General features: G+C 62.3%; 116 protein-coding genes and 1 pseudogene (2 of these 117 cut by a window edge). 62 read left to right on the top strand and 55 right to left on the bottom strand.

All coding sequences use genetic code 11. The features are described from left to right. A protein-coding gene (locus tag ACIGJE_RS27400; RefSeq protein ID WP_311943366.1) for an RrF2 family transcriptional regulator crosses the window boundary here: on the bottom strand, positions 1-381 show its 5' portion. 39 nt of this gene lie to the left of the window's left edge; only the first 381 of its 420 coding nucleotides appear in the window; the start codon lies at positions 379-381; its stop codon lies off the left edge, out of view. Between the two features lie 127 nt (positions 382-508). Here ACIGJE_RS27400 and hmpA point away from each other — a divergent pair, with 127 nt between their 5' ends. Beyond that, entirely contained in the window at positions 509-1,720 is a 1,212-nt protein-coding gene (gene hmpA / locus ACIGJE_RS27395; RefSeq protein WP_483680943.1) for an NO-inducible flavohemoprotein, read from the top strand. Between the two features lie 103 nt (positions 1,721-1,823). On the opposite strand, the gene ACIGJE_RS27390 is transcribed toward hmpA, so the two are convergent. Then, a complete protein-coding gene (locus tag ACIGJE_RS27390; RefSeq protein WP_483680942.1) occupies positions 1,824-2,894 on the bottom strand; it encodes an ABC transporter ATP-binding protein in 1,071 nt (356 codons plus the stop codon). 131 nt (positions 2,895-3,025) lie between these two features. On the opposite strand from ACIGJE_RS27390, the gene ACIGJE_RS27385 reads away from it, so the two are divergent. The 7 genes from ACIGJE_RS27385 (at position 3,026) to ACIGJE_RS27355 (ending at position 9,727) form a co-directional block, all read left to right on the top strand. Continuing rightward, positions 3,026-3,736: a GntR family transcriptional regulator gene (locus ACIGJE_RS27385; RefSeq protein ID WP_394312895.1), complete on the top strand. Its 711-nt coding sequence runs from the start codon at positions 3,026-3,028 to the stop codon at positions 3,734-3,736. After that, complete coding sequence (locus tag ACIGJE_RS27380; RefSeq protein WP_483680940.1) at positions 3,733-4,734, top strand: alpha/beta hydrolase; 1,002 nt, start codon at positions 3,733-3,735, stop codon at positions 4,732-4,734. The genes ACIGJE_RS27385 and ACIGJE_RS27380 overlap by 4 nt, the downstream gene beginning before the upstream one ends. Before the next feature lie 34 nt (positions 4,735-4,768). Continuing rightward, entirely contained in the window at positions 4,769-5,983 is a 1,215-nt protein-coding gene (locus ACIGJE_RS27375; protein WP_415086992.1) for an ABC transporter substrate-binding protein, read from the top strand. 70 nt (positions 5,984-6,053) lie between these two features. Beyond that, a complete protein-coding gene (locus tag ACIGJE_RS27370; RefSeq protein ID WP_483680938.1) occupies positions 6,054-6,977 on the top strand; it encodes a carbohydrate ABC transporter permease in 924 nt (307 codons plus the stop codon). Next, the gene (locus ACIGJE_RS27365; protein ID WP_311943352.1) at positions 6,974-7,807 is read left to right on the top strand and encodes a carbohydrate ABC transporter permease; all 834 of its coding nucleotides are present in this window, start codon (positions 6,974-6,976) and stop codon (positions 7,805-7,807) included. Before ACIGJE_RS27370 ends, ACIGJE_RS27365 begins: the two co-directional genes overlap by 4 nt. A 46-nt stretch (positions 7,808-7,853) precedes the next feature. Next, positions 7,854-8,735, top strand: a complete 882-nt coding sequence (locus ACIGJE_RS27360) for a sugar phosphate isomerase/epimerase family protein (RefSeq protein WP_483680936.1) — start codon at positions 7,854-7,856, stop codon at positions 8,733-8,735. Further along, positions 8,732-9,727, top strand: coding sequence for a Gfo/Idh/MocA family protein (locus ACIGJE_RS27355; RefSeq protein WP_394312900.1), 996 nt, complete (start codon positions 8,732-8,734; stop codon positions 9,725-9,727). The genes ACIGJE_RS27360 and ACIGJE_RS27355 overlap by 4 nt, the downstream gene beginning before the upstream one ends. Positions 9,728-9,866: 139 nt before the next feature. On the opposite strand, the gene ACIGJE_RS27350 is transcribed toward ACIGJE_RS27355, so the two are convergent. Both ACIGJE_RS27350 and ACIGJE_RS27345 read right to left on the bottom strand, forming a co-directional pair. Continuing rightward, a complete protein-coding gene (locus ACIGJE_RS27350; RefSeq protein ID WP_311943345.1) occupies positions 9,867-10,058 on the bottom strand; it encodes a hypothetical protein in 192 nt (63 codons plus the stop codon). Between the two features lie 324 nt (positions 10,059-10,382). Then, positions 10,383-12,233 carry a sigma-54-dependent Fis family transcriptional regulator gene (locus ACIGJE_RS27345; protein WP_483680934.1) on the bottom strand — a complete coding sequence of 617 codons (1,851 nt, stop codon included), beginning with the start codon at positions 12,231-12,233 and terminating at the stop codon, positions 10,383-10,385. A 222-nt stretch (positions 12,234-12,455) separates the two neighbouring features. On the opposite strand from ACIGJE_RS27345, the gene ACIGJE_RS27340 reads away from it, so the two are divergent. Together ACIGJE_RS27340 and ACIGJE_RS27335 are read left to right on the top strand one after the other, a co-directional pair. Next, on the top strand, positions 12,456-13,508 hold the full coding sequence (locus ACIGJE_RS27340; RefSeq protein ID WP_367626763.1) for an NAD(P)-dependent alcohol dehydrogenase: 1,053 nt from the start codon (positions 12,456-12,458) through the stop codon (positions 13,506-13,508). A gap of 166 nt (positions 13,509-13,674) precedes the next feature. Then, complete coding sequence (locus ACIGJE_RS27335; protein WP_311943339.1) at positions 13,675-13,890, top strand: ribbon-helix-helix domain-containing protein; 216 nt, start codon at positions 13,675-13,677, stop codon at positions 13,888-13,890. 45 nt (positions 13,891-13,935) lie between these two features. Here the strand turns inward: ACIGJE_RS27335 and ACIGJE_RS27330 are convergent, their stop codons facing one another. From ACIGJE_RS27330 to ACIGJE_RS27315, 4 genes are read right to left on the bottom strand one after another with little or no spacing between them, the layout of a single operon-like run. Continuing rightward, a complete protein-coding gene (locus ACIGJE_RS27330; RefSeq protein WP_311943337.1) occupies positions 13,936-14,112 on the bottom strand; it encodes a hypothetical protein in 177 nt (58 codons plus the stop codon). A 32-nt stretch (positions 14,113-14,144) separates the two neighbouring features. Continuing rightward, complete coding sequence (locus ACIGJE_RS27325; protein ID WP_311943336.1) at positions 14,145-15,257, bottom strand: WD40 domain-containing protein; 1,113 nt, start codon at positions 15,255-15,257, stop codon at positions 14,145-14,147. Continuing rightward, the gene (locus ACIGJE_RS27320) at positions 15,254-15,595 is read right to left on the bottom strand and encodes a hypothetical protein (protein WP_415086985.1); all 342 of its coding nucleotides are present in this window, start codon (positions 15,593-15,595) and stop codon (positions 15,254-15,256) included. Before ACIGJE_RS27320 ends, ACIGJE_RS27325 begins: the two co-directional genes overlap by 4 nt. Continuing rightward, positions 15,592-16,068 carry a hypothetical protein gene (locus ACIGJE_RS27315; protein ID WP_367626760.1) on the bottom strand — a complete coding sequence of 159 codons (477 nt, stop codon included), beginning with the start codon at positions 16,066-16,068 and terminating at the stop codon, positions 15,592-15,594. The genes ACIGJE_RS27320 and ACIGJE_RS27315 overlap by 4 nt, the downstream gene beginning before the upstream one ends. 520 nt (positions 16,069-16,588) lie before the next feature. On the opposite strand from ACIGJE_RS27315, the gene ACIGJE_RS27310 reads away from it, so the two are divergent. The 9 genes from ACIGJE_RS27310 (at position 16,589) to katG (ending at position 28,318) form a co-directional block, all read left to right on the top strand. Next, positions 16,589-18,262: an aromatic/alkene/methane monooxygenase hydroxylase/oxygenase subunit alpha gene (locus ACIGJE_RS27310; RefSeq protein ID WP_376717757.1), complete on the top strand. Its 1,674-nt coding sequence runs from the start codon at positions 16,589-16,591 to the stop codon at positions 18,260-18,262. Positions 18,263-18,366: 104 nt separating this feature from the next. Continuing rightward, positions 18,367-19,431, top strand: a complete 1,065-nt coding sequence (locus ACIGJE_RS27305; RefSeq protein WP_415086983.1) for an NADH:ubiquinone reductase (Na(+)-transporting) subunit F — start codon at positions 18,367-18,369, stop codon at positions 19,429-19,431. Between the two features lie 53 nt (positions 19,432-19,484). After that, positions 19,485-20,543, top strand: coding sequence for an aromatic/alkene monooxygenase hydroxylase subunit beta (locus ACIGJE_RS27300; protein ID WP_415086981.1), 1,059 nt, complete (start codon positions 19,485-19,487; stop codon positions 20,541-20,543). Positions 20,544-20,576: 33 nt separating this feature from the next. Then, entirely contained in the window at positions 20,577-20,945 is a 369-nt protein-coding gene (locus ACIGJE_RS27295; RefSeq protein ID WP_149250175.1) for an MmoB/DmpM family protein, read from the top strand. Positions 20,946-21,026: 81 nt separating this feature from the next. Next, positions 21,027-22,103, top strand: coding sequence for an NAD(P)-dependent alcohol dehydrogenase (locus tag ACIGJE_RS27290; RefSeq protein ID WP_311943324.1), 1,077 nt, complete (start codon positions 21,027-21,029; stop codon positions 22,101-22,103). Positions 22,104-22,443: 340 nt separating this feature from the next. After that, positions 22,444-23,466, top strand: a complete 1,023-nt coding sequence (locus ACIGJE_RS27285) for an amidohydrolase family protein (protein ID WP_068297695.1) — start codon at positions 22,444-22,446, stop codon at positions 23,464-23,466. A 5-nt stretch (positions 23,467-23,471) separates the two neighbouring features. Then, positions 23,472-24,281: an iron-sulfur cluster assembly protein gene (locus tag ACIGJE_RS27280; protein ID WP_483680931.1), complete on the top strand. Its 810-nt coding sequence runs from the start codon at positions 23,472-23,474 to the stop codon at positions 24,279-24,281. Between the two features lie 59 nt (positions 24,282-24,340). Continuing rightward, positions 24,341-25,972, top strand: coding sequence for a chaperonin GroEL (groEL, locus tag ACIGJE_RS27275; RefSeq protein WP_483680929.1), 1,632 nt, complete (start codon positions 24,341-24,343; stop codon positions 25,970-25,972). A gap of 138 nt (positions 25,973-26,110) precedes the next feature. Next, positions 26,111-28,318 carry a catalase/peroxidase HPI gene (gene katG / locus ACIGJE_RS27270; protein ID WP_483680927.1) on the top strand — a complete coding sequence of 736 codons (2,208 nt, stop codon included), beginning with the start codon at positions 26,111-26,113 and terminating at the stop codon, positions 28,316-28,318. A gap of 77 nt (positions 28,319-28,395) precedes the next feature. Here the strand turns inward: katG and ACIGJE_RS27265 are convergent, their stop codons facing one another. The 6 genes from ACIGJE_RS27265 to ACIGJE_RS27240 form a co-directional block, all read right to left on the bottom strand. Further along, positions 28,396-30,447, bottom strand: coding sequence for a sigma-54-dependent Fis family transcriptional regulator (locus ACIGJE_RS27265; RefSeq protein WP_311939411.1), 2,052 nt, complete (start codon positions 30,445-30,447; stop codon positions 28,396-28,398). A 172-nt stretch (positions 30,448-30,619) separates the two neighbouring features. Next, positions 30,620-31,093 carry a hypothetical protein gene (locus ACIGJE_RS27260; RefSeq protein ID WP_311939414.1) on the bottom strand — a complete coding sequence of 158 codons (474 nt, stop codon included), beginning with the start codon at positions 31,091-31,093 and terminating at the stop codon, positions 30,620-30,622. Between the two features lie 299 nt (positions 31,094-31,392). Then, the gene (locus ACIGJE_RS27255; protein ID WP_367625879.1) at positions 31,393-32,361 is read right to left on the bottom strand and encodes a dihydrodipicolinate synthase family protein; all 969 of its coding nucleotides are present in this window, start codon (positions 32,359-32,361) and stop codon (positions 31,393-31,395) included. Positions 32,362-32,494: 133 nt separating this feature from the next. Further along, positions 32,495-33,853 carry an MFS transporter gene (locus ACIGJE_RS27250; RefSeq protein ID WP_483680924.1) on the bottom strand — a complete coding sequence of 453 codons (1,359 nt, stop codon included), beginning with the start codon at positions 33,851-33,853 and terminating at the stop codon, positions 32,495-32,497. 243 nt (positions 33,854-34,096) lie between these two features. Further along, positions 34,097-35,503 carry an FAD-binding oxidoreductase gene (locus ACIGJE_RS27245; RefSeq protein WP_415082071.1) on the bottom strand — a complete coding sequence of 469 codons (1,407 nt, stop codon included), beginning with the start codon at positions 35,501-35,503 and terminating at the stop codon, positions 34,097-34,099. Next, positions 35,493-36,320 (bottom strand): HpcH/HpaI aldolase family protein, encoded by an 828-nt coding sequence (locus ACIGJE_RS27240; RefSeq protein WP_367625876.1) that lies wholly within the window; start codon positions 36,318-36,320, stop codon positions 35,493-35,495. The genes ACIGJE_RS27245 and ACIGJE_RS27240 overlap by 11 nt, the downstream gene beginning before the upstream one ends. A 220-nt stretch (positions 36,321-36,540) precedes the next feature. Here ACIGJE_RS27240 and ACIGJE_RS27235 point away from each other — a divergent pair, with 220 nt between their 5' ends. Beyond that, positions 36,541-37,248, top strand: a complete 708-nt coding sequence (locus ACIGJE_RS27235) for a GntR family transcriptional regulator (protein ID WP_311939429.1) — start codon at positions 36,541-36,543, stop codon at positions 37,246-37,248. Between the two features lie 12 nt (positions 37,249-37,260). Here the strand turns inward: ACIGJE_RS27235 and ACIGJE_RS27230 are convergent, their stop codons facing one another. Further along, positions 37,261-38,166, bottom strand: coding sequence for an SMP-30/gluconolactonase/LRE family protein (locus ACIGJE_RS27230; protein ID WP_415082280.1), 906 nt, complete (start codon positions 38,164-38,166; stop codon positions 37,261-37,263). 144 nt (positions 38,167-38,310) lie between these two features. Between ACIGJE_RS27230 and ACIGJE_RS27225 the strand changes: the two genes are divergently transcribed. From ACIGJE_RS27225 to ACIGJE_RS27210, 4 genes are read left to right on the top strand one after another with little or no spacing between them, the layout of a single operon-like run. After that, positions 38,311-39,330, top strand: coding sequence for an ABC transporter substrate-binding protein (locus tag ACIGJE_RS27225; protein WP_415082073.1), 1,020 nt, complete (start codon positions 38,311-38,313; stop codon positions 39,328-39,330). A 30-nt stretch (positions 39,331-39,360) separates the two neighbouring features. Then, positions 39,361-40,821, top strand: a complete 1,461-nt coding sequence (locus tag ACIGJE_RS27220; protein ID WP_394315049.1) for a sugar ABC transporter ATP-binding protein — start codon at positions 39,361-39,363, stop codon at positions 40,819-40,821. Beyond that, a complete protein-coding gene (locus tag ACIGJE_RS27215) occupies positions 40,818-41,783 on the top strand; it encodes an ABC transporter permease (protein WP_415082076.1) in 966 nt (321 codons plus the stop codon). The genes ACIGJE_RS27220 and ACIGJE_RS27215 overlap by 4 nt, the downstream gene beginning before the upstream one ends. Before the next feature lie 3 nt (positions 41,784-41,786). Beyond that, complete coding sequence (locus tag ACIGJE_RS27210) at positions 41,787-42,743, top strand: ABC transporter permease (protein ID WP_394315047.1); 957 nt, start codon at positions 41,787-41,789, stop codon at positions 42,741-42,743. Here ACIGJE_RS27210 and ACIGJE_RS27205 read toward each other — a convergent pair. Beyond that, on the bottom strand, positions 42,716-42,997 hold the full coding sequence (locus ACIGJE_RS27205) for a hypothetical protein (RefSeq protein WP_311939443.1): 282 nt from the start codon (positions 42,995-42,997) through the stop codon (positions 42,716-42,718). The two genes, ACIGJE_RS27210 and ACIGJE_RS27205, sit on opposite strands and share 28 nt — an antisense overlap. Next, positions 42,975-43,850 carry a DeoR/GlpR family DNA-binding transcription regulator gene (locus ACIGJE_RS27200; protein WP_415082078.1) on the bottom strand — a complete coding sequence of 292 codons (876 nt, stop codon included), beginning with the start codon at positions 43,848-43,850 and terminating at the stop codon, positions 42,975-42,977. The genes ACIGJE_RS27205 and ACIGJE_RS27200 overlap by 23 nt, the downstream gene beginning before the upstream one ends. A gap of 768 nt (positions 43,851-44,618) precedes the next feature. Here ACIGJE_RS27200 and ACIGJE_RS27195 point away from each other — a divergent pair. The 5 genes from ACIGJE_RS27195 to ACIGJE_RS27175 all read left to right on the top strand — a co-directional run bounded on the left by ACIGJE_RS27195 (position 44,619) and on the right by ACIGJE_RS27175 (position 49,634). Beyond that, a complete protein-coding gene (locus ACIGJE_RS27195; RefSeq protein WP_311939446.1) occupies positions 44,619-45,902 on the top strand; it encodes an ABC transporter substrate-binding protein in 1,284 nt (427 codons plus the stop codon). 82 nt (positions 45,903-45,984) lie between these two features. Next, on the top strand, positions 45,985-46,905 hold the full coding sequence (locus ACIGJE_RS27190) for a carbohydrate ABC transporter permease (RefSeq protein WP_415082081.1): 921 nt from the start codon (positions 45,985-45,987) through the stop codon (positions 46,903-46,905). Further along, entirely contained in the window at positions 46,902-47,738 is an 837-nt protein-coding gene (locus ACIGJE_RS27185) for a carbohydrate ABC transporter permease (RefSeq protein ID WP_415082083.1), read from the top strand. Before ACIGJE_RS27190 ends, ACIGJE_RS27185 begins: the two co-directional genes overlap by 4 nt. Before the next feature lie 3 nt (positions 47,739-47,741). Next, the gene (locus ACIGJE_RS27180; protein WP_415082085.1) at positions 47,742-48,830 is read left to right on the top strand and encodes an ABC transporter ATP-binding protein; all 1,089 of its coding nucleotides are present in this window, start codon (positions 47,742-47,744) and stop codon (positions 48,828-48,830) included. A gap of 75 nt (positions 48,831-48,905) precedes the next feature. Continuing rightward, positions 48,906-49,634 (top strand): SDR family oxidoreductase, encoded by a 729-nt coding sequence (locus ACIGJE_RS27175; protein WP_415082282.1) that lies wholly within the window; start codon positions 48,906-48,908, stop codon positions 49,632-49,634. Positions 49,635-49,758: 124 nt separating this feature from the next. On the opposite strand, the gene ACIGJE_RS27170 is transcribed toward ACIGJE_RS27175, so the two are convergent. The 3 genes from ACIGJE_RS27170 to ACIGJE_RS27160 form a co-directional block, all read right to left on the bottom strand. Beyond that, positions 49,759-52,044, bottom strand: a complete 2,286-nt coding sequence (locus ACIGJE_RS27170; RefSeq protein WP_415082087.1) for a hypothetical protein — start codon at positions 52,042-52,044, stop codon at positions 49,759-49,761. A 631-nt stretch (positions 52,045-52,675) separates the two neighbouring features. Further along, positions 52,676-53,338, bottom strand: coding sequence for a hypothetical protein (locus ACIGJE_RS27165; protein WP_415082089.1), 663 nt, complete (start codon positions 53,336-53,338; stop codon positions 52,676-52,678). 267 nt (positions 53,339-53,605) lie between these two features. After that, the gene (locus tag ACIGJE_RS27160) at positions 53,606-53,974 is read right to left on the bottom strand and encodes a DUF2171 domain-containing protein (protein ID WP_483680919.1); all 369 of its coding nucleotides are present in this window, start codon (positions 53,972-53,974) and stop codon (positions 53,606-53,608) included. A gap of 142 nt (positions 53,975-54,116) precedes the next feature. Here ACIGJE_RS27160 and ACIGJE_RS27155 point away from each other — a divergent pair, with 142 nt between their 5' ends. Both ACIGJE_RS27155 and ku (ACIGJE_RS27150) read left to right on the top strand, forming a co-directional pair. Further along, a complete protein-coding gene (locus ACIGJE_RS27155) occupies positions 54,117-54,476 on the top strand; it encodes an avidin/streptavidin family protein (RefSeq protein WP_483680917.1) in 360 nt (119 codons plus the stop codon). Between the two features lie 80 nt (positions 54,477-54,556). Next, positions 54,557-55,348 carry a non-homologous end joining protein Ku gene (gene ku, locus ACIGJE_RS27150; RefSeq protein ID WP_483680915.1) on the top strand — a complete coding sequence of 264 codons (792 nt, stop codon included), beginning with the start codon at positions 54,557-54,559 and terminating at the stop codon, positions 55,346-55,348. A 26-nt stretch (positions 55,349-55,374) separates the two neighbouring features. Here the strand turns inward: ku (ACIGJE_RS27150) and ligD are convergent, their stop codons facing one another. The 3 genes from ligD to ACIGJE_RS27135 form a co-directional block, all read right to left on the bottom strand. After that, positions 55,375-57,912, bottom strand: a complete 2,538-nt coding sequence (gene ligD, locus ACIGJE_RS27145) for a DNA ligase D (protein WP_483680913.1) — start codon at positions 57,910-57,912, stop codon at positions 55,375-55,377. A 1-nt stretch (position 57,913) separates the two neighbouring features. Next, on the bottom strand, positions 57,914-58,795 hold the full coding sequence (gene ku / locus ACIGJE_RS27140; protein ID WP_483680911.1) for a non-homologous end joining protein Ku: 882 nt from the start codon (positions 58,793-58,795) through the stop codon (positions 57,914-57,916). Positions 58,796-58,952: 157 nt separating this feature from the next. After that, the gene (locus tag ACIGJE_RS27135; RefSeq protein WP_483680909.1) at positions 58,953-59,144 is read right to left on the bottom strand and encodes a hypothetical protein; all 192 of its coding nucleotides are present in this window, start codon (positions 59,142-59,144) and stop codon (positions 58,953-58,955) included. A 118-nt stretch (positions 59,145-59,262) separates the two neighbouring features. On the opposite strand from ACIGJE_RS27135, the gene ACIGJE_RS27130 reads away from it, so the two are divergent. Further along, positions 59,263-59,508: a DUF982 domain-containing protein gene (locus ACIGJE_RS27130; protein ID WP_367625860.1), complete on the top strand. Its 246-nt coding sequence runs from the start codon at positions 59,263-59,265 to the stop codon at positions 59,506-59,508. Between the two features lie 82 nt (positions 59,509-59,590). On the opposite strand, the gene ACIGJE_RS27125 is transcribed toward ACIGJE_RS27130, so the two are convergent. Beyond that, positions 59,591-60,094, bottom strand: a complete 504-nt coding sequence (locus ACIGJE_RS27125; RefSeq protein ID WP_311939484.1) for a sigma-70 family RNA polymerase sigma factor — start codon at positions 60,092-60,094, stop codon at positions 59,591-59,593. A gap of 200 nt (positions 60,095-60,294) precedes the next feature. Here ACIGJE_RS27125 and ACIGJE_RS27120 point away from each other — a divergent pair, with 200 nt between their 5' ends. Then, positions 60,295-61,191: a DUF72 domain-containing protein gene (locus ACIGJE_RS27120; RefSeq protein WP_483680907.1), complete on the top strand. Its 897-nt coding sequence runs from the start codon at positions 60,295-60,297 to the stop codon at positions 61,189-61,191. A 331-nt stretch (positions 61,192-61,522) separates the two neighbouring features. Here the strand turns inward: ACIGJE_RS27120 and ACIGJE_RS27115 are convergent, their stop codons facing one another. Beyond that, entirely contained in the window at positions 61,523-61,729 is a 207-nt protein-coding gene (locus tag ACIGJE_RS27115; protein ID WP_068290145.1) for a CsbD family protein, read from the bottom strand. Between the two features lie 63 nt (positions 61,730-61,792). Further along, the gene (locus ACIGJE_RS27110; protein WP_483680905.1) at positions 61,793-62,068 is read right to left on the bottom strand and encodes a hypothetical protein; all 276 of its coding nucleotides are present in this window, start codon (positions 62,066-62,068) and stop codon (positions 61,793-61,795) included. Positions 62,069-62,310: 242 nt separating this feature from the next. Here ACIGJE_RS27110 and ACIGJE_RS27105 point away from each other — a divergent pair, with 242 nt between their 5' ends. Both ACIGJE_RS27105 and ACIGJE_RS27100 read left to right on the top strand, forming a co-directional pair. Next, positions 62,311-62,466 carry a DUF3309 family protein gene (locus ACIGJE_RS27105; RefSeq protein ID WP_311939738.1) on the top strand — a complete coding sequence of 52 codons (156 nt, stop codon included), beginning with the start codon at positions 62,311-62,313 and terminating at the stop codon, positions 62,464-62,466. A 409-nt stretch (positions 62,467-62,875) separates the two neighbouring features. Continuing rightward, on the top strand, positions 62,876-63,877 hold the full coding sequence (locus ACIGJE_RS27100; protein WP_367625855.1) for a DNA topoisomerase IB: 1,002 nt from the start codon (positions 62,876-62,878) through the stop codon (positions 63,875-63,877). Here the strand turns inward: ACIGJE_RS27100 and ACIGJE_RS27095 are convergent, their stop codons facing one another. Next, positions 63,878-64,441 (bottom strand): type 1 glutamine amidotransferase domain-containing protein, encoded by a 564-nt coding sequence (locus tag ACIGJE_RS27095; RefSeq protein WP_440727699.1) that lies wholly within the window; start codon positions 64,439-64,441, stop codon positions 63,878-63,880. A 171-nt stretch (positions 64,442-64,612) separates the two neighbouring features. Here ACIGJE_RS27095 and ACIGJE_RS27090 point away from each other — a divergent pair, with 171 nt between their 5' ends. The 5 genes from ACIGJE_RS27090 (at position 64,613) to ACIGJE_RS27070 (ending at position 67,336) form a co-directional block, all read left to right on the top strand. After that, positions 64,613-64,927: a plasmid stabilization protein gene (locus tag ACIGJE_RS27090; RefSeq protein ID WP_311939503.1), complete on the top strand. Its 315-nt coding sequence runs from the start codon at positions 64,613-64,615 to the stop codon at positions 64,925-64,927. 30 nt (positions 64,928-64,957) lie between these two features. Then, complete coding sequence (locus ACIGJE_RS27085) at positions 64,958-65,155, top strand: hypothetical protein (protein ID WP_483680903.1); 198 nt, start codon at positions 64,958-64,960, stop codon at positions 65,153-65,155. After that, entirely contained in the window at positions 65,152-65,823 is a 672-nt protein-coding gene (locus ACIGJE_RS27080) for a UdgX family uracil-DNA binding protein (RefSeq protein WP_415082108.1), read from the top strand. The genes ACIGJE_RS27085 and ACIGJE_RS27080 overlap by 4 nt, the downstream gene beginning before the upstream one ends. Positions 65,824-66,063: 240 nt before the next feature. Then, positions 66,064-66,342 (top strand): hypothetical protein, encoded by a 279-nt coding sequence (locus ACIGJE_RS27075; RefSeq protein WP_415082110.1) that lies wholly within the window; start codon positions 66,064-66,066, stop codon positions 66,340-66,342. A 28-nt stretch (positions 66,343-66,370) separates the two neighbouring features. Beyond that, positions 66,371-67,336 carry a DUF6328 family protein gene (locus ACIGJE_RS27070; RefSeq protein WP_415082112.1) on the top strand — a complete coding sequence of 322 codons (966 nt, stop codon included), beginning with the start codon at positions 66,371-66,373 and terminating at the stop codon, positions 67,334-67,336. Here ACIGJE_RS27070 and ACIGJE_RS27065 read toward each other — a convergent pair. From ACIGJE_RS27065 to ACIGJE_RS27045, 5 genes are all read right to left on the bottom strand, one after another. Continuing rightward, entirely contained in the window at positions 67,318-68,175 is an 858-nt protein-coding gene (locus tag ACIGJE_RS27065; protein ID WP_415082114.1) for an alpha/beta fold hydrolase, read from the bottom strand. The genes ACIGJE_RS27070 and ACIGJE_RS27065 overlap by 19 nt on opposite strands. 131 nt (positions 68,176-68,306) lie before the next feature. Beyond that, positions 68,307-68,567, bottom strand: a complete 261-nt coding sequence (locus ACIGJE_RS27060) for a PepSY domain-containing protein (RefSeq protein ID WP_068290161.1) — start codon at positions 68,565-68,567, stop codon at positions 68,307-68,309. Between the two features lie 78 nt (positions 68,568-68,645). Beyond that, positions 68,646-70,193 (bottom strand): PAS domain S-box protein, encoded by a 1,548-nt coding sequence (locus tag ACIGJE_RS27055; RefSeq protein WP_415082116.1) that lies wholly within the window; start codon positions 70,191-70,193, stop codon positions 68,646-68,648. Positions 70,194-70,446: 253 nt separating this feature from the next. Then, positions 70,447-70,608 (bottom strand): hypothetical protein, encoded by a 162-nt coding sequence (locus tag ACIGJE_RS27050; RefSeq protein ID WP_394315024.1) that lies wholly within the window; start codon positions 70,606-70,608, stop codon positions 70,447-70,449. Positions 70,609-70,691: 83 nt separating this feature from the next. Further along, positions 70,692-71,771 (bottom strand): ROK family protein, encoded by a 1,080-nt coding sequence (locus tag ACIGJE_RS27045; protein WP_311939526.1) that lies wholly within the window; start codon positions 71,769-71,771, stop codon positions 70,692-70,694. A gap of 257 nt (positions 71,772-72,028) precedes the next feature. On the opposite strand from ACIGJE_RS27045, the gene ACIGJE_RS27040 reads away from it, so the two are divergent. The 9 genes from ACIGJE_RS27040 (at position 72,029) to ACIGJE_RS27000 (ending at position 77,369) form a co-directional block, all read left to right on the top strand. After that, positions 72,029-72,295 carry a hypothetical protein gene (locus tag ACIGJE_RS27040; protein WP_415082119.1) on the top strand — a complete coding sequence of 89 codons (267 nt, stop codon included), beginning with the start codon at positions 72,029-72,031 and terminating at the stop codon, positions 72,293-72,295. A 35-nt stretch (positions 72,296-72,330) separates the two neighbouring features. After that, positions 72,331-72,768 (top strand): CBS domain-containing protein, encoded by a 438-nt coding sequence (locus tag ACIGJE_RS27035; protein WP_415082120.1) that lies wholly within the window; start codon positions 72,331-72,333, stop codon positions 72,766-72,768. 165 nt (positions 72,769-72,933) lie between these two features. Continuing rightward, positions 72,934-73,323 carry a response regulator gene (locus ACIGJE_RS27030; RefSeq protein ID WP_394315021.1) on the top strand — a complete coding sequence of 130 codons (390 nt, stop codon included), beginning with the start codon at positions 72,934-72,936 and terminating at the stop codon, positions 73,321-73,323. Between the two features lie 196 nt (positions 73,324-73,519). Beyond that, positions 73,520-74,122 (top strand): response regulator, encoded by a 603-nt coding sequence (locus ACIGJE_RS27025; protein ID WP_415082122.1) that lies wholly within the window; start codon positions 73,520-73,522, stop codon positions 74,120-74,122. A gap of 120 nt (positions 74,123-74,242) precedes the next feature. Then, positions 74,243-74,389, top strand: coding sequence for a hypothetical protein (locus ACIGJE_RS27020; protein ID WP_311939540.1), 147 nt, complete (start codon positions 74,243-74,245; stop codon positions 74,387-74,389). Between the two features lie 229 nt (positions 74,390-74,618). After that, positions 74,619-74,831: a hypothetical protein gene (locus ACIGJE_RS27015; RefSeq protein ID WP_311939544.1), complete on the top strand. Its 213-nt coding sequence runs from the start codon at positions 74,619-74,621 to the stop codon at positions 74,829-74,831. Positions 74,832-75,120: 289 nt separating this feature from the next. After that, complete coding sequence (locus ACIGJE_RS27010) at positions 75,121-75,420, top strand: hypothetical protein (RefSeq protein WP_415082125.1); 300 nt, start codon at positions 75,121-75,123, stop codon at positions 75,418-75,420. A gap of 149 nt (positions 75,421-75,569) precedes the next feature. Then, the gene (locus ACIGJE_RS27005; RefSeq protein ID WP_311939548.1) at positions 75,570-76,889 is read left to right on the top strand and encodes a S41 family peptidase; all 1,320 of its coding nucleotides are present in this window, start codon (positions 75,570-75,572) and stop codon (positions 76,887-76,889) included. A 117-nt stretch (positions 76,890-77,006) separates the two neighbouring features. Then, positions 77,007-77,369 (top strand): hypothetical protein, encoded by a 363-nt coding sequence (locus ACIGJE_RS27000; RefSeq protein ID WP_415082127.1) that lies wholly within the window; start codon positions 77,007-77,009, stop codon positions 77,367-77,369. Between the two features lie 33 nt (positions 77,370-77,402). Here the strand turns inward: ACIGJE_RS27000 and ACIGJE_RS26995 are convergent, their stop codons facing one another. Together ACIGJE_RS26995 and ACIGJE_RS26990 are read right to left on the bottom strand one after the other, a co-directional pair. Further along, positions 77,403-77,636 carry a cold-shock protein gene (locus tag ACIGJE_RS26995; protein ID WP_311939552.1) on the bottom strand — a complete coding sequence of 78 codons (234 nt, stop codon included), beginning with the start codon at positions 77,634-77,636 and terminating at the stop codon, positions 77,403-77,405. Positions 77,637-78,383: 747 nt separating this feature from the next. Further along, the gene (locus ACIGJE_RS26990) at positions 78,384-78,545 is read right to left on the bottom strand and encodes a DUF1328 domain-containing protein (RefSeq protein WP_311939554.1); all 162 of its coding nucleotides are present in this window, start codon (positions 78,543-78,545) and stop codon (positions 78,384-78,386) included. Positions 78,546-78,560: 15 nt separating this feature from the next. Between ACIGJE_RS26990 and ACIGJE_RS26985 the strand changes: the two are divergent. From ACIGJE_RS26985 to ACIGJE_RS26965, 5 genes and pseudogenes are all read left to right on the top strand, one after another. After that, positions 78,561-79,058 (top strand): annotated as a pseudogene (locus tag ACIGJE_RS26985) (YMGG-like glycine zipper-containing protein); the annotation flags it as partial. 67 nt (positions 79,059-79,125) lie between these two features. After that, positions 79,126-80,427 (top strand): ABC transporter transmembrane domain-containing protein, encoded by a 1,302-nt coding sequence (locus ACIGJE_RS26980; protein WP_483680896.1) that lies wholly within the window; start codon positions 79,126-79,128, stop codon positions 80,425-80,427. 108 nt (positions 80,428-80,535) lie between these two features. Beyond that, positions 80,536-80,763 (top strand): DUF982 domain-containing protein, encoded by a 228-nt coding sequence (locus tag ACIGJE_RS26975; protein WP_311939560.1) that lies wholly within the window; start codon positions 80,536-80,538, stop codon positions 80,761-80,763. A gap of 60 nt (positions 80,764-80,823) precedes the next feature. Next, positions 80,824-81,066 (top strand): DUF982 domain-containing protein, encoded by a 243-nt coding sequence (locus ACIGJE_RS26970; protein WP_311939562.1) that lies wholly within the window; start codon positions 80,824-80,826, stop codon positions 81,064-81,066. A gap of 76 nt (positions 81,067-81,142) precedes the next feature. Then, on the top strand, positions 81,143-81,388 hold the full coding sequence (locus tag ACIGJE_RS26965) for a DUF982 domain-containing protein (RefSeq protein WP_311939564.1): 246 nt from the start codon (positions 81,143-81,145) through the stop codon (positions 81,386-81,388). Here the strand turns inward: ACIGJE_RS26965 and ACIGJE_RS26960 are convergent. Next, entirely contained in the window at positions 81,378-81,647 is a 270-nt protein-coding gene (locus ACIGJE_RS26960) for a hypothetical protein (protein ID WP_394315016.1), read from the bottom strand. The genes ACIGJE_RS26965 and ACIGJE_RS26960 overlap by 11 nt on opposite strands. Positions 81,648-81,835: 188 nt before the next feature. On the opposite strand from ACIGJE_RS26960, the gene ACIGJE_RS26955 reads away from it, so the two are divergent. Further along, positions 81,836-82,081 carry a DUF982 domain-containing protein gene (locus ACIGJE_RS26955; RefSeq protein WP_311939568.1) on the top strand — a complete coding sequence of 82 codons (246 nt, stop codon included), beginning with the start codon at positions 81,836-81,838 and terminating at the stop codon, positions 82,079-82,081. A gap of 796 nt (positions 82,082-82,877) precedes the next feature. Here the strand turns inward: ACIGJE_RS26955 and ACIGJE_RS26950 are convergent. Both ACIGJE_RS26950 and ACIGJE_RS26945 read right to left on the bottom strand, forming a co-directional pair. After that, the gene (locus ACIGJE_RS26950; RefSeq protein ID WP_311939570.1) at positions 82,878-83,165 is read right to left on the bottom strand and encodes a hypothetical protein; all 288 of its coding nucleotides are present in this window, start codon (positions 83,163-83,165) and stop codon (positions 82,878-82,880) included. A 77-nt stretch (positions 83,166-83,242) separates the two neighbouring features. Further along, positions 83,243-83,599: a hypothetical protein gene (locus tag ACIGJE_RS26945; protein ID WP_415082133.1), complete on the bottom strand. Its 357-nt coding sequence runs from the start codon at positions 83,597-83,599 to the stop codon at positions 83,243-83,245. Between ACIGJE_RS26945 and treY the strand changes: the two genes are divergently transcribed. The 5 genes from treY (at position 83,598) to ACIGJE_RS26920 (ending at position 89,557) form a co-directional block, all read left to right on the top strand. After that, complete coding sequence (gene treY, locus ACIGJE_RS26940; protein WP_415082135.1) at positions 83,598-86,309, top strand: malto-oligosyltrehalose synthase; 2,712 nt, start codon at positions 83,598-83,600, stop codon at positions 86,307-86,309. The genes ACIGJE_RS26945 and treY overlap by 2 nt on opposite strands. Further along, entirely contained in the window at positions 86,306-88,114 is a 1,809-nt protein-coding gene (gene treZ, locus ACIGJE_RS26935; RefSeq protein ID WP_483680893.1) for a malto-oligosyltrehalose trehalohydrolase, read from the top strand. Before treY ends, treZ begins: the two co-directional genes overlap by 4 nt. A 155-nt stretch (positions 88,115-88,269) precedes the next feature. Beyond that, on the top strand, positions 88,270-88,503 hold the full coding sequence (locus ACIGJE_RS26930) for a hypothetical protein (protein WP_367625833.1): 234 nt from the start codon (positions 88,270-88,272) through the stop codon (positions 88,501-88,503). A gap of 379 nt (positions 88,504-88,882) precedes the next feature. Then, positions 88,883-89,101: a hypothetical protein gene (locus tag ACIGJE_RS26925; protein WP_311939580.1), complete on the top strand. Its 219-nt coding sequence runs from the start codon at positions 88,883-88,885 to the stop codon at positions 89,099-89,101. A gap of 195 nt (positions 89,102-89,296) precedes the next feature. Continuing rightward, the gene (locus tag ACIGJE_RS26920; protein WP_311939582.1) at positions 89,297-89,557 is read left to right on the top strand and encodes a hypothetical protein; all 261 of its coding nucleotides are present in this window, start codon (positions 89,297-89,299) and stop codon (positions 89,555-89,557) included. 1,087 nt (positions 89,558-90,644) lie between these two features. Here the strand turns inward: ACIGJE_RS26920 and ACIGJE_RS26915 are convergent. Further along, positions 90,645-91,076 (bottom strand): nuclear transport factor 2 family protein, encoded by a 432-nt coding sequence (locus ACIGJE_RS26915; protein ID WP_415082284.1) that lies wholly within the window; start codon positions 91,074-91,076, stop codon positions 90,645-90,647. A 265-nt stretch (positions 91,077-91,341) separates the two neighbouring features. Between ACIGJE_RS26915 and ACIGJE_RS26910 the strand changes: the two genes are divergently transcribed. Next, positions 91,342-92,658: an Nramp family divalent metal transporter gene (locus ACIGJE_RS26910; RefSeq protein ID WP_415082140.1), complete on the top strand. Its 1,317-nt coding sequence runs from the start codon at positions 91,342-91,344 to the stop codon at positions 92,656-92,658. 502 nt (positions 92,659-93,160) lie between these two features. Here ACIGJE_RS26910 and ACIGJE_RS26905 read toward each other — a convergent pair. Further along, positions 93,161-93,511: a YidB family protein gene (locus ACIGJE_RS26905; RefSeq protein WP_367625831.1), complete on the bottom strand. Its 351-nt coding sequence runs from the start codon at positions 93,509-93,511 to the stop codon at positions 93,161-93,163. A gap of 700 nt (positions 93,512-94,211) precedes the next feature. Between ACIGJE_RS26905 and ACIGJE_RS26900 the strand changes: the two genes are divergently transcribed. After that, the gene (locus tag ACIGJE_RS26900) at positions 94,212-94,589 is read left to right on the top strand and encodes an SDR family oxidoreductase (RefSeq protein WP_415082142.1); all 378 of its coding nucleotides are present in this window, start codon (positions 94,212-94,214) and stop codon (positions 94,587-94,589) included. Here ACIGJE_RS26900 and ACIGJE_RS26895 read toward each other — a convergent pair whose 3' ends face one another. From ACIGJE_RS26895 to ACIGJE_RS26820, 16 genes are all read right to left on the bottom strand, one after another. Continuing rightward, positions 94,590-95,180 carry a helix-turn-helix domain-containing protein gene (locus ACIGJE_RS26895; RefSeq protein WP_415082144.1) on the bottom strand — a complete coding sequence of 197 codons (591 nt, stop codon included), beginning with the start codon at positions 95,178-95,180 and terminating at the stop codon, positions 94,590-94,592. It abuts the gene before it with no gap. Between the two features lie 213 nt (positions 95,181-95,393). After that, positions 95,394-95,996, bottom strand: a complete 603-nt coding sequence (locus ACIGJE_RS26890; protein WP_483680891.1) for a HupE/UreJ family protein — start codon at positions 95,994-95,996, stop codon at positions 95,394-95,396. Positions 95,997-96,037: 41 nt separating this feature from the next. Next, on the bottom strand, positions 96,038-96,859 hold the full coding sequence (locus ACIGJE_RS26885) for an urease accessory protein UreD (protein WP_483680889.1): 822 nt from the start codon (positions 96,857-96,859) through the stop codon (positions 96,038-96,040). Between the two features lie 50 nt (positions 96,860-96,909). Continuing rightward, positions 96,910-97,557: an urease accessory protein UreG gene (gene ureG / locus ACIGJE_RS26880; protein WP_367625826.1), complete on the bottom strand. Its 648-nt coding sequence runs from the start codon at positions 97,555-97,557 to the stop codon at positions 96,910-96,912. A gap of 4 nt (positions 97,558-97,561) precedes the next feature. After that, complete coding sequence (gene ureC, locus ACIGJE_RS26875; protein WP_367625825.1) at positions 97,562-99,274, bottom strand: urease subunit alpha; 1,713 nt, start codon at positions 99,272-99,274, stop codon at positions 97,562-97,564. Positions 99,275-99,287: 13 nt separating this feature from the next. Next, positions 99,288-99,983 (bottom strand): urease subunit gamma, encoded by a 696-nt coding sequence (locus ACIGJE_RS26870; RefSeq protein ID WP_367625824.1) that lies wholly within the window; start codon positions 99,981-99,983, stop codon positions 99,288-99,290. Positions 99,984-100,008: 25 nt separating this feature from the next. Then, the gene (locus ACIGJE_RS26865; RefSeq protein ID WP_415082150.1) at positions 100,009-100,695 is read right to left on the bottom strand and encodes an urease accessory protein UreF; all 687 of its coding nucleotides are present in this window, start codon (positions 100,693-100,695) and stop codon (positions 100,009-100,011) included. Continuing rightward, positions 100,692-101,144 carry an urease accessory protein UreE gene (gene ureE / locus ACIGJE_RS26860; protein ID WP_311939600.1) on the bottom strand — a complete coding sequence of 151 codons (453 nt, stop codon included), beginning with the start codon at positions 101,142-101,144 and terminating at the stop codon, positions 100,692-100,694. Before ureE ends, ACIGJE_RS26865 begins: the two co-directional genes overlap by 4 nt. A 48-nt stretch (positions 101,145-101,192) precedes the next feature. Beyond that, the gene (gene urtE / locus ACIGJE_RS26855; protein WP_311939602.1) at positions 101,193-101,888 is read right to left on the bottom strand and encodes an urea ABC transporter ATP-binding subunit UrtE; all 696 of its coding nucleotides are present in this window, start codon (positions 101,886-101,888) and stop codon (positions 101,193-101,195) included. Further along, positions 101,881-102,678 (bottom strand): urea ABC transporter ATP-binding protein UrtD, encoded by a 798-nt coding sequence (urtD, locus tag ACIGJE_RS26850; RefSeq protein ID WP_367625820.1) that lies wholly within the window; start codon positions 102,676-102,678, stop codon positions 101,881-101,883. Before urtD ends, urtE begins: the two co-directional genes overlap by 8 nt. Further along, on the bottom strand, positions 102,675-103,769 hold the full coding sequence (gene urtC, locus ACIGJE_RS26845) for an urea ABC transporter permease subunit UrtC (protein ID WP_311939607.1): 1,095 nt from the start codon (positions 103,767-103,769) through the stop codon (positions 102,675-102,677). The genes urtD and urtC overlap by 4 nt, the downstream gene beginning before the upstream one ends. Positions 103,770-103,794: 25 nt before the next feature. Continuing rightward, on the bottom strand, positions 103,795-104,685 hold the full coding sequence (urtB, locus tag ACIGJE_RS26840) for an urea ABC transporter permease subunit UrtB (protein ID WP_311939609.1): 891 nt from the start codon (positions 104,683-104,685) through the stop codon (positions 103,795-103,797). A gap of 71 nt (positions 104,686-104,756) precedes the next feature. Then, on the bottom strand, positions 104,757-106,004 hold the full coding sequence (locus ACIGJE_RS26835; protein WP_367625818.1) for a transporter substrate-binding domain-containing protein: 1,248 nt from the start codon (positions 106,002-106,004) through the stop codon (positions 104,757-104,759). Positions 106,005-106,468: 464 nt separating this feature from the next. Next, a complete protein-coding gene (locus ACIGJE_RS26830; protein WP_068290287.1) occupies positions 106,469-107,077 on the bottom strand; it encodes an ANTAR domain-containing response regulator in 609 nt (202 codons plus the stop codon). A 12-nt stretch (positions 107,078-107,089) separates the two neighbouring features. Continuing rightward, entirely contained in the window at positions 107,090-108,244 is a 1,155-nt protein-coding gene (locus ACIGJE_RS26825; protein WP_311939615.1) for a transporter substrate-binding domain-containing protein, read from the bottom strand. A gap of 266 nt (positions 108,245-108,510) precedes the next feature. Continuing rightward, positions 108,511-110,061, bottom strand: partial view of a GMC family oxidoreductase gene (locus tag ACIGJE_RS26820; RefSeq protein ID WP_483680885.1) — the 3' portion only. The gene runs 165 nt beyond the window's last position; 1,551 of the gene's 1,716 nt are visible here — the last part of the coding sequence; the start codon falls outside the window, past its right edge; the stop codon is at positions 108,511-108,513.

Raw genomic sequence — 110,061 nt, 5'->3', positions numbered from 1 at the left:
GGCGATGATATCCGCCAGGGAATAGCGATCGAGTGTCGCCAGGAACGATTGCAGTGCTTCGTCCAGCACGCTTGTGAGACCGCAGGCCGGCGCGATGATGCAGGCCCCGCAGCCGACCAGATCGAAATCGTCCTCGGTATGGCGGACGAGGGCTCCGACATTGATGTCGGCGGCTGGCTTGGCCAGACGAATGCCACCATGCCGGCCCCGCACGCTTTCCAGATAGCCTGCATTCACCAGATCGTTGACGACCTTCATCAGATGGTTCTGCGAGATGGCATAGGCGCGCGCAATGTCGCCAATCGAGCATAGCGTGTCCGGCTTCCTGGCCAGATACAGCAGGACACGCATGGCGTAGTCGGTGTAGCGCGTCAGTCGCACCGATTTGCTCCAAAAAAATATGCATCAATGTTGCATGTTTTATTTCGTCGGTATAGATGCATCCAGGATACATGTTTTTGAACCGATCAAACCCTGTCCCGAAAGCATCCAGATCACAGGAGATGTGATGTCACAGCCGCTCGGTGCGCAAACCATCGCGCTCGTCAAAGCCACCGTTCCCGCCCTCGAGGCCCACGGCCTCGATATCGTGCACGAAATGTATTCGCGCATGTTCAGGAACCCCGACATTCGAGACCTGTTCAATCAGTCCCACCATGGCGATGCGGGATCGCAGCCGCGCGCACTGACCGGCGCCATCCTGGCCTATGCCAGCAATATCGACAATTTGAGCGCGCTGGTGCCTGCGGTCGAGCGAATCGCGCAAAAGCATGTCGGGCTCCAGATCCTGCCCGAGCACTATCCTCATGTCGCCGATGCCCTGCTGGGCGCGATCAAGGCCGTTTTGGGGGATGCCGCAACCGACGAAATCCTCGCCGCATGGGGAGAGGCCTACTGGTTCCTTGCCCATATCCTGATCGCCCGCGAGGAACGCATCTATGCCGAGCAGAAGGAAGCCATCGGCGGCTGGAACGGCTGGCGCGATTTCCGCGTGGAGGACGTGGTGCGCGAAAGCAGCGTGATCAAATCATTCGTGCTGCGGCCGGTCGATGACAAAGGCGTCATGCCCCACAAGCCAGGGCAGTATCTCACCTTCTGGTTCGACATCCCCGGCCATCCGCCTATCAAGCGCAATTATTCCATTTCGGCTGCAGCGAATGGGCAGACCTATCGCATCTCGGTGAAGCGCGAGCCCCATGGTCTTGCATCGGGATGGCTCCACGATCACGCCGCCGCGGGAACGATCCTCAAGGTGGCGGCGCCGGCGGGCGAGTTCTTTCTTGCCGACCACCCCGAGCGCCCTTTGGTCCTCCTGTCCGGCGGCGTGGGCCTCACGCCGATGGTGGCGATGCTGGAGGCGTTGGTCGCCACCGGCAGCAGCGTTCCGGTCCACTACATCCATGGGACGCATAATCGCCAGACCCATGCGATGCGCGAGCATGTCCGCGCGCTGGCCTCTCGAGGCAAGGCGGTGCGCGTCACCGATTTTCACCAGACGCCGCTCGCCGATGAGACCGCCGGACGCGACTACGATCTCGCCGGCCTCATCACGGACGGCTGGCTGATTGCCAATACCCCGGCCAGCGAGGCGGACTACTATATCTGCGGGCCGAGGCCTTTTTTGCGGGCCGCGGTTTCGGCGCTGTCGCTCGCAGGCGTGCGATCCGACCGCATCCATTACGAGTTCTTCGGCCCGGCGGACGAATTGCTCGCGGCCTGAGCGCTTCCCTTCGGATGCGGGGCTCTTCGGTCGAAATCGGCAAGGACTATCGACCGCCTCCATGGCGGCGATCAGACCGGCATCGCCCAGCCCTGCATTCACTTCAGGCCGGTTCCAGCCGCCGGCCGCTCTTTCCGTCGAAAAGGTGCAGCACGTTCCCCTCGCCCTTCACCGAAACCAGGTCTCCCACCTTCACGGTGCTGTGACGCGGAAATTCGACGGTGATCATGCGTTCTCCACCCGCATCCAGGTAGCCAAAGGTCTGCCCGCCGAGACGTTCGACCATCGCCAATTCGCCGGTGAACCACGCCTGGGAGGCGTCGCAGGGCGAAAGGTCTTCCGCCCGGATACCCAGGACGATAGGGGTTCCGGCTACCGCCGACAGCCATGGCACGGCAATCTTGGCCCTGCCGATCGACAGTTCGCCGCCTCCGTTCAGTTTCACTTCCACGGTGTTCATGGTCGGACTGCCGATGAAGCGCGCCACGAACAGGCTTGCCGGACGGTGATAGAGGTCGAGCGGCGGGCCGACCTGTTCCATGCGGCCCGCATTCATCACGACGATACGGTCGGCCAGCGTCATCGCTTCGACCTGGTCATGCGTGACATAGACCGTGGTTGCCTGGATGCGCCGGTGCAGCTTGGCGATCTCGAGCCGCATCTCCACCCGCAAGCCGGCATCGAGATTGGACAGCGGTTCGTCGAACAGGAAAGCCTGAGGATCACGAACGATGGCCCGTCCCATGGCGACACGCTGACGTTGCCCGCCCGACAATTGCCCCGGCCGACGCTCCAGCAAGGGCGCCAGTTTCAGGGTTTCGGCGGCTTGCCTTACGCGCTGGTCGATCATTTGTGGATTCTGGTCGCGCATGCGCAGCCCAAACCCCATGTTCTCGGCCACCGTCATATGCGGATAGAGCGCGTAATCCTGGAACACCATGGCGATATTGCGTTCAGCAGGCGTAAGCGCATTCACCACCCTGTCCCCGATGCGCATCTCTCCACCCGTGATCTCTTCGAGCCCGGCGACCATGCGCAGCAAGGTGGATTTGCCGCAGCCCGACGGACCGACCAGCACCAGGAATTCGCCCTCGGCGATATCGAGGTCGACACCATGGATCACCATATGGGTGCCGTAGGACTTGCGAATATCCCTGAGGCCAATGCCCGCCATTGCGTTCTCCCCGATGCTGCCTGCGACAAGCGAGGCCTTTCCAGCCCTTGACCTAATTATCAATATCAATAATGATAATTGCAAGAGGTAAGCGAACACTCACAAGATGGGCGCCAGCATAAGGGGGAGACATGAGCGAGCGGCCAGCATCTCGGCGTTTCGACCCGGCACTCCGCGCCAAAGGCACCCGGCCCGGCCCTGTCGCGCGCTCGGCGATCGCCTTCGATGCCCTCAAGCATGACATCATGCTCGGCGAACTCGCTCCCGGCGAACCGCTGGTGGAACTGGAACTCGCCGCCCGTTTCGGTTGCAGCCAGGGCACAGTGCGGGAAGCCCTGCTGCAGCTCCAGGAGGAAGGGCTGGTGCATCGGCGCGGCCATCGCGGCACCCAGGTCTCGGACTGCACGGCCGACGAGGCCGTGGAGATGTTCCGCGTCCGCAAGCAGATCGAATGTGCCGGTGTGCTCCGCGCCCTGCGCAACCCCAGCCGCAGCCTGCTTTCCGATCTGAAGGCACTGGTCGAAGCCATGGAGGAGGCTGCGCGGGAGGATGACGAGATGGGCCTTGCCGCCTTCGACCGCGATTTCCACCGCCGCCTGTTCCACGATGCCGACCTGCCCGCACTGGATCCGATCCTGCATCGCTGCCTGATCCACAATCACCGCTTCAAGATTTCGCGCACGCAAGGCCAGCGCGATCTCGTGCTGACGGCCCAGCGTCATCGGCCGCTGGTAGCCGCAATCGAGGCCGGCAACAGCGCCGCGGCCGTGACCTCCCTCGAGCACCATATCGCGACCATCGTCGATTTCGGGCCCAACGTTTTTCCGGGAGCAGGGCAATGAACCTCCCTTTCCCCGACATACGGGTCGAAGAATTGCCCGGCCGGCTCGATCCGGAACTGGCACGCCTCCTGGCCGCCATCGACGATGAGATCGGTCCGCAGCCCGATACGACGCTGCTGCCGCCGGCAGAGGGTCGCGCCCTTGCCGCGCGCCTCAACCAGCGCTGGAACCGCGACCTGCCGGCAATGGCCTTTGCGGGCGACGTCATCATCCCCGCGGATTCGGTGCTCCCGTCGGCCGACTGCCGCGTCAAGGTGCTGATCCCCCCGCAGGCGGGAGACGGTGCCCTGGTCTTCGTCCATGGCGGCGGCTTTGCCTTCTGCAGCCCTCAGACCCATGAACGGTGCGCCCGGGTCCTCGCCATCGAGACCGGCCTGCCCGTTCTCATGCCCGACTATCGCCTTGCGCCGGAGCATCCCTTCCCGGCGGGGCTGCATGATGTGATTGCCTGTCTCGGCAGTGTCTTCGAGAGCACGGCCCCGTTCGGCATCCGCCCCGGCCCGCTTCTGCTGGCCGGTGACTCGGCAGGCGCCAACCTCGCCCTGGCGGCCATGCTTCACCGGCAGGCCAGCGGATACGAGGCCCCCGACGGCGCCCTGCTCTTCTACGGCGTCTATGACGCGGATTTCGAGACGGCGTCCTATCGGCGCTTTGCCGAGGGGCCCGGTCTCACCACGGCGCGGATGCAGCGCTACTGGAACTGGTACCTGCCCGATCCGAAGGCACGCCAGGAGGCACTCGCTTCGCCCCTCCATGCCAGTGACGAGGCTCTGCGTGGTCTGCCGTCGCTCTTCCTTCTGGCCGCGGAGATCGACCCGCTCTTGTCGGACACACTCAATCTGGCAGCGCGCCTGCGCTCGGTGGGACGGCCGGCCGAGACACACATCGTCAAGGGCGTGACGCACGGCTTTTTACAGATGAGCATCGGGCTGAGCGCAGCCCGCAACGCCCTCAAGACCGCAGGTCAAGCGGCAACGTCAATGATCAAGCCGGCATGAACCGGCATCAAAACACATTCTTCGGGAGGAGACGATGAGAACAGGACTGAAGAAAACGCTGAAGGCACTCGGCGTCGCCTGCGCCCTGAGCGCCAGCATGATGCTCGGGGCCGCCAAGGCGCAGACCGTGCGCTTCTGGTATCATTTCGACAATCCGGCCAACCCGATGGACGATCTCATCAAGAAGTTCGAGGCAGCCAATCCCGGCATCAAGGTCGAAGCCGAAAACGTGCCGTGGAACTCCTATTACGACAATCTCTACACGGCGATCGTCGGCGGCAATGCACCCGATGCCGCCATGGTGAAGCTGTTCGCCCAGCCCCGCCTCGTCGAGATGGGAGCCCTGGAGCCGATCGGCGACCGCATCGATGCCTGGCCCGGCAAGGCGGACCTGCTCGACAATCTCCTCAACCTCAACAAGGGGCCGGACGGCAAGCAATATTATCTGCCGATCCAATATGTCGTTCTCTATCTTTATTATCGCGCTGACCTGTTCAAAGCCGCGGGGTTGGAGCCGCCCAAGACCTGCGACGAGTTCCGCGAAGACGCCAAGAAACTCACCAAGGCGCCGGAGACCTATGGCTTCGGTCTGCGCGGCGGCAAGGGCGGCTGGGACCAGTGGGGCACTTTCGTCTTTTCCAGGGGCGCCAAGCTCGAGCCGGGCGGCCTGACCACGCCGGAAGCGATTGCCGCCAACAAATGGCTGGTCGACATGTTCCGGGAGGACAAGTCGATTCCGCCCTCCGCGCCCAACGACGGCTTCCAGGAAATCATCGCAGCCTTCAAGGCCGGCAAGACCGCGATGACCATCCACCATGTCGGCTCGTCCAACGACCTCGTCAAAGCCCTGGGCGACAAGGTCTCGGCGGTACCCGCCCCGGCCTGCAACGGCAAGCAGTGGACCTCCTATGGCGATGAATCGCTGGCGGTCTTTTCCTCCTCGCAGGCGAAGGACGCCGCCTGGAAATGGATCTCCTTCCTGGCGGAGGGACAGAACAATGTCGAGTTCAACAAGGCCACCGGCCAGATGACGGTGACCAAGTCGGGCTCGGCCAACTGGACGCTGCACCAGCGGCGTTTCGTGGATGCCACCGTGCAGTCGCTGCCCTTCGCCTCGGTGCTGCCGCAGACCCCGGCCACGACCGAATTCGTCAACACGGCCTGGCAGACCAACATGCAGCAGGCCCTGACAGGCGCAGCGACGCCCGAGCAGATGATGCAGCAATTGCAGACGCTGTTTGCAAACTAGGTAAGGGCACCGGGCTTTCTGTGCGCCGCACAGAGAGCCCCTTTCTCCCCTCTCACCATTGCGTCGGGCCATGTCGCTGCACTCGTCCACCTCCGAACTCGATCGGGAATTCGCGGTCCCCCTGCGGACGCGGCTGATGCCCTATGCCCTGCTGACGCCGGCCTTGCTGGTGGTGTTTGTCGTCGTCTTCGTCCCGATGATCGAGGCCGTCTATACGAGCCTGTTCGATCTGGTGCTGTGGAAGCCCAATGCCGCCAGATTCGTCGGCTTGAGCAACTACATCAAGCTGTTCGCCGATCCGGTGTTCTGGACGGCTCTCTGGCACACGGTGATCTGGATCGGCCTCACGGTGCCGCTGCAGATGGGGCTCGGCCTGGTTGCCGCCCTGCTGCTCAATCGCGATTTTCCCTGGCGCGGCCTTGCCCGCGCGCTGATCATCATCCCCTGGGCGCTGCCGAGCGTTGTCATCGCCTTGATGTGGCGCTGGATCTACGATCCCAACACCGGCGTGCTCAACGACATGCTGCTCGGCGTGCATCTGATCCAGAGCGCAGTGCCCTGGCTCGCCGATCCCAATGTCGCGCTCTATGCCGTGATCGCCACGCTCACCTGGCAGGGCTTTCCCTTCTTTGCCGTGATGATCCTCGCCGGCTTGCAAGGCATTCCGCGCAGCCAGTACGAGGCTGCCTCTATCGACGGCGCGACGCCCTGGCGTCAGTTCGTCAACGTCACCCTGCCCGGCATTGCTCCGGTCCTGGCGACCGCCGGGCTGCTTCGCGTGATCTGGGTCGCCAACTCCATGGACGTCATCTTCGTGATGACGGGGGGCGGTCCCGGCTACGCGACCCACACCTTGCCCCTCTACGCCTTCATCAAGGCGCGCCAGAATCTCGATTTCGGCTATGGCACGGCCATAGCGGTGACCTTCACTATCCTGCTCGGCGCCTTCGTCGCCATCTACATCATCCGCACCATGAAGGAGGTCGAGCGATGAACAAGCCGTCGACCCTCCGGCGCATTCTCACCACCGACCTGCCGGTGGCAGCGATCGTGCTCTTCGCACTCGGGCCCTTCGCCTGGATGATACTGACCTCGCTCACGCCGTCCGAGCGCATTGCGGCAAGCGGGGTTTCGCTGTCGCCCATCGGCTGGAGCTTCGACAATTACACCCGCCTGTTCGAGCAGACCTCCTTCCTCGGCAATATGGGCCACAGCCTGATCATCGCCCTCGGCACCGTGGTCGTCGGCCTCGGCGTCTCGGTTACGGCCGCCTATGCCTTCTCGCGCTTCCGCTTCCTCGGGCGCAGGGCGATCATGCTGCAGTTCCTGCTGGTCAACATGTTCCCGGTGGTGCTGCTGATCCTGCCGCTTTTCGTGCTGATGCGCCGGCTCGGCCTGCTCGACACCCATCTCAGCCTGATCCTGGCCAACGCCACCGTCGCCATTCCCTTCGCGGTGTGGATGCTGACGAGCTATGTGGCAGCCATCCCCAGGAGCCTCGACGAAGCGGCGATGATCGACGGCTGCTCGCGCCTGGCGGCCCTGCGCCGGGTGGTGCTGCCGCTTGCCATGCCCGGCATCATCTCCACCGGCATCTATATCTTCATCACCGCCTGGAACGAGTATCTCTACGCCCTCACTCTGGGCGGCAAGAACGTACGCACGGTGACCGTGGCGATCCAGACCCTGATCGGCGAATACCAGATCGAATGGGGGCTGCTCGCCGCCGGCGGCGTGGTCGGCGCCCTGCCTGCGACTCTGCTCTTTCTCATCGTGCAAAAACGCCTGGTTGGCGGCCTGACCCAAGGAGCAGTGAAGGGATGATGAAGCCAGCACCGCGCCTGCCCTCTGCAAACTGTGAAGCCAAACAATGAATCCTATCGGCCTGATATCGATGCAATATGCCCGGCCTTTTGCCGCCGAGCACTTTCCCCTCTTCGCCCGCATGAAGGAGCTCGGTTACGACTTCGTCGAACTCCTGGTGCCCGAGCCCGGCGAAATGGATCTGTCAGCGGCCCGTGCGGCCCTGGCCGATGCCGGTCTCGGGGTGGTGTTGGCGGCTCGCGTCAATCTGCAGCGTAACCTGTCCTCGGACGATGCGGCCAGCCATCGTGCCGGCATCGACTATTTGAAATATGCCGCCGACTGCGCGGCCGCGCTTGGCGCGACATTGGTAGGCGGGCCCCTGACCGGCAATCCGCTCGTCTTTGCCGGCCGTGCGCCCCAGCCGGTATCCGAGACCGAACGCCTTGCCCGCAAGCAGCGCTGCGTCACCGGCCTGAGGGAAGCAGGCGATCATGCCGCTCGCCTTGGCGTGACCCTCGCTGTCGAGCCCCTGAACCGTTTCGAAAGCGACGTGTTGTGCACCACGCAGCAGGCGATGGAGTTGCTCCAGGCCGTCGATCACCTCGCCGTGCGGCTGATGCTCGACACCTTCCACATGCATATGGAGGAAGCCTCCATCTCGGAAGCCATCCGCCTTGCCGGGTCTCTCCTCGTGCATTTCCAGGCCAATGAAAATCATCGCGGCTTTCCGGGAACCGGGGCCACGGACTGGGTCGACGTCTGCCGTGCCCTTCATGACATCGACTATAGCGGGCCTGTCTCGCTCGAACCCTTCCGGCGCAACGATGATCGCTTCGGCGTGCCCCTGGCGCAATGGCGCGCGCCGCATGAGGACGAGAGCGAGCGCCTCGCCGCCTCCGCCTCCTTCATCCGCTCCCATATCTCGCTGACGGAATTTCGCAGATGACCTTGAATATTGGCTGGATCGGTTGCGGCGTGCACGCCACCCAGATGCTGCTGCCGCAGCTCCTGCGCCATGACGTGAAGATTGCAGCCCTTTGCGACATCGACGGCAAACGCCTGGCCGATGCCGGCCGCCAGTTCGGCGTCTCGACACTGCTCACCGATGCGATGGAGCTGATCCGTACGCCCGGCATCGATGCCGTCGGCATGGCCGTCGGCCCCGACCAGCACCTGGCCTTCGGCAAGGCCGCACTGGAGCACGGCCTGCCCGTTTTCATGGAAAAGCCTCCTTCAGGTTCGGCCGAGGGGGCCCGCCTGTTGCGTCAAGCGTCCGAGAAAGCCGGCAAGCCGCTGCTCCTCGGTTTCATGAAACGCTATTCGGTGGGCAACAAGATCGCGCACAACATCCTGAAGTCCGGCCGGTTCGGCCCCGTGCTCGGTCTCACCGGCTACTACATGACCGCGCCTGGCTATTTTGCCGGCAATGTCGACTACACCGGTTTCTTCCTGCACCACTGCGTGCACTATATGGATCTCGTCTCCCACCTCGTCTCGCCCGTCACCGGCCTGACGGCCCGCAAGGTGGAGAAGACACCGGGTCGGGTGCTGTTCCATATCGCCCTGGACTTCGATTGCGGCGCCATCGGCACCATCGCGATGGGCACGATCCAGTCGCGGGGCACGCCCGTCGAGCGCATCGAAGTGATGGGGGATCATCAACGCCTGGAAATCGAAGACGTGGTGGAGGTGCGTTGGCACCGCGATCCCCCTTTCAAGACCGCCGATGCAGCGGCAACCCTCACCGACAGCCAGGACAGCCTCACCTGGAAACCTAATTTCACCGCCGCCGCCAACGAGGATTTCAAGGGCTACCACGCACTCCTCGCCGACGTCGTTCCGGCGCTCAGGGGGGAAGACACGCCGGCTCCGAGCATTCAGGACGGCGTGGTTGCGATGGAAAGGCTCGAAACCCTCAGGAAGGTTCTGGCGCTATGACCCCGAGAATGGACCCGGCCTGCAGCAGCCGACAATTCGCCCTTGCGCGGCGATGGCCAGCCGGCGATCACCAACAGCCCGGGAGCTTTTTTCGGCGGCCCGAAACACCGCATCCAGTTCCGTGATCAGCGCCGGCGCCCTAGATCCAGAAGAGCACTCGAAATCGCGGCCCCGGTCCATTCGCGACATAAACGCCGTCGAGGTAGTGTACGGCGACGATGCGATCCGGGGTAATGCCATGGTGCGACAGGGCAGCGTTCAGGGCTTCGACCGTTGCGTCGGTGGTGATCTCGTCAATGGTCGCTACGTTCGATCGGGATGCTAAAGCCATGTGATTCTCCCTTCTATCGGGAGCGCGACGGCGCGCTCGGAGTCGTTGGGAAGATGGAGCGTGGGACACAGCCAGCTCGAAAACCGGCGCACCGAAGCGCCAAGATTACGGGTAGCCGCATTAGCCAACCCCGGGAGACATGATTCAGCCCGAAGTGACGAAATTATGATCGAGGCGACGATTTACGTCGGCCGGAGCAGCTCGGCATTGGAGTGGATCCTGGAATCGAGCCAGGCCAGGCCGCTGATTGTCAGCCGCTAAGCGATCTCGTCGATAGGTCGATGCGCAGGGCGCGCGTCGAACTTGGGTCACCCCGCAAGCGGCTCACAAATGCTTGTATATCGTGGTTCGCGACAGTCCCAGAGCGCGTGCCGTATGCGTGACGTTTCGGCAGGAGCGATATGTCGTCCTGATCTCCTGACAGACCCGGCGCGCCAGACCACGGTCCCGGCAAGCCGGGCAGGCATCACCCACGTCCTCCGACCCATCGACGAAGCAGGTCTCGTCGACGAATGGTCCCCGTTGGCGCATGAGCAGGCGCTGGAGGGCGCTGCGAAGCTCGCGGATATTGCCGGGCCATTCGCGTTGAGCCAGCCTCGCGATGGCGGCATCGGTGATCGCCATTCCCGGGGCCAGTTCCTGCAGCAGGTGCTTGACCACGAGCACAAAGTCGGTGCGGGCCGCCAGCGGCGGCAGATGCAGGACGAGGCCGTTGAGACGGTAGAGCAGGTCGGCCCGGAAAGATCGCTCCGCCACCATCGCCTCCAGATCGCGGTTGGTGGCGGAGATGATCTGGACATCGACCTTGTGGATCTTCAGCCCCCCGACAGGCCGTACTTCCATGGCATCGAGAAAACGCAGTAAAGCCGTCTGGGCGGACAGGGGAACATCGGCGACTTCGTCGAGGAACAACGTCCCCCCATCGGCCTGCCGCGCCAGCCCGATCGATCCCTCCGCACGGGCATTGGTGAAGGCGCCCTGCTCATGGCCGAAGATCTCTGCGACGAAAAGCTGTTCGGCCAAGGCACCGCAATTGACGGCAACGAACTCCCCGCGCCGGCCGCTCACCGCATGGATATGGCGCGCCATCAATTCCTTGCCGGTGCCCGTCTCACCGGTGAGATGAACGGGCATGCCCATGGCGACGGCTTGCCCGATGTCGGCCATCGCGGCCTTCAACGTCTCGTCCGCACAGACGAACTCCGGCATGGGTCCGGCCCTGCCATGCTGCATCGCCTGCGGTTCCCGGCGCAGATTGCGAACCGTTAGCCCGGGAGCGATCTGGCGGCAGACCATCAGGACCTGACTGCCGGCCGCATCGCGTATGGGGAAGACGCCCCCGCGCAGAAGGCCATCCAGTGCCCTGGCAAAAGGCATCTCGAACAGCGTGTCGAAACTCACACCGGCGCCGGTCGGCAGCCCGGACAACAAGGCGGAACCGGGACGGTTGAGCGCCGTGACCACACCGTCCCGCGAAAGAGCCAGCAGCCCTGCCGAGAGCGTATCGAGATATTCCGCGCGCGGATGGAAGGCCAGGATGAAGTTGTCCGCGCATTCCTGGAAGATCAGCCCGTTCTCGATCTGGGCCGCGGCCATGCGCACCAGCGCATGCGTATGCTGCTGCCGCGCCTCGTTGGCGCAGGATGCATCGAGCAATCCCAGGACCTGGCCATGCGAGTCCAGGATGGGCGCCGCCATGCAGCTCAAATGGGCGTGGCAGGTAAAGTAATGCTCCCGGCCGAAAACGCCGACCGGCTGGCTGCTGTCACTGGCCAGCCCGAGGGCGTTGGTGCCCCGCCGGGCCTCATCCCACAGGCTGCCGGGAAGGATGGAGCGCCCTGCCACGCTCTCCGTGAAGGCCTGATCGCTGATGGTGTCGAGCACCATGCCGCTCGCATCCGCCAGCGCGATCATCAGATTGGAGCCGGCGATCTGAGCATAGAGAACCTGCATCTCGGCAAGAGCCAGCCGGCGCAGGCCCTCCATTTTCTGGCGCCGACGCGTCACCGCCGCAAATGGCACCACCTCACCGCGGGGCTGGAGACGCGGATCGAGACCCAGATCCCTGCAACGCTGCCAGCTTTCGGCGATCGGCACCGGCAAGGTGCCGCCGGGCAGGCGATCACCGCGCTCGAGGGCATTTCGGGCCCGGTCCATTCCCGACAGGATCTGCATGATCTACTCCTCGATTTCGACAGCCCGGCCGGCAACGCCATTGCCTGGGAGATCTGTACGCCGATTGGACACACCGCCCGCATAACTGTTCAGTTTGGCGACACAAACGGCTCGATGAAATTCAAGCAGCACCTTGAAAAACCTAATATATTCATTCTGGCACGAGGATTGCTGCCGTTCCGTCGAAGCGTGGACAAGACCGCGCTCGCGGAGGAAATGACAATGAAGGCGCAAGTGCTCACCCGCTATGACGACGATCTGAGGGCCGGCCAGTGGGTCGATCTTCAGGAGGTTCCCGATCCCAGGATCGAAAAGTCGAACGACGTCATCGTGCGGATCGGCGGAGCGGGTGTATGCCGCACCGATCTCCACATCATCGAGGGCGTCTGGCGCCCACATATGGACCCGAGCGGCGACCAGCTGCTCCCACTGATCATGGGGCACGAAAATGCCGGTTGGGTCGAAGCGGTCGGCAAGGAGGTCGAAGGCATCAAGGTCGGGGATCCCGTCATCGTCCATCCCAAGATCTCGGGCGGCACCTGCCTGGCCTGCCGCCGCGGCATGGACATGCACGGCCCGGGCCGCTTTCCGGGGCTCGACTGCAACGGCGGCTATGCGGAGTTCCTGTGCACCTCCGAACGCAATATCGTGCCGCTTCCCAAGACACTCGCGCCCAAGGAAGTCGCGCCCTATGCCGATGCCGGCTTGACCGCCTATCGCGCCGCCAAGAAAGCGACGCGCCACCTCCTGCCCGGGGAAAGCTGCGTGGTGATCGGTGCCGGCGGCCTCGGCCATATCGGCATCCAATGCCTCAAGGCCATGTGTGCCGCCGACGTCATCGTGGTCGACAAGTCCGACGCCTCCCTGGCGTTGGCGGGCAAGATCGGAGCCGACAAGCTGGTGAAGGCAGACGGCAACGAGGTGGAGGCCGTGCTCGCACTCACCGGTGGCGCCGGCGCCGAAGCCGTGATCGACTTCGTCGGCGAGAAGGGCACGACGGCCAAGGGCCTCGCCATGACCCGATCGGCCGGCAGCTATTATGTCGTCGGCTATGGCGAGGACATCCGGGTCCCCACCGTCGACATGGTCATCACGGAAAAGAACATCATCGGCAATCTGGTCGGAACCTGGGCCGAGCTCGTCGAACTGATGGCCCTGGCCGATCGAGGCCTGGTCGAGCTGACCACGGTGGAATACCGGTTGGCCGATGCCAACAAGGCTCTCCAGGATCTCAACGCCGGCAGGATCCATGGTCGCGCTGTCCTCATTCCGTGACGAGAAAAGCACCGGCCTCCTCCCGATCGGTGGAGGTCGGCCCCTCCCCTTGCCGCGCCCGGACGAGCGGGGCGGCGGGAGGGCGGCGTCAAGGCTGAAAGGGCGCGCCATGTGCAAGGTCCTCACGAGCCAGAGCCCGCTCCATTTTCGCAAGGCGAGCCGATCGATGCGTATCGCCGGGCATTCGACGACGGTGAGGCTGGAGGAGGCGTTCTGGCAGGTCCTCGACGAAATGGCCCGTCGGGAAGGGCTTTCGACCTCCCGGCTGATTTCGGTGCTTTACGAGGAGGCCCTCGAGCGCCACGGCGCCGCTCCCAATTTCGCCTCGCTCCTGCGTACCGTCTGCCTGCTCTACCGGGGGATGATCCCGCCGGAGGGCTGACACTCCGAGGGAGGCCGGGTCGCTCCGGCCTCCTCTCCCATCGTCTCAGCTCGCCTTTGCGACCTTGACGATCCGGTCCTCGGCGATCCAGCGCGCCGTCAGGATCAGCGCCCCCATGGCAAAATCCTTGTCATGGGTGTCGATCATCTCGCGAGCGAGGGTTTCCAGCTTCTGGAAGAACAAATCCTTGCTCTCTTCCTCGCGGGTCTGCTCTGTCGGCATGTCGTCCTCCTGTGATGGGCGCTCTGCTGCGCCTATTTGAAGAGCTGGGGCGGAAAGGTGATGAGAGCGGCCTGGCCCTCCGCATCGCCGACGGCGAGATGACGCCCGTCCGCCGACCAGGCCAGCGCAGTGACGGCCGCGCCGAACGGCCGCACGAAGAGTTCGTCGCGCCCGCCGAGCCGCGCCACCACGATGCGGCCATCGGCATAGCCGGCCGCCACCAGGTCGCGCGTGGGATGGGCGGCAACAGCTTCCACCAGGATCAGGCCGGTATGGCCGGTCAGCAAAGCCTGGCTGGCGGCCTCGGCACCCGTTCCCCAGGCTGCAATGCGATAGGCCCCCGATGCCACCAACTGCCCGTCCGCCGCCCAGGCCAGGTCTTGCACCGGTGCGGGAAAGTCGAGGATGGTGTCGGTCCGACCAAGCGGAACATCGACGACGCTAAGACCGCCGATTTCCAGACCGCAGGCAATGCGATCGGCCTGCCGGTTCCAATGGACACCCGTCGGCCGCGAAGGCAGCGTTGCCACCAGCTGGATCGTCAAGGCCGGATCCAACGCCATGACGACGAGATTGTCCGCACTCAATCCCGCCAGGTGCCGGCCATCGGGCGAGAATTTGAGGGCCCCCGGAATGGGAAGCACCGGCCGCGAGCGAGCGATGGCATTTGCCGCCTGGTCCAGGAGGTACAGATCGTTGCCGTCCGACACGGCGGTCACGCCCGATTGCTCCGCATGATCGAGGGCCAGAACGGGGCCGCCAAGGCGAAAGAAATCTTCGCGCACCTCTCCTTGTACCGAAACCGGCCTGACCGCACCATCGACCGTCCCGACCAGGAAACCACCCGCATGGAAGGGAACGACGAGGGGAACATCGCCTTCCTGCATTGCGACCGCAGTCAAGGGGGCCGGCGGCTTTGTGCGCGGCAGGATCCTCGTCTGTCCGAGATCCCCGCTGACCCGGATGCGGCTCTCCGGTCCCTCCGTTTCTGCCACGGGAGCAAGGGCAATGGCTCCGTCGGCGGTCGTAAAGGCGACGGAACCTCCCTGCCGATCGAAGTTTACGCCCGCGACGGGTGCAGGTCGCTGCCAGCAGCGTCCCAGCAGGTCGAACAGCGTCGGGTTCTGTCTGCTTTGCTGGTTCATGATGTCCTCCCCTCCCGCTCCATTGCCTGCTGGAGCAGGCGATCGAGCGCCTCGATTTCCTGCTCGGCTGTTTTGATGCGTCCGGCACATTGGCTTTGCCGGCCGCTCTCGGCTTCGGCGCTTTCGTGCGCCGTTCGCAGTTCGTCTAGCAATTCCCGCGCCAACTCCCCTTCAGCCGGCGCCTGCTTCAATGCCAGCTCGAGGCGCAGCACTTCCATCCCGAGGCCGGCAAGGAGCTGGGTGAGCTTGAGGGCTTGCGCATTGAGCGCGGACAAGCCGGCAACCAATTCGAGCCGGCGCGCCAGCAGATCCTGGTGCTTGGGATTTGCTGCGGTCATTGTCGCCTCTCTTCCTTGGCCGCCTTGGGCTTTTCCCAGCCGGACAACAAGGCCGGCAGCTCCGGCAGTTGGGCTTTGAATTGGCGCTGAGCGGCTTCCACATGGCTCCTGAGCTGGTCCCAGATATCGACACGCAACAGGGAGGTGGTGTCGCCGGTCAGGCGTTCGATGTCCTCCACCCGAAACTGCCGGGACAGGGAAACGCCCGAAAAGACGAAATCGCGCAGCGTGATGGCATGCCGTTCCACGAAGGCATGGAGCAAAGGATGGGTTTCCGCCGTAATCCCCGCCAATGTCAGCTCGGCGATCATGAAGTCGTGGAAATGGCGCTGCAGGCGCAGCTGGCTTTCGCCCAGAAAGCGCATGGAAAAGATCAGGTCGCGCGGCATCAGCCGCAGCAGGTCCGTGATGACCTCGCTGTCATCAGGCCCATCGAAAGCCGATGGCGATCGAGGATTGTCGGGAGAAGACATCGGCATGACCCCGAATGGTTGGGTTGTCATAATACCGACAGGATAACCCACGAGATTAAGTTGTCTATAAGTTCACCTGTCAATAATATCAATAAATATGTTAAATATCAAAATAGATAAATAGCGTTACATTTGTAAATTACAGCTGTAACGTTATGTTACACCAATAGGACCCATGCGAATATCGATGCTACCCAGGGCGCCTAAAGCTGCACAATTTAGAGCTTGTCGTGAGTTGGCACGGTCCTTGCTGCATCATTCTCCATAAGAAGCCCATCGCGTTTCGGCGCGATGCCAAAAGAACGAAGGAATGGGGAACCCAAGGTCGGAATGCCATGGCGCGCATGCCTTGCGCACCAGGCGTTCAGAACCACTCCAGACACCTTTGCCGTGATCCACTCGAGCAGCCGGATGGTGGCACGCCATGTCCCCTGAACCGGCCGCCCGCACTCATCGGCGGCGATACCTGCCGCTCCCCGCCCGAACCATGGGGGTTCGTGGCGCAATCTGGTGGAGGCTCATGGCTATGACGTCTTTGACGCTCAACAAGATAACCTCGCAGCGCGGCATTTCCGTCGGCGAGGCGACCAAGAAGATATCCGATCTCGGCTGGAACCCGACCTATGTCCAGGAAGCGATGACCTTCCCGACGGACTACAAGATCAGCAAAGCGCCGCGCGATCCGATGAAGCAGGTGCTGCGTTCCTATTTCCCGATGCAGGAGGAAAAGGACAACCGCGTCTATGGTGCGCTCGATGCCGCCTTGCGCGGCGACATGTTCCGCAATGTCGAGCCGCGCTGGGTGGAGTGGATGAAACTCTTCCTCGCCATCATCCCCTTCCCGGAAATCTCGGCCGCCCGCTCGATGGCGATGGTGGCGAGGCTTGCGCCCGGCGAGGACCTGCGCACCGGCTTCACCATGCAGATGGTCGACGAGTTCCGCCATTCCACCATTCAGATGAACCTGAAGAAGTGGTACATGGAGAACTATATCGATCCGGCCGGCTTCGACATCACCGAAGAGGCCTTCGGCAAATGCTATGCCACCACGATCGGCCGCCAGTTCGGTGAAGGTTTCATCACCGGCGATACCATGACCGCGGCCTGCATGTACCTGACCGTCGTCGCCGAAACCGCCTTCACCAACACGCTGTTCGTGGCCATGCCCTCGGAGGCCGCCCGCAATGGCGACTATGCCCTGCCGACCGTGTTCCTTTCGGTGCAGTCGGACGAGAGCCGCCATATCGGCAATGGCCACTCCCTGCTGATGGCCGCCCTCAAGGAGCCCGAAAACCACCTGCTGCTCGAGCGCGACCTGCGTTATGCCTTCTGGCAGAACCACGCCATCGTCGACGCCGCCATCGGCACCTTCATCGAATACGGCACCACCAACCGCGACAAGAACAAGGAATCCTATGCGGAGATGTGGCACCGCTGGATCTTCGAGGACTACTACCGCACCTATATGCTGCCGTTGGAAAAATACGGCATCAAGATCCATCACGACGACGTTCAGGAAGCCTGGAAGCGCATCACCGAGAAATTCTACGTCCACAAGGTGGCCCAGTTCTTCACCGTCGGCTGGCCGCTCAATTTCTGGCGCATCGAAGCCCAGACGGACAAGGACTTCGAGTGGTTCGAGCATAAATATCCGGGCTGGTATGCACAGTTCGGCGAATTCTGGAAATGGCACGACAAGCTGAGCCACCGCGGCGAGAAGATCCTCACCTTCAACGAACAGGTGGGCTACGTCTATCCGCATCGCTGCTGGAGTTGCCTGGTTCCCTGCCTGATCCGCGAGGACATGGTCGTCGACGAAATCGACGGCAAGCTGCACACCTTCGCGCATGAACTCGATCGCTGGACGGCGGTGGAGGCCTTCTCCGACGAGTACCAGGGACGTCCGACCCCGGCGATGGGCCGCTTCAGCGGCAAGCGCGAATGGGAGACGCTGTATCACGGCTGGGATCTCGCCGAGGCCATGAAGGATCTCAACTTCGTGCGCTCGGACGGCGAAACCCTGATCCCGCAGCCGCATCTGCGCTTCGATGCCAAGGAAATGTGGACGCTCGACGACGTCAAGGGCCACACCATCCTGTCGCCGCTGACGCTGCTGCGTGAGATGACTCCCGCCGATCGCGAGAAGCATCTGGCTGAGTATCGCGCCGGCTTCACCATCAACCCCTGCCACTGAACCTGCCGCTTCGCGGACGCCGCCCGGCGGCTTCTGCAAGCGAAAGGATCACGCCCCCTCTCTTCACCGGGAGGGGGCACGGGACAGTCTTGGAGGAAGGACCGATGAGCGTGGCCCACACTGTGCGCCTGGAACCCGTCGGCGTCGAATTTGAAGTTGAGGACGGCGAGACCGTGCTGAACGCAGCCTTTCGTCAGGGCATCGCGCTGCCGCACGGCTGCAAGGAAGGGCAATGCTCGGCCTGCAAATGCGTCTTGCTCGACGGCGAAGTCGACATGCTGAAATACTCGACCTTTGCGTTGAACGACATGGAGAAGGATAGCGGCCACATCCTTCTGTGCCGCTCGATCGCCTATTCGGACATGGAAGTCGAACTCCTCAACTATGACGAGGAAGTCCTGTCCAAATCGATCGCCGTGAAGAGTTATCAGGGCCGCATCGAGAAAATCGAACGCCTCACCCACGATATTCGCGGCATCGAGATCACGCTCAGTTCCCCGATGAAATTCTGGGCCGGCCAATATGTCGACATCACAGTCACCACGGAAAAAGGGGAGACGCTTACGCGCTCGTTTTCCATGGCAAATACGCCGGACGAAACCCAGAAACTCTCATTCATCATCAAGAAGTACCCTGAGGGACGATTCTCCGGGGAACTCGACGCCGGCGGAATCCGGGTCGGAGCCGAAGTCGCCATCGTCGGCCCCTATGGCACCTGCTTCCGACGTGAAGAACGCCAAGGACCCCTGATCCTGGTCGGCGCCGGGTCGGGCATGTCGCCAGTCTGGTCGATCCTCAACGACCACCTGGCCAGCGGCGAGCAAAGGCCGGTCTACTTCTTCTACGGCGCCCGCACGCAGGACGACCTGTTCCATCTCGACCGGATCTCGGCCTTGGTCGAGCGCTATCCGGAGGTGCAGTTCATCCCCGTGCTCTCGCATGCCGGAGAAGACGGCACCTGGCAGGGTGAACGCGGCTTCGTGCATGAGAGCGTGGGCGCCAAGCTCAAGGAACTCGCCATCGATGGGCAGGGCGACGTCTATGCCTGCGGCCCTCCCCCCATGATCGATGCATTGCAGCCCGTGCTGTTCATGAACGGCTTCGAGGTCGAGCACATCTTCTTCGACAAGTTCACCACCTCGTCGGGCGCAACCTCGCCCGGCCACTAAGAGCCGCCCTCGGGCGGATCGTCGAAACGCACCACAACCAGGGAGTGAATACCATGCCTGCCATTTCGAGTTCGGTCGGGTCCGGCGCAGCCGGTGCAGCGATCTTCGCCGATTCCGACAGCCGCAAATACCGCTATTTCGATCCCAGGGGGCAGCGCGCCACCCATTACGAGGACGTCACGGTCGACGTGCAGCCCGATCCGGAGCGCTATCTGATCCAGAACTGGATCATCAATTTCGCCGACGGCAATGGCGCCTATGTCAAGGGCAACACGCTGGCGCAGAGCTCGAACTGGCATGCCTTCCGGGCGCCCGACCAGGAGTGGGAGCGCACCCACTATCAACGCCAGTCCAAGATCGAGACGATGGTACAGAGCGTGATCGCCAATGGCCGCAAGTCCGGCGCGCCCAAGAGCTTCGATAAGGTCTGGGTCAGCATCCTGCAGCACCATCTGGGTGCGTGGAAGCACGCCGAATTCGGACTGGGCACCTCGCTGATGCAGGCCCAGCGCTACGGCTACACCCAGATGATCAACAACGCCACGCTGACCAACTCTTCCTACAAGCTGCGCCTGGCGCAGGACATCACGCTCTATCTGGCCGAGATCGGCATGGATATTCCCGGCTGGAACGACGAGCTCGGCAAGAAGACCTGGCTGGAAGACGGCACCTGGCAGGGCACCCGCGAAGCCATCGAGACCATCATGGGCGCGGAAGACTATCTGGAGCAGTATTTCGCCATCAATATCGTGTTCGAGCCGCTCGTGGGCGAACTCTTCCGTTCGGGCTTCCTGATGCAGGTGGCGGCCGCCAACCACGACTTCATCACCCCGCCGGTGATCTCGGCCGCCGAAGCCGACTATGAGCGCAATCTCGCCAATACCATCGACCTGATCTACCTGCTCGCCCATGACGAGAAGCATGCCGCGGCCAACCGTCAGCTGTTCAAGGGCTGGCTGAAGAAGCACCGCGCCCTCGCCGACAAGGCAGCGCTGGGCCTGCAGCCGATCTGGTCGATGCCGCATTCCAAGCCCGTCTCGTTCGAGGATGTCCGCGCCGTCTCGCAGGAGCGGATCGGCCAGATCCTGCGCGAACTCGGCCTCGACGACTGACCGGCCGGCAACCATCCAAAGGGAGAAACGACCATGTCCACGGCAGCCCGCGATTCCTCGCACGCCAATATCTTCAAGTCGATGAAGGACATCACCTTCGAGCAGACCATCTCGCACCAGTGCGGGGTCACCATGAACGACTCGGTGGAGGCCCGCGCCATCGCAGAATTCATGGGCAAGAAGGAGGGTGTGATCGTCACCTATCAGCCCGCGCTGATCCGCATCGACGGCGACGGCAAGCTGATCTTCAAGATGGACGAGATCAGCGAATATCTCGGCCGCGAGATGACGGCGGAGATCTTCGAAGTCAATACCTCCACCCATTACGGCCGCATGGTCAGGGTCGACGACAACACCGTGATCCTGTTCGGCAACATGGACGAGGTCTTCGAATACATCTGAGCGCGACGGCAAGTCTTGGGCGATACGCAGCGGCGTATCGCCCGTTCCCGCCCATGCAGAGCCGAAAACGAGTAGCCAGTCATGCCAAGCAAAATGAAGGCCGCGATCTTTGTCGAGAAGGGACGCATCGTCCTCGATGACAAGCCCATCCCCGAGATCGGCCCCGCCGATGCCCTGATCCGCGTCACGACCACGACGATCTGCGGAACGGACGTTCATATCCTGAAGGGGGAATATCCCGTGGCCAAGGGCCTGACCATCGGCCATGAACCGGTCGGCGTGATCGAAAAGCTCGGCTCGTCGGTACGCGGGTTCAAGGAAGGACAGCGCGTCGTCGCCGGCGCCATCACCCCCTCGGGCTGGAGCCATGCCTGCCTGTGCGGCTGCGGTTCTCAGGATGGCGCCGGCACCAAGCATGGCTGGAAGGCCATCGGTGGCTGGAAATTCGGCAACACCATCGATGGCTGCCAGGCCGAATTCGTCTGCGTGCCCGACGCCATGGCCAATCTCGCGCCCATTCCGGACGAGGTGAGCGACGAACAGGTCCTGATGTGCCCAGACATCATGTCGACCGGCTTTGCCGGCGCCGAAACCGGCGGCATCCGGATCGGCGATGTCGTTGCCGTCTTCGCGCAGGGACCGATCGGCCTGTGTGCCACGGCCGGCGCCAGGCTGATGGGCGCGACCACCATCATCGCCGTCGACACGGTGCCCGCCCGCCTGGCCATGGCCAAGCGCCTGGGCGCCGACATCGTGGTGGACTTCAAGCAGGAGGATCCCGTCGAAGCCATCATGCGCCTGACCGACGGGCGCGGCGTCGACGTGGCGATCGAGGCGCTCGGCACGCAGGCAACCTTCGAGGCCGCCCTGCGCGTCCTCCGGCCCGGCGGCGTGCTCTCGAGCCTCGGCGTCTACTCGTCGGACTTGAAGATCCCGCTCGATGCCTTCGCCGCCGGCCTCGGCGAGAAATCGATCCGCACCTCGCTGTGCCCGGGCGGCAAGGAACGCATGCGCCGCATGCTCGATGTCGTCAGTTCAGGGCGGGTCGATCTGGGCGGGCTGGTCACGCACCGCTTCAAGCTCGACCAGATCGAGGAGGCCTACGACCTCTTCGCCAATCAGCGCGACGGCGTGCTGAAGGTCGCCATCACGACCTGAGGAACACATGCCGCAACGGCAGCGATGGGAGAGAGAACCATGCTCGATGCTTCATATGGCCCCTGTTCCGAAGCCGGCATCCCGACCGCGAGAATGGGTGGGCCGAGGGGCAAGCCAAGCGCCGGTCCGGAAGATGCGGAAGCGGCGCGGGACGACCGCGCCTGCAGCGGCGCTGCATCCGAGGGATGTGCGGGATGCCCGTTGCGCACCGCGCGGATGGCTCGGCTGCCACCCCTCCACACGCCTCGCGGAGCCGCGGCACCCTCAACCTGATCTCACGGAACAGTCGAACAATCGAGTTGCAACAGAAGCTTAGAGCGAAATACCAACGGAGGAAGCCATGTATATCACGCCCGAAGGCAAGGAAATTTTCGTCGTTGATGGCCACACCCATTTCTGGGACGGCAGCCCCGAAAACCAGCGCAACATTCACGGCAAGCAGTTCGTGGAGTGCTTCTATGCCTATCACACGGCGCTCAGCCCCAAGGAGCAGCTCTGGCCGAAGGAGAAGTTCGAGAAATACAGCGCCGACGACCTCTATCGCGACCTGTTCGTCGACGGTCCTGACGATGTCGCCATCGTGCAGTCGACCTATCTGAAGGATTTCTACAAGCAGGGCTTCAACACGCTCGAGCGCAATGCCGAGATGGCCAAGCGCTATCCCGAGCGCTTCATCGTCAACGGCTCCTTCGATCCGCGCGACGGCGAGGCCGCGCTCGAATATATCCACTTCATGAAGGAGACCTACGACATCAAGGGCGTGAAGATGTACACGGCCGAGTGGCATGGGGATTCCCGCGGGTGGAAGCTGACCGATCCCAACGCCTATCGCTGCTTCGAACTGTGCGAGAAGCTCGGCATCCGCAACGTCCACGTCCACAAGGGCCCGACGATCATCCCGCTCAGCAAAGACGCCTTCAACGTGGGCGACGTCGACGACGCGGCCACCGACTTCCAGAACCTGAACTGGATCGTCGAGCATTGCGGCCTGCCTCGCCTGGACGATTTCTGCTGGATCGCCGTACAGGAAACCAATGTCTATGGCGGCCTTGCCGTCGCCCTGCCCTTCATCCATTCGCGCCCACGCTATTTCGCCGAGGTGATCGCCGAGCTCCTGTTCTGGCTCGGCCCGGACAAGATCCTGTTCGGCTCCGACTACGCGATCTGGACACCGCGGTGGCTGGTCGAGAAATTCTGGGCCTTCGAACTGCCCGAGGACATCAAGCGCGAGCGCGGGGTCGATCTCACCCCCGAGATCAAGGAGAAGATCTTGGGCCTCAACGCGGCGCGTCTCTACGACATCGACATCGCGGCCAAGAAGGCGGCCCTGGCCAAGGCGCCCCTGTCGATCGCGGCGGAGTGAAGCGCATGATGAGCGCTGCGCTCCGCGGTCGCCGCCAGGCCGAACTCTGGCGGCGGCTGTCCGAGGTCAACGACCCAGAACTCGACGAGCCCGTCACCAATATGGGCTTCGTCGAGCGCGCCGAGATCCTGGACAATGCGTCGGTGGAGGTTGAATTCAGGCTGCCCACCTATTGGTGCTCGCCCAACTTCGCCTTCCTGATGCTCGATGGCGTGCGCGAGGCGCTCGAGGCGCTGTCCTGGAAGCCAGCCTATCGGATCCAGCTGCAAGATCACATGTTCGCCGACGAGGTCAATCGAGGCATCGCGGCGGGCAAGAGCTTCGGCCAGGTCTTCGGAGAGATGACGGGGGATCTCGATCTCACGGCCCTGCGCGAGACCTTTCGTGCCAAGGCCTATAAGCGGCGTCAGGAAGCCGTGCTGCTGGGATTGCGGCAGGCCGGCCTCGGCGACGACGCCATCCTCGCCATGGATCTTCCAGCCTTCGATGCCACGCAGCCCGCGGGAGAGGACGCAGTGGCCCAGAAGCCGCGCTACCGTCAGGCCCTGCTCGAGCGCCATCCCCATATCGGCCGCGGAGATGGCGTCTTCCTGACCTGGGAAGGTACTGCCCTCACCGCTACCACGCTGGCCTCCTATCTGGGAGACCTGCGCAGCCTGCGGATCAACATGGAGTTCAACGGCGCCCTGTGCCGTGGACTCAAGCAGACCCGGTACAAGCAGGCCGAGTTCACGGACGGCGAACCGACACTGGTCGACTTCATCCTCGACCGCGTGCCGCCCGCCGCCGGGAACACGCCCGCCATCAACAGCTGAACCGAGGCCTCGCCGCCCGAGGCCGACAACAACCGCCCGCGAGGGCGGAAGGAGGAGCCATGCCCAAATTGATGCTTCACAATTCGCACGCCCGCCGAGCCCTTGCCCGCGGCGTCCACCAGCTTGCAGCCGCCGTAGAGCCGACACTCGGCCCCAAAGGCATGAATGCCATGATCGACCGGCCGATCGGCACGCCGATGGTGACGCGCGACGGCGTTTCCATCGCCTCGGAGATCGAATTGCGCGATCGTTTCGAGAATATGGGTGCGCAGGTGGTGCGCGAGGTCTCGATGCAGACCAACGAGATCGCCGGCGACGGCACCACCACGGCCATCGTTCTCGCCAACGCCCTGGTCCAGAAGGGCGTCGAGGCCAACGAGCAGGGCGCCAAGGCCGTCGACCTCGTGAAGGGCATAGACCTTGCCGTCGACGCCGTGGTGTCGTCGCTGAAATCCAGTGCGCGCCCGGCTCGCGAGAATGGCGCCCTGGCGGCCGTCGCCAATATCGCAGCCACCGATGCCCGGCTCGGCAACCTGGTGGCCGAAGCTTTCGAGAAGGTCGGTGCCGACGGCATCATCACCACCGATTTCAGCATCACCACCGAGACTACGCTCGACGTCGTCGAGGGCATGTCCTTCGACCGCGGCTATATCTCCCACCACATGGTCACCGATGTGGAGAAGATGCAGGCGGTGCTGGAACGCCCGCTGATCCTGCTGACCGATCTGAAGATCAAGGACCCCGCCTCGCTGGATGCCGCGCGCGCGATCGCCGACAAGGCCGGCAGGCCGCTGCTGATCGTGGCCGAGGAGGTCTCGCCCGAGGTGGTCGTGACGCTGCTCGGGCGTAGCGGCGCCGGCAGATATCTGATCGTGCATCCGCCCGAATATGGCCATTGGCGCAAGGCGCTGCTGGAGGATCTGGCCATCATCACCGGCGGGCGCGTTATCGCCCGCGATCTCGGCGGCAGGCTCGAACAGATCGAGGCCGCCGATCTCGGCAGCGCGGAACGGGTGCGCACGAGCGCCACCCATACGGCGATCATCCATGGCGGCGGCGACAAGGCGGCGATCGCCGCGCGCCGCACCCAGGTCCAGCATCAGTTCGAGAACGCGCCGCCCAATATCGAGCAGGACAAATTGCGCGAGCGTCTCGCCAAGCTCTCCGGCGGCACGGCCGTGCTCTATGCCGGCGGCGTCACGCCGGTCGAGCAGAAGCGTACCATCCAATTGATCGAGGATTCCCTTTCTGCCGTACGGGCCGCGCTCGATGAGGGCGTGGTCGCCGGCGGGGGCTCGGCTCTGGCCCAGATCGGGCCGGTGCTCGATCCCCTGCTTGCCAGGCTCGACGGGGATGTCGCAGCGGGCGTCCGCCTGGTGAAATCTGTGCTGACGCGCCCGCTCTGGCGCATCGTCGCCAATGCCGGCGGGGATCCCGAGGCGGTGGTGGCGAAGGTGTCGAGCGTCAATGGCGGTTTCGGCTACAACGCCGCGCTCGGCGAATACCAGAACATGTATGAGGCCGGCATCATCGATCCCGCTCGCGTCACCTGCGCTGCCCTGAGCAATGCCGCCTCGGTCGCCAAGCTGATCCTCACCACGGAGACCCTGGTGGGCGATCTCGCCGAGGACGAGGATCCGACCGCCGGCCCGGCCCTCGGGGGCGGCGCCGAAAAACTCGGCCGCGCCTGAACGGCGCTGCCGCCCGAGCGAAATAGACAAGGGTCTTTCACATCGAAACCCCGGACAAGGCGACACGCTTTGTCCGGGCAGGCCAGGTTCGGCCTTGCGCCGGCCCGCGCCCATTCGAGCGATGCAGATACGGAGAAAATGATGGACGGAAGCGATACGCCGAACACCGGCAAGTGCCCGGTAGCGCATGGGGCGCGTCCCGGCTTTGAGGTTCGTTCGAACCGTGACTGGTGGCCGAACCAGCTGAACCTGAAGATCCTGCACCAGCATTCGAGCCTGTCCAATCCGATGGGCAAGGCGTTCGACTATGCGCAGGAATTCAAGAAGCTCGACCTGGCGGCGCTGAAGCGGGACCTGTTGGCGCTGATGACGGATTCGCAGGAATGGTGGCCGGCCGATTTCGGCCATTACGGCCCGCTGTTCATCCGCATGGCCTGGCACAGCGCCGGCACCTACCGCACCGGCGACGGGCGTGGCGGCGCGGGTGCGGGCCAGCAGCGCTTCGCTCCGCTCAATTCCTGGCCCGACAACGTCAATCTCGACAAGGCCCGCCGCCTGCTCTGGCCGATCAAGCGCAAATACGGCAACGCGATCTCCTGGGCCGATTTGATGATCCTGACCGGCAATTGCGCCCTGGAATCGATGGGCTTCAAGACCTTCGGCTTTGCCGGCGGCCGCGAGGATGTGTGGGAGCCCGAAGAGGACGTCTACTGGGGCAGCGAGAACGTCTGGCTCGACGACAAGCGCTACAGCGGCGACCGCAATCTGGAGAACCCGCTGGCCGCCGTGCAGATGGGCCTGATCTATGTCAATCCGGAAGGCCCCAACGGCAATCCCGATCCCCTGGCGGCGGCGCGCGACATCCGCGAGACCTTCGCCCGCATGGCGATGAACGACGAGGAGACGGTGGCGCTGATCGCCGGCGGCCACACCTTCGGCAAGACCCATGGTGCCGGCGATGCCGCCAATGTCGGGCCGGAGCCGGAGGCCTCCGGCATCGAGCTGCAGGGCCTGGGCTGGCACAACCAGTTCGGCAGCGGCAAGGGGGGCGACACCATCGGCTCGGGGCTCGAGGTGACCTGGACCTCGACGCCGACCAAATGGAGCAACAACTTCTTCTGGAACCTGTTCGGCTATGACTGGGAGCTGACCAAGAGCCCGGCCGGTGCCCATCAGTGGCAGCCCAAGCATGGGGCGGGTGCCGGCTCGGTGCCGGATGCGCATGACCGCTCCAAGCGCCATGCCCCCTCGATGCTGACCACGGACCTGGCGCTGCGCTTCGACCCGGCCTATGAGAAGATCTCCCGGCATTTCTTCGAGAACCCGGAAGCCTTCGCCGATGCCTTCGCCCGGGCCTGGTTCAAGCTGACCCATCGCGACATGGGCCCGCGCGCCCGCTATCTCGGCCCGGAGGTTCCGGCCGAGGAGCTGATCTGGCAGGATCCGCTGCCGGTCGTCGACCATGGCCTGATCGACGACAAGGACGCGGCCGATCTCAAGGCCAGGATCCTGGCCTCGGGCCTGTCGACCGCCGAGCTGGTCTCCACCGCCTGGGCTTCGGCCTCGACCTTCCGCGGCTCCGACAAAAGGGGCGGGGCCAATGGTGCGCGCATCCGCCTGGCGCCGCAGAAGGACTGGGAGGTCAACCAGCCGGCGCAGCTGGCCAAGGTGCTCGGTGTGCTGGAGGAGATCCAGCAGGGCTTCAACGCGGCGCAGGCCGATGGCAGGAAGGTCTCGCTGGCCGATCTGATCGTGCTGGGCGGCAATGCCGCGGTCGAGCAGGCGGCCAGGCAGGCCGGGCAGGACGTGGCGGTGCCCTTCGCGCCGGGCCGCACCGATGCGAGCCAGGAGCAGACGGATGTGGAATCCTTTGCCGTGCTCGAGCCGGTGGCGGACGGCTTCCGCAACTATCTGAAGACGACCTACAGCGTGCCGGCCGAGGGACTGCTGGTCGACAGGGCCCAGCTCCTGGGCCTGACGGCGCCGGAACTGACGGTGCTGGTCGGCGGCCTTCGGGTGCTCGGCGCCAATGCCGGCGGCAGCCAGCATGGCGTGCTGACCGACCGGCCGGGGGTGCTGACCACCGACTTCTTCGTCAACCTGCTCGACATGGGCACGGCCTGGAAGGCGACCTCGGCGGCCGAGGACGTGTTCGAGGGCCGCGACCGCGCCACGGGCGAGGTGAAGTGGACCGGCACCCGCGCCGACCTGGTGTTCGGCTCCAACTCCCAGCTGCGGGCGCTGGCCGAGGTCTATGCCAGCGACGATGCCAAGGCCCGCTTCGTCGCCGACTTCGTCGCCGCCTGGACCAAGGTCATGAACGCCGATCGCTTCGATCTCGTCTGATCCCGACAGGGAGCGGCGCGCATCGGCATGCCGCCGCGCCGTTCCCTCCCCCGCAGGCCAGACAACCTCAGCAGAATTCAGATGAAACCGCGGCGGATGCCATATTGGTCGAGCTTGCGGTAAAGCGTGGGACGGGAGACGCCGAGCCGGCGCGCCGCCCGGCTCAGATTGCCATCCTCGGCCGCCAGGACCTGCCGGATCGCCTGGCGTTCCGCGTCCTCCAGCGTTCCCATCCCCGCCGCGGGCAAGGAAGCCGGAGCGTGAGCGTCGCCCTCGCCCCGGATGATCTCCCCCGGCAGGTCGGCAAGGCCGACGCTGCCGCCATGGCTGAGCACATGCAGCTTCTCGACCAGATTGCGCAGCTCGCGCACATTGCCGGGCCAGTGATAGGCCATGAGATGGTCCAGCGCCTGCGGCGTGAACACCAGCGGCTCCATCTGCATGCGGGTAGCGATCTTCTGGTTGAAGTGATCGAGCAGCAGCACGATGTCCTCTCCGCGCTCGCGCAGGGGCGGCACGCGGATCGACACCGTGCTGATGCGATAATAGAGATCCCGGCGGAAGCGCCCGGCCTCCACCTCCTGCTTGAGCTCGCGATTGGTCGAAGCCACCAGCCGCACGTCGACCGGCCGGCGCCGGCTGTCGCCGATACGGGTCACCACGCGGTCCTCGAGCACGCGCAACAGGAAGGGCTGGATATCGAGCGGCATTTCGCCGATCTCGTCGAGGCTGAGCACACCGCCATTCGCGAGCTCGAACACACCCGGCTTGCCCTCGCGGCTGGCACCGGTGAAGGCGCCGGGTGCATGGCCGAACAGCTCGCTGCCGAAGAGCTCACGGGTGATCGCCCCGCAATTGAGGGCAATGAATGGGGCGCTCGTGCCCGAGCGGCTGCCTTGCTGGAGGAGCCTGGCGAACAGCTCCTTGCCGACGCCGGTCTCCCCTTCGATCAGCAGGGATGTGACGTCACTGGATTGGGACACCCGGCAGGCGACGTCGACGGCTGCCCGCAAGGCAGGGCTTTCGCCGACGATGGCGGCCCGGGCCTCGTTGAGACGCGTGGATGCCGGATTGACGGCTGGCACGAGGCTCGGCGCCGCAACGGGCGGAAACACCAGCGCCGCTCCCCGCAGATCTCCATCCAGCTCCAGCCGGTTGACATGGCAGGTCTGGAATTCCTGCGGCAGCTGGCTGACCAGCCCCTCCAGGCTGTCGGCCCCCGTCAGTTCGACCAGCCTGCGGGCCGGGGCGCCCGAGAAGGAGGCGAGGAAGCCCCCCTCGATCGGCCTGGGCAGGTTGGCCTTGTAGATCACCCGGCCATGGCGGTCGACGATCATCAAACCGTCGGAACGGCGATAGCGCGGCGCCGAGGTGATGAAGGCTTCGAGCAGGCGCGTGCGCTCCTCGCTCTGCTGGTCGGCCAGGGCTTTTTCGATTTCGCGCGCGGCCGCCGCGACCAGAGCGGTGTTGTGGGGCCTGAAGATGTCGGGATGGCCCGAGAGGTCGACCACGCCGATGATGCGCCCATCGAAGGGATCGCGCACCGGGGCACCGGCGCAGGTCCACGCCTTGATGCCCGCGCAGAAATGCTCGGCCGCATGTACGAAGACCGGTTCACCGGCCCACAGCGCCGTACCGATGCCGTTGGTGCCCACGACATCCTCGGTCCATTTGCCGCCAATCGCCAGATGGATATCCATGCCGTCGCGCAAAGTGCGTTCGTCGCCGACCGTATCGATGAGGGTGCCCTCGCCATCGGCGAGAACCAGCATGGCGCCGGTGCCTTCGAGCAACCGGCCGATCGTGAAGAAGGACCGGCGTGCCGCTTCCAGGAGCTCGCGGTTGAGGTAAGCCAGGTGCTCGACCTCGTCCCGCCCGCCCCTGAGGGGCGCTTCGTTCTGCTGTGCATCGATGCCGCCGCTCGCACAGCGGTGCCAGGAATCGCGGATGAGGGAGCGGACCGGCGAACGCGCACGATCCCTGTCCGAAGCGCCGGAGAGCAGATTCTCCCAGGCCCGCATGGTCCGTCGTTCGTCATAGTCGAGGTTTGCCACGGACAGGCTCTGCGTCTGCCGGCCGGGCGGGGCAACGCTGGTGCGGATGTCGTCCAGATCGATATCGCGTGTCATGCGTGCTTCACATCGCTTTCTCGAGTAGCACCTCTAGTTCACGGGAGTTCCAATCGGGCGGCAGCGATAGTGCGAGGCACGGAATGCCAGCGCCATGCCGCAGGTCGTAAGAGCATCAGGAATGCACCGTCCTCGCAAGGTCCGTGGACACGGCGAGAACGGAGCTCCAGATTCATTCCAGATCCAGCCGGCGGCCGATCTCGGCAACAAGCCACTCTTCAGTGTGGTCGCCGGACAAGGTCTGGTTGTCGAGACCGGCAAGCAGGGTTGCGATCGGCTCATCCAGGGGAGCGAAAAAGCCATTCTCGCTGGTTGCCAGCACGAAGACCTCGCCGCCGTCCCGAGTCGTGATCTGGCCGAGATGGTGCAGCTGGCGACTGGTGTTTTCATCCACCATGATGACGCGGCCGTTGAGGCTGACGCGTATGCGGGCAAGTGGCTCCTCAGAGGGAGCGCCTGCGCTCATGTCATGGAAGATCAGCCCCTTGGGCTGCGGTTTCGGCTTGGCGACCTTGCTGGCGGAATAGGCACCGGCGCTGAACTGATCGGCAAGACGCGTGATGGTCGTGCGGTTCTCCGACAGAAGCCTGCGCAACGCGGCATCCTCCCGGCGCGGGCCATCCCGCTTGGAAATGATCTCGACCACGAACTCCTCCCAGATTTCATTGGCCAGAACGGCGGCATTTCATGCTCTGCTGCGAGCATATTCTTTTTCCGGCCACCTCACCAGCATGACCTTATAGGCCCGATTTTCTGGCTTGGGGTAGTAGAGGAGTACGACAAAGACCGGCAGGTTTGTGCTGCGACACCCAATGCGGGCCCGCTTCCGACCCAGACAATTTCGGCAAGCCGGCCACATTGGAGGAGGCCCCGACATGCGGAGCGCTCACATCTTCAAAGGCAACTTTCGTCAAAGACCACACGCCGGGCCAGAAGCCGGGAACGTCAAGAGGGCGAGCCACTCTCAATCCCGTTTTGAAGAAGCTCGGCCGCCGCAATACGCCTGCGGTAATGTTCCGTCCCCTGGACGATCTTGTCCATAAGCGCATCCAGCGCCCAGAATCGTTCGCGAATATCGAAAGTCACGGTCCGGCTGTCGGTGCAGGAGAAAGTGCCAATGCGCTGATGATAAAGCTTTGCCAGTTTCGGATACCCCATCGGCTCGGCCATTGCGGAGAGTGCGAGATAGACCGAGAGCTCATCGGCGAGGGCCGGATTGTCCGAGCTCTTGATCAGCAGCCATTTGTAGAGATCGGGATGGAAATTGGTAAAAACCCCGGTGAAACCGCGCGAGCCCGCCTTGATCGCGTCGAAAGCAATCGCTGCATTGGCATTGATGATGGAAAGCGGCGTATCCTTGGTGAGCTCGATGCGCCGCCTGACCGTATCGAGGTCGCACGACACGTCCTTCAAGATGACAAATCTGCCGCTATGGGCGCAGAAGGCCAGCTCATCATCCGTCAACAGACGGCGATAGGGAGCAGGACATTCGTAAAGACCCAATGGCATGTCCTTCGGCAGCCGCAGCAACAGCCAATTGAGATCGTCGATGAATTTCGTGCCGCCCTCTTTCTTGGCATCCAGACGGTTGGTGACGAGAACGATGCCGTCTACCCCTGTTGCCGCGATCGCGGTGAGTTCGGCGAGCTGATCATCGAGATCTTCGCTCACATGGCCCGATGCGATGACGGGGATCCGGCCTGAAGCCGCCTTCTTCACGAAGGCTGCGAGCTCGACACGCTCCTCCAGGCTCAGGAACTGCATTTCGCTGGATTGGCAAACGGCAAACAAGGCATCCGAGCCGTTTGCGACATACCATTCCACCAGATTGGCCACGCCCGCATAGTCGATCTTCCCGCTCGGCGTGAACGGGGTGATCATCACGGGAATGATGCCCTCGATTTTCTTGGTCATTTTGTGTTCGGCCTGGGTGTTTGTCTTGGACTCAACGAGGTTGGATCGTCAGTTTTAAACGGCTCGACATCGGCGACATTCGGGGAGGCTGATCCTACCCGCAGGACGCCGACATCATACCGGGCTCCCCTGTTCAGGTCCGAACAGAGGAGATCGTCGCGCTGAGCGGCTGGCTGTCCGAAACCCTTTTGATGAAGAGCACCAGGACGAATGCAAGAAACGCGGCTGCAGCGATCGCATAGAGACCATAGGCCTCGATGCCGGACCAGGTGATGGCTCCGGTACGGACGTTCGGAGCGACGAAGCCGCCCAGGGCGCCCAGGGAATTGATCACCGCAAAGCCGCCGGCCGCCGCCGCGCCGCCCAGATATTGCGTCGGGAAGGTCCAGAAGATCGGCTGCGCCGTCATGATGCCCATGGTGACAAAGCAGAGCGCCGCAATCGCCAGCGCCGGGCTGGCATGCGCAGAGGCCACCAGGCCGAGCGCGATCGCCGCCAGCGAAAACAGCAGGCAGATTTGACGCCGGCCCGAGCGCACCGCCCAGTCCGGATAGAAGAAGCCCGCGATCAGGGCACAAATCCACGGAATGGCCGAAATGCAGCCCACCAGCAGGCCGACCTTGACCCCGAGCAGGGCCGCAACCTGTGTCGGCAGATAGAAGGCCACGCCAAGGCCGGTGATCTGGATCAGGAAATAGATGGCGGCAAAATAGAACAGGCGCGGATTGCGAACGGCACGCGCAAAATCGATCTCCCCGCTATGGGCCTTTTCGGACTGCTCCGCGGCAAGCGCGGCCGTCAGGGCCTGGCGTTCGTCGGCAGGCATCCATTTGGCTTCGGCCGGCGTGTCGGTCAGATAGAAATAGGCCCAGATACCGACCAGAACGGTGATGCCTCCCTCGATCAGGAACATCAATTGCCAGCCATGGAGGCCGAACAGGCCGTCCATATCGAGGAACAGGCCGGATATCGGACCGCCGAAGATCAAAGCGAGCGGACTGCCGAAATAGAAGATCGCCAGGATTTTTCCGCGGACTTCCTTTGGAAACCAGAGCGTCAGATACAGGATTGCGCCGGGGAAAAGGCCGGCCTCGGCAGCGCCCAGGACAACGCGGATCAGCGAGAATGTCGTGTCGTTGTAGGCGAACATCATCAGCCCGGAAATGATGCCCCAAGTCACCATGATGCGGGCCAACCAGCGGCGGGCTCCGACCTTGTGCAGCATGAGGTTGCTCGGCAATTCGAAGAGGGCGTAGGTGAGGAAGAAGACACCTGCGCCAAAGGCGAAGGCCGCTTCGGTCACACCCGTGGTCGCCTGATAGGATTGCTTGGCGAAGCCGATATTGACCCGATCGAGATAGGCCAGCAGATACATCAGGATCAAGAACGGCAGGATGCGCCATTTCGCCCGAGATATGGCGCGGTCGAGCGATGCCCGATCGGACCTGTCGCGGCCGGCCAGGTGGGCCTGGCCATTGTTCATAGTCATCATAGTCTCCGTCCCATTGGCCTTTCCCATGTGGCCGGTTCTGTTTTAAGTCGGGTAATCTTCCGAAAGGTCCGTTTGGGGGCTGCCAGGATGCGCGGTCTGGCCCTGCCCTCGAGCCAGACGCCTATCTCCGGCTGCACCGGCTTGCGCGGCGCAGTTCGCTTCGGCCGCAGGCTCGGAGTGCCGACGAGGCAAGTGCGCAATGGCAACCGTCGTGGCTGCGCCACGGCCCGGCTCCGCCAGGCCTCAGACAACCTTTCCAGGGTTCAGCAAACCGCGAGGATCGAGAGCGGCCTTGATCGAGCGCATGAGCTCGAGCTCGGCCGGCGAGCGCGTGTAAGGCAGGAACTTCTTCTTTTTCAGCCCAATGCCGTGCTCGGCCGAAATGGTGCCGCCATGGCTGCGCACGAGGTCATAGACGATGTCGTCGATCGCCTCGTAAGGCTGCTGCGCCGCGCCGGGAACGCAGGCGATGATGTGCATGTTGCCATCGGCAATGTGGCCGTAGAAGTAGCTCTCGCACCCCGGCAGCTCACGCGCCAATCGTGCGCGGCAGGCCCGGGCATAGATATCCATGTCGGCAACCGGAAGGCCGATATCGAAGGAACTGTGCGGTCCCAGCACCTGCCTGAATTCGGCCGCCGCGTCTCGCGCGCCCCAGAATGCCTTCACGTCGCTCAGCGATTGCGCCACTGCCGCATCCTCGATGATGCCAGCTTCCATCTGGTTCTCGAGCAGGGCATCGAAGCGGGCCTTTTCGTCCTCATGGGTGCCCATGCCCTCGACGAGCACGTAGAAGGCATGTTCGCCGGAAACCGGACGGCGGATGTTGGGAACGCGCTGGGTCGCCACCTGCCAATAGTCGGGCCACATCACCTCGAAGGCCGACAGGGTCGGCCCCAGCCAGCGGCGGGTGCTGCCGAGAAACGAGAGAACCTTGTCGTAGCTGCCAAGGCCGCACAGGGCCGCCATCACGCAATTGGGCTTGGGATGCAGGCGCAGCACGGCCCGCGTCACGACGCCGAGAGTGCCTTCCGACCCAATGAAGAGCTGTTTGAGATCGAAGCCGGCATTGTTCTTGATCATCTTGTTGAGGCTGGTCATCAGCGTGCCGTCCGGCAGCACGACCTCGAGCCCGAGCACCATGTCGCGAGTCATGCCGTAGCGGATGACGCGGTTGCCGCCGGCATTGGTACCGATATTGCCGCCGATGGCGCAGGACCCGCGGGCCCCGAGATCCAGGGCAAAGAAGAAACCGGCATCGTCGGCCGCCCGCTGGATGGCCTCCAGCGTGGTACCGGCTTTCACGGTCATGGTCGCCGCCGCCGCATCGATCTCCTCGATGCCCACCAGCCGTTCGAGCGACAGGGCGATGGCGCCTTCGATAGGGCGGCTACCGCCGGCCAGGCCCGTCAGCCCACCCTGCGGCACGACAGCGATACCGTGACGCGCGGCAATCCGCATCGCCGTCGCAACGCCCTGGGCATCGGACGGCCGGACCACGGCCAGCGGACGGACGGGTCCGAGCGTGCTCCAGTCCTGGAGATTGCGTTCGGGAATATCGGCACCCGAAAGCACCACGGCAGGCCCAAGCGCCTCCTCCAGCGCACGGATGGCCTCGGCGGAGGCATTTGTCGACATCTTAGTAAGCATGAGCCCTGTCCATCGGCAGGGCGGAGTGAACCGCCACGCCCGTCCGCTCCTCGCGGAATTTCACCTGTTCGCGCACCACCGCCAGAGCGGCGTCGCGCATGAGACCGACATCGCTTGCCACCGGGACCAGGCGATAGCCGGCCTCGATGAGGGACTGCCAATTTGCACCGGCGCTCGGGACGGTGCCCATCGGCTTGCCGCTGGCAAGCAGCGCCTTTTCCGCTTCGCTCACCAGGACACGCACTTCCGGCCTGTCGAGCTGCTCCAGCATGCCGATCGAACCGGCCATGTCGTTGACCCCGAGAAACGGCACGTCGACGCCCTCGACGGCACAGATCTCGGCGGCACGATGCACGGCATCGGCGGATTCGAGCTGGATGACGATCAGGAGTTCTTCATTCGCCCGCGCCATGTAGTCGGCGACCTTGCCGAAGGTCGAGGCACGCACCAGCGGCGCCGCATAGCCGCGCCGTCCCTGCGGCGGGTAACGGCAGGCGGCGACAGCTGCCCTGGCCTCCTCGGCCGTCTCGACCGATGGGATCATCAGGCTGTTGGCGCCGGCGTCGAGCAAGCGCTTGAGGATAATCGGATCGTTCCACGGTACACGCACGATGCAGGGCGTGCCGCCTTCGGCCGCTCGAAGCATGTCGACGGCATCGCGCAGCTCGCCCAGGCCATGTTCGAGATCGAGGATGAGGAAGTCGAAACCCTGATGCGCCAGGATTTCGACATTGGTGGCGCTGCCAGTCTCCACCCAGGCGCCGAACAGGGCATCCCCCGCCGCAAGGCGTCGCTTCAGCTGATTTGGCTTGAACACTTTCCTCTCCCGTCGGGTGGCACGAGGCCTGTTGATGGCCGGCTTCCCGGATGCTGAGCCAACCAAGGCTGCCCGCAACTTAGACGCCTCCCTATCTGAAGTACAGTACCTCAGTAATTTTTGTTGCTAGCGCCTGCACCTCGGAGAATTTCACTCCCCATTGCCGGTGCGGGCTGTATCTTGCATACTGGAAAGCTGGAATCTGGGAGAACCGCCCATCGTGTCGCTCGCTTCATCCGCAGCCCTGTCGATCGACCGACCGCGCTCGCTGACGACCACCGTGGCCGAAAGGTTGCGCCAAGCCATCATCGATTCTGAATTGCCGCTCGGCAGCGAGCTTTCCGAACTCGGTCTGGCCGCCAAGCTCGGCGTCAGCCGCACACCGGTGCGCGAGGCCCTCTCGATGCTGCAATTGCAGGGAATGGTGAACATCGTGCCGCAGAAAGGCAGCTATGTTTTCTTCCCCACGGAGCAGGACCTGGTGGACCTTTGCGAATATCGCATCCTGCTCGAATGCCGGGCCGTCAGTTTCGCGCTGGCCCGCCGCCGTGCCGAGACGATCGAGATGCTGAATGGCGCCAAGGCGGCCATGGACGAGGCCAGGGCCAAGGCCGATCCCGTGGCTTATTCGCGGGCCGACACCGTGTTCCACGAGGCCTTCATCCGCAATTGCCGCAATCGCTTCATCGAAGACGGTTACGCCCTCGTCTCCGGCCCCATTGCGACGTTGCGCACCCATCTTTCGGTACCGCTCGCCGGCGTACAGGACCGCTCCTACATCGAGCATCAACAGATGATGTCGGCTTTCGAGAGAGGCGACCTCGTCGAGCTCGATTCGATCCTGGTCAATCATATCCTCAACACGCGGCACTCCTATGTCCGCGCCTTGCAGGAAGGCCTGATCGGCACTAGCGCCCGACACGACTAGGGCGCCGGCCACCTAGAACGTCTTGGCGCCGTTGACCGGCAGGCGGACGCCGTAGAGCGACGTCGTCCCGCAGATATAGAGATAATTGCGCTTCAGCCCGCCGAAACAGACATTGGCGACCACCTCCGGCACGAGGATCTTGCCGATGAGGCTACCGTCGGGATCGTAGCAATGCACGCCGTCGCCGGCGCTGGTCCAGATGCGGCCCTGCGTGTCGAGGCGCAGGCCATCGAAGAAGCCGGCTGTGCAGTCGGCAAACAGCCCCTTGTCGACGAGCGCCCCGCTCTCCCCCACGGCGAAACGGCGAATATGGGCCGGACCGTCCGGCAGATGGCTGCGGCCGGTGTCGACGACATAGAGCAGCTTTTCGTCCGGAGAGAAGGCGAGACCGTTGGGCTGGACGAAATCGTCCGCCACCACGCTCAGCTTGCCCGAGGCATCGAGACGGTAGACGCGATTGGCACCCTGCTCGCTGTCGGCCTGGTGGCCTTCATAGTCGGAATCGATGCCGTAAGTGGGATCGCTGAACCAGATATCGCCATTGGACTGCACGACCACGTCGTTGGGGCTGTTGAGGCGCTTGCCGTCATAGCGGTCTGCCAGCGTGATCACGCGACCATCGATATCGGTGCGCGAAACGCGGCGCCCGCCATGCTCGCAGGTCACCAGCCGGCCTTGCCGATCCACGGTGTTGCCGTTGGAATGGCCGGCAGGATGGCGGAATACCGAGACCGAGCCGCTGCATTCGTCGAGGCGCAGCATGCGATCATTGGGGATGTCGGACCAGACCAGCGAACGGGCTGCCGGGAAATAGGCCGGCCCTTCGGCCCAGCGGCAGCCCGTATACAACCGATCGAGCTGTGCAGTGCCGACGAACAGGCGCCGGAAGCGGTCGTCGAGAATTTCGAAACAGGACATCGTCACCGTCACCTCCGCAAGGGCGCCGCTATCGCGTTGTGGTCGGGCGCTTGACCACGTGACATATTGTACCTTAGGTTCATCGGCAAGCAGCCTGCGTTGGCAGGCAAGAAAAACATCAGAGCACTGAACCGGAGGACTCCCATGAATTCGAAGCTGGCCTTTGTCGTCGCGCCGATGCTGGCGCTCCTGCTGGGAGGCCCCGCGCTTGCCGACACGTCGGGCAAGAAGATCGCTCTTTCCAACAACTATGCCGGCAATTCCTGGCGTCAGGCCATGCTGCAGAGCTGGGACAAGGTCGGCAAGCAGGCCGTCGCCGACAAGGTGATCGCCGCAGCCGATGCCTTCACCACGGCCGACAAGGAAGCTCCGACCCAGGCCGCCCAGATCCAGAACCTCATCCTGCAGGGCTATGATGCCATCGTCATCGATGCCGCCTCCCCCGAGGCCCTGAACGGCGCGGTCAAGCAGGCCTGCGATGCCGGCATCGTGGTCGTGGCCTTCGACGGCCTCGTCACCGAACCCTGCGCCTACAAGGTAACGGTGGACCTCGCCGAGACTTATGGCGCCGAACAGGTCCGCCAGGTTGCCAAGCGCCTGCCCAATGGCGGCAATGTGCTCTATGTGCGCGGCCTGGCCGGTACGAGCATCGACGCCGACATCACCAAGGGCGTGGAAGCCGAAATCAAGAAACATCCGAACCTGAAGATCGTTTCCGAGGTCAACGGCAACTGGGACCAGACCACGGCGCAGAAGGCGGTGACGACGGTCCTGCCCTCGCTGCCGCAGATCGCCGCGGTGATCGACCAGGGCGGCGATGGCTACGGTACGGCGCAGGCCTTCAAGGCCGCTGGCCGGCCCCTGCCGCTGATCATGCTCGGCAACCGCCAGGACGAGCTTGCCTGGTGGAAGGAGCAGGGAGGCGCCAGCGGCTACGACACCTGGTCGGCCTCCGAAGCACCGGGCATGGTGACCTTCGCCTTCTGGGTGGCCCAGCAGGTCCTCGACGGCAAGAAGGTTCCCAACGAGGTGCCGATGGGTATCCTGACGATCGGGGCGAGCGAACTCGACAAATATCTCGCCGATACGCCGGCCGGGGGCGTGGCCAATCGCGAATACGGCCAGGACGAAGTCGCCAAGGCCATTGAGGCGGCCGCGAAGTAAGCGGCCGGGATGCAAGGCGGAGATTCATCGGTGACGCAAAAGCCTTCCGATATCGTTCGCCTCGACGGCGTGACCATGCAGTTCGGCACTGTCTGTGCGCTCGCCGGGGTCGATTTCACTGTCACCCCCGGCGAATGTATCGGGCTCGTCGGCCATAACGGCGCCGGCAAGTCGACGCTGATGAACGTGCTGGCGGGTACCCTGCCGCCTACCTCGGGCAGCATCCGGATCTCGGGCCGGCAGCAAATCGGCTATACGGTGACGGCAGCCAATGCCCTCGGCATACGCTGCGTGTTCCAGGAATTGTCGCTCTGCGCCAATCTCACCGTGGCCGAGAACACCCGCGTCAATCACGGCGCGCTGCGTGGCTTGGGTTGGCGACGCCGGGCCGGCGCCCTGATCACGGCCAAGCTCGACGAGATCTTTCCCGGCCATGGCATCGCCGCCGGCGACGTGGTGGAGGATCTCTCGATCGGCCGCCGGCAGATGGTCGAAGTGGCCCGCGCCTTCACGGTGACGGACGCACCGCTCCATCTCATCATTCTCGACGAGCCGACCTCCTCGCTCGACAGCCATACGGCGGGCCAGCTCCTCGCCTATATGCGCGCCGCAGTGGCAAAAGGCCTGAGCTGCATCCTGATCTCCCACATGCTCGGCGAGATCCTCGACAATGCCGACCGCATCGTGGTCATGCGCGATGGCGCCGTAGTCGCCAACGGGCCTGCGCGTGAGTTCGATCGCGACAGGCTCGTGAGCGCCATGGGCGCCGAACATCGGCAAGGCAGCACCAGCATTCAGGCGCCATCGGCGCATGGTGAGGTCTGCGTGCGCGTGCGGCCTGCCGGTGACGGATCGGCCATCGAGCTGCTGGCGCGCCGGGGCGAGATCGTCGGACTGGCCGGCCTGGCCGGCCACGGCCAGACCCGGATGCTGATCGACATCTTCGCGGCGAAGGGCGGACACAGCTCCGGCATCGAGGTCACCGTGCCCACGGCCCTGATCGCCGGCGACCGTCAGCGCGACGGTATCTTCCCCCTCTCCTCGATTGCCCGCAACATCGCCATCGGCTCGATGCGCGCCCTCCGGCGCGGCTTCCTGATCTCCCGCAAGCACGAAGACGAACTCGGCGAGACCTGGCGCAAACGTATGCGCATTCGCACTCCGGCCATGACCGATAACATCCTCACCCTTTCGGGAGGCAATCAGCAGAAAGCCCTGTTCGCGCGGGCGCTCGCCTCGGATGCACGGATCGTATTGATGGACGACCCCATGCGCGGCGTCGACATTGCCACCAAGCTCGAGGTCTACGATCTCCTGCGCGAGGAGGCTCGCAAGGGGCGTACCTTCCTATGGTACACCACCGAAACGGAGGAACTGGAGAACTGCGACCGGGTCTATGTTTTCCGGAACGGCAGCATCGTCGCCGAACTCGCCAGCCACGAGATTACTGAAGAGAAGGTCATCCAGTCTTCCTTTACGGAGGCCGCATGAGCCTTGCTTCCCCTGTCCCCGCTTCGGCCCGCACCGCCACCTGGCGTCCGCTCCTGCGGGCGGTGTTGCCTGCGATCTCCCTCTTCCTCGTGCTCGGCGCGATCGGCTGGCTGAACCCGCGCGCCATCAGCTATCTCGGCTTTAACCTGATGCTGAACCTCGCCGTGCCGCTGGTGCTGGTCACCATCGGGCAGATGTTCGTGATCACCGTCAATGATCTCGACCTGTCGCTTGGCTTCTTCGTCAGCTTCATCGGCTGTGTCACCGCCACCTGGCTGGTGCAGGCGCCCCTGCTGGGCACCGCGGTGATCATCGGCGCCGTCGTCGTCTATGGATTGATCGGAGCTCTCATCCATCTGCGCAACCTGCCATCCATCGTGGTGACGCTCGGCATGAGCTTCTTCTGGCAGGGTGCAGCCATCCTGCTGCTTCCCACGCCGGGCGGCAAGGCGCCGGACTGGCTTCACACGGTGATGACCATCAAGACGCCCTACGTACCGATGCCGATCGTCGCCGCTGTCGTCATCGCAGCGCTGGTGCATTGCGGACTGAAGCGCACGGCTTACGGCGCCATACTGCGCGGGGCCGGCGGCAATGCCGCTGCCATCCGGCGGGCGGGCTGGTCGCTGCTGAAAATCAAGATCGTGGCATTCATGCTGGCGGGCATGTTCGGTGTCCTGTCGGGCTTGGCCCTCACCGGCCTGTCGACGGCGGGCGATGCCAATATCGGCAATGGCTACACGCTGCTCTCCATCGCCGGCGTCATCCTCGGCGGCGGCGAATTCGTGGGCGGGCGCGTGTCGCCCGTCGGCGCAGTGATCGGCGCCCTGACGCTCTCTCTCGCCTCCTCCTCACTGCTCAGCTTCATGCATGTCCCGCCCGATTGGCAGGTCGGCGCCAACGGCGCCATCCTGATCGTCATTCTGGCGGCGCGTGCGCTCATCGCGAAACGAGAGGCCTGAGCGATGGATCTGACCCGCAAGCTCTTCGCCCTTCCCTGGATCTGGTCCTTCATCGGCGCCGGCCTCGTCTATGCCGCGACCATCCTCGCTACTGGCGGCGGTGGCGCGGCCGGCATGCTCGACGCAGCCTTCTCGCTGGCGGTATTCACCATCGTGGTCGGGATCGGACAGATGTTCGTCATCACGCTTGGTCCCGGCAATGTCGACCTGTCGCTGCCGGCCAATATCGGCCTGGCCAGCGCCGTTGCGATGAAAGTGATGGGGGGCTCGGATGCCATGATCCCGCTCGGCCTGTGCGCGGCGCTCGCCTGCGGCGCGTCCATCGGCGTGATCAACTACCTCCTGATCGCAGCCTTGCGCATCCCCCCGATCATCGCCACCCTTTCGGCAAGTTTCGTCATCCAATCCGTCGACATCAGCTATGGCCGCGGCCTGCAGATCAAGCCGCCGCCCGCCTTCGCCGCCTTCACGGATCTGCGCCTCGCCGGCCTGCCCCTCTTCGTGCTTGTCGCGATGCTCGCCAGCATCGGCATCGCCGTGCTGCTGCACCGCTCGATCTTCGGCTACAGCGTCACCGCCATCGGCCAGAACCAGCGGGCCGCCTGGCTCGCGGGCATACCGGTCGCCACCATCCGCTGTCTCACCTACATGCTCTGCGGCGGCCTGGGCGGCCTCAACGGTGCCTTGCTGGCCGGTTATTTTCGCGGTTCTTCGGTCGACATCGGCAACGAGTATCTGCTTGCCTCCATCGCGGTAGTGGTGATCGGCGGCACCGCCGTGGGCGGCGGCCAGGCGAGCGTCGCAGGCGTATGGGGGGCATCATTGTTCCTGGTGTTTCTGCAGATCATGCTCAACACGCTTGGCGCCGATGCGGGGATGCGTCTGATGGTGACCGGGCTCGTCATCGTCGCCGTGATCGCTGTTGCCGGCGGTCAGGCCAGCACCGGTCCACGGCGCTGAAGAGACATGTGCGCTCCCAGCACCTTATCGCGTTGTCCACCGTTGGCCCGCGGCGCCCTCTGGTCAGGAACGGGTGTCCTGGCTTCGACCACCGCGAGGAAGGGTTCCGAATTGTCGAGCGGCACGAAGCCGAGCTGGCTGGTTCTGCAGTTGTCGACGATCTTGACTGTATTGTCGGAAATGCCGGACCAGATGACGTGACCGGCGCGCGGCGTAGCCCCCCGGACACTCCTACCGAAAAGCTGGCGAGGCAATCGCTTGGCTCACCACGCCGCCGGCGCGTCGAAAAGGCCTGCCGTCCACGCGTTGCACCGGCACCAGCGTCACGGGTTTCTCGGCTGCGCGTAGAGGCGCCAGGGCTTCGGCGCCAACCGCGTCATCGGTGATGATCTCGTCGATCTCCGAGACTTCGCAAAGGGTGCAGAAGCTCGGTGAGGTAAATTTGGAGCTGTCGACAAGCAGGATCTTGCGCCCGGCCGACGCAATCATGGCTCGCTTCAACGAGGCCACTTCCAGCGACGCCTCGGTCAAGAGGGTGCCGGTAACGGCCGATGCCCCCATGAGACAAAGATCGGCGTGCAGCGTGCGAATGAAGCTCTCCCCCGGCTCTCCGGCAAGGTGCCTGTAGCCGGCACGGATGCTCCCACCGGGCATGATCGTCCGCCAGGACCGGATGTCGGCGGCAAAATCGGCGATCTCAAGACTATTTGTCACGATCGTCAGGGGAAGGTCGCGCTCGGCCGCCGCCCGCACAGCCTCCATCACCGTCGAGGAACTGTCCAGGATGACGCTGTGTCCGGCGCTCAGCCGTGATGCAGCCTCCCGCCCGATTGCCAATTTCTCGACGCGCTGCAGCTGGGCATTGAGCGAATTCTCGCGCTCGAAGGTTGCGCGCGCCGGCTGAACCAGGTGGGCGCCGCCATGGGTTCTCTCAAGGTACCCCTTTTCCATCAAATATTCGAGATCGCGCCGTGCGGTGGATTGGGATCCACCCGTCGCATCAGCCAATTCCTGTACGCTGGCTGCACCATTCGCCCGCAGATGCTCCAGGATGATCGCCCTGCGCTTTGCAGGAACCATGTCCACTCGTTTGCTCGCTGATTCCATGGCTCCACCTTGGTTATCCCTGCTGCCTTCCGACAAGCGCGCAAGCCTGCAGGCTTTCCGCTGCCACCATCAGATCGCGTACCCGCAATCTGCGATCAGATCGGATCCGGTCATCGTACCTGATCCTTCAATTTCTATCATTATCGGTCAACCGAGCAATCGAGCCCCCGCCAACGATATCGCCGTCTTTAGTGGAAACGCAATAATCTGGATCATTTGATCTGCCTTGCGTGTTTTTATCGCCATTTGATCATAATTTTCCGAAGATGGGCAAAACACACAATCAAGAACGGAAATCGCCGCAAATCCGAGCTGCCTCCTGAGAGAAGGAAATGTCGGCGAATTTTGCTCCAAACCATTGAAAGAAATTGAAGGATACGGTCGCCCTCAAGAGCTCCAACGCGACGCTCACTCAATCTCTCTGCGCTAATTAGATAGAGATTGACAGAATTTGGAATTTTGCTTTTATGGCGAGCAAGCCAGAGCTATGCCCTCCAACGAGGTTCATCCGGTGTCAACCAGACTTGATCAGAAACTGGCAAATCGTCGCGCTGGCTGCGACAAGAGCAGTGATGTCGGCACGGCTGCATATGACACTGGCCTTGACCGACGCTACGAGCCGCGACGCCGATGGATCGGCCAGCCACCGACACTGCAACGCCTTCGTTCCCTTGTCTTGATGCGACCATAGCGAGGGAGGTTTACGCGCAAATACAGCGCAGCGCGTGCGCACCATAAATATAAAAATATCCAGGAGGAGGAGACGTTATGCGACGCAGAGCATTTCTTGGCACAAGCATGCTTGTGCTTGCCTTGTCGACCGTGTCGGCGTTTGCGCAACAAAAGGAAGTCACGGTGTGGTCCTGGTTCATCCAGAGCACCATGCAAAAGTCCATCGACGCCTTCGAGAAGGCGCATCCGGGCGTCAAGGTAACCTATACCTACTATAATTACTCGCCGGAATACATAACGGCGCTCAAGGCGGCGGCTGCCTCCAACAGCCTGCCTGACGTCATTGGCCTGCAGCCGGGTTCCCTGACCCAGCAATATCGCGACAATCTTGCCCCGGTCGACGAGCTCGCGGCAAAGACGTGGGGCAAGGACTGGAAGGACAAGGTCTTCGCCGTCAATCGCAAGCAGATGCAGATGGGCAATCCGGCGGGAGACAGCAATACCTATATTGTCCCTCAGGAATCACAGGTTCTTTGCGTTTGGTACAACAGAAAGCTCTTTGAAAAGCTGAAGATCGCTGTGCCCAAGACATATGCCGATCTGAAGGCAGCTTCGAAGGCTCTCACCGATGGCGGCTACATCCCGATGTTCCAGGGGGCTGCCGATGGTTGGCAGAACGAGAACGTCTTTCTGATGCTTGCCAACCAATTCTCGCCAGGGATCGTCGACAAGGCCCAGGCCGGCCAGGCCCCCTGGTCGGCACCGGAACTGGTCTCTGCGATGAAGGCCTGGAAGGGCTTGTTCGATGACGGCATCTTCCAGCAGGGCGCCCTGGGGGCGCATGCCTATCCCACCGGTGCCCAGCTATTCGCGCAGGGTCGCGTCGGCATGATGGCACTGGGTTCGTGGTGGATGCAGGAAAGCAAGTTTCCGCCGCCGCTTTCCGAATATGTCCAGAACATGGATGGCTTCGACTATTTCTATCTCCCGCCTGTCAAGGATGGCGGCTCCGCAAGCCCGCCGATCGGCGGCATCGACATCGGCTATGGCCTGACAAAGAACGGCGCGAAGAATCCCGAGGCCTGGACCTTCCTCTCCGAGCTGACCAATGGCGTCGGCCTGCAGCAGGCGTTGAACGACCTCAACGACCTGCCGGCTTTCGAGGGGCACGAACCCAAGGGCGACATCACCGATCACGTCAAGCAGATGTCGGCTCGGTTCATGGCCGATCTGCCAAAGGCCGAGAACCAGCGTTTCGCTTCGCCCGCCGTCGCCGAGGCGTTGGACAATGCGCTCGCCGGCGTTGCGGATGGCAGCGTGCAGCCGGAGGCGGCATTGGCCTCCGTGCAGGCTGCGACGGACAAGGCGCTCGGCAAGTAACCCGGCACGTGAGAAGCCCAGAGGACTGGGTGCGGTGCACCCGGTCCTTCCCGGAGAAGAAGATATGGCAGTAGGAACCGGGATGGCTGGACATGCGATCGCGACGACGAAATCTTCCTCCTCGAGGAGGGCTCTGGGTCGCTACGGCTTCGTGATCCCGGCAGTGGCGTTGTTCGTCGTCTTCATCGCCTATCCGATCCTCTGGGTTCTGGGCCAGAGTTTCTATACCAAGGATGCGGCTGGCGTGCCTTCGCTGAGCCTGTCGGCAAACTACATCGGCGTCCTGCGCGACCCGACATTCTGGGTGGTCGTCCGCAACATGACGCTCTGGGCCGTGATCACCATCCCGGTGCAGATGCTGATCGGCGGCCTGCTCGCCTATTTCATCGAACGCCATACAAATCGATTGCGCGGCTTTTTCCGTACGATGTTCTTCCTGCCCGTGGTGACGTCGGTTTCCGTCGTCAGCCTCGTCTGGGTCCAGATCTATGCGCCTTACTATGGCATCGCCCAGGAATATCTGAAGCATGTCGGGATCGTGATGTCGACCTCGCCCATCGGCGATGCCAAGACAGCGATCTATGCCCTCATCATCGTGAATATCTGGCAGTGGACCGGGTTTTCGATGCTGATGTACATCGCCGGCATTGCGAACATGCCGAGCGAAATCCTCGATGCGGCCCGTATCGACGGCGCCAGCGGCTGGCGCCTGGCCGTGAATGTCGTGATACCGATGCTCGCGCCGGCGACCAAGTCGCTGTTGTTGCTCGGCATCATCGGTACGCTGCAAACCTTCCCGATCGTCCATCTGATGACCGGCGGCGGGCCCAACCACGCCAGCGAAGTCTTCGGCACCTATATCTTCAAGCAGAGCTTCGTCCTCAACGACAGCGGAGGCGGAGCGGCGCTCTCGGTTATCGTCCTGCTGCTCGCTCTGGTGCTTTCGCTGATCCAGATCGTCCTCCTCGGCGCCCGCCTCACGCCTGCGCAGAAGGAGGGATGATGAACAACCTCACGCGCAACCAGGTCCGCTCGTTTGTCATCCACCTCGTACTGTTCATCGTACTGGCGCTCTGGATGGTTCCACAGATCTACATGCTCTCGATCGGACTGCGGACCCCTGCCCAGGCCTTCGACCCCTCTCTCGTCACCTGGCCCGTCACCTTCGACAATTTCGTGACGGTGATCCGGGACAATCCTCTCAGCAGGATCTTCCTGAACAGCCTCATCGTCACGGTTGCGACCGTGGCGATCGTGGTGGCGATCGCTTCGCTTTTTGCGTTCGCCTGCGCGGTACTGCGCCTGAGAGGGACGCTTTTCATCTATACGGCCCTTTTGACCACGCTGATGGTACCCCTCGCCTCGCTGGTTCTGCCCCTTGCAATCCTTCTGAAGAATTTCGGCTGGATCAACACCTATATCGGCCTGATCATGCCCTATGCCGCGCTTGGCGTGCCCTTCGCCATGGTGATCCTCAAGGCCTTCATGGAGGACTCGCCGCAGGAGCTGTTCGAAGCGGCGCGCGTCGACGGATGCACCCCCTGGCAGACCTATTGGCACGTGGCGCTGCCGCTGGTACGCCCGGCCCTGGTCTTCGTGACCATCTGGCAATTCATCGTGACCTGGAACGAATTCTTCCTGGCCCTGATCGTCCTGACCAAGGCCGAGATGAAAACGCTCACCATCGTTCCGATGCAGTATTCCGGCCTCTACATGGCCAACCCGGGCGCCTTGTTCGCGATCCTCACCCTGATCGCGCTCCCCCTGATCTTCCTCTACGTGCTGGTGCAGAGAGCCTTTGTCCGAGGTCTGCTGGCCGGCGCGGTGAAAGGCTGAGGCATGGCCACGCTATCGATCGACAACATCACCAAGCGGTTCGGAAACTACTCGGTCATACCGGAGCTTTCACTGACCATACCCGATGGGGAGTTCTGCGTGCTCGTCGGGCCCTCGGGCTGCGGGAAGTCAACCCTGTTGCGGATCATTGCCGGGCTCGAGCCGATCTCCTCGGGCCGGATCCTCATCGACGGTACCGATATGAGTGCGGCCGAGCCGACGGAGCGCGGCGTGGCGATGGTCTTCCAGTCCTACGCACTCTACCCGCACATGGATGTCAGCCGGAACATCGGCTTCGGGTTGGAAATCGCCCGCACGCCGCGCAGCGAGATCTCGGAGCGGGTCGCGACGGTGGCCGACAAATTGCGCCTGTCCACCTATCTTCGCCGCCGGCCACGGGAGCTCTCGGGCGGCCAGCGCCAGCGCGTGGCGATAGGGCGGGCGATTACGCGCAAGCCCAAGCTCTTCCTCCTGGACGAGCCCCTGTCGAACCTCGATGCGGCGTTGCGTGTCGGCATGCGGCTCGAGATCGCCCGGCTCAAGGCAGAACTCGCATCCACCATGATCTACGTCACCCATGACCAGGTCGAGGCCATGACTTTGGCCGACCGCATCGTGGTGATGAATGCCGGCCGTATCGAACAGGTGGGCCCGCCGCTGGAACTCTATGAGAAGCCAGCCAATCTCTTCGTCGCCGGTTTCATCGGCTCACCTGCCATGAACCTGCTGAAAGGCAGGGTCGAAACCCTCGACGACGGACACCTATCCATTGGGTTGGAAATCGGGGCCCATGTGCGCGTCTCCCCGGCCACGGGCTTGAAGCCTGGAGACCAGGTAACCTTGGGTATCAGGCCGGAGCATGTGACCTATTCCCTCGACGGGAGGCCAGCCGATTACGTCGGCCAGGCCCACATGGTCGAGATGTTGGGCAGCGACACCTTCATTCATCTGCGCTGCAACGACGAAGCCCTGGTGATCCGCGACAGCGCGGGCCGCCGTGCCCGGGCGGGGGATCAGGTTGCTTTGTCCTTCCCTCGGCAAGCCTGCCATTTGTTCAACGCGGAAGGCCTGCGCGTTTCACAGACGAACTGACGAACCGGCTTCGTGCCGCCGGCGACGCCGCGCAGATGCCTCGGACACCACAAGGACTTGCAAAGGAGACGACAAATGACCGACTTCAACGGGCGCACCATCCTGGTCACGGGCGGCAGTGGCGGCATCGGAGGCGCCACCGTGCGCCATCTCGTCAAGGCCAACGCCAAGGTCATCGCGAGCGGACGTTCGCACAGTGCGCTGGATGCCATCGCGAAGGAAACAGGCTGCAGCACGCTGGCGTTCGACCTGGCATCCGAAGAGGAGATCCGCAACGCACTGGAAGGGCTCGACCTGTGGGGCGTCGTCAATTGCGGCGGCTTTGGCGGAGAAATCGCCACCCCGATGGACAGCGATATCGCGATTTTTGACAAGGTGATCAGCATCAACGCCCGCGGAGCTCTGATCGTCACCAAATATGCCACCCAGTCGATGGTCCGGCTTGGCAAGGGCGGCGCGATCGTCAACGTTTCCAGCCAGGCCGCCCTTGTGGCCCTGGACGGTCACATCTCCTATGGCTCGTCCAAAGCCGCGCTCGACAACATCACGCGCGTCTCGGCGCTTGAGCTGGGCAAATACAATATTCGCGTCAACAGCGTGAACCCAACCGTGGTCATGACGCCGATATCTTCAGGACATTGGAGCCAACCCCAAGTTGCCGAACCCTTCCTGAAGAACATGCCGCTGGGCCGCTGGGCGACGGAGGACGAGATTGCTGCCCCCATCGTGTTCCTGCTGAGCGATGCGGCATCGATGATCACCGGCGTCTCGCTACCCATCGATGGCGGCTACACCTGCAGATAGGCTGGAAGAGATCGTACAAATGAGCGCGAGGGCCAGCCACGCTGTTGCCACGTCAAAGTCTTGCCAACGTGACACTGCCCCCGCACTCATCGAATTCCACCACCGGCTTTGCCGGATGGTGCCGTCAGCAGGTCCGGGCCACCGCAATCTGCACGGAACCGGAATAACCCTGGCCGATGGAACCCGTGTAGCAGACCGGCGAGGTCAGGGTGTAGTTGCCAGCCTCGATCTGGCCATCGGCCCAGACATCGCCGACAACGATCCCGCCAGGATGCTGATGCGTCGAAAACTGGGCGATCAGATCGCCTGCGGTCGGGCCGGCGGACGGGTCATAGAGCGTGAAGGTGATCGCCTGCCCCTTGATATTGCTGAGGCACTGTCCCAGCAGCAACACGGTACTGTAAGGCGCCAGTACGGTGTTGGCCGGCGAGAGCAGCGAGCCTTCCGTGCAGTCCGCCGCGATCGTCAGCATGTTGGGCGTGAGATTGGTGATCGCGACCGCCAGGATGTCGAAGGGCGGGGCGCCAGTCGGTTCATAGACGGCCTTAGACAGCCCCCAGCCATTATTGCCGGCGAAGAAGTCATTTTGCGGAACACCTGCGCCCCAGATGACATCCATGGCCTGGCTGGACGGATAGGTGCCATAGTCGTTCGCGTCGGCAATCCAATAGCAAACACTGCTTCCATCGGGCTGGGACGATGCGTATTTGCCGTAGCTCGGAGCATCGCCATATTGGCCGGCAAAGCCCGATCCGCTCCCATTGCTGGTTGAGTATTGATAGATGCGGAATTTGGCCTGCAACAGCATCTGCATCACCGAGGCGACGTAGCTCGGCTTGGCCTGCTTGACGAGTTCCGCGGTGGTGAGAGGCGGCCACGCCAGCCCATTGGGGGCAAACGATATGCCCAATTTGGCTGCCGCCTGGAGCTTGGTCCAATCGGTGAGGATCGTCGTTGCCATATCCCCGACGGTCGTCAGAAGGGCCTCAAGGGAATCGCTGAGCTGGCCCGCAAGTTGGGCGGCAGTGACCTGGAACGGACTTGCGGTAATGCTTTGCGTACTGACATCGCTCGCGGCCACGGCAACATTCACCGCGCTTTGGATGATATTGGCCGCCACCGCGGTCGCCGGGTCCGCCGAAAGTACGGTGTACACGATCGAGGAGAGGATGTTGATGATGACGCCCCAGACCCCCGTGGTCTGATCGTCCCCGGTCTCGAAACCGGCCAGGGCAATGAGTTCGGACAGCAGGTCGCTCTGGTCCGCGAAGAGGGCGTTGTGGAAGGTGCTATAATTGTTGAACAGGTTGTGCACGACAATGACGGCGGTCATCTCACGATTGAGCTGCTCGACGACGGGCTTCCAGACGTCAGGCTGGAAGGAGTCGAATTTCATCCCGAGTACGCTGGTTTGATAGCTGCCGATGGCAGCATTCAAATTGGTGTACTGCTCGCGCAAGGTCGAAGGCGCGAGGTTCAGCCGCTGGTTGATCTCGGCATAGACTTGTTGCTGCTCCGTCGTGAAAACCGGAAAGGACGGGTTTGCCGGGGGCAGCGCGATGATCGCCTGCAGTGGATTGGCCGGCATCACGAACCATTGCTGCGCCTGCGCACCGGTGAGCGATTGCGGTTGCACGGAGATGCCGTCGCTGGCAACACCGAGGGCCAGAGCCGCATCCAAGGCGGTGATGGCCACGGCCTCCAGTGCGCTGCTGAGGACCCAGATCTGCGCACCCGCCGGGGGCATGGTCTGGGTGGCGAGGGCCAGGCTGGCCGTGCCGTCGCTGGCTGTCTGCAAGGTCAGCACCTGGCCTCCCAGCAGGCCGCTGAGCAAGCGGCCGTCCGGGGTGAGCTGCCACATCTGCGAAGGCGCTGCCGTCTGCGGCGGGGTGAGCGTCAGGCCGCCGCTGCCTGCGGTGAGGACCAGGGGCGCCTGCCCTTGCTCGGACAGGCTGTACTGGATGTAGCTCCAGTTCGACTTGGGCCAGACTTGGCTGTCATTCGTATAGGTTGCCCATAGCACCGCGAGCTGGGCGGAGTAGAGCACCAGGTTGCCGTCATTCTGCACGGTCAAATTGGCCGCCGGCTGGCCGACCGTGCCGGAAGACCAGACGGGGGACCCGTTGCCGTCATAGACGACCAGGTTGCCGTCCGTCTGGACGGAAAAGGTCTTGCCGCCATTGGCATCGGTGCCGGTCCACCACAGCGCGAAGCCGGTAAAGCTCCCGCCACTCTCGGGAGGTGTGCCGATCACCTGGTACAGCACGAGATTGCCGTCCGTCTGCATGGTCAGCAGATAGGTATTGGCTGTGCTGATGACCCATTGACCTGCGGTCAGGGTGGTCCCGACCGGAATATTGCCGCCGGAGACCTCGACCTGGTCGCCGACTGTCACAGGAACGTAGCCCATTTCTTGCTCCTTATGGCCGGGAGGGAGGTTGAGTGGGCGAAAATTTGCCGCACCGCACCGTCCAACGGAGTCACCTCAATACCCCCGGCGGCTGTCGACTGATTATTGGAAGGTCAGGACCGGGCATGGTTGTGCCGGCCGCTGACAAATTCCACACGCTGCGTCGCGGTGGATGAACAACAACATCCCCAATAAATCTTCAGATGACTATTACCCAAAGGGGTATGATTGCATCGAAATTCAGATTTATCGGTGCAAATTACTAAAGATAATAAGTTATTCAATCGGTGAAATGACGCGAAAACTGGGATCGTACCCCAGATTTTTCCGCAAGATCCCATAAGCCAAGATCCCATAAGCAAGGACAGGGACGGCAAGCTCGATACCGATGTCCGACACATCCAAGAAGCGGAGCCAGGTCTGCAGACACTTCCCGCTCATCGACCCATGTTCTGATATGTCTGCTGTCAGGATGATGGCTATTCCGACCGTCCCGACCGACATGAGGGTGCAAACCGGCCATCACGGTTCAGGCAAGATGGTCAAGCGTAAACATGCTTTCGTTGTCACCTCGACTTCTCGAAATGCGGCGTTGCGGCGTTCGCCAGGCCGGCACGCCTTTGACAGCCTCTCAATCTGCCAGCATGTAGTCCGCCACGCTGTAGCAATGGCTCGCCTGGTAGGCGTTCCGACCTCGGTTCATATGCGTCAGGTTGAAGGTCCGAATGGCACGCAAGACGCGGCCGTTCGCGAGGAACTGGCGTACCGAGACGGAGCCGCGCACATTGATGCCGAACATGTCCGCACCGCGCGGGAAGAAATAACTGACGTCCTCCGGCGCCGCGACGCTTTGCTCGAGAAAGGGCTCGTCGACCTGGCTCGGCGTGGCGGAACGATCTTTGGTGAAATCCGAAAGATGCACGATGAACCTGGCGCGGACATCCTCGCCCTGGGCATAGAGTGTAAAAAGCTCCATCCAGCTCGCATTGACGCGTATCAGCGGTTTGTCCGAGGTCGACGGCAGACAGGAAACCGACCAGTAGTAACGCTCGGTCTTGCGCAGGATCGGAATACAATTTGGACCGTATAGCCTGAGAATCTCCAACACTTCCTTTGCCTGGGGACGGCAAAGCAGCTTTGCAAATCGAGCGGCATATTTGAATCGATGCTCCAGGGACTCCGAGCGATCGGCTATGTCCGGTAAATCGATCTTGCCCTTTATCCATTCGCGCTGCTGCTCAAGCTCGAGGAATTGCCGCAAGCCAGTGGTTCGCGGGCGAGGCGTCATGCCCATGTCAAGCGCCCTGTGACATTCGCATGCTCGGCATCAGCCGGCTCCTATGTTCCCGCCAGGGCGGTTTCAAGTCCAAGCACCGCACCTGATTCACCCCCGAATCATACGTCGCAGACGAAGAATTGAGAACATCTCCGCCGCGACGAGGAGAAACCGCATCATCATGCCCCGGCAGGGGCACTGAAATGCCATGGGAAGTCCTAGCGACTTCCCATGGCTCGCTGAAAGCAAAAGGGCTTCACTCGATGTCATCGGTCCTCGGAGCGCCTATCCTTCGGAAGACAGGAAAGCTCGCGTCGAAACAGCCGATACTTTCTGCCGCAACTTCACCTTGTTGCCCTCGACGGTGGAGACTTGAGACATGTCGAGAAAGGGCTTCCGGGGATCCAGCATGTCATGGCCGCTCAACTTGATCCGGGTGCCTTCCACTTTTTCGACGATACCGACATGTTGGCCATTGGCATCGACGACTTCCATATTTTCTCGGATATCCATCATGGGGTGCCGCTCGCGTTGAAAACGAGCACCTAACCACCAGGCAGATGCGAAGTTCCTCGAGCATCGCGCAGAGGCGACATCGGCTGGCCCGTCGAAACCCAGACCAACTGGCTTCTGCCGGCTGCCGGGCCGCAGCATGAAACAATCCTTGTCCAGGCTCGTTCTCCTTCAGAAGAGGTTTTTCGCATGCGTCCCGAACGCACGCCATCCCGCCGCCACGACTCCCCTCTCCCCGCGGGACTGCGCCGGCAGCGGCGGAAGGGCCAATATGGAGGATGGCATGGGCTGGATAGGCAAATGGAAAAATCAGTATGGCTCGATCCTCACCGTGACCGAAGATGCAGAAGGCCGGATCATCGGCACTTTCAAGACGGCACTCCTCGATAGCGGTTTCTACGGCACCGAAATCGCGGTCTGCGGCATTCATCTGGGACAGTGCATCAGCTTTGCCTTTACGGCGTCGACCGCTGGCGGGGACCTTTTGTGTTCCTATAGCGGATTGTTGCGGGACGACCGCCTCCACACGGTCTGGCACGTCATCTCCGCCGGCCGGCTCGATCTGGACGCCCGCATCACCGAGCGCCCCTGGCCGCATGCGGTGACGACGAATGCCGACACCTTCGTTCGGGAGGCCGGATGAACCCGAGGTGAAGACCGGTCGCGACAGAGTGCAAAAAAGGCGCCCTGGCATGAAAGTGCCCGCCTCCAGGAGAAAACCCCATGGCTTCTCGTCCGTTCTGGAAAGGTTACCTGAAGCTCTCGCTGGTCACCTGCCCCGTGGCGCTGACACCGGCGACCTCGGAAAGCGAGAAGGTCCGTTTCCATACGCTCAACCGGGCAACCGGCAATCGCATCGTTAGCCAATATGTCGATGCGGTCACCGGCAAGCGCGTCGACGAGGAGGACGAGATCAAGGGCTATCAGCGCGGCGAGGACGATTATGTCATGCTCGAGGAGGACGAGATCGAAGCCGTCGCCCTGGAGAGCACCCGCACCATCGACATCGATCTGTTCACCCCGCATGACGACATCGAATGGATCTGGCTCGACAAGCCGCATTATCTCACGCCCGACGATCCCGTCGGCGAGGAGGCTTTCGCGGTCATTCGCGACGCCATGACCACCACGAAGACGGTCGGCATCGCCCGCCTGGTGATGTATCGGCGCGAACGCGCGGTGATGCTGGAGCCCCGCGGCAAGGGCATCGTCGTGTGGACCCTGCGTTTCGGCGATGAGGTCCGTGACCCCCGCGCCTATTTCGGTGATCTCGGCGATCTCAGCCCTGATCGCCCCACGATGCAGCTCATGCAAAAACTGATCGACGGGCGTACCAAACACTGGAACCGGGACATGGTTCGCGACCCGGTGCAGGAGCGCCTTCTCGAGATTATCGCCGCCAAGAAGAAAGGACGGCGTCGGTCGGCGGCCGCGCGCAAGAGCGAGGAGCCCGGCAAGGTCGTCAGTATCATGGATGCCCTGCGCAAGAGCCTGGCGCGCGAGGCGCGGCGCTGATTCCAGCAGGTACGGCGCTCGCCTGCTCAGGCAGCCTTGCGCGCCGCGCGGGCCTCGAGTGGCACGGCCGCCTCGCGGAAATGCGCCCAGGGATCGGCAGCAAGTGCCGATAGCCGCGTCGGCGTGTTCATCACCGTGAAATAGGCAGGGCCTATCGCCGGCGCCAGTTCCTCCCAGGCAATCGGCATGGAGACGGCGGCACCGGGCCGCGCCCGCGTCGAATAGGGCGCAACCGCCGTGGCGCCGCGCTGGTTGCGCAGATAATCGATCAGGATCTTGCCATGGCGCTTGGCCTTGGTGATGGTCGAGACGAAACGATCCGGACTGTCGGCGGCCATGGCGTCGGCAAGGGCCTTGGCAAAGGCCTTGACCTTCGGCCAACCGGCTTTCGGCTTCAGGGGAGCGACCACATGCAGCCCCTTGCCGCCCGATGTCTTCACGAAGGCAGCAAGCCCGGCTTGTTCCAGGCGTTCCTTCACCTGTTCGGCCGCCGCGATCACCTCGCTCCAGGCGACATCATCACCCGGATCGAGATCCATGGTGATCATGTCGGGCCGCTCCCAGTCGGCGAGCGTCGATCCCCAGGGGTGGATCTCCAGGACGGCCGCCTGGACCAGGCCGACCAGGCCATCGAGATCTTCGATTGCGATCAGGGGCTCGCCATTCCGGTCCTTGGGATCGCTCACTTGAAGGATATGTTCGTTCACCCCCTTCCAGGCATGCTTCTGGAAGAAGCGCGGTCCTTCGATGCCATCGGGGCAGCGCAGCAAGGCAAGCGGCCGGCCGACGACGAAGGGCGCCATGACGCGCCACACCTCGGCGTAATAATCGGCAAGTCCTTCCTTCGTCACGCCTTGCTGGGGCCAATAGAGCCGGTCCGGATGGGTGAGCTTCACGGTACGGCGCGGTGCTGCAGCCATGGTTCCTGCCTTTTTTCTGGTCTCCCTGACGACCTCTCTTGCCGGCTTGTCCTCACGAAGACCGCGAAAGGCAGCATGGCGCAGATGACGATCGGCCGTCCAGGCCCGGAATTCCACCTCGGCCACCAAGTCCGGACGCGTGAAGCGTACCTGCCGGCCTTCCTCGGCCGTGAGCGGCCGGCCGAACGGGCTTTGCTTGATACGCATGCCCTCCAGCCGCCGGAACAGGTCTTCGGCAACCGAACGGGTGAAACCGGTGCCGACGCGGCCGACCGGCTCCAACTCGTCGCCCTGATAGACGCCAAGGACGAGCGAACCGATCGCCGTTCGGGACGTGGAGGACGGCACGTAGCCGCCGACCACGAATTCCTGGCGCGCCGAGCATTTGGACTTCACCCAGCTCCGGCCTCGCCCCGACTGGTAGGGGGCGGAGCGAAGCTTGGAGACGACGCCTTCGAGGCTCAGCCGGCAGGCATGGCGCAGGACCATGGCACCGCTTTCCTCGAAATGATCGGAAAAGCGGAGTTCCTTTGCGGACTGAGCCAGCAATTGCTGCAGGAGCGCCTTGCGCCGGATGAGCGGCAGGGCCCTGAGATCATAGCCGTCGAGATAGAGGAGATCGAAGCCGTAATAGACAAAGCGGTCGGAACGGCCTTCGCTCAGATCCGCCTGAAGGGTGGAAAAATCCGAAGCGCCCGTGCCCGCCTCGACCACCAGCTCGCCGTCGAGGAGTGCCGAACCTGCCGGCAAGGCCTGCAACGCCGCGCGCACCGGTTCGCCGAACTTTTCGGTCCAATCGAGCCCGCTGCGGGTCAGCAGCTTCACTCGCTTTGCCTCGATGCGCGCCTGGAGACGGTAACCATCGAATTTGATCTCGTGGACCCAATCGGAACCTGCCGGCGCCTTGGCGACCAGCGTCGCGAGTGTCGGCTCGACGAAATCCGGCATCGGCGCCTTCCTGGCGCCCTTGATCGAGGCCGGATCGGAGACGGCGCCAGGCTCTCGTCGCCCTTCCGATTGCTGAGCTCGCCTGCGTTTGGGCGCGATCTTCCCGGTCCTCGACGACCAGCCCGGCTCTTCGCCAGCGACCTCTGCAACCTGGCGGCCCGTCTTTACCGATTCCGGCCGCTCCTCGAGAATGTCGGGAGCGTCCGACGGGCGAGCGGCTTCGTCATCGCCCTTGATCAGCAGCCAGTTCTCGCGCTTTTCGCGCGGCCTGCCGCGCATGCGGATCAGATGCCAGCGGCCGGCAAGTTTCTCGCCCTTCAGCTCGAATTCGAGATGCCCCTTGTCATAGCCCCGATGCGCATCCCCGATCGGCTGCCAGGTCCCGCGATCCCAGACGATCACCGTGCCGCCGCCATATTCCCCCTTGGGAATGGTTCCCTCGAAATCTCCATAGTCGAGCGGATGGTCCTCGACATGCACGGCAAGGCGCTTTTCGCCGGGGTCAAGGCTGGGACCTCGGGTCACCGCCCAGCTCTTGAGCACGCCGTCCATTTCGAGCCGGAAATCATAATGCAGCCGCCTGGCATCGTGCTTCTGGATCACGAAGCTGTTGCCGCGCCTGCGCCCGGCTCGTCCCTTCGGTTCGGGCGTCACCTTGAAATCGCGTTTGTGGTGATAGGGCTCGAGCGCGCTCATGTCAGCTCGCCTTGCGTCGAGCGGTGCGGGTCCTGCTCGCACGCGTCTTGCGCGCTGCGGTCTTGCGGACCTTGGCCGGCGCCGAGGACCGCTGCGCCGTTTTGCCCCCTACCAGCCCGGCGCTCTCCCGCAACACGGCCATCAGATCGACCACCTTTTCGCGCACGGGCTCCTTGCGGATAGGAACCGGTTTTCCCTCGATCTTGGCCTTGACCAGGTCGGCGAGAGCCTCTTCATAGCGATCCTCGAATTTCGATGGATCGAACCGGCCCGACTTGGTTCGAATGATATGCTCGGCCAGATCCAGCATCTCGCCTTTGATGGCGAGGTCCGGAACCTCGTCGAAGACCTCTTCGGCCGCACGCACCTCATAATCGAAATTGAGCGTGGTCGCGGTTAGGCCTGGTCCCTGCGCCCGGATCAACACCGTCCGAACCCGCCGAAACAACACGGTTTTGGCCAATGCCGCGACTTGGCTGTCCCTCATGCCGTCGCGGATCACGGCATAGACTTCTGCAGCCTCGCTATTGGCAGGGGCGAGATAATAGGGATTGTCGAAATAGATATCATCGATCTCCCGGCATCGGATGAACGCGTCGACCGCGAGCGTCTTGTCGCTTTCCGGCACGGCCGAGGCGACTTCCTCGGGCTCCAGCACCACATAGTCCCCGGGCGCCGTCTCATAGCCCTTGACCTGTTCATCCCGGGGCACGGTCTTGCCGGTCTCGCCATCGATGAAGACGCGATGGACGCGATGACCGGTTGCACGGTTGAGCGTGTGGAACACGATGCGATCGGAAGCCGATGCGGCCGTATAGAGCGCAACCGGACACGTGACCTCGGCGATTTTCAAGAACCCCTTCCAATTCGCTCGTGGTGCCATGGATCCGCCTCCGGGCTCGACGCTGAACGTCGCGAGAAGCTCTGAGCCGGTGCCCGCGACCGTTTCTCAAACCGGGCGTCGGCGCTATTGTTCCGGCAGGCCATCGATGTCGGCATCACCGCCAAAGGCAACCCCTGCGACAAGCCAAGGGACCTGCCTATCGGACATATGTCCAGATCATGTAGGCAACGAAACAGGCCAGTGCCGCACCGCCCATTCCCAGGATCAGGACGTAGAGAACCCGCCATCCCGCAGGCCCCTGCCGGACGGTATCGGTCGTGATGTTCTGCGTTTTCCGCCCATCGGGCGGTGCCGGCTGGACATTGTCCTTTTCGACCGTGGGGGTCATGTCAGCCTCCTTCTTTCGATCTCCCTGCGCTCCCAACTTCTTTCCTGGCGATACGTTCCTGTTCCGGCCATGCCGGAACCATCCGATCCCGCTCGGGTTGTTGAGCAGGAGATATGATATGGACACCCAGCCCTGGAGCCGCCCGGTTCAGTTTGGAACCGAGGGAGGAGCGGTCAGAATCCTGACGTCGACTGAAGAGGCCTCCTACTATCTGCAGAACGACTGGCCTGCCGATATCGGGCCGAAGTTCATCGAAGCACAGCGTACCTGCCTGGATGTTCTGGCAGGCATCGGAGGCCCCGATGATGCAAGGGCCGCCTTCCTCGAGGCTTGCAAGGAAGCCGAAATCGACGTCGTGCCTTGAGGGGAGGCCTCATTTCGCGGCCTCCTCGCCTCTCGTCAGGAACAGCGCCCCCGCTCGGCAAGCAATATCGTGGCAGGCGCCGTTAGCTCGCCTGCCTGTAGTCATCCTCGCCCATTTCACAGCTCAGGCGAGCCCTCGCCCGGTTGAGCCTGCTCTTGACCGTGCCTACGGCACAGCCGCAGATCCCGGCCGCGCTTTCGTAGGATTCCCCCAGAACCACGATCAGGGCGATGATCTCCTTGTATTTGTCGGGCAGGCTCTGGAACGCCCGGCCGACCTCGCCGATCCTGACGTTCCATTCCTGTTCGCCCGGCACCGCCGCACTGTCGAACAACGTGTCGTCACCACGCAGCACTTCGCGGCTCCGCTTCTTGGCCTTCGTGCAATAGCTGTTGCGCATGATCGTGAAGAGCCAGGACTTCAAACGGGTACCCGGTTCGAACTGGTCGATATTGGCAAGAGCCTTGAGAAGTGTTTCCTGAACCAGATCGTCGGCATCGGCGGGTTCCTGACAGAAGGTGCGCGCAAAGGCCCGCAGGGCTGGGATCAGCTTTACGATGTCGGCCCGCTCAGCATTCTCAGTCACGTGATTATCCTGCAAAGGAAATCCCCTTCGTTTGACGGCTGAAATGATGGGATGTCCTGGATCAACGCGAAGATAACGATGGTTGTTCCGTCGGCGGGTCGAACTTCGTGAAGTTTGATCACCTGTTCATCACAAGCCCGGAACAGCATGGGCCGATGCAGGTTCGGTTGCCACCAGCTGTGTTCATCAACGGAGGCTGCATGCGTCACGCAGATATTCGCGTCGGCATATCGGGCTGGGCCTATCCGCCCTGGCGCGGCGACTTCTATCCGGAAGGACTGCCGCACAGGGACGAACTTGCCTACGCCAGCACCATGTTCCGGACGATCGAGGTCAACAGTACCTTCTATCGTCTGCAGAGCCCGGTAACCTTCGGGCGATGGTTTGACCAGACCCCCGAGGATTTCACCTTCGCCGTCAAGGGTCCCCGCTTCATCACCCATGTCAAGCGACTGCGCGATAGTTCGGCGCCGCTCGCCAACTTCTTCGCGTCCGGGGTCTTGCGGCTGGGGCACAAGCTGGGGCCGATCCTGTGGCAGTTGCCGCCCAATTTCCGGTTCGATGAGGATCTGCTCGCTGACTTCCTGAGACGGCTGCCCCGGAACACCACCTCTGCCTTGCGTATCGCCAGGCAGCATGACGACAAACTTCGCACCGAACCCTGGCTGAAGACCGCCGGCGAACAGCCGATGCGGCACGCTCTCGAAATCAGGCATCAAAGCTTCCTCGTCGGCGATTTCATCACCCTGTTGCGCGAGGTCGACGTGGCGCTGGTCTGCGCCGACAGTGTCGATTGGCCGCTCGTCATGGACGCTACGTCGGACTTCACCTATTGCCGGCTGCACGGATCGAAGCAACTGTATCGCAGTGCCTACGGCGCCAAGGCGATCGATCTCTGGGCAAAGCGGGCCAAGGCATGGGCCCAGGGCAGGAAGCCCGTCGAAAGCCGGTTCATCGGGCCGGCCAGGGACATATCAAGGCGGCGCGATGTCTTCGTCTTCTTCGACAATACCGACAAGTTGCAGGCACCCCATGACGCCCAGGGCTTGATGGAGCGGCTGGGGCAGCCGGTCAGGCGCCTCACTTCCGCGGCTTGAGGCCTCCAGCCAGGCCATGTCCACCCGAAAGGAACAGGTCATGACGTTTCATATCGTACAACTGGGCCCCGGCTCGAACGAACGGATCGTGCATGAAAAAAATATGCAACGCTTCAGGAAGCCCGCGGACGTGCCAGCAGGGAAATAGAGGCTTTCGAAGGCGAGCATTGCTACGATGCGCTGCGCGGCTATTGGTGGTGTCGGGATAGACGGGGGCGGACGCGCTTCATCTTTGTCGTGGATTGATGCGTTCTCTACGCATGGCACCGGCCCCCCGCCCTGGGACATGGAACGGCCCCGGCTCACATGAAGGTGAGCCGGGGCGATGGTTTTACTGCCACTTCTGGCTGGCGTACCAGGAGTCGATCTCTGAGCGAACCCTGTCCTTGGTAAGCCCATAACGCTCCTGGAGCTTGCCTTCGAGCTGGTCGCGCCGACCTGCGATGACATCCAGATCATCGTCGGTAAGCTTGCCCCATTGCTCCTTCACCTGCCCCTTGAGCTGCTTCCAGTTTCCTTCCACGCGGTTCCAGTCCATGTCGTCCTCCTGTTTCGAGACGGCCCCCAAACTCTCCAAGAGCCGAAATGTTCTGTCGCCCGGCTATGTCGTGCTGCGGGCATTGAAGGCTGGAGGGTCGCTGGCGGGAAAGGATTCATCCGCCGCCTCATCAACCTCATCCCAATGCCGGGGAGGATAGCGCATCGCCTCGGTTCCGGCATGGCGCTCCCCACCCAATCCGCGCCTGGCCTTCTCATCCAGGGCCAATTCCCGAGCAATGCGGGCCTCCAGTTCCGCCCGCAAGTGGCGATTTTCGTCCAGCAACTTGGCGATGGTGAACGCAGTTGCAAGCGACGCCAGAAGACGAAGACCGGACATGACATCCTCCTCAAACAGGAAAATCACTGGCTGAGCTGAGCCGATATCGACCTAGGGCAAGATCGACCTGGGGCAAGCCTTGCCAGCTGTCAGTTGCCGGCATTCGCCAACCCTCACCAGAAGCGGTCGAGACGCCCCAATATTTTCGATCAAAAATTCATAAACATATCAGTAACCAACAAATTCATGGAACCATTTTCGGTGCAAACGAGTTATATGACGCCAATAGAAAGGAGATTTCCATGCTATACACAATTCTTCTCATTATACTTATACTTGCTTTGCTTGGCGCGCTGCCAACCTGGCCTTATTCCGCCGGCTGGGGATATTGGCCCAGCGGCGGCCTCGGCCTTGTCGTCGTCATTGTGCTTCTGCTCGTCCTGCTCGGCCGATTATGAAGCTATCGAGGGCGGGAAGAGGGCGGCGCTCGCTTGCGTCTCGTGCCGCCTTCTTCTGCATCCCCCGGTCTGGAAGCCGATCTGTCGGCAGCCTCGGCCGCCCGCGCCGGCGTGACGCCACGCCGGATGGAATCCGCCAACCCCTCGGCATTTCCCCGTCCGCCGGGGCCAAGGGTGCGGATTTCACGCCGGGATTCGGCTGCATAGGGGGCCATGCCGGTTCCGTCCTGTTTGGACCTCATGGAATCGCTCCTCCGGGCCTTGCGATCTGAGCCGCGCCATGGCGCGACGTTCCTCTCCGAACCTTCGATGCCCGCAGGGGTTCCCGGCGCGGCAGATGGTTTGATCCGTTCCCAACCTTCGGAACCCGTTTGTTTTTCAGCCGTTGCCCTGCTGCGGGGAGGAACCCATGCCAAGATTGAAGATCGTCTCGCCCGACCAACTCGATCTGCGCCGGCGCCGTTGCGGGCGCGGATTTTCATATGTCGACGCGGCGGGTCATCGCATCACAGACAAAGCAGCCCTGGCACGGTTTCGCGCCCTGGCCATTCCGCCGGCCTATGCACAGGTGCGTATTGCATCGGACGAACGGGCCCATATCCAGGCGATCGGCCGGGACGAAGCCGGCCGGCTACAATATCGCTATCATCCCGAATGGGAACGCAGGCGAGAAAACCGCAAAACCCTGAACATGATGAAGCTCGTGCGGACGCTTCCCAGGATCCGGGCCGCCATCCGCCGTGACCTTGCCTCCCCGAAGCTGGACCGGAACAAGGCGATCGCCTGTGCCGTCGCCCTGATCGACAGCACGCATATCCGGGTCGGCGGCGCAGCCTATGCGCGGGACAATGGCAGCCATGGCGCCGCCACCCTGCTCAAGCGGCACGTCACCATCACGGCAAGCCGGGTGGAACTGCGTTTCCGCGGCAAGGGCGGCAAGCCCATCCGTCGCAGGGCTGAGGATGCCGCCCTCGCCCGTGCTCTCGCCCGCTTGCGCACCCTGTCCGGTCCCAGGCTGTTCCAGTTCGTGGATGCGGAAGGCGCCCGCCATGCGATCGAGGCTGACGACATCAATGCCTATCTGCGCAGCATTTCCGGCATCGACGTCACGGCTAAGGATCTGCGCCTGCTGGGCGCCAGCAAATGGGCCGTCCAGGAACTGGCCGCCCTGACTCCGGCCCGCAGCATGGCCGGCCGGAAACGCCAGATTGCTGCCGTCATGCGGCAGGTTTCGTATCACCTCGTCAACACGCCGGCCGTCGTCCGCAAGAGCTATGTGCCGGCGCTGATTATCGATTCCTTCAAGACGGGCCGGCTGCACACAGCCTTCATGAAGGCCCGCTCGAGCAGCCATCGCCGCCGCGCCGAGGCGGCGCTGGGTCTTCTGGCAGCGAAGGAGCAGACGGTCTGATCAGATCCCCCGCGCCCGCTTGTGCGGGCCTTCTCGGATTTCCTCGACGATCTTCGCTACGAAGGCCGGAATGTCCTGCGGTCCCCGACTTGTGACGATGCCGTTGTCGGCGACGACGGCCCGATCGATCCATTGGCCGCCGGCATTTTCGACATCCCTTCGGATGGATTGATAGGACGTCACGTCGCGTCCCCGAATGGCATCGGCCTGGACCAGAAGCCAAGGGGCATGGCAAATGGCGCCGACGACCTTGCCGGTGTCGATGAAATTGCGGACGGTCTCGATGGTCGCATCATCCGTCCTGAGCTTGTCCGGGTTCATCACGCCGCCAGGCAGGACGAGAGCATCATAGTCATCCGGCCGGGCCTCTCCTATCTTGAGATCCGCTTCGATCGTTTCTCCCCAGTCGGTCCTGTTCCACCCACGGATGGGCAGGCCGTCGGGCGTTGCAAGGTCGACCTCGGCCCCGATGCTGCGCAGCTGATTGCGCGGTTCGACCAGTTCCGATTGTTCGAAGCCATGCGTGGCGATCATGAGTATCCTGGCGTGCCTGATATCGGGCATGGAAACCTCCTGTCGGCGGGCTTGTCATGCTCTTCGAACCCCCGATGCCGGTACCGGTTCCTCCTTCCCTCGCATCGACGGCAAGCCCCCATGGCGGCCGTCACGCCGAGGAGGCGCGGGAACCCGGGGCGGCCGTGCCGGTTAGGAAGGCCAGCACAAAGGAGGCCCGTCATGCCCCGTGGAGACAAGTCGAAATACACCGACAAGCAGGAACGCAAGGCCGATCATATCGCCGAAGGCTATGAGGCACGTGGCGTATCCGAGAAAGAGGCCGAAAGGCGCGCCTGGGCCACCGTCAACAAGGACGATGGCGGCGGCAAGAAAAGCGGCGGTTCCGGACGTGGCAAATCCACGAGCCATCCGGCATCCCACAAGGGCGGCAAGCTCGGTGGTGAGGCTTCCGCCTCGCGCCCGGCAGCCGCGCGCTCCGCTTCGGCCAAGAAGGCAGCCGCCACGCGCAAACGCCACGAAGCCCACAATGCCTGAGGCGATGTCTGCAGCATGAGGGAGGATATCATGGCCCCGCAGCCAAAACGGACGGACAGGGAGCGCGACCAGCCCTACACCACCGAGCGGGAGGAATATCGGTTCGACAAGGTGAAACCGCCGACCGATCCGGAGGAAAGGCAAGCCCACAGCAAGCGCGGCGGCGGCATCAAGCGCCCACCGGACAAAGGACCTCCTCCGCGCCGATCGGACGGCCCGGAGCGATGACGGCCCGGCTAGCTCGAACGGGTGCCGACACCCATCCTCCGACCGAGGCGGAAACCTCGGCTTCGGACCGCGAGGAGATCGCCACGCTCGCCGATATCCGGCGACTGGCGGGCGGCTGCCGGCGCTGTGATCTTTACGAGCACGCCACCCAGGTCGTGACGGGAGAAGGCAGCGAGCACGCCCGCCTGGTTCTGGTCGGTGAGCAGCCGGGCGATCAGGAGGATCTGCAGGGGCGCCCCTTTGTCGGGCCGGCCGGCCGATTGCTGGATCGATGTCTCCAGGAAGCGGAATTGGACCGCGACGAATGCTATGTCACCAACGCGGTCAAGCATTTCAAATTCGAACGCCGCGGCAAGCGCCGGATCCACGAAAGGCCTAATGCCGGCGAGGTGCAGGCCTGCAAATGGTGGCTCGACAGGGAACTGAAAATCCTCAAGCCCCGATTGGTGGTGGCCCTGGGAGCAACGGCCGTCCAGGCCCTGCTCGGGCGCGCCGTCGGCGTGATGAAGCAGCGCGGCCAGGTTCTGCCCGGCCCGGACGGGCTCCAGGTTCTCGTAACCGTTCATCCCAGCTATCTGCTGCGTATCCCGGACTCGGGTGCCGCCGAACGCGCGCGCGCCGCCTTCATCGAGGATCTGCGCAAGATCCACACGGTCCTCGGGAAATAGCTATCGACGCGAAGCCGGACCGGCCAGACCTGCCTTGCCTCAAGACAATCTCGCCTTGTGAAGGGGAACAAGCCTGCCGTAGCCGGCTTAGGAATGCGGCTGGCAGCCGACGTCGTCGGCTGCGGGACCCTGCCCTCACCCGATGGAGCCTTGCGTCCAGCCAGGCCTTGCGTCCGGGATCGCGATCCGCCGCAAGTGAGGGCATCGCCCCGGCTTCAGTCATCGATGACGGAGGTTCAAATGATACAACCGGAGAGAAAATCCCTCGACTTCGCCGAGCATCGCCAGGCTTATGACGGCTTCATACGCCTGACACTGATCGTTATCTTCCTGCTGCTCTCCCATCTTGTCGCGCTTGCCGTGGGGGGAGTGGCCCATTTGTGGGTTCTGGCCTGCCTCGAACTGGGGCTGTCGATCCTGGCCGCCGTGATCGGGGCTGCGGTCCCCGGCCTGGATTGGAAACCCGGAGCCGCCGTGCTGGCCTTTTGCCTTCTCACTCTGGCGATCGCCACCGGCTGAGCCTGCTCGCCGGGGCTACGAGGAACAGATGGGCAAGGTCAAGGCTGCTCTCGACGAATCCCGCACTCTGATGCTCGGGGCTCAGATCCTGCTCGGCTTTCAATTGCAGGCTCCTTTCCAGAACGCCTTCGAGCATCTCACCCCCGGTGAAAAGGCCATCGAGATCGTCGTGCTTTGCATCATGGTGCTGGTTGTGGGCCTGCTCATCTGTCCCAGTGCCCACCACCGCATCGTCCACCGGGGACATGCAGCTCCGAGTGTTGAAGGGACAGTCAAATGGGCTATGGCTGCGACCCTGCTGCCCTTCGCGGTGGCGCTGGGGCTGGACCTCTACATCGCCGGAAACCGCGTCGCCGGCTTCACGACCGGCGTGGTGGCGGCGGCGGCTGGAACCACCCTTGCATTGGGCTTCTGGTACGGCCTGCCGCTCCTTCACCACCGGCAACAGCGAGAACAAGCCATGCCGATCGCCAAGGAGACCCCTATCGGTACCAAGGTGGAGCACGTCCTCACGGAGGCGCGCGTGGTCCTGCCCGGTGCGCAGGCGCTGCTGGGTTTTCAGCTGGCCATCATCCTGACCGACGGCTTTGAGCATCTCCCGCCATCCGCCAAGCTCGTGCACGGCTTGGCGCTTGGCCTGGTGGCGCTCTCCACCGTCCTGCTGATGGCACCGGCGGCCTACCACCGGCTGGGCTACCAGGGGCAGGACACCGAAGGGTTTCATGCGATGGCGAGCCGGCTCGTCCTGGCCGCGACCGTCCTTCTCGCTCTCGGCCTCTGCGCGGACATCCATGTCGTCGTGCAGAAGATCACCCTGAGCGGCGGGCTCGCCAACCTGCTTGCCGGCCTCTCGGCCACGCTGCTGCTGGGGCTGTGGTATGTCCTGCCTCTCTGGCATCGCCACAGGCAGCTGGACAAGGCGCAACCAGAGGGTATCCAGGCACGCGACCAAGGCCCGCGGGTTGGACCTGGCTCTCACAACCTTCCGATGTGAATGACGCAGGTGTGGAGCAGGATTTCCCGTGCGATCTGCGGCCAGTCATTGGGATGCAGTTCGTGGCCACCGCCCTCGATGGCGACCAGGCGGGCACCCTTCACGGCCGCCGCCATGGCGTCGGCATGCGCGATCGGAAATACCGGGTCGGCCGTGCCATGCAGGATCAAGGTGGGAACCTGGATATCGGCGGCCTTGGCTTGAACAGGCGATGGCGCCGCCACCGCCAAATGATTCCGCAGGCTGGAAAAGGACGGCGAGAGGGCCAGATCCCTGTCGATCAGCTGCCGGGCCGCATCGGCATCGTGCGGGTGGCGCCTGCCGGCAACCGCTTCGGCATCGCGGACCAGAAAATCAGCCACCTGGTTTTTGTCGTTCCAATCGAGATGGTGGAGCATGGCCATGTGCTGCCTGTAGTCCTCGCGAGGCGGCGGCAACCACTCGACGCCGAGCGGCGTGGAGCTGACGACGGTCAACGTCTTGACCCGATGCGGCCGGATGAGGGCCGCCAATTGCGCGATGACGCCTCCCATCGACATGCCGACCAGATGACCTGCCTGGAGGTTGTAACCGCTGAGCACGGCCATGGCGTCCTTGGCCATATCTCCAGACGTATACTTGGCCGTTCCGGGCGCGTAGGCCGTGGACGCACCGGTATCCCGGCTGTCGTAGCGGATGACATAGCGCCCGCCAGAGGAAAGCAATTCCACGAAGTCTTCCGGCCACCAGACCATCGAGGCGAATGCACCCGCGATCAGGAGGATCGGGGGATCGTCGAGATTGCCGAAAGCCTGCGTCCGGATCCTCACGCCGTCGCCATCGATGATCCGCTCTTCCATCGCGCCAATGTCCTCGTTGGTGAGGCTCTCGTACCGAGCAATCCCCCACGCGGGAAATCGGGGACGTGGTGGCACCCGCCCGGGTGGGTCGGGCACAGGTCCTCAACCGTGGCTTCGCCGGCGCATCTACCCTATCGCGTGGCGCCGGACATCGGATCGAGATGCAGTTCGACCTTGGCCTTGTCGGTGGTCATATAGGTGACCTCATAATAGCCACTCTGGCTCCATTCGATCTCCGAGATATAGGCAAAGCCATCGCGGGCTTCGACCTTGGCGATGATCTGCGACAATTTCAGGCTGCCCTGCGGAGGTAGAGCGGTGCTGGTCGTCTGGGCGCTGGCCACGCCAGCGAGCAGCAGAAGGCCGGCAAGGGCCCCGACTATTCTTCCCATTGCGCATCCCTCATGTTCCGAATGCGCAACAAGAACCCAACAGAAGGCTTTAGGTTCCCAAAGAGGCCATAGCCGGGATCAGGCGGCGACGCGACTCAGATCCATTCTCAGTTCGATGACAAGCCCTTCCGGACGCCATTGGCGTGAAAATCCGCCGAATTGGCTCGCGGCGAGCCGCACGAGACGGCTGCCGAAACCTTCCGCGTCCGATGGCTGCACCTCTGGCCCGCCGATCTCACGCCAGATGATCACGGCATCGCCATCCCGCCGCCGGCATTCGATCGTCAATCGGCCTGTCGACGTCGAAAAGCAGCCATATTTGGCAGCGTTCGTTGCGAACTCATGCAGGAGAAGCGCAACGGGCGTCACCACATTCTCAGCGAGCTCGATATCGAGGCCTTCAATCGTGAACCGCCTGCGCTCTCCCTGCGCCCCTTCCACATAGGGAGCCAGGATCGCTTCGATCAGCGCGTGCAGCGTCGCCGTTTTCCTGAAGCCGGTATCGGCCGTTCCGGAAGCCAGGGTCAGGGCATGTGCCCTCGATAGCGCCCCCAATCGATCGGCGACGATCGAGGCAAGCATCGCCGGCGTCTCGGCGGAAGCCACACTCAGATTGACGATGCTGGTGGCAAGGGCAAACAGGTTCTTCACCCGGTGGTTCATCTCATGCAGCAGGAGCTGCTGCTGCTCGTGGGCCCGGCGCCGCTCGGTGATGTCGCGCGCGATCTTGGAAGCCCCGATGGTCACGCCCTCGGCATCCTTGATCGGAGAGACACTCAGCGAGATATCGACAAGGCTGCCATCCTTGCGCCGGCGGATGGTCTCGTAATGGTCGATCCGTTCACCCGCCCGGATCCGCGCCAATATGGCCGGTTCCTCATTATGCCGGTCGGGCGGGATCAGCATCATTACGGATCGGCCGATCGCCTCGGAGGCAGTATAGCCGAAAAGCTGCTCGGCCCCGGCATTCCAGCTGGTAATGATCCCCTCGAGATTCTTGGAGATGATGGCATCGCCGGAAGATTCCACCAGCGCCGCGAGGCGGCGGGCAGTCTGGTCGCTGTGCTGGCGCTCGATCGCAAAGCCCAGCTGGCGGGCGACGATCAATATCGTTTCACGCTCCTCATCGGTGAAAGGACGGGGCGTGTCGTAACAGAGCACGAACTCGCCGGCCACGCCGTGGCTGACCATGATCGGAATGAAGGCGAGTGCGCCGATGCCCTCGTGCCGGATCAGGGTTGCAAGGTCGGGCGGCAGATCGGCCTGGCCGATATCACCCATATAGATCGCCGCCGGTTCCTGGTCATCCGACCGCCATGGCGAATGCCCCTCGGCGCCGGCGCGATATTGTTCGGTAAGTCGCCGCCAGGCCGCAAAGCGCAGAACACCCTTGCCATCGAACCGCAGGATCGCTGCCCGCGTGCAGCCCAGCATGTCGTGGATGACGTCAAGGGCCACGTCGTAGATCTGATCGAGAGTGCGCGCGCGATAAAGAAGATCGGTGAAGTGGAACAGCGCATTTTGCTGGCGCATCGGATGCGCGAGCGGCGCCTGTTCATCCTGCTCCGGATCCGTCACGCCGGAGACGAGCGCCGGCCTACCGCTCGGCTCCTTCTTGGTTTTCAACGCCGACACAGCCCTGATTGCTTCAAAGACCCGGACCTATTGCCTGATATCCGCTCCCAGACCAAGCGGCAGATGAAATGCGCCGCGCGCCCGAAGCATGGAGAATATCACGATCACAATAGCCAAGCCGTTCGGATAAAGACAATCCAAAACTCGGCCGGCCCGATCTTCGGCCGCTTCGGCAAAGGCCGAGACTGCGTTCATCCGTATCACAACCGAAGCGAGAGAGGCCCTCTATCCGGGTCCGGCCTGTTCACGACGTGGTCTCGCCGGCATTGCTGCGGTTCCTGCCTTTAGGCGCACCGGTCTGATCCTTCGGCGTTTCGCCATGTTTGAGCTTCTCCGCCTCTTCGTTCCGTCCATTGTCGTTGGGGCGTCCCGGAGGCTCCTTCGTCCTGGTCTTTTTCTCGGGCATCGTACTCTACTCCGTTGAGGTAGGGACTTCCTGAACGGTCCGGCGACAATTCGGTTCCAATACCAGACACCAGCCTGCCAGCATCACCGCGCCGAGGCCTTGCCCTCTTCCTTCTTCCTGTTGGTAAAGCGCGCATTGCCCAGCCCCGTGCCGATGGTCAATATGCCCCAGCGCTTGACGTCGCCCATGCGAGGCACCTCCGACAGTCCCTGGACTACCGCATCATTATGCAGAACGATGTGGGTTGCCTGCCCGCCAATCTTGGGCACGAATTTGAGCAAGGCCGCCGGCAGGTTGAAATTGGCGCCTTCCCAGTTGGAACCCGGAAGATTCTGGCCTCCACGCGCGATGGAACCGTCGGATCTGATGGCTCCCGGACAGCCCACGCCGATCACCGGGGTAAGCCTGATCTTGTTCTTCTCCGCGCGCGAGCGCAGGTCCTGCAGCATCTCACCGAGGCGGCCGATCGCCGCCGTTCGTGCCGGCTCGTCATCGGCATGACGCCAGATCGCGAGCTTTTCCACTTTGGCCCGGCCGAGATCGGCTTGCTTGTCCACCTGGCTCAGCACGATCCCGGCGCGGATGTTGCGTCCACCGATATCCACCGCCAGCATGCCGTCGTGATTGGCCAGCACATAGGGTGGCAGCAAATGCAGGCTGCCGATCAACCCCGCCTCGTCGGGGTGATTGGCGATCGGCACCACTTCCACCGAGACCCCCTCTCCGCTGAGCAGCGCCTGGGTCCGTGCGATCGCCAGCCGCCCTACGCGGCTTTCCCGAAAACCTCCGCCGATGACGATCCGCTCGGTGCGCCGCCAGGAGGCAGTTCGCAGGAAGCGGCGGATGACCCCGGAAAGAGACCGCGCGAACTCCTCCAACGCTCCGTGCACCAGCGCGGCGCTGTTCAGATCGTCGCCAGTCAGCATCTCGTCGATTTGCTTGCGCTTAATTTCCTCGGTGGCTTCCTCGCCCAGGGGATCCTCGCCAGCCTTGCGGTAGAGCAAGCGCAATTCCTCCAGCTTTTCGAGAAAGGCCCCCGTATTGGCCCTGTCGCCGACAAAACCCTCCTTGTCGCGCAGGCCGATATTATAGCCGTCCACGCGGACGGATGGCAGCACCTCGCCGCCGTGATTGAGAAATTGCCAGCCCGCCTGCTCGTTCATCCCCGAACCCGTCGATCCCCTCCGAACCCTGCTGCTGGCGACAACCATTCGCGCCCGCGAAGGTTCCCACCACGCCCTGCTGTAAGACCCGCCGGCATTTCAGCCGTCCGCAAAAATGGCCCATGCCTGGTGGAACCCTCCTCGGCGGGGGTCGTTCGGTAGACGAACAGGCATCGAAACGAGCCATAAGCCGTGGAAACCGGCACGTTGGGCCCGCGGTTCGCCTGTTTGCAACCGATCCGACAGGGAGACCGACGATGCCTCAAGCATCCTATCGCATCACGGGCAGTACCGATGGCTGGGTCATCGAGCATGATGGCAAGCGCGGCGGCGGATATGAGCTTCCGGAAGCGGCTTTCGAAACCGCGGTCGCCGCGGCCTCCCTGGATCTCAAGGAACGCCGGGACGTCACCATATCCGTGCAATTCCCCGAAGGCCCCGAAGATACCGAAGCCTTGGCGAGCGGATCCGAACCTGCGCTTCAGCGTGCGGAATTCGACAGCCCCCTCGGCAAGGCGAAGTGACGCCGTCAGGCGCTCAAAGGCAAAAGGAGGATGTGATGAATATCAGGCAGGCCATGACGACCGAAGTTTGTGTCGCCACGCCGGACGAGACGATCCAGAAGGCGGCCCAGCTCATGTTGGGCCTCGATATCGGCATGATTCCCGTTGCTCACGAAGACCGGCTGGTGGGCATGATCACGGATCGCGATATCGCCGTGCGCGGCGTCGCCGCAGGCCGGGGCGCGGATACGCCGGTTCGAGACGTGATGACAGAGGATGTCAAATATTGCTTCGATGACGAGGAGATAGAAGACGTTCTTGATAATCTGGGCGAGATCCAGGTCCGCAGACTCCCCGTCGTCAATCGCGACAAGCGCCTGGTCGGCATCGTCTCGCTGAGCGATCTCGCCCGCTCCAGAGCGCCTGACAAGGCAGGAGTCGCCCTCGGCGAAATTGCCCGGCCAGGTGGCGAGCACAGCCAGGCGACGTTCTAGATTTTCCTTCTCGCCTCCCTGCCGTCGGCTTTCCCGAGCCGGCGGCGCATCAGGAGATCCCCACACGCGCTCCGTCCAGGCAGCTGCACCACTTTCGAATTGTCTTCTTCGTCGGGGCACAGGAACCTGAGCGAATCCCTGCTGGCCACGCGGAAGGAAAGTGCCATGACCAGAACCGAGATTCCCGCCGACGCCATCCTCCAGGGCCAAACGATCCTGGTCGCCGACGACGAAATCATCATCGCTCTCGACATCGAAGACATGCTGATATCAGCCGGAGCCCGGGTTGCCGGCCCTTGCCTGACCCTGGCCTCCGCATTGGAGACCGCCAGCCAGCAACCCATCACAGCGGCTGTTCTGGATATCAGCCTCGGCAAGGACACGAGCGAGCCTGTCGTCGACCTGCTCGCGGCGCGCAGCATTCCCATCGCCTTCTGCACGGGCAAAGTGCTTCCGGAGACCTTGCGGCAGAAGGTTCCCGACGCGCCGGTTCTGGTCAAACCCGTTCTGCATCAGATCCTGCTTGAAACCCTTGTGCGCCTGACCAAGGAGTAGCGATCCGCCCTATCGCCACCCAGACATCGCAAACCGTCCCAATTGCTGCAGGGAACATGTGCAAGTTTGCATCGTTACACAGAAGCACCGGGTGAGATGAAAGCGGAGTGATAGCCCGTTCCAGCGCGAAGATTCACCGGGACGGAAGATACAGCATCCGCATTCGAGCGAACCGGCTCAAAACGAGTGACGATCCATGCAGCAACTCCAGGGCATGCGTCTCCTGATCGTCGAGGACGAGATATTGCTCGCGGGCGATCTGGCTGACTATTTCGAAGAGAGGGGGGCGGTAATCCTCGGACCGGCGTCGACGATCGAGGCTGCGCAATGTCATGTGAGTTCAGCCAATGCAGCCATTCTCGACGTCAACATCAATGGCAAGATGGTCTTTCCGATCGCAGACCGCCTGCTCGCCCTGGGCATCCCATTCGTCTTCTTCAGCAGCTATGACGAAGACATCATTCCCACCCATCTCAGGCATGTCGACAATGTTCGCAAGTCGGGCGGCCGTCACGCTCTGCTTGAAACCCTGTTCGTGGCGCGCCGCAGGACGCAGGACGAAATCAAGGGCATTGACGGGGACCCGAGCGCTGACGTCGCCGGGCTTCTCCCCGAACTCAGGCTGAGGGCCCGCCACTATCTTGACGGCAGGGCCGCCGCCGACCGACTGGTCGAGCAAACGCTGCTGACCGCCATCGATCTGGCAGACCGCAAGCCGCCGGACCGCGATACGCTGCCATGGCTTTGCGACCTCATGGACAGGACCTTCAGGGCCGTCGGCCATCAGCTGCTCGACTGAACGGTTCGCCCGAGTTTCTTCTGCTATTTTTCCATCCGAGCCCGCCGGCCGCGAACACGGCGGAACCGGAGCGGACGACGACGCGTTGATGTTTCATGGTCAATTGCATCGGAAGAAGATATGAGCCGCAACATCGTCTTATTGCTGATTGTCGCAATCGTCGCGGTAGCCGGCATTGGTGCCTATATCTACCATGAGCAGAATAAGAATACTGTGCAGATTACCATCGGAAACCAGGGCGTAAAAATCAAAGGGCCGTCCGACTGAGCCGCGGTGCCAGGCGCCTCAGCGCTGGTCTTCCGTCTGCCCTCGATGCGGACTGCTCCCCTGGAACACCGCTTCTCCTGGAACATTGTCGTGCGAGGATGGTTAGCAAGGCCATAGCAATTCCCCGCCCCCGCCGCATGCGTGGGCGACACATGCGACAGGACCTTTGCAAGTGACTTCCCGGCACAAACCTCCTAGTCTGTCGGCAGGCGAGCGAGGAAACTGCGTCTTGATCTTCCCTGGCTCGTGCAAGTTGCCCCCGACCAACGGCGAGACGAGCAGTTCAGTGGACAACGATCAGAAAAGCGACAAGGCCAGATCCGCAGACAAGGAAGTGGCGCGCATTCTGGCCCGAGTCGAGCGTGAACCCATTCCCCAGCGTCTGCTCGAACTTGCCTTCAAGCTCCAAAAGGCCCTGAGGGACGCCAAGAAGGCAGACTGACCAGGAAGTGCGCTCGCTCTCCTCTCCCCATGAAACGCGGAGTTCAAGCCTCGATCATCCTGTCTATCGCTTGGCTAGAATCGTCCGACGAGCCCCCTTCATGCAATGGCCTTCCAGCGGCCAGAATGTGGTCGGATTGATATGGCAGGATAATTGGACAGCTTGTGAGCCCGGCCCAGGGAATGGGATATGGCCCCGATGGGGTGGCAACGGCGTTTTGACTTTCCCAGGTCGTCGGCAGACATCCGATTGGTCGCCTTTACGGTGGCTACAGATGGGAGTTCTTCCAATGAAGCTGTCGCCCACGCACGTCACACAAACACTGAATCAGATCAGGGCTGAACCCATCGCCGAAAACCATCCCGTATACAGCCAGTTCGCCCGGTTGTTCGGGGAGCATACGTTCTTTGTCGACGACGAGGGGCTCAACATTGTCGAGCCGATGGCATCGGATAAGGACAGCGCCCAGAAGATGGAAGTGGCCCGGTTGGTAAGGCTGGCCCATTGGTGCGACGAATATCATTCCAGCCTGGTGCCGCAGGTACCGCAAAAGACCGATACCGTGGTCATGCTGAGCAAGGCAGCCTGACGCCCAAGCGTCCCGGCCGCGAGCCGGCGGGATAGGCGCGGCGCGGATTTCGCAATAGGCCGGCGCAGCAGGCCGACGTCATCCGCACCGCTGTTTACACTCGCTTACTTGCGAGGCGTAGCCTTCGCATCTCCGGGAAGAGGTATGCAATGTATGGCAAAGTTTCCCTGTTACTGAGCGGCATCGCAATGGGCGCGGCAACCGCATTCGCCGTCACGCATTCCGACCTGCTCGGCCACGCCAACGCCTCCGCCAGCGATGCCTATCGCGAGCTCAATCGCTTTGGTGACGTCTATGAGCAGGTGCGCGCGAGCTATGTGACCGAGCCCGACGATGCCAAGCTCGTCGCCGGTGCCATCAGCGGCATGGTCTCCGGCCTTGATCCGCACTCGCGCTATGTCGATGCCGCCGGTTTCCAGGACATGCAGGCCCAGACTTCCGGAGCATTTTCGGGAGTTGGCCTCGAGGTCACCATGGAGGGTGATCGGCTCAAGGTCGTTTCCGCCATCGACGATACGCCCGCCGCAAAGGCTGGCCTTCTTTCCGGCGACATGATCACGGCCATCGACGGCAAGTCCACGCAGGGCATGCCACTGCAGCAGGCCAGCCAGAAGATGCGCGGGCCGGAGAACAGCACGGTCACGCTCACGGTGCGGCGTGGGGGCGATGCACAGCCTGTGGACGTCAAGCTTGTCCGCGATACCATCAAGCTGTCTTCCGTGCGGACCAGGAAGATCGGCGGCGATATCGCCTATATCCGTATTGCCCAATTCAGTGGGAATACGTTCGACGACTTCCTCAAGGCCATGATGGAAGCCGGGGCGGACAAGGGAGGCCGGAACCTTGCCGGTTTCGTCATCGACCTGCGCAACAATCCTGGCGGCCTGCTCAGCCAGGCCGTCGAGGTGGCGGGTGCCCTGATCGGGCGGGGCGAAATCGTCTCCACGCGCGGACGTGGGCCCGACGATTCTCTGCGTTATAGCGCCACGGGAGGCGGCCTCGTTCATACCAAGCCGATCATCGTGCTCGTCAATGGAGGCTCGGCCTCCGCCGCCGAGATCGTAGCAGGCGCGTGGCAGGACCATCGCCGTGCGACGATTCTGGGCACGCGTTCCTTCGGCAAGGGATCGGTTCAGACCGTCTTTCCGCTTGGCGACAACGGCGCCCTGGTGCTGACGACTGCCCGCTACTACACGCCGTCGGGCCGATCGATCCAGGCCAAGGGCATCGATCCGGAAATCGTGGTGAAGCAGGCCATCCCAGCCAATCTGAACCAGCAGGATGCCGCCGGCGGTGAAGCCGGCCTTAAGGGACATCTCGACAGCCAAGGCGATACCGAGCAGGGCGGCTCGTCTGCCTATGTCCCTGACAACGAGAAGGACGATATGCAGCTCAATGCCGCGGTTGAATTGCTTCATGGCGTTCGCAAGAACCCATCCTTTCCAGCCGGCGGAGCGGCACGCCGCTGAGCATTCGGGACAGGTGTCGATCCCACAAAATTGCCATTCGAGCGGCAAACGATCGAACCCTTTCCGTGCGAGGCTTGTCCGTGATGATCCCTGACCACAGAGCGGAAAGGAGACATCATGTACAAGCTCATGTCCGCAACCTTCGCCACGATCGTCCTGGCTTCGGGCATTGCCACCGGCCTGGCCCAACCCGCCACCAATCCGGCGGACACACCCAATGACGGCGTTATCGAGCGTGCTCCCGGGAAAATCAGGGCCGTCACGGTCTCAACTCTCGACGAACTCTCGATTCCGCAGCGTATCGCGGCCAATCAGCAGATTGCCGAAACAGGCCCGAGCGAACTGCAGCATTTGAGACAGGTCATCGCCGATACGCCCCGCCTGCAAGCCGCACTCGAAGATTATGGCTCGACGCCGTCCTCGGTGATCGCGATGACGTTCGATGACACGGACGAGGTGACGCTGGTCATCGCCTCGTAAACCGCCTCGGCCCCTTCCCTTGGCAAGGTGCCCTCAAGATCCTGCGGCTCCCTCGGACGGCAGGATCTTGAGATTGCCCGCCTTCGACTTGCCGGTCTTGGCATCGACCACCAGCTCATAGCCCATTCTTTGGCCCTCGCGCACCGTACTGATGCCGCTGCGTTCGAGCTCCCTGATATGCACGAAAGCGTCGATACTGCCGTCATCGGGCGCGATGAAGCCATAGCCCTTGTCGTAATTGAACCATTTCAGGCTGCCGGTGATCATTTCCAATCCCTCCATGGCAGAACGCCACATCGAATTCGAACGCAAGCCGAAGGCATTCGTTCCGATTTGCACGTGGATGGACGGTCGATCGATCGGTGGACAAACGAGCGATGCCGGGGAAGCACCGCATGGAACGATCCGGCCCAAACCAGGTTGGGAAGATGCGAAGCACGGAACGCCAAGCGTTCCAGGCTTCGTTCGACCGACGCAAGCGTTGGTCGTGGCGGCTCGGCCCCTACAGATCGACCCGAGATCCCCGGGGTCGGGCCGTTCGGCCATCGTCCATGTGGCTCGGTATCCGCGCCTGGGATCGGCCGATGAATCGAAATCTTCGATATGAGGGAGAATTCGAACGATGATCCGAAAATTGAAATCAGGAGAATATCGCATCTATTCGCGAAAGGTGGATCCCAAGACGGGCAAAAGGCGCAATCTCGGCACGTTTCAATCGAAGGAAGCTGCCCAAAAACACGAACGCGAGATCCAGTATTTCAAGCGGCACTGAGGCTGGACGACAGACCGGAAGCCAATCGCGCCGGCCTGATCCTCCGGCAGTGCCCGATGGCCAGATGCGCCGCCTCCTCGCTCGTTCACGCCCACTACGCTCAAATCGACCGGACCGCCGCCTGAGCAGAACCTTCGCTGCCTCGTCGGCATCGGCAGAGCAATCATCGCCCGTAACGGCGAGGGCGAACCCCTCGCCCTCCCCCCCGTTGATCCTGCCGACGCCCATGGACCATGTCGGGCCTAGGCAACGGTGAGGACACCCAACAGCACCAGCAGGAATACGATCAGGGCGATCCCGATCAAGACCCGGGCTCCCGTCGCGGCCGCTCCCGCAAGCGCGGGCATACCCAACAAGCTGGCTGCGGCAGCAACGATCAACAGAATGAGGATCCAGTGAAGCATGGTAGCACCTCCTTGATGTGGCGCTATCGAACCTCGACGGCCGGCCTTTGTTCCCGCCCCGCCATCGAGACTGCACCAATCCTGACAGCTGACTTGGGTTCAACCGATCGAATGCTGACAGGGGCTGTGTATCCGAGTATTTCAGCTCGGAAATACTCTCCACCCCTAATAGGGTGCTCCGATTTGCCTGCTCGTCTCGATCAGGAACCATGCCTGACATTCTCTGGACGCGGAGACCTCGCAAATTCGAAAGCGGAACGATCCCCCGGCTGCGCAGTTTTTGCATTGTTGCAACCAGGGATAACGATCATGGCTGATTTGCTTAGAATATTTGCGGCGGCCGGCATGGCCATCTCCGTCGCAGCCTGCGCGAGCGACAATCCGGGTGATCGCGCCGCCGGCGGCGCGGTTATCGGCGGCGTCGGTGGCGCAGCTGTGGGTGCTGCCGTCTCGAACCGGCATCCCGGCCGCGGTGCGCTCATTGGCGGCGCCATCGGTGCCGTCGGAGGGGCTGCCGTAGGTGCCGCGACGACACCGCCCAGCAGCGGCCGGTCATGCGCACGGATCGGATATGATGAGTATGGCAACCGATGCAGACTGCCTATTACTGATGCCTGTGGTCCGGAGCTGTTCCCAGCTCCGGACCGCGACGCGTGCAGCCACCGCGCGCCTGTGCTCCTTCCTCCGACCGGGATTGGAAGGTCTCGATTACCAGCCATTTCCTGGGTGCGCGCCGGCAGATCGTCTGGCCTTGATGCCGATCGACAGCGCGCATTCCGGTAACGTTGAAAGATGCAACAGTCTGGGTCGCAAAGCATTGCTTCGACGATTCTTGGCATTGATCTGCAGGCGAGTTACGGCACAGGCCGGCCCGCATGAGAGCCCGCATACCTCCCCGAATGCTCAAATGCCACCGACCCTGGTCGGATTCATCATTTGGGTCTCGGGCCGGCACCAGATCTGGATCGGCCTATGCGCCATTTTGCTGTTCGTTGCGGATACAGTGCCGCTCGAGGTGCAGCGGCGCCTGGTCAACGCCGCCGTGAAGGGCGGAGATGTCTATAACGTGCTGATACTGGCGATGATGTTCGCCGCCCTGACCTTTCTGCAGGGCCTGATCAAGATCGGCCTCAATCTCTATCGCAATTGGATCGGCGAGTCGGCCGTGCGGTGGCTCCGAAACGAGATCTCACATGTTGCGCAGCGTCCCGACTCCAAACTGCCTTCGGGTAAGGCCGGCGGCGTCGAAATCGCCATGGTCGTCGCCGAAGTCGATCCGATCGGCGGCTTTGTCGGCGCGAGCCTTTCCGACCCGATCCTCCAGATCGGCATCTTGCTGTCGGTGTTCGGCTATCTCATCTATCTCCAGCCGTTGATGGCCCTCGTCGGCGTCCTCGTGTTTCTGCCGCAATGTTTCCTGGTGCCGCTGATGCAGGGGGCGATTAACCGCCGAGTGGGGGCTCGCATCTGGGTGCTGCGCAAGATCAGCGTGATGCTGGTCGACACGCTGCAACGCGACGAGACGACCAATCATTCTCAATCGAGACGCGTCGACCAGGTATTCCGCCTGAACATGAGCATCTTCAGGCTCAAATTCGTGCTCAGCTTCACGATGAACTGGCTCAACTCTCTGGGGACGGCGGTCATCCTGGGAATTGGCGGCTATTTCGTCGTTCAGGGCCGGACGGAGATCGGAACCGTCGTCGCCTTCGTCGCCGGGCTCGCAAAGATCAACGATCCCTGGAGCGATCTGGTGAACTGGTATCGCGATTATCGGGTGATCCAGGCCCGCTATCACCTGGTTTCCAGTGCCTTGCGCAATGCCGGTACGAAGGCAGACGGTCGCGAGCGGCCAAGCTCTCTTTCGCCACCGCGGGAGTGATGGCCGCGCATCCGAATGACGGGACCGGCCTTCCTGGCCAACGGGCCATTCGACGACCCGCGCCGGAACCATCGCCCTCCCCTCGTGTTTCTCGCAAGGAGGTAGGAGATGACATCTTCAATGTTCACCCAGCCGATCAATATCGACGGCATCACCATCGGCGACGCAAACGAGGCCGCGGACTATCTGCTCAACAACTGGCCCGCCGACAGCGGCGAGCGCTATGACTTCGCCAAGCGCGTCTGTCTCGAGGCGATCGAAGGCAAGCGTGATCCCGAAGACGCCAGGGCGGCTTTCCTGCTCGCCGCGGAGGAAGCCGGGGTGATCCTCACATGATCACGCCCTTCCATCGGAACGAAATGTCCCCACCGCAGTTCGATTAACCGGAGGGTTGACATGTATAACCGCGCTTGGCTGCGCCCGGTCGAGCTCCAGACCTATATCGGTGATTACCGCATAGTTGGCTCGACGGACGAAGCCGTCATCTTTCTGCTCAAGCACTGGCCCATCGATTCCGATGGCGAACCGGCTGCAGGGCGTCAGGGATTCCTGGAGGCCCTTGAAGGAGCGGAGGCCGGAGATGCCCGGGCCGTGTTCATCGAGGCCTGCCTGCAACTCGAAATGCATGTGATCGGATGATCGGAGAGGAAAAGCCCGAGGCCATGGCTGCAGGAACCGGCATGCACCGACAATGTTTGAGTTTAGGAGGTGTGCCATGGCCATGAAAATCTGGAGCAGCCCCGTGAAATTCGAGATCGGCGCAGGTCAGTTCCGAGTGGTTGCCTCATGCGAGGAAGCCTCTGACTTCCTGCTGAATCATTGGCCAACCGAAGGCGGAGACAAACATCTGCTTGCCAGACGCGCTTGTCTCGATGCCTTGGCCGGATCGCTCCCCGCCGATCACGCCCGCAGGGCCTTTATCGAAGCCTGTGAAGAATCCGGCATGCATGTCACGCAATGAGGGAGAGTACGATGCCCGATCCGAAAGAACCGAAGCCCGCGACTCCAGCGCCGACGGAAAGCCCTCCGCCCATGCCGGAGCCAAACCCGAAACCCCCGAATGAAGTGCCCATCGTGCCGCCGCCGCCGGGAAACACGCCGATCGCGCCGGATGTGCCCAACCCGCCGGAGATGCCCCCTTTGGTCGATCCCAACCAGATATGACCGAAAGCGCCCCTGACGATGCCTTCCAAATAAGCTCGGACATCATTTGCTTTCATGCTACGCTGCCGGCGTAGCATGACGCTTCGCTTTTGAAGGGAAGACAACGGCAAGCCGAGCCGACATCCTTCCCGAAAAGCTCACCACGGTTGGCGTGGAGCGCTGGCGGAAGGCCAGCATGCCGTAACCTCATACGATATGTCGGAGCCTTCGGCCCGTTTCCGGCCTGATGGACGAGAGGAACACTATGGATACCCTGCCCTGGAGTCGACCGGTCCGATTTGAGACCGATGTCGGGCGATACCGCATTCTCGTCTCGACGGAAGAAGCATCGCATTTTCTGCTCAATGACTGGCCCCAAGTCACTGGACCGCGGCTTATCGACGCTCGCCGTATCTGCCTCGACGTCATGGCGGGCACGGACGAACCCGACAATGCCAGAACCGCGTTCGTCGCGGCCTGCAAGGAAGCCGATATACGCGTAATGCCGTGAAGGAGGTTCGGATGGCCGCTTCGAAGCATCGGAAACCACTCGACGGTCCGTTCCGCGGGACCAGGAAGAAGGGGCCTGGCGTCGAAGAGATTTCACCGGACGAAACACCGATCATACGGCCAAAGGTCGACTATCCTGCACAGGCGGACGATAAACCTGTCCTGGAGCCCTATCCGCAGCCCGCCAAGAGAAGGAAAGGCGGAACTGATCGGATGCATGTACTCTGACAGCGCTCCGACGCTGGTACCCGGCCATACCGCTCGCCGTCATTGCAAAGACGACGAATGGCTTCTGCCCCCGCCCGCCATCGAGGGTAGCGGGCCAGAGAAGGCCTTGCGCATTTTTCGCAAGAGGGGAACACCCGGATGGAAGCACCGGGTCTGAGCGGCTCGGCCGCCGAGGTCGGTGTGATCGGCATTGGCCGAGCCGCCTCGGCTGATCTCACCATCAGCCGAACGATACGCCGAATGCTTTCGCATCGATCGTCTCGTACCTTCCAAACAGGTATCTCGATTCTTTGTTCCCTACTCATGCAACGGCCCGGCTCTCGGACCTGGGGGAAAGGTCGGCAACGAGGAACCGGACCGCCGGACTCTACACTGCGAGGCCGGTCATTGGGCGACACAAGGCATCCACGACCTCACCCTTTCCGAACCATGACGGACCAAGACTGTTCCCGCTAAAATGCGTGAAACACATGGCTCGGCGAAGCTTTCTCTGGGAGGAACGCTGGCCAGGCCGCCTCGTCGGCACCCCCCATTGCCGAGCAGCACGACTGGCTCCGGAGCCGATGGCCTCAGCCTAGCGGCATTGTCGATCGAACCGTCCACGCTCCCTTATAGTCGAGACTGCCATGCTCATCCAACGTCGCCGCGACAGGGGTCAGCACCAGCTGCGCACCAGCCGCGGCAACCGCCACTTCTTCTGCGGTATGGGCGAGAATACGGCCGATCAGTGGTTCTCCGACCCCTGGCACCAGCGTTATCGGAGCACCCTCGTAAAAGTCAGGCTGACTATGGCCAGGGGCGGGGGAGAATGTGACGATGCTCCCCACCGCAAGAGGCTCGGGAATGTCGGAAACCATGGGTGCTCTTCCTTCAGGTGCCGCGAAAGTCTTCAAGCGATATCGCTGCGGGTAGTATGGCTGCTGCTGCATTGCGCTCAGGCCGAGCCCTCAAACTCGGGTCGCGTCATCAACGCGTCGAAGTGTTCGACTTCGAAGATCTGAGGTGTCTTGCCGGGATCCCGAACAGCCGAAAAATCCGTGAACTGGTCTGGGTGGGCCCTGGCCTGCCGATACCGCATCACGGCTTCCTTCAGGCTGATGTCATGGCCTTCGAAACTGACGATTTCTTCGGGATCGTAATCAAACATCGAGGTCATTGTGCTGCCCTCCCCAGCATCGAACCCGCGAACGGTACGAAAGATCCCGTTGCGACATTCATCTGCAGCAATGCCACGCGAAACTTTCAGCCTCGCCGCTGGTTCCAGGAAACGACTCGATCGGGAAAGTTCCATGCCAGAAGCCGATTGCCCGCCGCCGCGGGCGACCTATCGTTTGCAGCTGAACGCCCGCTTCAATTTTGCGGCGGTCGAAGCCATAGCCGCCTATCTCGCCCAATTGGGAGTGAGCCACGTCTATGCCTCCCCGTTCCTGAAAGCGAGGCCGGGCAGCAGCCACGGCTACGACATCGTCGATCACTCGGCCCTCAATCCCGACCTCGGCACCAAGGAAGATTTCGATCTGATGATGCAGGCCCTACGCGCCAACGGCCTGGGCCTGATCCTCGATTTCGTCCCCAACCATATGGGCGTGAACGGTGCCGACAATCCCTATTGGCTCGACGTGCTCGCATGGGGCCAGGAGTCGGCCTATGCCGGCTGGTTCGACATCGACTGGCAGCCCGAACCTTCGCATCTCAGGGGCAAGGTCCTGGTCCCCGTTCTCGGCGACCAGTACGGCGCAGTGCTTGCCGGTGGTGGCCTCGAGCTATGTTTCGATGCCAGGGCCGGGGAGATCGCCATCTGGGCTCACGGCGCCCACAAGCTCCCCATCCATCCCGGACATTATGGCCGTGTCCTTGGGAGCGACCATGCCGCGCTCGAAAAACTGAGCGATGCCTTCTCCCACCTCGAAGGGTTCCACCCGCATGAACAGCGCAGGGCCGGACAACTCAAGGCCGATCTTGCCGCTTTGGTCGCAGCCGAACCGACGGTGACGGAGGCCGTCGCGGAGCGTCTGGGGCGTTTCGCCGGCATGGCCGGCGAGCTGGAGAGCTGGAAACGGCTCGACCAGCTGATCGCCGACCAGCATTGGCGCGTGGCTCATTTCCGTGTAGCCGCCGACGATATCAACTACCGCCGCTTCTTCAATATCAGCGATCTTGCCGGCTTGCGCATCGAACATGAGGAGTTGTTCGACCACGCCCATCGCTTTGTCTTCGAGTTGATCGCCGAGGGTGTGCTGGACGGGTTGCGCATCGACCATATCGATGGCCTGCTGGATCCCAAGACATACTGCCGGCGCTTGCGCGAGAAAGCGCCGCGGCCAATCTACCTGGTCGTCGAGAAGATCCTCGGAGAAAATGAGGAACTGCGGGAGGATTGGCATGCCGACGGCACGACCGGCTACGAATTCGCCAACCTCCTTACCAATCTGCTGATCGACCCGAGCGGCCAGGCACAGCTCGATGAGCTTTATCGCCGCTTCACCGGCGAGCGGCGCAGCTTCAAGGCCATCAGCCGCGAGGGCAAGCTGGCCATCATGGCAGACGAAATGGCCGGCGAACTCGACGGGCTGGCTCGCGAGGCTGCCCGCATCGCGCGTTCCAATCCGCGCACTGCCGATTTTACCCGCAATGTCCTGCAGCGTGCACTCAGGGAAATCGTCGCCGGGTTTCGTGTCTATCGGACCTATGTCGATGCGGAGGGTGCCAGCGCTGCCGACCTTCAGGAACTCGAAAGTGCCTTCACCCAGGCGCGGCGCTCGGGGCGTGGCATAGACCATTCGGTGTTCGACTTCCTGTTCTCACTGCTCGGCGGCGAGGCCGTTGCAAAGCCCGGCAGCGGTTTCAGCCGGCAGGACGTCATGCGTTTTGCCATGCGGTTCCAGCAATATACCGGGCCGATCATGGCCAAGGGGGTCGAGGATACCGCCTTCTACCGCTACAACCGCTTCATTGCCGCCAATGAGGTTGGCGGCCACCCCGGCCATCTCGGCGCCAGCGTCGAGGCTTTCCATACCGCCAATCTCGCCCGCCATGCGGGCGCCATGCTCGCGACGTCGACGCATGACACCAAACGTGGCGAGGACTGCCGGGCACGCCTTGCCGTTCTCAGCGAGATCCCGGTGGATTTTACCGAAGCCACCGCCCGCTGGCGGTCCATGCTCGACGGGAATGAGACCAGGCCTGATGGCAACGACATCTTCCTGCTCTTCCAGTTGCTCGTGGGTGCCTGGCCCGTGGACCTCGTCTCCACCGATATCGGGGCGTTGGAGCGGTTCCAGGAGCGCCTGCAGCTGGCCATGCTCAAATCGGCGCGCGAGGCCAAGGTTCACACCAACTGGGCAGCGCCCGACGAGATTTATGAAAAGTCCCTGCACGACTATGTTGCGGCCGCTTTCGCGAACCAGGATTTTCTTGCCGATTTCATCGGCTTCGAAAAACGCGTCATCGAACTCGGTGCTGCCAATAGTCTCACGCAGACCGTGTTGAAGTTCACCGTGCCCGGCGTTCCCGATATCTATCAGGGGGCGGAGGCCTACGATTTCAGCCTGGTCGATCCGGACAATCGCCGCCCGGTCGACTGGGTCTGGCGCCGAGAGAGCCTGGGAAATATTCGGCCGGTCGCGCGAGACAACCTTCTCGACGGAAGCGCCAAATTGGCCACCATCGCCAAGCTGCTCGAGTTGCGCCGCCGGCATGAAGCCTTGTTTGCCGTAGGAGACTATCGGCCCATCGAGATGGCAGGCGATCGCGTCATCGCCTTCTCGCGACAGCATGGCGACTGCGCCCTCGTCGTCGTGGCCGCGCGGTTCCCCGGTCGTGGCGCCATCGACGGCTTTCTGCCCCTCGCCCACCATTGCCCCGTCTATGGCGATCTCCTCTCTGGACGCCAGATCACCCCCGGCAAGGAAGGCATCGATCTTGCTATGCTGCTGGCAGAGCTGCCCGCCGCCGTGCTGGTGCCGCAGACACCGCCGGCAATCCGGCACTCGCAGCCATGATCATGCCGCCAGGCCACTACGAACCACGCTTCGGCCCCGTCCTGCGCGACGGCAAGGTTCTGTTTCGCCTTTGGGCGCCCAGGCAATGCCGGGTCGGCCTGCAATTGGGACAGACGACATATCCGATGCACAACCATGGCGGCTGGCATTGCCTGCCGGTGGCCGCCGACTTTGGTGCCCGATATCGCTTCGTGTTGGAAGACGGCATGACCGTGCCGGATCCGGCCAGCCGCTTCCAGCCCGAGGACGTCCATGGTCCGAGCGAGCTGGTCGACCCGGCGGCCTATCGCTGGCGCAATACGGACTGGCAGGGACGCGCCTGGCACGAAACGGTGCTTTACGAGCTTCATATCGGAACTTTCACGCCGGAAGGGACTTTCGCCAGCGCGGCGCAACGGCTCGACTATCTCAGGGAACTGGGGGTGACCACCATCCAGCTCATGCCGGTGGCCGATTTTCCGGGGAAACGCAACTGGGGCTATGACGGCGTCCTTCCCTTCGCGCCGGACGCAGCCTATGGCCGGCCGGAGCAACTGAAAGCCTTCATCGACGAAGCGCATGGCCTCGGCCTCTCGGTGCTGCTCGACGTCGTCTACAATCACTACGGAGCCGAGGGGAACTATCTGCCGCTCTATGCTCCCGTCTTCACCGAACGCCACCAGACCCCTTGGGGCCCCGCCGTCAACTATGACGACGAAGGGTCTGCCGAGATCCGGGCCTTCACCATCGAAAACGTGCTCTATTGGCTGGAAGAGTTCCGCCTCGACGGATTGCGTTTCGATGCCGTGCACGAGATACGCGATGCCGGGGACCGTCATCTCCTTGCCGAGATCCGCGCCGCGGTCGGCGCCCTCATCGGCAATCGTCCTGTCCATCTCGTGCTGGAGAATGAGGAAAACAACGCCGAATGGCTCGCCCGGCAATCGGAAGGAACACCGGCCTTCACCGCGCAATGGAATGACGACGTCCATCACGCCCTGCATGTGGCCGTGACCGGCGAAAACGCAGGCTATTACGGGGACTATGCCCATCGGCCCGAATTGCTCGGCCGCGCCTTGGCACAGGGCTTTGCCTTCCAGGGCGAAACGATGGCCTATCGCGGCAGTCGTCGCGGGCAACCCTCGGCCCATCTGCCGCCGGATGCCTTCGTCGCCTTCCTGCAGAATCACGACCAGATCGGCAATCGCGCCTTTGGCGACCGCATCCACCACCATCATCCGCTCCGAGCCGTGAAGGCCGCCGCGGCGGCCTATCTCCTGGCACCGCAGATCCCCATGCTGTTTCAAGGCGAGGAGTGGGCCGCCTCTACGCCTTTCACGTTCTTCTGCGACGTCGAGGGTGAACTGGCCGATGCGGTGCGCGAGGGGCGGCGCAACGAGTTTTCGCGCTTTCCCGACTATGCCGATCCGCAAGCGCGCGAAGCCATTCCCGATCCCGTCAGCGAACAGACCTTCCGCTCCGCCAAATTGCTGTGGCCGGAACGGGAGAAGCCCCTGCATGCGGACATGCTGAATTGGTACCGGCGCATCCTATCGGTTCGAGCCACGAAGATCGTACCGCTCATACCGACCTTCCTGCAGGCCGGTATGTACACAGTCGACGAGAACGGGGTCGTCTGCGTCGATTGGCGCAGCACCAGCGAAACGGTGCTCCGCCTCGTTCTCAATCTCAGCGACACGCCGAAACCGATGGAGACGGCCATCCAGGGCCAGCCCATCCGGACAGAAGGCCAATGGGAGGGCGCAACGCTCGGCGCCTGGACCGCAATTTGGACGCTTGAAACACCGGAGAGGCCGCCGGCGTAATGTGTCTCGACGACGCCGGCAGCCCCACCAGCGCAGCCAGGAGGCAATTTCTCCCGCATCGTCCCGATCTCATGTAGAATGCGTGTCTCAGACATAGCGAGGCTGCATCCCGAGGGCTTGAATCGGCGCTCATATGCCAGGACGGCACTGCTTAGATGGCAAAGCTATCCCCTGCCCAAATCCGTGCATTGACCGCGCTCGAGGCGGGCGTCGAAGTCAGGATGACGCCCGGTGGCGTGCCGATCGGGCACATGCCCGACGGCGTTCGATCACATCGGACCTTTTGGCGTCTGCGTATCCTGGGCTTCGTTGCCATCAAGCCCCGGCCATCGGCCAATTACTGGGAAATTACAGAGGCTGGCAGAACCGCGCTGCAGGCGGAGAAGTAGCGCAACAGGCAGGCCCGATCGGCCCCCTAGATCGCCTTCGACCGTCGACGCCGGCCATTTTCGGGCATGACCAATAACGGAACCAAAGCCTAAAAATCTGCTCCAGAAGGCAGCAGGACTTTTGGGGGATGCAGCAGGCATGCCCGAGCCAGGGCGACGACCGGTGAGACGGACGTGAGGAACTATCGCGCCGCTCATCGGTTGAGTCCTTGTCGACTTTAGACAGCCCAACTCGCCCGCTGCCTGACAGGCCAGCGGGCTGTTCTTTTCCAAGAGGAGAAGGCGTAGAGGGCGCTCGCGAACGCGAGAAGCGACACGCAGTGGGCATCATGCCCACGGTCCTAGTACAGGGCCTGCTAACCCCAAAGGAGCAGGACCGGTGAAACCGATTTTCTGTATTTTCGAACGCAGCTTCGACCGCCATCCGATCGAGGTGAACGTGAATCTCATCCTCTATCTGGAGGGCAATGACGACGGCACGACGACCATGTATTTCAGGAGAGACGAATTCGTGGTCGTCAGGGGCACCCTCGCGGACACCCGCAGGCATATCGAAACCTGCACGTCGATGACCCCGCCGGCGGACGTCGCAGCCTGAAAACAAGGAGCAATTGCCGCCGGCAGGAAACCCGCATTGCTCCCTTCCCCTGCTTGCCCGCTCGCTGTTCCCAAGCGCGGCGGGCAATTTTTTTAACCATAGGATTTCAGGCGGTCTTGATCCCGAAAACGCCATTGCTAGATTTCCGCACTGGAAGAGCCATCATTGCGCTCGCGTTTGTGTGGGATGGTAGGAATGGACGAAGCGCAGGAGACGACGGGTCGTTCTGAAGGGACAGAGACCAGAATCCCGATATTCTGTACATTCGAACGAAGTTTCGACCGACATCCGATCGAAGTGAACGTGACTCGCATCTGCTATATCGAGGGCAATGAGCCCGACAGCTCGACCCTGTATTTCGACAGGGAGCACTTCGTGGTCGTTCATGGCAAGGCCGAGCAGATCCGGGCACGGATCGAAACCCGGGTTTGGCAGTCGCAGATCCTGCTCCGATAGCCCCGCTCCCGCGCAACAAGCGGTCCGGCTGCGAAGCCCTGCGCTCGGCGAAAAGCAGCGTTGCCGGGCCATCTCGGCTTGCGCCACGGGCTCGATCAGCCCGCCATATGGTTCATCATCGACCCCACGCTAAGAGCACCGCAGGGCTCGAGTGGGGGCGCGAATGCCGGTGACCGGGTCTACGGTGCTACCTCAACGGCAACTGCAGTCCGGTCAGGAGGATTGAGAGATCCGGTGAAATTGGTCTGTAATGCGAGGCTATCGGTACCCGTAAAGCCCGGATTCGGCCGATACGTGACTGCAGTCATCGGTATCATCCTGGCATTGCATTTGTAGAGATGGCTTGTCGTCGGGTAGGCGGGATGGTCTTTCACGTGAACAACCGTGGCAATGCCATTGCGCGGAGGCGTGATAATCTTGACGGAAGGTGGCAGGTCATACATGACGCAATCGTTGGCGACCTGATACGCGCTGTACACCGTGACGGACTGATCTTTTTTCGTATGGCGAGTAACGGATGGGCCAACCCTCAACCCCTTCTCGAGTGGTTTATTGTCGGCACAAGCTCCCAAGACACATGCTACCCCTAACGGCAATAAGATATAGACCTGCCTCATGACTTGCATACCTTTCCCTGAAACTTCGACTAATCAACGACGAAGGGGATCTGAATGCAAGTTTAAATTTATCCGAACTACATACACGCGCCAACTACAATAATTCGAATAATTATCTTCATATAAATTCTTATTTTAGTGGAGGTTATAATGTGTTTTTAAATTTAATTTCGTATTATTATAGTTTACGAGCCTAAATTTATCTATAAATTCAAAATATTTATTATTATAATCTTAGTTTTTATATAAAATTACGTCGTCTCATGCTTTTTCATGCCCTCGACGCCTGAATTAACTGATACGGCCACCAGGATAAGCATTGGCGACCTTTGTGACGGCGCCGAGAAGGCGCCCGGCGATCTAATTGTCGATCTCGGTTCGCCCCCTGTCTCAGAGGCCGGCATATTCTAAGTCGGACAGGAAGGAGCCACACGGATCGGAGAAGCGTGCATTTGCAGGCACGGCTGGCGTCAGATGATGCCATGCTCTTTTAGAAGTGCCTGCTCGTCGCCTGATACCCAACCAAATATCTTCGCCTCGGAATCCAGTATCTGAACGAAATAGTGGACATCAAAATCGATCACTTTGTGCCCTCGACCCTTCTGGGCATAGGTGGCGGTCCAAGCGACATGGGCTAGGCAATGACATTCGTCTATGGAGGAAAGGCGGACATTGCGTATGCGCATCTCTGTCGTCCCGATTGCCCGATAATGTGCATATCCCTGCACGATCGCCTGTTTGAACTGATCGTCGTTCTTTCCAGTCATGACGTCGGCGGGTGCGGCGCCGATAAATTCGGGCGCGTACAGTGAGGCGACCTCGTCCATGTCCGCATGGCCACCGAGAGACTGATTGCAGAAGTTCTCGTATCGCTCGAATAGCTTCCTTACAGCCGCCTCCATCATAGCGTTCTCCTGGAAACTCGGTACTGGACAGCCAGAACTGCGGTGCTTCCCATCCGTTCCAAGCACAATTCCGCCACCGTACGCTATCGCCATTCCGCCGGGCGGTTCGAGCATTCCTCGGGAACCGAATGCCACCGAGCGAGTTCGTAAGCTCGCATAGCAGACGAGAGGGCGCCACATCGATCCTGCGCACAGATTGATTTGCAGCTTTCGATGTCGGCGCCAGAGCAACAACAAGAACATCTTGCAGCAAGGCGGAACAATGAGCGGGACTGAGGGGGACCTCGATCCAAGAACGGAGCGCAGCCCGGCTGTCGAGCCAAGCAAGCCACGTATACTCAAAGTTCTCGGCCCGGGCTTAATCACCGGCGCTTCGGACGACGATCCCAGCGGAATTGCGACTTATTCCCAGGTGGGTGCGCAATATGCCTATGGCGCGAGCTGGACCCTGTTGTTTTCCTACCCCCTCATGAGCGCCATCCAGATGATCAGCGCCCGTCTCGGACGAACCACGGGACGAGGCATAGCCGGCAACCTGCGCAGATATTATCCCAATTGGCTGGTCTATACGGGCGTCTGCCTGCTGGTGATCGCCAACATCATCAATATCGGGGCCGATATCGGCGCAATGGGCGACGCCGTCAAACTCATCATCGGCGGCCCGGCCCTGGTCTATGTCGTGCTTTTCGGAGCCGGATGCGCAATCGCGCAGGTATTCCTGCAATACAAGAAATACGTTCGCATTCTCAAATGGCTCAGCCTGGCCTTGCTGAGCTATGTCGCGACGCTTTTCATCGTAAAGATCGACTGGGCGGCTCTCGCGACGGGATTCTTTACGCCGCATATCGAGCTTTCCTCCGACTATCTCATGGCAATTGTCGCAATCTTTGGCACCACCATCAGCCCGTATCTCTTCTTTTGGCAGGCCTCGCAGGAAGTGGAGGACCTCAAGGAAAAGCCCAAGCGCCACCCTTTGAAGGATAGTCCGGAACAAGCCAAGGAGGCCGATCAAAGGATTGAACTGGATACGCTCGCCGGCATGGGCGTTTCCAACTTCATTGCGCTGTCCATCATGGTCACGGCGGCCGCGACGCTCAATGTGCACCACATCACCGACATTGGCAGTTCAGCGCAGGCGGCTGAAGCGCTGGAGCCCGTTGCAGGCAAATTTGCCGAGCTTTTGTTTGTCATCGGCATCGTGGGAACAGGGCTCCTGGCCGTGCCGGTGCTGGCCGGATCGGCCGCTTACGGGCTCGGAGAAGCGCTGCGCTGGCCCACCGGACTGGCCCGCAAGCCCAAGGACGCCAAGGCCTTCTATGCCACGATAGCGATCGCAACCATGCTCGGCGTGGCCTTGAATTTCGCCCCCGTCAATCCGATCCAGGCCCTTTTCTGGAGCGCCGTGGTGAATGGCGTCGTCGCTGTGCCGATCATGGTCATCATGATGCTGATGTCGACCGACAAAAGAATCATGGGCGAGCAGGTGATCGGCGGCTGGCTGCTTGGCCTGGGCTGGCTCTCCACGGGTGTCATGGCGCTATGCGCCGTAGGGATGGGCGCGTCTGCCGTCTTGAACTAGCCGTATCGACGAAAAGCCGCTGCCTCGGCCAGGGAGCCTATTGCACTTCCATCTCCCGCACCGACAACGGCCCCGTTCGTAGTATCGGCGACCATCGTTGCACCGACAAACGCCGCGGCAATCCAACAGGCAGCACCTGCCCCACACCGGGCGCTGAGTTCCGGCCGATCAAAACACCGACAACGGCGAGGCAACATGTCCCGGCGGAGATCGCAGTACGGCTCGCCCCCGATCGACACTGGCAACGGGACCCGTAGTTGCGAAATCGGCCGGGCGCTCAAGCAGGAAGAGGACACGCGGGGCGCCATGCCCCTATCCTACTTCGCCTCGATCGCCAGGTTGGCGAAACAACATTTAACAAGATCAAGCTTCATCCCGTGATCCGGCCGGCCTACCCTCTTCCTTGCTTCCATCGCGCCCGGCGGAAGCAATCGCCAGCAGTATTCACAGTCTGCTGGCGAGGCCCGGCCGCCTCTCCATTCGATCGAGCGGCCGGGCTCCTTCAGGCTGTTTGATTGCCGTGGAATGTCGAGATGATCTGCGGCAGATGGTCGGCGAGGAACTGGCTCGCCTGGGCCGGATCAACGCCGAACTTCTCCGCCAGCGACGTGACCATAGGCGAACCCAGGGCCTGGGAAATCTGGTCGGCAGTGACCGCCTGATTTTCTCCGTTGCCGATCCACGACGAAACTGCTTCGCCCAGTCCGCTTTGCGACAACTGGGTCGTCAGCCCCTGCAGGCCATCAATACCGTGTTGCCCGAGGAGATCGGGCAAGTGCTGTGACACCAAATCGGAAATCGAGCTTCCAGTCTGCCCTTGCAATGCACCAAGAATGTTGTCGAGCAATCCCATGACATCCTCCAGAAATGATAGTTGGCTTGCCTGCAAAGGCTAGCAACTCGTAAACAGCCCCCGCCCCACAGGGTAACGCTAGGTAACATTATGATGCAAGGCCCGGTCGCCCTTTCATTGAACGATCGGCCAGGCTCCGTTGGCCGCGGACGCCGGAAACAACTCTTAACAACATCCCGCTTCGTTCCGGGACGCTGCCGATTTAGCCTTCAAGCGCTCCTGACCACTCGGGGGAGCCGCCGGCTGTCCCGCAACGACATGGCCGGCAGGCCCGGCCGCATGCCGCCGACTGATCCTCGCGGCCGGGCCACCCCAAACCGGGCCGAAGCCCTCCGTGTGCCCTCCCCCGTTTCACCGGACAGTCGACCCGGGGTCGAGATAGCCCTGATGCGCTGGCGAGGGAAGCTATCCCAGGGCGGAATGGACTGCTCCAGGCAGTTCAAGCCCAAGATCACGTCAGTCTTGCGATGATGCGATCGGGTATTTCTGGCTCAAAAGACATCGTAACTGGTTGCGGGCTATGGCACCTTTGATTTGAACCTGCGATCGCAAACGCCTGCTTCTATTCACACGAGAATGAAGCGCCAAAAGCAAACCCCGCCAAGTCATTGCTTGAACGAGAATTCGTAAATCATCCCCCATAGGCGGCGACAGCCGGCCCGAACATGCCTGGTTCCAGCTTGGCGCCAAGACCGGAACGTTGCGGAACGGTATCCGTTGCAATGCAATCCCACCGGACTGGAACAATTCGGGGCCCAGCGAGATATATCTGGAAAGCATAGCCGGCAGGTCGCGAATCCGACGCGAACTCCTGGTCATGTATCCGGCAGGCCGGCTGGGAGAGTCGCGCGACATCGGCAATCTCGCGGTATCGCTTGCCTCCAATGAGAGGCGATTTGCGACCGGGCATGTTTTTGTGATGGACGGAGGCCGCACCAAGAAGCTGCCGCATCAGACGGGCTCGCCTGGAGGGCACCCAACTTCCGTTTCACGGCGAAATTCAGTGTGGTGTAGCAATAGTGCAGTGGGCACGAGTGACAACGACAGTCGGATGAACCAACCCCTTATACAATACTAATTATTTGAAGCAGGTATTAAACTGTAGAAACTTGAGAGGTGTTTTGACAGCTTTGGCAAGCCCATGCCAATTCTCAGCATCAAAAAACAGGCTATCTCCTGTTTCCAATTTATGACTATTCAAGCCATGGCGATATATCATCTCACCTTCCAGCATGAAAATTAAAACATACCCCTTTCCTTGGGATGACATGTTCGAATATTCATTATCATAAATCACCACCAAAGAGGGGTTGGTGTTAAGAAGATCGTTATAAGAATCGACAGAGCCAAGATCTAAATTATAGACACCTTTCTGGACAGGGAATACACTCGATCCAATCACATCGGCTTGCCTGACAAAGATAACTTTACGACGCCTCTCTGTTCGTTTTATCAGCGTAGACAATGAAACGCCCAGAATTCTTGCCAAGGACTGTATGATCGTCAGGGAGGCCGTGATGGTGCCTCGTTCAATCTTCGACAGGGTACCACCTGAAATTTGAGCCGCGCGTGCAAGATCGACGGCAGAGATCCCTTCACGCTCCCTGCAGACCCGTAGCTCTCGACCGATCGCGACCGGAAGGCGTTCCTTCTTTCTTCTTACCGACAATCGCGCCCTCCCACCGCCAAATTGCTCAATGGCATTGTGCCGCCTTAAGCCGATGCATGCGCTCCAGCAGGGAAGGAGACGCCGGCTCGAACGCCGACGTAGTCCGGCTGACCGGCTCTCCATCGATGATGCCCGCTTGTGCCCTCGCGGAAAGATCGCCACGAGCGCATGCCGTTTGCCCTGCCGTTGGAGCAGGATGTCCGCGCCGGCCTTTCAGGCAAGCCCTCCGAGGAAAGCCGCACCGGTAATCGCAATAACGGCTCCGGCCGAACGGACGAGAAGTTCTCCGCGGCCGTTTCGCGATCTGCCGATTGCCAGGCCGGCTCCCACGCCGATGGCATGCAGCATGGCGGTTCCGAGCATGAAGCCCACGCCATAGGTGAAGCCGCCGATATTCTCTGGCATCTCGGCTCCATGCGCATAGCCATGGAAGATCGCGAAAAACCCGACGAGAGCCATTGCCACCGGTACGGCCGCGCGCAACCGAAAGGCAACGGCGGCGCCCAGCACGAGTACGGAAAGGCCGATGCCCAGTTCGACAAACGGCAGCGTTACGCCGGCTAGTCCCAGTACGCCGCCGAAAGCCATGACGGCCACAAAGCTCAACGGGACGAGCCAGATCGCCCGCCCGCCCAACTGGGCAGCAAACAATCCGACGGCGACCATGGCCAGGATATGGTCCGGTCCACCGACGGGGTGCAGGAAACCATGCGCGAGCCCGCTGGTATCGCCGATGCCCGTATGGGCATTGGCAGCGGCTGTCATGGCGCCGATAAGGATCGCAGCAACCAATGGAACGGTGCAGCGGGATTTCATGGGCTATCTCCTTTCGAAATCAGTCAGCGGCCCCCGAGATCTCATTTTCTCCGGGGCATGGGCGAATGGCCGAACGCGGCTTGGCAACACAGCGAGAACAGCCGGTCGGTGGCTTTGCGAGCCGCGATCGCATCTGCGGCAAGACAGCGAATGCCCAAGCCGACCGCGTTGGGGAGGACGCTCACACCAATGATGGAACGGCCCTCGACCTGCGAGCACTGCAGGTCAGCCTGGGAAGGAAGACGGGCAGGAGGAGCGAGGACGAGATAGCTCGCCATGACCTGCCAGCGCCCCATCGGTGAAGTTTGGCTGCACAGCGCATCGCCGCCGAGCCGGAAACTATCGCGGACGACCAGCCTCCCGCTCGAATTGCGGATCACGACATCCGAACTGAGCTGGTCGAAGCGGCGTCCTTCAGCCCGGGGATCATGCGTGGTGAATGCATCGCAAAGGAACATGACCGCGTCATCCGCCAGGCGCGCCTCCAGGCTGGCAGCAAAGGACGCACCTGGAAAGAGCACGAGCGGGTCGGGCGCATAGGCCAGAAAAGCCCCGCCCTCGACCTCGATGACAGTCCTCTGTTGAGCGGGCCGGCCCTGGCAATCATGAACGATCGTGGCGGCCTGGGTCGTTATGTGGGCGGCAGCGCCCGCCCCCACTCGAAATCGGCATGAGAGCCGTTCCCCTCGATAGAGACCTCCGGATGACGATTGCTGATAGAGCGTAAGCAAGGAAGGAATGGCCGGATCCAGCCGGAAAGGCCGCGTCAGATGAAACGGGTAGGAGACGAACTGGCGCGCGAGCGTCGTTCGCGCACCATGCCGGATGAAGTCCAATTCGAAACGGCCCCGATGTTCGGCCATGATGTGCACGGCCGGATCACCAGGTGACGATGGTGGCTGCCAATGCTGCGTCATCGGAACAACACGTCGGCCAGGATGCGGTCCACGATTGCGCCGATGCCCTCGGCCTTGCGGCAATTGGTCAGCACCAGCGGACGACCGTGGCGGGCCGCGCCGGCCTCGCTTGTCATGCGGTCGAGATCGACGCCGACATGGGGCGCCAGATCGCTCTTGTTGATGACAAGTAGATCGCATTTGAGCACGCCCGGGCCATTCTTGCGGGGAATGTCGTCGCCTCCTGCCACATCGATGACGAACATCCACCAATCGACGAGGTCGAGCGAGAAGGTGGAGGCCAGATTGTCGCCGCCGCTCTCGATCAGGATCAGTTCGGCATCGGGAAAACGCTGCTCCAACTCGTCGGCAGCGGCGATGTTGAGGGTGGGATCTTCCCGAATGACGGTATGGGGACAGGCGCCAGCCTCGACAGCCGCAACCCTCGCCGGATCGATCAGGCCGGAACGCCGCAGACGCTCGGCATCTTCCGCCGTCACGAGATCGTTGGTGACGACCGCCAGCGAGACACCTCGTGCCGCAAAAGCCGGGATCAGTCGTTCGATGAGCGCCGTCTTGCCCGAACCGACCGGCCCGCCAATGCCAACCCTGGCAGCGCCCACGCGGGTCGATGGCCGATCCTTCAACAGATACGTCGCGTCCATGGCGTCACCTCAGCATATAGCGTTGTGCCAGCGGCAGCTCCCGCGCCGGCTCACATGTGGCAAGCTCGCCATCGACAAAGACGTCGAAGGTCTGGGGATCGACGCGTATCTGGGGGCAGACGTCGTTATGGAGCATGTCCTTCTTGGATAGCCCCCTCGATCCCCGGGAGGGCAGCAGCGCCTTCTTCAAATCGAGCGTGGAGGCCAGCCCTCGGTCGATGGCGGCCGGATTGACGAAGCAGGCCGACAGCGCCTGCCTGGCCCGCCCGAACGCTCCCCATTGCGGACGCAACAAGAGGGGTTCGCAGGTCATCAGCGAGGCTGCGCTGTCCCCCATCGCGCCCCAGGCTATGAAACCGCCCTTGATGACCAGTTCGGGCTTGATGCCAAAGAAGGCCGGGCGCCAAATCACGATATCCGCGATCTTGCCGTCCTCGAGCGAGCCGACATGGTCGGCAATGCCGAAGGTGCGTGCCGCATTGATGGTGTATTTCGCGACATAGCGTTTGATCCGCTCATTGTCGCCAAGACGCGTCTTCTCCTCAGGCAGGCGCCCTCTTTGCTGCTTCATCTTGTCGGCGAGCTGCCAGGTCCTGCAGATGACCTCGTTGATGCGGCCCATGCCCTGGCTGTCCGACCCCAGCATCGAGATCGCGCCGATATCGTGCAGGACGTCTTCGGCGGCGATCGTCTGCGCCCGGATGCGGCTTTCCGCAAAGGCCACGTCTTCGGGTATGGAGGGGTTGAGGTGATGGCACACCATCGTCATATCGAGATGTTCGTCGAAGGTATTGATGGTATAGGGATTGGTGGGATTGGTGGAGGACGGCAGGCACCACGGTACGCCGGCAACACGGATGATGTCGGGCGCATGACCGCCTCCCGCACCTTCGGTGTGGTACATGTGGATGGTGCGCTCCTTGATGGCGGCCAGCGTATCTTCCAGGAAACCGGACTCGTTCAGCGTGTCGGTATGAATCTGGACTGGAAAGTCCATATCGTCGGCAACCGACAGGCAGGTGTCGATGGAAGCGGGCATCGTGCCCCAGTCCTCGTGCAATTTGAGGCCGAGGCAGCCCGTTTCGATCTGTTCGACCAGCGAGGCTGGCTTGTGCGAGTTGCCTCGCCCGAGGAAACCGAAATTGATCGGCCATTGCTCGGCGGCCTGCAGCATCTTGCCGACATTGAAAGCGCCGCCGCAATCGATGCCGACGGTGATGGGCCCAAGCGAACCGCCCAGCATCGTGGTGATGCCGGAGGCGATCGCGTGCTCGCAAAGCTGGGCGCTGTCGAAGTGGACATGGACATCCAACGCACCGGCAGTGGCAATGAGGCCCTCGCAATCACGCACCGTCGTCGCCGCCGAGACGATCAGGCGAGGGTCGACATTGTCCATGATCGCTGGATTGCCGGCCTTGCCAATACCGACAATACGCCCGTCCTTGATGCCCAGATCGCCCTTGACGATCCCGAGCACGGCATCGATCACCGTGACGTTGCACAAGAGAAAGTCCAGCGCCCCCTCGGCGCTGGTCACGCCCGCGGCTAGGCCCGCGCCATCGCGCAGTGTCTTTCCACCGCCATGAAGACACTCGTCGCCATAGGTCGCGTAGTCCTTCTCGACCACCGCGATGAGCGAGGTGTCGCCGAGCCGGAAGCCGTCACCCGTGGTTGGTCCATACATCGCGGCATAGTCGCGCCGGGAGAGCGATGCCATCTGTCTTCTCCTTTCAAGCGCCACGAAAACCGGCGGCACGAGCACGCTCGAGGGCCGCTGCCTTGGCGTTGGGATCCCGGGCCGAGCCGTCCGACAACGCATTCAGTCCCGAAAGCATCTGCTGCCCGCCGAATGTGGTGAGCTCCACTTCTCTCTCCTGCCCCGGCTCGAACCGCACCGCCGTACCGGCGGCGATATCAAGGCGCATGCCGAAGGCGGCGGCGCGGTCGAACTCCAGAGCCCGGTTGACCTCGAAGAAATGGTAGTGGGAGCCGATCTGCACGGGACGGTCGCCGGTATTGACCACCCGAACAGCCCGTTTCTCCCTGCCGGCATTGAGTTCGATTTCGCCTTCCTCGCTGACGATCTCTCCCGGCTCGAAACTGTCGTGAGGGCCGTCGGGGGCAGGACGCAAGGGATCGTGAACCGTGACCAGCTTGGTGCCGTCCTTGAATGTCGCCTCCACCTGCAACATGGGAAGCATGGCGGCGACACCGGACATGACGTCGTCCTGCGTGAGAATCTGCGATCCCAACGCCATCATTTCCGCCACGGAGCGTCCCTCGCGTGCCCCTTCGAGGATCTCGTCGGAAATCAAGGCCACGGCTTCGGGATAATTGAGCTTCAGGCCCTTGGCGCGTCTCTTGCGGGCCAGTTCGGCCGCGGTGAAGATGGTCAGGCGTTCCAATTCAGTGGGCGTCAGCAGCATGAATGTGCTTCCCTCTTTGACCGGGCTAGTTGGAAAACAGCCGCTGGCCGCCGCCGCGATGAAAAGAGACGGCGATTTCAGTCAGCGGATTGAACGAGCGGATCGGTTCGTCGTCGGCCACCGGCTCGCGACAAATTCCGGCAATGACCGGCAGGGCCGCGGTGAGGATGGCCTGCGCTTCGATGGCACCGATCAGACCCAGTCTGATCGCGGCGGTAGCCAGCGATGCGGCGGCCTGATAGCCGCCGATCGAGGCAGCCGCGGTTTCATCGAGCCCGACCGACCGCCAAAGCAGGCCCTGCATGACGGCCAGATGTCCGCAGGCGGAGCCCTCACGCACCAATGCCCGGTAATCCGACGCTTTGGGCGTACCGATGCGGGCGTGGGTCGTCAGCAGCGCCATGCCGTTCCGGCGCGAGCCGGCCCTGAGACCATCCACGAAGGTCGACGCTTCGACCTCGCGGTCCAGCTCCGCCACCCCTGCCAGTTCGCTTCCGCAGCGATGAGCCCTGATCAAGGCGACGCGATCGGCCCCGGCCCAGCGATGGCCGAGCTGCGTGAGGATGAAATCGGCAAGGTCCCAGCCACCCAGCGTCTCCTTCAGGAGCGCTGACGCTTCCAGCCCCTGGGAGAACGCAAAGCCTCCGGATGGAAACTGGCTGTCGGCATGCTGCAGCGCCACCAGCAAAGGGCTCGGATCGAGCGTGCTCATTGGTGCTCTTCGGCCGCCAGAACAGCTCCGCTCCTGACCAGCGGGTCTATGCGCGCAATATAGTCGGCGGCCGGGCCATCCAGCGAGACCAGCAGGTCCTTGCCCTCGAAACGCACGCGCCAATGCAGATTGCCGGCATGATAGCCCAGCTCCAGCGCTTCCTCGGCCCCACGCGGTGAAAGCCTGAGCCAGCGCTGTTCGCCGGCTTTGACGACGATGGCCCTCCTGGCCTCCATGAGCAGCACCGCCCCGTCGAACAGCTTCTGGTCGCGCGGAAGCGTGATGGCGAGCTCTTCGCCACGTTCGGTCCGGGCGAGCAGGCGGCGACGATCGAGATCCCCGACAGCGATCTTGACCACCTCCAGATCACCGTGATGTTCGAGATGGTGAAGATGCTCATGCAGGCCGGGATCGGTGCTGGCCCCGACAAGGCTCTCGATGCGAAGCATGCTGGGTTCCTCCCATTGTCTGGTTGCGGCGCCTGTCCTCGCAGCGCGCTACAGGCTCATATGCCGGTGGACGAGTTCGTGAGTGAGTTCGCTGGTCGGTCCGGCCGCCGCGACGCGCCCCTTTTCGAGAATGGCGAAGCGGTGTGCCGCTGTTCGAGCAAAGCGGATCTTCTGTTCGACCAGGATGATCGTGAGGCCGTGATCACGGTTGAGCGCGATGATTGCCCGCTCGATGTCCTCGACGATGTTGGGCTGGATGCCTTCGGTGGGCTCATCCAGGATGAGGAGGCTTGGATCGGTGGCGAGAGCGCGGGCGATGGCCAATTGCTGCTGCTGGCCGCCCGAGAGGTTCGTTCCCCGCCGTCCAAGGTGGTCCTTCAGGAATGGAAAGAGGCTCCAGACAAGCGGTGGCACGTCGGTCTTGCGATCGGTGCGCGCATTGCAGCCAAGCAGGATGTTGTCGAGCACGCTCATGCCCGGAACGATTTCCCGCCCCTGGGGCACATAGCCGATGCCACGCCGGGCGCGATCATGGGTCAGGGCCCTGCCGATCTCGTGGCCCTGGAATTCGATGCTCCCCGTGGTGCGCACCCCGATGCCGAGAAGGCTGCGCAGCAATGTGGTCTTGCCCACGCCATTGCGTCCCAGGACGCAGAACGTCTCGCCCTTGCGTATCTCCAGATCGAGGTCGTGGATGATATGGCTGGTACCATAGAAGGCATTGACATGGCTGATCTTAAGCATGGCTGAGCGTCGCAGAACCGAGATAGGCTTCGATGACAGCGGGGTTCTTCTCGATGTCATCCGCCGTTCCCTCCGCCAGGACCGAACCTTGGTGGAGAACGGTTATGGTGCGGCAGATCCTGCGCACGAACGCCATGTCATGCTCGATGACGAGCACGGTGTGTTCACCGGCCAGCGCCAGCAGGAGCTCGGCGGTCTTGTCGGTTTCGGCAGCCGTCATTCCGGCGGCTGGTTCGTCGAGAAGAATGACCTTGGGATCCTGGCTGAGGACCATGGCCAGCTCCAGCCATTGCAATTGGCCGTGGGACAATTCCCCGGCCTTGCGCTTCATGAAGGATGACAGCCCCGTCCGTTCGGCGACCGCCAATTCCCGGTCGGTCGGCCCCCGCGAGAAGCGCCGGAACAGATTGTCGCGAACCTTGACGTAGCGGTTGCTTGCGATCTGCAAATTCTCGAGCACCGTCATCTCCTTGAAGACGGCAGGTGTCTGGAACTTCCGGCCGACGCCGCCACGCGCAATCGCCGCCTCGCCGATGCCGGTGATGTTGCGGTCGCGCAGCCAGATCTCGCCTTCCGACGGCAGCACCTTTCCGCACAGCAGATCGAGCAGCGTCGATTTGCCGGCACCGTTCGCACCGATGATGACCCTGAGTTCACCATCTTCGATCGACAGGTCGACATTGCTCACGGCCGGAAAGTCGTCGAAGCGGACGGTGAGATTGCGGGTCGTCAGAATGGGCGGAGTCGCTGCCTGCGGTCGTGCGGCCTCTATCCTGGTCACGGCGTTCATGGGTAGGCCTCCCGTCGTGAGGAATTGTCACGCGGGGTGCGTTCGAACCACGCTTTGATGAGGCCCACGATGCCGTTGGGCATCACCAGCACCACGAAAACGAACAGCCCGCCCAGGATGATCGGCCAAACCGGCTGGAGGACGGCATTCTCGCTGGCATAGGAGCCGACGAAATTCACCAGCAAAGCCCCGATACAGGCGCCCAGCAGGGACGCCCGCCCGCCGGTCGCAGCCCAGATCACCATGGAGATGCTGAACGACGTCGCCATCAGGGAGGGTGAGGCGAACTCCGCCGTCAGGGTGAACAACATGCCTGCCAGCCCTGCTATGGTGGCCGAGAGGCAGAACACGAATAATTTGTAGCTCTCGACGTCATAGCCCAGATAGCGGGCCCGGGCCTCGTCCTCGCGGATCGCCTTGAGAACCTGTCCGATGCGAGCGGAAAGAAGCAGGCGAAGCCCGAGCACGACGAGAAACAGAATGCCGGCAACGGCGTAATAGACGCTGGGTCCGTAAGGGTCGAATTCAAAACCGGCAATCGTCAGCGGGGCAAAGCTGGCAAGGCCGTTGAAGCCGCCGGTCAAGGGCTGATTGTTGATCACGAGCAGTTGCCCGATCAGCGCGAACGCCAGGGTGATGATGCTGACATAGACGCCCGTCGTGCGCCGCTTGAACATGACATAGCCAAGTCCCGCGGCCAGGGCACAGGGCACCAGCAATCCCGCGATCATGCCGACCGCGACCCATCTGAAGGGAATCCACAGGAAGGAGCCCGGGGTGACGCAGCAAAGATCGCGCACGGCGTCCGGCTGCATATTGAGCAGCATCAGATCCGGCACCGGGTTGTTTTCGGGCACCGCCAGCGTGAGCGACATGGCAAGCATATAGGCGCCCATTCCAAAGAACAGGCCCTGGCCCAGGCTGAGTATTCCCGTATAGCCCCAGGCCAGACTTATCCCGACGGCACAGATTGCATAGACGAGATAGGTCGCAACCCGGTTGGTCCAGAAGCTGTTGAGGAAGAACGGGAGGGCGAACACCACCGCAAAGAACACTATGTAGGCGGCAATGGAAGTGCTTCGATATGTCATACGCTCATCCATGTCTTTGGGAGTGTCAGCGGCTCTTGGTCACGAACAGGCCTTGCGGCTTGAACAGCAGGATGAGGATGACCACGGCAAACAGAACGGTGCGGCCATACACATCATTGAGCCAGGTGGCGACGAAGCTCTGAACCTCGCCAAGTATTCCGGCAGCGGCGAAGGTGCCCAGCAGCTGGCCCACGCCTCCGGCGACCACCACGAGAAAGGCGTCGACGACATAGGAAGTTCCCATGTCCGGCGACACTGTCTTGAACCCGGAGACGAGAACACCTGCTACACCCGCAAGACCGCAGCCATAGGCGAAGGCAAGGGCATTGACCTTCTTGTCGTTCACGCCGCAGGCGGCAGCCGTGTTCCTGGCCACCGATACGGCTCTTAGCTGGCTACCAAAGCGCGTGCGGTAAAGGAGCCACCAGGTCGCGGCCCCAAGCAGGACGGCAACCCCGAAGACAAAGGCCCGATAGACGGGGATATTGGCTCCCAGCAGATGCCAGGTCTGCTGCAGCTCGACCGGTACCGGGACATTTTGCAGGTCCGCTCCGAGCCCATCGATCTTGATGCCGAACAGGGCCAGCCCGAAATGGATGCGGACGAGCTGCTGAAGAATGAGGGCGATGCCCCAGGTCGCCAGCAGAGTATCAAGCAGACGTCCGTAGAGACGGCTGACGACCGAGCGTTCGATCGCCAGGCCGAACATCGCCGTGACCAGGAACGCCAAGGGCAGGCACAGATAGATATTCAAGCCCAGATGACGGGTCGCCAGCACGGTGACGTAGGCACCGATCATCACCATCTCGCCATGGGCGAGATTGATGACTTTCATGGTCCCGTAGATGATCGCAAGACCGAGTGCGACCATGAACAGGATCGATCCGATGCTCAGCCCGATGACGAAGGTTTCCATCTCAAACCCGATCGCAAGTGGCCGGTGGCCGTGCAGTGCCTGCAGCGGCCTGGAGTCCGACCGATGACGCGTTAGAGCGAAGCGCCGCTCGTGGTGCAGAGGCGTTTCTCCGCGCTTTCCCCGACGCTGGAATAGGGCAGCGGCAGCAGCGGCTCGGGATATTGGTCGACGATGTCGAGCAATCCATCGGCCCGTGTCTTGCCGATGCGGGGCGTCAGGTAGCTGTGGAGGTTCTGCGGGTCGATCGTGACCTTGCCTTGCGGGGCGTCGAAGGACATTCCGCCGACGGCCGAAACCACCCCCTTGGCCGTGAATTCACCCGCCTTCTCGGCCGCCATCGCCCACATGTGAACGCCGATATAGACCGCCTCCATTGCGGCATGGGTTACGGCATCGGCGCCGGCATAGGCCTTGAACGCCTTCACGAAAGCCTGGTTCTGCGGCGTTTCGACGGTCTGGAAATAGGGCAGGGATACGTAGCTGCCGAGGGCATATTCCGGCCCCATGGCCTTGATCTCGACCTCTGTCGTGGTCGACGAGCACAAGGGCAGCTTGTCGAAACTATAGCCCTGGTTGCGCAGCTCGCGATAGAAGGCGACGATCGAATCCCCGACGACATTGGAAAAGATCACATCCGCGCCGCTCGCCCCGATCTTGGACACCATCGATGCCCATTCGGTGTGGCCGAGCGGCAGATATTCGTCGCCGACGACCTCCATGCCGATCTTCTGGCAGATTGTTTTCGAAGTCTTGGCCATGCCCCGCGGAAAGGCATAGTCGGAACCGACGATGAACAGCTTGCTACGTCCAAGCTTCTTCTTCAGCCAGGGCAGCGAATTCTCGAGTTGCTGATTTGGGACCGCCGATCCGGCATAGAGTACGTTCTTGGAGCACTCTTCTCCCTCGTACCAGGTCGGCCATACCAGCAGGCTTTTGCGGCGCTCGACCACGGGCAGCACCGCCTTGCGGCTGGCGGTGGTGTAGCAGCCGAAAATGACCGGCACCTGGTCTTCCATCACCAATTTGCGCGCTTTTTCACTATAGGTGCGCGGCTCGGAAGCAGGATCTTCGATCACGGGGCGCAATTGCTTGCCGAGCACGCCTCCTTTGGCATTGATCTCGGCAATTGCCATCTGGGCACATTGATTCATCGATTTCTCGACGATCGCCGTCGTGCCGGTGAGCGAATACATGATGCCGACCGGCACCTCTTCGGCTGCCCAGGCGCGATCGCCCAGACGCAGGATGGCTGGTGCTGCCAATCCCATGGCCGCGAATCCGCTTGCCTGGAGAAAGGCACGCCTTGTCTTGTCGTTCATTACCCCTCCTCTGCGCCTCGATGGGCGCGTCCTTGTCTTCGAGCCGCCCCTCGCGGCCGTGCAGGATCATTCGGAAGTCTCGCGAGCGCGCCGAGCACGCCCTGACCGTTGCGGTCCAGCCTCACCAGCTCAGCAGGAGGGCTGCAGTCGAAAGATGATGAACCGGGCTCCTTCTTTTCGATGTGGGTCCTGCCGCATGGGCGCGCACGAGCCCCAGGCGACAAGGTCTGGACAAAGGTTTTCGGATAGAGAGTAAAAGCATTGCCTCGCACGCGCCGGCTCGCGCATGCTCAGTGTCGCCGATACTGCAAGACAGGGAGGCCAACAGCCTTGTCGGCCTAACCAAAACAAAAAACCCGCCAACTCCGAACGGGAGTTTGCGGGCTGCACAGCCAAATGGCGAAGACTACACTGTCGATCGCCGAGAGTGACGCCGTTTCACCGGACGTCAACTAAGTTTCATACTAGGCACGACTTTCCTTGAACGTCAAGAGCTCATAAGCATTGATAATTGCGGTGGCGACATCGTCCATCGCCACACGTTTGCCCATCGCCTGTTTGCGTATGCTTTCATAGGCTTCCGGTTCGCTGAGCCCCTGTGTTTCCATAAGAATGGTCTTGGCTCTCAGGATCCGGTTGTTGCCGGCGAGTTTGCGTTCGAGCTTGCGGATCCGCTTGGCCGCGCTTTGGCGCTCCATCCACAGCGAACGGGCGATGATCAGGTTGGTGAGCAATCCAAAGGGACGAATGGGCCGCTCGATCACGGCCAGTGCACCGCATTCGAGCACCACCTGGAGCGTGCTCGGATCTTCGAACGACACGACGGCCAAGACAGCAGGGTCCGAGGGTTCGACAGGCCTGAAAAGGCGCAGAATCTTGTCCCGGTTTTCTTGTTCGATGGAGACCAACACGACGACTGCGGTCGCGCTGACGGCCTGAGGCAGCGGCCATGTCGTTTCACAGCTGCAGCCGATGCGGCGCAGATGTTCGACCAGCGCCACGCCCTGGGCATCGGGTGGATGTATGACCTGCACGCGCAGGCCCTTGAGATCCTTGAGCAGATGGGCTGTCATCGCCTGCTCCCATCAGGCCTTGCGACGCGCGGGGGTCAGACCGCTGGCCCAGCCGTCATGCGCTGCGGTAACGAAATAAGGGTCCGGCCTTACCCGTGCCTCCGACTCCCAGATGACGTCGAATTTGCCTTGCGGATTGAGCCTGCCGATACGCGCCCACAGTTCTGTATGATGGTTGTCGGGGTCGATACGAATCCGCCCCTGTGGCGCGTCGAATTCCAAGCCCGCCAGATGGCGCACAAGGGCGTCGGGATTGTCGGTCCCGGCCCGTTCAAGCGCCGCTGCATAGAGATATGTCTGAAAATACGCGGCTTCCGCGCTGGCAGTCACCGGCGCATCCTCGCCGAAACGCTGTTTGAAGGCCGTGACGAAGCGCCTGGCGGCCGGCGTGTCCAAAGTCTCGAAAAACGACGCTGCCGTCAGGTGCCCTGCGGCCAATCCCGACGGCATCAGGGCCACCTCCGCCTCTGTGGTCGCCAGGCTGGCAATGGGCATCGCACTGGGGTCGAAACCCGCTTCCCGATAGGCCTGATACAGAAGCACCGCCCCCGTGCCGACGACGTTGGACACCAGCACGTCCGGCTTGAGCTCCTTTATACGTTTGATGACCTTGTCGAAATCCTTTCGAACCGCTTCAACCGGAACATAGATCTCATCCAGAATCGTTCCGTCTGCCAATGTAACCAGGTCGCTTACGACACGATTATATTCATATGGAAAAACATAGTTTGAACCAACCAGCAGAAATCTCTTGCCGTAGTTCTCGATCAAATATTGCGCCAATTGGACGGCATTCTGATTTGACGATGAACCCGTGTAGAAGCAATTGTTGGAATATTCAAATCCCTCATAAAATGTAGGATAGAATAATAATCCGCGATAGGCCTCGATCTCCGGAAGAACGGCCTTTCGTGCCGTCGACATATAGCAACCGAAGATGACCCGGATCCGATCTTCGGTCAGGAGCCGAACAGCCAGTTCGCGATATCGACGCGCCGAACATTCAGGATCGTAGAATGTCGGCGCAATTCTTCGCCCAAGCACGCCTCCCGCAGCGTTGATTTCTTCGGTGGCCAGGAGCGTCGCATTTGCTTCGGCTATTTCCGCGGCAGCTGTTACGCCGCTCTTGGAAAATAGAACGCCGATTTTCCAATCGTCATTGGTCACAACTATCACCTGAGAACGGAGCACAGACAGGAATACGCCTGTCGGGCCGGTCGACACAGGCGAGAGCGGGAAACGCCACTGTTTCTCCGGCTATAGGAGTATACTTGCAAGGTTGCGAGTGCAATGCGTCAGCAGCGCGTGGCGGCATGGAGGGGCGCCAAAGTGGCGATGCCGAGCGTCTTGTGCCGAGGCCTTGTCGCAGATCGATCGTCAACCTTGGCCGCAGCCTGAGGGTTCCTCCATTTCAGAGGAGCGTGTTTATGCTCTCAGGCAGCGCCTTTGTGAGCGTCGGCGATCTTTTCCGCCATCATGATCGTCGGGAGGTTCGTGTTCGCACAGGGAATCGTGGGCATCAGCGAAGCATCGCAGACGAACAATCCTTGCAACCCACGCACCTGTCCCGTGGCATCCGTCACCGCCATCCTGTCCCCGTCGGGACCCATGCGGCAGGTGCCGGACGGATGCCAGACGCCGCCGACGGTTTCGGCGATATAGGCCTCGAGCTCGCCACGGTTGCCGACCAGCCTGAGGGGATCGTCGTAGTTCGACAGCATATGGGGAAACACCTTCTCGCGCAGCCGGCCGATCAGATCGAGGCCCACCGCTCCGATCCCAGTGATGACGGCGCCGGGCGCGCTCGGCTTGGAAAAACGCTTGCCGATCTCCGACATGCCGCCGGCATAAACACCGGAGACCACCGAATTCACCGCCGGGTCGAGCGCCAGGCTCACGGCGCGCTCGAAGGCATCGGCCAGGCGTACGAGGTCGCGCCGGTCGGAAAGCATGCGGAAATCGATGCGCGGCGGACCGTCCGGGGATGCGGGATCAAGCAGGAGCTGGCCACGCGAATAGGACTTGTTCACCCAGAAGAAGACGGAACCGAGCTGGCGGCCCACGGCATGCCAGGCTGCGCGGGTGACGAAGTTCATATGCATGTCGCCCGGCGGACATCCCTCCAGGCCGGAGGAGAAGCGATAGCCGATGGGAATGTGGTAGTCGGGCACGCCCCGCTGGCGTGCGGCCGGCCTGAGAAAGGGCACGATACCGGCCGAGGGATGCTCCATCAGGTTCTGGCCGACGCCGGGCAGGTGATGCAGGGCCTCAATGCCGCAATCGCCCAGATGGGGGGCCGGACCGATGCCCGAGCGCATGAGGATGGCGGGCGAGGACAGCGCGCCGGCGCTCAGCACCACCCGGTTCGCCTGCACGATCTGGCTGGCGCCTCCCCGCATGGCGATCACACCAACGGCCTTGCCATCGGCCAGGACGATGCGGGAGGCGGTGGTGTGGGTACGGATTTCCAGATTGGGGCGCGCCCTGACCTGCGGCGTCAGATAGGCCCAGGCCGTGCTGACGCGACGGCGCTGCTCGTCCATGTTGACGGCCATTTCAAAAGTGCCCTCCTCCCAAGCGCCGTTCTGGTCCGGCAGGAAGGCAATGCCGCGCTCCTTGCAGACCGCCAGCATGGCACGGGTGAAGGGCGTCCAGATCTCCTCGCCGCGCCGACGGATTGGAAACGGACCGCTCCTGCCGTGAAAATGATTGTCGAAATCGAGGTCCCGCTCGAGCTTCTTGAAATAGGGAAAGCAGGCCTGCCACGACCATCCTTCCAGGCCCATGTCCCGCCATTCGTCATAATCGAACGGGGCGCCGCGATTGGCGCCGATGCCGTTGATGGCCGACCCGCCACCCAGGACCCGGGCCTGTTCATAGCGGGTGCTCTTGCTTTCCGGCCGGTTGGAACCGCCATAGGGCAAGGATGCCTTGAGGCCGTCCCAGGTGTAGCGCGGATTGGAGTAGGCAATGCCGGGATAGGG

The sequence above is a fragment of the Labrys sp. E2SS-1L genome, assembly GCF_057073705.1.
The sequence above is the reverse complement of the archived record's forward strand: the minus strand, read 5'-3'. Positions and strand labels throughout refer to the sequence as shown.

Excerpts from the sequence above, each read along its gene's own strand:
- ku (WP_483680911.1), bottom strand. The coding sequence starts at position 58,795 with ATGGCACCACGAGCGAATTGGAAGGGGTTCTTGAAAATCGCCGAGGTC.
- ACIGJE_RS27265 (WP_311939411.1), bottom strand. The coding sequence starts at position 30,447 with ATGACACGCGATATCGATCTGGACGACATCCGCACCAGCGTTGCCCCG.
- ACIGJE_RS27005 (WP_311939548.1), top strand. The coding sequence starts at position 75,570 with ATGTATGGCAAAGTTTCCCTGTTACTGAGCGGCATCGCAATGGGCGCG.
- ACIGJE_RS27080 (WP_415082108.1), top strand. The coding sequence starts at position 65,152 with ATGACGGCCCGGCTAGCTCGAACGGGTGCCGACACCCATCCTCCGACC.
- ACIGJE_RS27225 (WP_415082073.1), top strand. The coding sequence starts at position 38,311 with ATGAATTCGAAGCTGGCCTTTGTCGTCGCGCCGATGCTGGCGCTCCTG.
- ACIGJE_RS27340 (WP_367626763.1), top strand. The coding sequence starts at position 12,456 with ATGAAGGCGCAAGTGCTCACCCGCTATGACGACGATCTGAGGGCCGGC.
- ACIGJE_RS27050 (WP_394315024.1), bottom strand. The coding sequence starts at position 70,608 with ATGCCCGAGAAAAAGACCAGGACGAAGGAGCCTCCGGGACGCCCCAAC.
- ACIGJE_RS27075 (WP_415082110.1), top strand. The coding sequence starts at position 66,064 with ATGATACAACCGGAGAGAAAATCCCTCGACTTCGCCGAGCATCGCCAG.
- ACIGJE_RS26990 (WP_311939554.1), bottom strand. The coding sequence starts at position 78,545 with ATGCTTCACTGGATCCTCATTCTGTTGATCGTTGCTGCCGCAGCCAGC.
- ACIGJE_RS26905 (WP_367625831.1), bottom strand. The coding sequence starts at position 93,511 with ATGGGATTGCTCGACAACATTCTTGGTGCATTGCAAGGGCAGACTGGA.
- ACIGJE_RS27130 (WP_367625860.1), top strand. The coding sequence starts at position 59,263 with ATGGACACCCAGCCCTGGAGCCGCCCGGTTCAGTTTGGAACCGAGGGA.
- ACIGJE_RS27390 (WP_483680942.1), bottom strand. The coding sequence starts at position 2,894 with ATGGCGGGCATTGGCCTCAGGGATATTCGCAAGTCCTACGGCACCCAT.
- ACIGJE_RS26945 (WP_415082133.1), bottom strand. The coding sequence starts at position 83,599 with ATGGAACTTTCCCGATCGAGTCGTTTCCTGGAACCAGCGGCGAGGCTG.
- ACIGJE_RS27000 (WP_415082127.1), top strand. The coding sequence starts at position 77,007 with ATGTACAAGCTCATGTCCGCAACCTTCGCCACGATCGTCCTGGCTTCG.
- ACIGJE_RS27320 (WP_415086985.1), bottom strand. The coding sequence starts at position 15,595 with ATGACCGCAGCAAATCCCAAGCACCAGGATCTGCTGGCGCGCCGGCTC.
- ACIGJE_RS26885 (WP_483680889.1), bottom strand. The coding sequence starts at position 96,859 with ATGGCCGAACATCGGGGCCGTTTCGAATTGGACTTCATCCGGCATGGT.
- ACIGJE_RS26975 (WP_311939560.1), top strand. The coding sequence starts at position 80,536 with ATGACATCTTCAATGTTCACCCAGCCGATCAATATCGACGGCATCACC.
- ACIGJE_RS27380 (WP_483680940.1), top strand. The coding sequence starts at position 3,733 with ATGAACCTCCCTTTCCCCGACATACGGGTCGAAGAATTGCCCGGCCGG.
- ACIGJE_RS27230 (WP_415082280.1), bottom strand. The coding sequence starts at position 38,166 with ATGTCCTGTTTCGAAATTCTCGACGACCGCTTCCGGCGCCTGTTCGTC.
- ACIGJE_RS26835 (WP_367625818.1), bottom strand. The coding sequence starts at position 106,004 with ATGAACGACAAGACAAGGCGTGCCTTTCTCCAGGCAAGCGGATTCGCG.
- ACIGJE_RS27300 (WP_415086981.1), top strand. The coding sequence starts at position 19,485 with ATGCCTGCCATTTCGAGTTCGGTCGGGTCCGGCGCAGCCGGTGCAGCG.
- ACIGJE_RS27310 (WP_376717757.1), top strand. The coding sequence starts at position 16,589 with ATGGCTATGACGTCTTTGACGCTCAACAAGATAACCTCGCAGCGCGGC.
- ACIGJE_RS27040 (WP_415082119.1), top strand. The coding sequence starts at position 72,029 with ATGCCTCAAGCATCCTATCGCATCACGGGCAGTACCGATGGCTGGGTC.
- ACIGJE_RS27110 (WP_483680905.1), bottom strand. The coding sequence starts at position 62,068 with ATGTCCGGTCTTCGTCTTCTGGCGTCGCTTGCAACTGCGTTCACCATC.
- urtD (WP_367625820.1), bottom strand. The coding sequence starts at position 102,678 with ATGAACGCCGTGACCAGGATAGAGGCCGCACGACCGCAGGCAGCGACT.
- ACIGJE_RS27165 (WP_415082089.1), bottom strand. The coding sequence starts at position 53,338 with ATGGGCATGACGCCTCGCCCGCGAACCACTGGCTTGCGGCAATTCCTC.
- ACIGJE_RS27285 (WP_068297695.1), top strand. The coding sequence starts at position 22,444 with ATGTATATCACGCCCGAAGGCAAGGAAATTTTCGTCGTTGATGGCCAC.
- treZ (WP_483680893.1), top strand. The coding sequence starts at position 86,306 with ATGATCATGCCGCCAGGCCACTACGAACCACGCTTCGGCCCCGTCCTG.
- ACIGJE_RS27290 (WP_311943324.1), top strand. The coding sequence starts at position 21,027 with ATGCCAAGCAAAATGAAGGCCGCGATCTTTGTCGAGAAGGGACGCATC.
- ACIGJE_RS27365 (WP_311943352.1), top strand. The coding sequence starts at position 6,974 with ATGAACAAGCCGTCGACCCTCCGGCGCATTCTCACCACCGACCTGCCG.
- ligD (WP_483680913.1), bottom strand. The coding sequence starts at position 57,912 with ATGAGCGCGCTCGAGCCCTATCACCACAAACGCGATTTCAAGGTGACG.
- ACIGJE_RS27185 (WP_415082083.1), top strand. The coding sequence starts at position 46,902 with ATGATGAACAACCTCACGCGCAACCAGGTCCGCTCGTTTGTCATCCAC.
- ACIGJE_RS27370 (WP_483680938.1), top strand. The coding sequence starts at position 6,054 with ATGTCGCTGCACTCGTCCACCTCCGAACTCGATCGGGAATTCGCGGTC.
- treY (WP_415082135.1), top strand. The coding sequence starts at position 83,598 with ATGCCAGAAGCCGATTGCCCGCCGCCGCGGGCGACCTATCGTTTGCAG.
- ACIGJE_RS27105 (WP_311939738.1), top strand. The coding sequence starts at position 62,311 with ATGCTATACACAATTCTTCTCATTATACTTATACTTGCTTTGCTTGGC.
- ACIGJE_RS26955 (WP_311939568.1), top strand. The coding sequence starts at position 81,836 with ATGGATACCCTGCCCTGGAGTCGACCGGTCCGATTTGAGACCGATGTC.
- ACIGJE_RS27345 (WP_483680934.1), bottom strand. The coding sequence starts at position 12,233 with ATGCAGATCCTGTCGGGAATGGACCGGGCCCGAAATGCCCTCGAGCGC.
- ACIGJE_RS27305 (WP_415086983.1), top strand. The coding sequence starts at position 18,367 with ATGAGCGTGGCCCACACTGTGCGCCTGGAACCCGTCGGCGTCGAATTT.
- ureG (WP_367625826.1), bottom strand. The coding sequence starts at position 97,557 with ATGGACGCGACGTATCTGTTGAAGGATCGGCCATCGACCCGCGTGGGC.
- ACIGJE_RS27035 (WP_415082120.1), top strand. The coding sequence starts at position 72,331 with ATGAATATCAGGCAGGCCATGACGACCGAAGTTTGTGTCGCCACGCCG.
- ACIGJE_RS27295 (WP_149250175.1), top strand. The coding sequence starts at position 20,577 with ATGTCCACGGCAGCCCGCGATTCCTCGCACGCCAATATCTTCAAGTCG.
- ACIGJE_RS27375 (WP_415086992.1), top strand. The coding sequence starts at position 4,769 with ATGAGAACAGGACTGAAGAAAACGCTGAAGGCACTCGGCGTCGCCTGC.
- ACIGJE_RS27200 (WP_415082078.1), bottom strand. The coding sequence starts at position 43,850 with ATGGAATCAGCGAGCAAACGAGTGGACATGGTTCCTGCAAAGCGCAGG.
- urtE (WP_311939602.1), bottom strand. The coding sequence starts at position 101,888 with ATGCTTAAGATCAGCCATGTCAATGCCTTCTATGGTACCAGCCATATC.
- ACIGJE_RS26910 (WP_415082140.1), top strand. The coding sequence starts at position 91,342 with ATGAGCGGGACTGAGGGGGACCTCGATCCAAGAACGGAGCGCAGCCCG.
- ACIGJE_RS27060 (WP_068290161.1), bottom strand. The coding sequence starts at position 68,567 with ATGGGAAGAATAGTCGGGGCCCTTGCCGGCCTTCTGCTGCTCGCTGGC.
- ACIGJE_RS27095 (WP_440727699.1), bottom strand. The coding sequence starts at position 64,441 with ATGCCCGATATCAGGCACGCCAGGATACTCATGATCGCCACGCATGGC.
- ACIGJE_RS26870 (WP_367625824.1), bottom strand. The coding sequence starts at position 99,983 with ATGCTGCTGACGCCCACTGAATTGGAACGCCTGACCATCTTCACCGCG.
- ACIGJE_RS27335 (WP_311943339.1), top strand. The coding sequence starts at position 13,675 with ATGCGTATCGCCGGGCATTCGACGACGGTGAGGCTGGAGGAGGCGTTC.
- ACIGJE_RS27360 (WP_483680936.1), top strand. The coding sequence starts at position 7,854 with ATGAATCCTATCGGCCTGATATCGATGCAATATGCCCGGCCTTTTGCC.
- ACIGJE_RS27115 (WP_068290145.1), bottom strand. The coding sequence starts at position 61,729 with ATGGACTGGAACCGCGTGGAAGGAAACTGGAAGCAGCTCAAGGGGCAG.
- ACIGJE_RS27160 (WP_483680919.1), bottom strand. The coding sequence starts at position 53,974 with ATGCTGCGGCCCGGCAGCCGGCAGAAGCCAGTTGGTCTGGGTTTCGAC.
- urtC (WP_311939607.1), bottom strand. The coding sequence starts at position 103,769 with ATGACATATCGAAGCACTTCCATTGCCGCCTACATAGTGTTCTTTGCG.
- ACIGJE_RS27250 (WP_483680924.1), bottom strand. The coding sequence starts at position 33,853 with ATGATGACTATGAACAATGGCCAGGCCCACCTGGCCGGCCGCGACAGG.
- ACIGJE_RS27065 (WP_415082114.1), bottom strand. The coding sequence starts at position 68,175 with ATGGAAGAGCGGATCATCGATGGCGACGGCGTGAGGATCCGGACGCAG.
- ACIGJE_RS27030 (WP_394315021.1), top strand. The coding sequence starts at position 72,934 with ATGACCAGAACCGAGATTCCCGCCGACGCCATCCTCCAGGGCCAAACG.
- ACIGJE_RS27315 (WP_367626760.1), bottom strand. The coding sequence starts at position 16,068 with ATGTCTTCTCCCGACAATCCTCGATCGCCATCGGCTTTCGATGGGCCT.
- ACIGJE_RS26965 (WP_311939564.1), top strand. The coding sequence starts at position 81,143 with ATGGCCATGAAAATCTGGAGCAGCCCCGTGAAATTCGAGATCGGCGCA.
- ACIGJE_RS27085 (WP_483680903.1), top strand. The coding sequence starts at position 64,958 with ATGGCCCCGCAGCCAAAACGGACGGACAGGGAGCGCGACCAGCCCTAC.
- ACIGJE_RS26920 (WP_311939582.1), top strand. The coding sequence starts at position 89,297 with ATGGACGAAGCGCAGGAGACGACGGGTCGTTCTGAAGGGACAGAGACC.
- katG (WP_483680927.1), top strand. The coding sequence starts at position 26,111 with ATGATGGACGGAAGCGATACGCCGAACACCGGCAAGTGCCCGGTAGCG.
- ACIGJE_RS26830 (WP_068290287.1), bottom strand. The coding sequence starts at position 107,077 with ATGACAGCCCATCTGCTCAAGGATCTCAAGGGCCTGCGCGTGCAGGTC.
- ACIGJE_RS26865 (WP_415082150.1), bottom strand. The coding sequence starts at position 100,695 with ATGAGCACGCTCGATCCGAGCCCTTTGCTGGTGGCGCTGCAGCATGCC.
- ACIGJE_RS27180 (WP_415082085.1), top strand. The coding sequence starts at position 47,742 with ATGGCCACGCTATCGATCGACAACATCACCAAGCGGTTCGGAAACTAC.
- ACIGJE_RS27255 (WP_367625879.1), bottom strand. The coding sequence starts at position 32,361 with ATGACCAAGAAAATCGAGGGCATCATTCCCGTGATGATCACCCCGTTC.
- ACIGJE_RS27210 (WP_394315047.1), top strand. The coding sequence starts at position 41,787 with ATGGATCTGACCCGCAAGCTCTTCGCCCTTCCCTGGATCTGGTCCTTC.
- ACIGJE_RS27070 (WP_415082112.1), top strand. The coding sequence starts at position 66,371 with ATGGGCAAGGTCAAGGCTGCTCTCGACGAATCCCGCACTCTGATGCTC.
- ACIGJE_RS26950 (WP_311939570.1), bottom strand. The coding sequence starts at position 83,165 with ATGGTTTCCGACATTCCCGAGCCTCTTGCGGTGGGGAGCATCGTCACA.
- ACIGJE_RS26960 (WP_394315016.1), bottom strand. The coding sequence starts at position 81,647 with ATGAAAGCAAATGATGTCCGAGCTTATTTGGAAGGCATCGTCAGGGGC.
- ureC (WP_367625825.1), bottom strand. The coding sequence starts at position 99,274 with ATGGCATCGCTCTCCCGGCGCGACTATGCCGCGATGTATGGACCAACC.
- ACIGJE_RS26890 (WP_483680891.1), bottom strand. The coding sequence starts at position 95,996 with ATGAAATCCCGCTGCACCGTTCCATTGGTTGCTGCGATCCTTATCGGC.
- ureE (WP_311939600.1), bottom strand. The coding sequence starts at position 101,144 with ATGCTTCGCATCGAGAGCCTTGTCGGGGCCAGCACCGATCCCGGCCTG.
- ACIGJE_RS27120 (WP_483680907.1), top strand. The coding sequence starts at position 60,295 with ATGCGTCACGCAGATATTCGCGTCGGCATATCGGGCTGGGCCTATCCG.
- ACIGJE_RS27175 (WP_415082282.1), top strand. The coding sequence starts at position 48,906 with ATGACCGACTTCAACGGGCGCACCATCCTGGTCACGGGCGGCAGTGGC.
- ACIGJE_RS27100 (WP_367625855.1), top strand. The coding sequence starts at position 62,876 with ATGCCAAGATTGAAGATCGTCTCGCCCGACCAACTCGATCTGCGCCGG.
- ACIGJE_RS27190 (WP_415082081.1), top strand. The coding sequence starts at position 45,985 with ATGGCTGGACATGCGATCGCGACGACGAAATCTTCCTCCTCGAGGAGG.
- ACIGJE_RS27280 (WP_483680931.1), top strand. The coding sequence starts at position 23,472 with ATGATGAGCGCTGCGCTCCGCGGTCGCCGCCAGGCCGAACTCTGGCGG.
- ACIGJE_RS27135 (WP_483680909.1), bottom strand. The coding sequence starts at position 59,144 with ATGACCCCCACGGTCGAAAAGGACAATGTCCAGCCGGCACCGCCCGAT.
- ACIGJE_RS27330 (WP_311943337.1), bottom strand. The coding sequence starts at position 14,112 with ATGCCGACAGAGCAGACCCGCGAGGAAGAGAGCAAGGATTTGTTCTTC.
- ACIGJE_RS26915 (WP_415082284.1), bottom strand. The coding sequence starts at position 91,076 with ATGGAGGCGGCTGTAAGGAAGCTATTCGAGCGATACGAGAACTTCTGC.
- ACIGJE_RS27170 (WP_415082087.1), bottom strand. The coding sequence starts at position 52,044 with ATGGGCTACGTTCCTGTGACAGTCGGCGACCAGGTCGAGGTCTCCGGC.
- groEL (WP_483680929.1), top strand. The coding sequence starts at position 24,341 with ATGCCCAAATTGATGCTTCACAATTCGCACGCCCGCCGAGCCCTTGCC.
- ACIGJE_RS27090 (WP_311939503.1), top strand. The coding sequence starts at position 64,613 with ATGCCCCGTGGAGACAAGTCGAAATACACCGACAAGCAGGAACGCAAG.
- ACIGJE_RS27350 (WP_311943345.1), bottom strand. The coding sequence starts at position 10,058 with ATGGCTTTAGCATCCCGATCGAACGTAGCGACCATTGACGAGATCACC.
- ACIGJE_RS26995 (WP_311939552.1), bottom strand. The coding sequence starts at position 77,636 with ATGATCACCGGCAGCCTGAAATGGTTCAATTACGACAAGGGCTATGGC.
- ACIGJE_RS27025 (WP_415082122.1), top strand. The coding sequence starts at position 73,520 with ATGCAGCAACTCCAGGGCATGCGTCTCCTGATCGTCGAGGACGAGATA.
- ku (WP_483680915.1), top strand. The coding sequence starts at position 54,557 with ATGGCTTCTCGTCCGTTCTGGAAAGGTTACCTGAAGCTCTCGCTGGTC.
- ACIGJE_RS27385 (WP_394312895.1), top strand. The coding sequence starts at position 3,026 with ATGAGCGAGCGGCCAGCATCTCGGCGTTTCGACCCGGCACTCCGCGCC.
- hmpA (WP_483680943.1), top strand. The coding sequence starts at position 509 with ATGTCACAGCCGCTCGGTGCGCAAACCATCGCGCTCGTCAAAGCCACC.
- ACIGJE_RS26980 (WP_483680896.1), top strand. The coding sequence starts at position 79,126 with ATGGCAACCGATGCAGACTGCCTATTACTGATGCCTGTGGTCCGGAGC.
- ACIGJE_RS27010 (WP_415082125.1), top strand. The coding sequence starts at position 75,121 with ATGAAGCTGTCGCCCACGCACGTCACACAAACACTGAATCAGATCAGG.
- ACIGJE_RS27325 (WP_311943336.1), bottom strand. The coding sequence starts at position 15,257 with ATGAACCAGCAAAGCAGACAGAACCCGACGCTGTTCGACCTGCTGGGA.
- ACIGJE_RS26930 (WP_367625833.1), top strand. The coding sequence starts at position 88,270 with ATGGCAAAGCTATCCCCTGCCCAAATCCGTGCATTGACCGCGCTCGAG.
- ACIGJE_RS27155 (WP_483680917.1), top strand. The coding sequence starts at position 54,117 with ATGGGCTGGATAGGCAAATGGAAAAATCAGTATGGCTCGATCCTCACC.
- ACIGJE_RS27020 (WP_311939540.1), top strand. The coding sequence starts at position 74,243 with ATGAGCCGCAACATCGTCTTATTGCTGATTGTCGCAATCGTCGCGGTA.
- urtB (WP_311939609.1), bottom strand. The coding sequence starts at position 104,685 with ATGGAAACCTTCGTCATCGGGCTGAGCATCGGATCGATCCTGTTCATG.
- ACIGJE_RS27245 (WP_415082071.1), bottom strand. The coding sequence starts at position 35,503 with ATGCTTACTAAGATGTCGACAAATGCCTCCGCCGAGGCCATCCGTGCG.
- ACIGJE_RS27215 (WP_415082076.1), top strand. The coding sequence starts at position 40,818 with ATGAGCCTTGCTTCCCCTGTCCCCGCTTCGGCCCGCACCGCCACCTGG.
- ACIGJE_RS27045 (WP_311939526.1), bottom strand. The coding sequence starts at position 71,771 with ATGAACGAGCAGGCGGGCTGGCAATTTCTCAATCACGGCGGCGAGGTG.
- ACIGJE_RS27195 (WP_311939446.1), top strand. The coding sequence starts at position 44,619 with ATGCGACGCAGAGCATTTCTTGGCACAAGCATGCTTGTGCTTGCCTTG.
- ACIGJE_RS27355 (WP_394312900.1), top strand. The coding sequence starts at position 8,732 with ATGACCTTGAATATTGGCTGGATCGGTTGCGGCGTGCACGCCACCCAG.
- ACIGJE_RS26970 (WP_311939562.1), top strand. The coding sequence starts at position 80,824 with ATGTATAACCGCGCTTGGCTGCGCCCGGTCGAGCTCCAGACCTATATC.